Raw genomic sequence first — 113,076 nt, forward strand, 5'->3', positions numbered from 1 at the left:
CGCGGGGGGGGGGGGGGGGGGGGGGGGGCGGGCGCGCCCGCGGGCCCGGGGGGGGGGGGGGGGGGGGGGGGGGGGGCGGCGCGCCCGCCCCCCCCCCCCCCCCCCCCCCCCCCCCCCCCCGCGACTGTGACCGGTCTCGGCCACCAGGTCACATCCACCGGCGTCCTCACCGGGCCGTCCGCACACAGCAACGCGTCCACGATCTCGAACAGCTCGTCCCCGCGCGCGGTCGGGCAGTCGAACAGATCGTCCCGGAAGCGTGACGCCTTCGCGAACACTTCCACGGAACCGGTATCAGACAGCAGACTCACTTCACGGCCTTCGTCTTGATCGGTGCACCTTGGTCGGAGCACATGATCAGACGAAGGCCGCCCCCACGTCCGGCGAACACCCAGGTGAGCCGGTCCGTTCGAGGCTCAATTCGACCTCAGGGCCTAAAGAACTTCCCAATGACGATGTCAAGCCGCAGCTGTGACGGTTGGTAGGACTCCATAGCACGCTCCGTCGCGGATCATGGCCCACAAGACGTTGGCTCGTCGACGGGCCAGAGCGAGCAGGGCCTGCTTGTGCCCCTTGCCCTCGTTCCGTTTGCGCCCGTAGTAGGCCTGGGAGGCGGTGCAGGTTCTCAGGCTGGCCATCGCGGAGAGGTAGAAGGCCCGGAGCAGGCCGCGGTGGTAGCGGCGTGGGCGGCGCATGTTGCCACTGACGCGGCCGGAGTCCCGTGGCACTGGTGAGAGGCCGGCGAAGGACGCCAGGCGGTCCGCGGTGCCGAAGGCGTCCAGGTCTCCGCCGGTGGCGGCGATGAACTCGGCACCGAGGAGGTTTCCCATGCCGGGCAGGCTGCGGATCACCGTAGCGTGTCGATGTTCGTTGAACCGGGCATCGATAAGCGCTTCGAGTTCGGCGATCTCGACATCGAGGGCCTGCACGCCCTTGGCGATGCGGGCAACCATGGCCGCCGCAAGGGTCTCTCCCGGCAGTGCGGTGTGCTGGGACCTGGCCGCCTCGACAGCTGCTGCGGCGAGCGCGGGGGCGTTCTTCACCTTGCGGTTCTTCAGCCAGGTTCCGATTCGTGTGCTTCCGCTGCGGCGGATCGCGGCCGGCGTCTGGTACCCGGTCAGCAGCATGACCGGACCCTTCTTGCTCAGGTTCAGTGCCCTCTCCAACGCCGGAAAGAATTCCAGTAGTTGAGCGCGCAGCCTGTTGGTCTGACGCGTCCGGTCGTTGACCAAGTCGAGGCGGCGGGCGGTCAGGATGCGCAGGTCGACGGCTATCTCGTCGCCGGGCCGCAGGTGACCAAGGTCTTGGCGCATGCGCGCCTGGTCGGCGATGACGAACGCGTCCTTCTCGTCCGTCTTGCCCTGGCCACGGTAGGCAGCCGACGCTTGGTGCACGGCCAGGCCGGTGATGTAGACCATCGGCTGCTCGTGGCTGAGCAGGAGGCCGATGAGCAGGGCGGCACCGCCGTGGTTGATGTCCACCGCCCACAGTGCGTCCTCAGAGATCGCGAGTACGTCCGCGATGAGTTCCAGCAGGGCCGGTTCGTCGTTGAAGACTCGGCGTGAGAGAAGGCGGTCGCCTCGCTCGTCGACCACCACGCAGTGGTGGTGTTCCTTGCCGATGTCTACTCCGGCCCAGATCTGGGGCACGGTCACCTCCGCCAGCTCGTCGTCACATATCGATCCCGCAGACGACCTCGCCGACGTTGTCCTACTCAGCGATCGAGTCGCGTATCCCAATTAGCGGTCGAGTCGTCGCGGGGTTCCGGGCGGCCAAGTTCTTTGAGCCATCCAACGGCGACAAGCTCACAGCCATACCCGGAACCCCTGGGTCCGCTGATCATACGAAGGACCAGCTCAGACCCACGCTTGGAAGGTAGGACAAGCTCAGAACGGGGTCTGGATCCGCACCGTGGTGATGCGCAGCGCCTGCGCGGCGACGTAGTAGACGATGAAGCACCCGGCCACGGTGGCGTCGCGCCGGTCGCGCTCCCCGTGGATCGGCGTCGAGCCGACCGCGTACGGATCGTCGGCGAGCTTCGCCATCGCGCCGTCGAACCGCTGCCGTAAAGCGGCGGGCATCGCATTGCGCGCCTGCGCCGCCTCGGCCGCGTAGGCCACCGCGTAGCGGCTCACGGCCGCACCGGCTTGCCGTCACTGTCGACTATCCCCGTGTAGTCCCCGGCCTCCAGCCGCGCGAACAACTCGCCGTCGGCACCCCGCGCGTGCGGCGGCAGGGCCCACCGGGCGGCGACCCGCGGCAGATCCTCCAACGGCGCCTCGCTGATCGCGGCCTCGAACAAAGGCAACTCCTCGGCCGACAGGGCACCACGGATCTCGGCGAGCGTGCTCGGTAGGGTCACCCACTCGCCCTCGATGACGGTACGCAGCACGCTGGCTCCCCTCTTGGCGCTGGGGTCACGGTACCGCCGTGGGGCGGGGAACGCCGTTGCGCCTACGTGCCCTTGACGGCGAGGGCAGCGGGGCCAGCCGGTCCGGGCGGGGGCGTCAGACGACGCGGTGCTCCCAGCGCAGGGCCGGATCGTCGCCGATCCGGTAGGTGTGCGCGGTGGCGGTGATCTCCAGGTCCACGGCATCGATGGGGGGCTGCCCGGCCCGCTGCCAGGCGGCGATGGCCGTCTCGACGGCGTCCCAGAGCGACACCGGACCGCCTTGGCGGACCAGCCAGCCGCCGCCGTCCCACGTGATCTCGGCGAACGACTCACGCGCGATGTCGATCAGGTGCACCGTCTCCTGTCCGTCGGCTTCCCGCGCGGTGACGTGTTCGGTGCCGGGCGCGGCGAGCTGGGCCAGAAACGAAGGCATCCACCCGTCGAGTACCCCGGGAGCGATCCGGGCGGGCCGCTCGGTATCGGCGTAGGCGGTACGGTCCGCCAAGTCTCCGAAATGACGCCTCGGCGCCTGCGAACGCGCGTGCATGAAGCATGACTGCCCGATGATCCGGCCCTCGGCCGTGCCACGGTCGGTCACGGTGACCCTGGCCAGGCCGGTGCCGTACGACCAGGATCCGACGGTGGCCAGGATGACGCCGCCCGGCGCGGTCTGCCGGATCCAGGTATGGGGGATGCGGCGGACCGCGCAGGCGGCGATGATCCGGTCGTACGGTGCGCGGTGTGGATGGCCGAGCAACCCGTCACCGAGCACGGTCCAGGTCGAGTAACCCGCCTTCTCCAGCGCGGCGTCGGCGCGGACGGCCACCTCGGGGTCCACCTCGACCGTGGTGACGCTCTCCTCGCCGAGCCGGTGGCACAGCAGGGCGGTCGAGTACCCGGAGCCCGTGCCGATCTCCAGGACGGAGTGACCCGCCTCGATGCCGAGGGCCTCGATCATGGAGATCACCAGGGAGGGCATGGTGGAGGAAGAGGTGGCGATCCCTCGTAGGGGATCCGTGGTCCGGTCGACTGTCAGACGGTCGTCGAGCTGGGTGACCAGGGACTGGTCGGTGTGGACGAGGGCGACCCACTCCGTCGGGTCGGCGCCGAGGGTGGGAACCGGGTGCCAGTACCCGGCCTCGTCGGGAAGGAAGACTCCGTGCTGGAGAAAGAGCTCACGCGGTACGGCTTCCACAGCGGCCCGCCACTCGGGGCTGCGCAGGTCGCCGCTGGCGGCCAACCGGTCGGCGAGCAGGCGGCGCTCCGTGACGGTGTCGCTCTCGGTCATGTCGTTCCTTACGAGAGAAGCGTGAGGGTGGGCATGTGTGGGTGGCTCAGGTACTGCCCCTCGGCGTCGACCCGCAGGCGGAAGGTCTCGGGCGCGGGGCGACCGGCGACGTCATAGGCGTCGAGGACGGCCTCGACCCGGTCCCAGAGCCGTTGCGGACCGCTCTGCCGTACCTGCCATTCATCGCCGTACGGGGTGGTCCCAGTCGGGCTCAGCGCCGTCGAGCTGGGTGACCAGAGTGATGTTCGAGTAGACCGCGGCCAGCCAGCGCCGGTGATCGATCCGCGCGGTGATCGGCTCCCACCAGGTCATCCCGAGGGGCGAAGGCTGCTCGGCGGGCAGATAGAACCCGGGAGTGAACCAGTGCCGGGGTACGGTCTCGACCGCCTTGCGCCAACGGGGATCACCGAGGTGTCCGGAGTCGGCGAGGGCTCGGACCAGCTCGGCGCGGAGGAGTTGGGCGTCGGCGTCGGTGGTGTTCTGGTGGGGTGTGGTCATGGGTGTCGTCTCTCCAGAGCACACGGCCTGGGCCCCAACGAGCTCCGGTCCGACTCAGACTGTGGAGCGGAGCGTCAGACAGCTCTCTCGGGCGTCAGCCCAGCTCCGAACTCCCGTCACGGTAGGGCACGGTCCAGGGCCGAAGCAGGAGTTGTTGATGGCGCTCGGACGCGAACGGGGGTGTACACACGGCGGAACGCACCCGGTGTACAGGGCAGCCATAGTCATCAGACCATCCGACTGATCGTTAAGGTCTCGGTCATGAACAACAGACGGCGCAAGAAGCTCTCCCGACGGATGGTCGATGCGGCGACATTCGGGCGGCTCGGCCAGGTAGGCGCCCTCCTGCGGGCCGGCGCGGACCCCGCCTGGACCGACGCCGAGGGCACGACACCTCTCTACGCGGCCTCCGTCCAGGGCGCGGCGCCGGTGGTCCGCCTCCTTCTGCGGGCCGGTGCCTCCCCCGATACCGAGAGCGGATACGGCACGGAAGGCACGCCGTTGTGCGGAGCGGCCTGCTGGGGCCATGGGGAGGCCGTGCGCGAACTCCTCGCACACGGCGCCGACCCTGATCTCCGCGAGGACCACGGCACCGGTAATTCGCCGCTCGACTGGGCGGTGGCGGGAGGCCATGACGAGGTCGAGCGACTGCTGTTGGAGGCGGGGGCGCGGCGGTAGTGCCTGGCAGGCACCTGGGGGCGGGCTTGGGCCCTCGCCGTGCCTTCACCGGCCCTGTCGCACAGGGCGCATCATCGATGCGAACACGGGTGAGTCGGGGAACGGCTGCTGATCACCGATCTTCCGGTATCCCCAGGCCTCGTAGACGGCTTGTACCGCTCCACCGCCCGCTGCGGGGTTCACCAGCAGAGTCACCCGTTCCTCATTCCGCTGCGAGAGCCACGCCTGATGAAGTTGCCAGGCGACTCCGCTACCGCGCCAGGGTTTCCGTACGACGATCTCGTTGAGGGCCACGGTCCGCCTGCCGTCCTCGCGTACGAAGTCCTCGGCCTGGGGCTCGGTCATGGCGGACCACCATTTGGTGTTGCCGGCGAGAGGGACACCGAAGCAGAAGCCGACGGGTTCGCCGTCTTCGTGGCCGATGACCGCAGTCCAACCCGGCCGGGACGCGTACGCCGTCAGCCGCTCGTCGAAGCGTTCCACGGCATAGAACGGCCCGGTCAGTCCGAAGTCCCGGTGCCGTACCTCCGCATGGATATCGAGGATCGTGCGGCGGATGGCGGGGAGGTGATCGGCGGTGGCCTGGTTGATCTCGACCGTCACGGGAGTCGTCCTTCTCGCTCGGTGTAGCGGGCGGTCCATTCGGAAGCGACCTGAGTCCCGCAGGCGCAGGCTGGCACCGGGACTGCTACCGCTGCTCAGGTTCAGCCCAGTAGTTCGGGAGCATCTCGTCCACCCATGTCGGTACATGGACTTCTCCTCGGGGTCCCATGGTCGGGAACCAGGGTGCGAGGTCGAGTACGGGGGTGCCGTCGACCGCGTCGAGGTCGGTGACGTGCAGATCATGGCCGTCGATGCGTAGGAGCCGGGGGTGGGAAACCGCGAGTTGGTTGGGCCGCCGGTGGTTGCGGTGGACGAAGGTGCCGGTCGCGGGCCACCGGGGGTTGTTGCGGGGGCTTCGTGCTTGGAGGGCCACGTCGTTGGGCGAGGCGAGATGGAAGTGCCAGGTGACTTCGAGGTGCGAGAATGTGCCGAGGCCCTGAAGTGTCTCGGCGGGATACTCGGGATTGAGTCTGATGATGGCGGTGACACCGCCCTGGTAGTCGTCGGCGGGCTCGGTGTGGCCTCCCACGACTCTCGCGACAGGACGTAACCCGAAGACCTCGGACATGGAGCTCTCCTTTGGTGTCGTGCGGTCAGGCGTGATGGTGGAGGAATTCGGCCGCACGGTCGTCCAGGTCCGAGGCGGACCGTACGCCCCGGGCGCGGAAGCGGGCGAGGTCGCTGCGCATGTTCGTGACGGCCTTTCGTGTCCGTATCGACTGGACTCCTTCCATGTGGTCCATGGCCCGGTTCCACAAGGCACACGCCTGCTCGATGGCACCGCGTTTGAGCTGCATCTCGGCGCCGGCCACCAGATCGAGGGAGACGATTCGTGCGTAGGTGCCCGAGGGACGGGACGTAGCGGCTCTCGCGTACTGTTCGGCGGCGGTCCGGTGATCGCCCAGGGTCTCGTGGACCTTCGCCGTCCGTGAGTACACCGAGGCCGCGGGCGGCCCCCAGGCCAGGGCCCAGAACGGCACCTCGTCCTTCTGGTCCGCGGTGAGCAGGGCATGTGCCCGTTTGACCTCGGTGAGCGCTGCCGGGCGCTGCTCGGACTTGGCCAGAGTGTGCGCGTGGACGATGCGGAAGAGGGCTTCCGTCTGGGCGTCGACCTTTCCCTTGGCCCGGTTCAGGCCGGTCTCGGCCAGGCCCTGGCAGTGCTCGGGTCGGTGGAGTTTGAGCCCCTGCATCGCCATCGTCCGCATCACGAATCCGTCGTGTCCGGTGACGCCGGACTCGACGGCGAGCGCGTAGGACTGCAGGTAGTAGCGCTGCGCCAAGCCCTGCTGTCCGGCGTCGTAACTCTTCCAGCCGAGCAGGTGCACTCCGCGACTGGCGGCGGAGAGCATCTGGCGGCGGATCTCGTCGGTACGGAACCGGGCCCGGCACAAGGGGGCCACGTCGTCGCGGAGGTACTGCACGAGGGCGCTGCGGCCGTGCCGCCCACCATGGCGTTCGTCCATCTCGGAGAAGGCGTGGACCATGTCCCGGACCGCAGCGACCTCCGCCATTCCCACGGTGTGCCCGGTACGGACGGCTGCTGTGCGGTCGGCGATTTCGTTGATGTGGGTGAGCGGGAGAGCGGCTGCCGCGACCGAGTAGGCGGAAGTCGTCAGCAGTCGGCGGCGGTCCAACTCGTACTTCCACATCGGAAGCAGCACGTCGATCGGATCGGCCCCGAGGGAAAGGCCGATGCTGTCTTCATCCGTGTCTTCGGTCGGCAGGCCGAGATCTTCCGGGGTCAGCAGTCGGCCGAGCACGCGGGACAGTGCCACGGCGAGATAGCGACCGGTTGCGCCTGCGGGACGGGCGCCGGAGATCCAGTGCTCAACGGTGGACTTGTTGGTCCTGAGAGCTACACCGCACTCGGCTGCGACTGTGCGGACTGCCTTGGCGAGGGCCGCGTACGTGAGGCCGGACTCGGCGACCAGTTCCCGCAGGGTGGTGTTCGGAGCGCGTGTGGTCATGAAGCACCTGCCCGTATACCCGATATACCGCTTGGCCCGCCGGACACCGTACCGCCCCCACGGGGTTCCGTAGTTATCTGGTCACAGGCCGGAGTCGCCGAGAGTGCCCAGCTTGGCCGTCCTTCGATCACGTCCATTCGGTTAATGGCGTGCGGTCGAAGTCATGCCCACAGCAGAGGAGTTCTCGTGCTCGGCATCCCCTACGGATGGACTGACGGAGACATCACCATGTCACCCAGAACGGTCAGTCTTATGAAGAAGCTCATGAGTTCGATCGGAATCGTGCCCTCTGAGATTGCTGAGCCCGTGACCGGCTTCAGCGTGAGCTTCACCCGTGCGACCGCGCCCGGTGAGCCGCTGTCCGAGCGGGATCGGCTGAGGCCGTCCGAGGCGCGGGCGCGGGGGCGGAAGTGTCTCCGTGGCTGGGGGCTCGACGGGCTCGGGGACTCCGTCGAGTTGCTGCTCAGCGAGCTGGTGACCAATGGCTTCCGGCACGGTCGCGGCCCGGTCGTCGTGTCGATACTGCGCGCTGATGACGCGATCCGGATCGAGGTCGTCAGTGGTGGTGGCGCCCAGGTGCCGTGTGTGCGGGAGGCGGGGGTGTCGGAGGAGAGCGGGCGGGGGTTGTGGCTGGTCGATGCCGTCGCCGACGCGTGGGGTGTGACCGCAGACGGGAGCTGCACCTGGTGCCTGCTCGCCGTCTCCCGCCCTGCATAGGCCCCGGGTCAACAACCGACAACTTGGAGGGTGTTCATGTATCAGTCGACGCTGCTTGAAGAACTTAAGAGCCACGCAGTTGGAACGGGTTTACGGGCCGTGACCTGGAACCTGTACGGGGGTGGCGTGGACGACGACGGATCGGAGCGGCGGTTACGGGCCCAGGCCGGAATCCTGGCCCGGCTCGCCCCCGACGTACTCGCGTTGCAGGAGTGCACCGGGTGGGACGAACGGGAGGAGCGGCGGCTGTGGTGGGTCGCCGATGTTCTGGGGATGGTGCCCGTGCGGCTGGCGCCCTCGTATGTCGGGGACGGGCGTAACTTCACCACCCTGCTCTACCGGCCCTCCGCGCTCCGCCTCGTCGGCCGCCGCACCCTCGGCACCCAGGCGTTCCACCACGCGCTGATCCGGGCCCGGCTGCGCCCCGCGACCGCGGCCGGTGACGACGACAGCGCCGATGTTCTGGTCTTCGCGACGCACCTCGCCCACACCGACGGCGAGACTCGTCTCCGTGAGGCCCGCTGGCTCACCGACTACGCGGGAACCTTCCACGGGACACCGTCCCGGGCGCTGCTCATGGGGGATCTGAACTGTTCCGGGGTCTACGACGACGACCCCCGCGACTGGTCCCTGATTCCCCGCAACCTCCACTCCCGCTACCGCACGGTGGACGCGGCGGGCGGGTTCGGGGGAATGGACCGGCGCGCGGTGCGAGTGCTGGTCAACTCCGGCTGGGTCGATCCGCAGAGCGTCACCGGGGAGTCGAGGGCGGCGACCGTGGGGTACGCGTACGCCAATGAGCCCGTACCGCTGCGGCTGGACCACATCCTCACCCGGGGGCTGGCCGTCGCCGCCTACTGCACCCACGACACGGCCGAAGCACGCGCACTCTCCGACCACCTGCCGGTGGTACTCGACATCACGGACCCGTCATGACCACCAAGCCGCGCGGGTGTACACACACCGCCAACCTGCCACTCCAGCTCGTGCTGTACGCGTTGGAGATCACCCCGGACGAGCAGGGAAGCCCCCTGGACGTGAGCACCCGGCTGCGGTGTTCGCTGGAGCGGCACACCACCGGGCCCCACGTCGACCTCGTACGGGAACTCGACGACGCCACCCACGGCGAGATCTGGGCCCGCTGGGAAGACGACCACACCCCCGACGCCGTCGCCATCCTCCCGGACTGCCCCACCCACAACGGCCAACCGGCAGGGAGGAATGAAGGCTGCGAACTCTTCGAAGGGCACTCGGGCGGCCACAGCTACCAATTCACCAGGTCCGAGAACGACGACGAGCCACCGACTGACGGGGCCGGGGGGAGTTCGGTCGACCGGGGCGCCCGGCCTGCCTAGGGAGACACGTCATAGGGCGGCAGAGGTCACGCCGGGACCGACGCGCCGTCCACTACGGTGCCTTGGCCCGCACGGCAGGGCGCTGCGAAGCTCGATTGTCGGACATGTGTTCGATCGATAGGTAAGGGTGGCGACGGAATGTCGGGGGTATCGCCTCGGATGGGCCGGTTGCCTCACTCGCTCAGGAGGTTGGAATGCAGCAACTCACCTTTGCCTGGCTGGAGATCACCGGGAAGTGTCAGCTGTTCTGTGAGCACTGTTACGCCGATTCCGGACCCCAAGGCTCCCACGGGTTAATGGAGTCTGACGACTGGCGGCGCGTGATCGAACAGCTCGCCGCCAGGGGTGTCACGATGGTCCAATTTATCGGTGGCGAGCCGATGCTTCATCCCGACCTTTCGGGGTTGGTCACGTATGCCCTGGACCGGGGCCTGCGGGTGGAGGTGTTCTCTAACCTGGTACATGTCCCCGCGGCCCTCTGGCCGGTGCTGGAACGGGAGGCGGTCTCGCTGGCGACGAGCTACTACTCGGACGACCCGGCCGAGCACGCTGCCGTCACCGGCCGGTTGAGTTACGCCCGTACCCGCGCAAACGTCGCGGAAGCAGTCCGTCGCGGGATACGCCTCCGTGCCGGGGTCATTGATGTTCGGGAGGGCCAGCGGGTCTCCGCCGCCCAGCGGGAGCTGGAGATGCTCGGCGTTCGGGAGATTGGAACGGACCGGCTCCGCCGGGTCGGCAGGGGAGTACGTGCGAGCACCCCTGACACATCCCAGCTCTGTGGCCACTGCGCTTCCGGGGTGATCGCGATCTCTCCGGACGGTTCGGTATGGCCCTGCGTCTTCTCCCGGTGGCTGCCTGTCGGGAACGTCCGAGATGCGGCACTGGCCGATATCCTGTCCAGCCCCGAGGCTCAGCGGGTGCGGGAGGAACTGATGGCAGACTTTGCCGCCCGTGAGGTGACCGCGGAGGGAGGCAAGCCGAAGCCGCCTCCACCCTGTGACCCGAAGTGCGGGCCGGCCTGTGGACCGGCTTGCAACCCCTCCTGTTGGCCGACGGGAGCAGGCCCCTGTACGCCGAAGGGGGGCTGCCAGCCGAACTACGACTAGGAGCAGCGTGTTCGTCAACCGGGTCTATGTACCGGAAGGGCTGGTACCCGACCGCGCTGAGCGAGGCCAGTGGCCCTTCACCGTGCCTGCCGTCACTCAGCTTCTTGACGAGGATCTTGTCTTTGCCCGGCCGGTGACGTTCCTGGTCGGCGACAACGGCTCGGGCAAATCCACCCTTGTCGAGGCCATTGCCGAGAGCTTCAAGCTGGACGCCTACGGCGGGCGCCTGGCCCGCGTCCACGGCCGACCCGATCCGACCAAGACGTCGCTTGGAGAAGTCCTCCGCGCGGACACCACTCGGGCAGGGGCGAGGATGCTCTCGGGCCCACGGAAAAGCAAAAAGGGCTTCTTCCTCCGGGCCGAAACTGCGTTCGATATGACTGAAAAACTCGGCGGCGTACCGGGCTACTGGGAGGAGGACACCAGCGCCATGAGCCACGGCGAAGGCTTTCTCACCATGTTCCGAGCCATGTTCGCCGTGCCTGGTTTCTACGTCATGGACGAACCCGAAGCCGCCCTCTCGTTCACCTCGTGCCTCCAGCTCGTTGGCCTCATGCATCAACTCGGAGAGAGCGGAGCGCAGGTCGTCTGCGCCACCCACTCGCCCATCCTGGCCAGCACCCCCGGTGCGGACATCATTGAAACCGGACCCGACGGATTTCACCGTACGAAGTGGGAGGACCTGGAACTGGTCGACCACTGGCGCCGGTACATGAGCGCCCCGACCGCCTACCTGCGCCACATCGTCCCGTGACCACCAGCCCTGGCCCGGACGGAGTCGCCGAGGCTGATCGCCGCTTCCGTCTCTGGATGCGCCAGAACCTCGACCGTGCCGCTGGCCACTTCGCTCTCGTCGTGACTGGAGAACCCGTTTTCGGCTGGCGTGACCGTTCGATTAGCGCTCCAGCCGACAGCAGGGAGGGACGCCGATGGCTCCGGGTTGTCTCCGAGCAAACCGAGTGGGCGCACGGGCACGGATGGACAGGGAACACCACAGCCAACGGATTGACCGGTGTTCCCAAGCCCCGTGTGCTCGGCGTCCATGAGTGGTCAGAGGGCGAATGGCGGCGACAGCGTGCCGAAGTCATGACATTCATGCCCGGGACACCCTGCTCGCCCACTGACACACCACCGCCACAGCTCGACCTACCCGAGAGCTGGTGGGAGGGCCTTCAGCAAACCCTGCGAAATCTGGCGGCGGCACCCACCGACCGGGTCAGCACTGACCAGATCAAGGTCGACCGCCGCGTGCGCGCCGCCTTCGGTGAGACCGCCGATGTCCGAATCCAGCGGTGGGAAACTGTCCACGGCGACCTCCACTGGGCCAACCTCATGAACCCCCTGGCCATCATCGACTGGGAACTCTGGGGTCAGGGGCCTGTTGGCATCGACCCGGCCACGCTCTACTGCTACAGCCTCACCGAACCCGACCTTGCCCAGAAGGTCCGAGGCTGCTTCCCGGTCCTCGATACCCCCGATGGATACCGCGCCCAGCTCTACGCCGCCGCTCGCCTCCTCCATCGAGCCACGCTCGGCGACCACCCTCACCTTGCCGTACCACTCAGGAACTACGCGCATCGGCTGCTGCGGAGCGCCTCCGGGTAGACCCCCGGGATGTGAAAGCCGGTCCGTCGGGGCGGGTTTAGGGCCGTGACCTGGAGCCGTACGGCGGTGGCGTGAGGGCTTCCGTTGAGCGAATCCGCCGTCTCACTGCGCGCAAGCCTCCGGGCTCCTATGCTCGCGTCGAGGCTGGAAACCGACCTGGGGGGTCATGCCGGATGAGGGCGGTAGACAGGGGAGCTTCGGTGGTGAAGGCGGGGGCCAAGCGGCTTCTGGGGCGGGTGGGGTTCGACATCGTGCGCAGCACCAACAACCGGGGTGGTGTTGACGACTTCATCCCGTTCGAGCCGACGATGCGGGCCGCCCGGGCGGCCGGTCTGTCGGTCGGGGACTATCTCGACGGGGTCATGAACGGCACGCCCGGCGCCACCCAGTCCACCATCGACGAACTGCGCGCTCTCGGCGTCTTCGCCGCCGCCCCGGACACCGTGCTGGAGATCGGCCCCGGGTCCGGGCGGTATCTGGAGAAGACGCTGAAGGAGTGTTCACCGGGCCGCTACGAGATCTACGAGACGGCGGAGCCCTGGGCCGACTACCTGGTGGAAACCTTCAAGGTGGTCGCCCGGCCGACCGCGGGGTGCAGTCTCGCCCCCACGCCCGACGGCAGTGTCGATCTGGTCCAGGCCCATAAGGTCTTCAACACCGTGACCTTCCTCTGTGCCGCCCGCTACTTCTTCGAGATGGCACGGGTCACGCGGCCCGGTGGTCGGATCGTCTTCGACGTCATGACCGAGACCTGCCTGGATCCGGCCACGGTACGGGCCTGGGCGACGCGGGGCGGCGAGGGGCACGGTTCCTACCCGGCCGCCATGCCGCGCGGGATGTGCGTGGACCTCTTCGCGTCCCTCGGCTGCGGCCTGGAGAGCAGCTTCCTGGCGCCCATGGGCGTCGCCTCCACGGAGGTGCTCGTCTTCGTGAAGGAGGCTTGAGGCTCACAAGGGGGACCTCCTCAGGCGGGACCCTCAGTAGGGGGCCTCCTCAGGCGGGACCTTCACCGGGGGCGGGCGGCGCGGCGCAGACCTCGCGGGCCAGGGCCGCCAGCGCGGGCAGTGCCGGATGGCCGCCGCCCGCCCGCCAGGCCAGCAGTACCGGGACCGGGGGCGCGTCCGGCAGCGGGCGGTAGGTGACCCCGGGGTGCGGGTGCATCCGCGCGGTCGAGGCGACCGAGACGCCCGCTCCCCGGCCCGCGGCGATGGCGGCCAGCCAGTCGTCCGTGTTGGTCACCGTGAGGCTCGACCCGGGGCGGGCTCCCGCCGGCCACAGGTCCAGGGTGGTGACCCCGGAGACCGGGTTCACCAGCACCGGGCCGGAGGTCAGGTCCGCCAGGGTCAGGCTCGGCCGGGCCGCCAGCGGGCCGTCGGAGGTGACCGCCGCCACCCGGGGCTCCAGGAAGAGGGGCTCGGTCACCAGCCCGGGTGTGGTCGCCGGTCCCCGGAGCACCGCCGCGTCCACCTCGCCCCGCGCCAGTCCCGCCGTACGGTCGTCGATCCGGAGCAGTTCCAACGGGGTCTCCGGGTGCTCCCGGGCCCAGCGGCGCAGCAGCGGTGTCGTGTACGGGCCGAGTGCCGCCCAGGCGTGGCCCAGCCGGAGCGGCCAGTGGCGGAGCCGTCCCGCGTCCAGTGCCTCGTCGAAGGCCGCGACCGCCGCCGTGGCCTTGTCGCGGAAGACCCTGCCCTCCGCCGTCAGGGCCAGCCGGTGGGTCGTACGGTCCACCAGCCGGGTCCCGAGGTGTTTCTCCAGCGCCGCGAGGGAGCGCGACACGGCGGGCTGGGTGAGGTGCAGCCGGGCCGCCGCCCTGGTCACGCTGGATTCTTCCGCGATGGCCAGGAAGCAGCGCAGATGACGCAGCTCAATGCTCATGCGTCCGGAGCATAACCGCAGACCAGTCGGCATTTCACAGCAGACACGACAAGCCTTAGCGTGGGGTGTGGCCTGGGCGCGGGGATACGCCACCCGCCGCGAAGAAGCCCAGCAGCGGCTGACGCGGGCCCGGCGCCTGAGCCTGGTGCCCGGACCCGGAGCAGGGCGCCCGAGCCCCGATCCCGCCGCGCCGGGAGAATTCGGTAAGCGGGCGGAGTCCGGCTCGCGAAGCAGCAAGCCAGCCAGCAAGCCGGCCAGGAAGTCAGCACGTCAGCACGTCAGAAAGCCAGGAGGCATCGGTGGACGAGGTCCGGACCGCATCCATACCCGTACCGGCGGCACCCGGACCCCTTCCGGCGGCATCCGTACCGGCCGGTCCCGACCCCGGCGCCGGGGATTCGCTCCGTGGCCGGCTCGGGCCCGTCGGGCTGGTCGTCGCCGGGGCGCTCTCCGTCCAGTTCGGCGCGTCCGTCGCCGTCCTGCTGATGCCCCGCGCCGGCGCCTTCGGCGTCGTCACCCTGCGGCTCGTACTCGCCGCCCTCGTCCTGCTGATCATCTGCCGCCCGAAGCTGCGCGGGCACTCCCGCGCCGACTGGGGCACCGTCGTCGCCTTCGGCGCCGCCATGGCCGCGATGAACATCCTCTTCTACCAGGCCGTGGACCGTATCCCGCTCGGCGCCGCCGTCACCCTGGAGGTGCTCGGCCCGCTGGCCCTTTCGGTGATCGTCTCGCGGCGGCTGGTCAATCTGGTCTGGGCCGGTCTCGCGCTCGTCGGCGTCGTCCTGCTGAGCGGTGGCGGCTTCGACCGGCTCGACCCCGTCGGCGCCCTCTACGCGCTCGCGGCCGGTGTCATGTGGGCCGCGTACATCGTCTTCAGCGCCCGTACCGGCCGCCGATTCCCCCAGGCCGACGGGCTCGCGCTGGCGATGGTGGTGGCCGCCCTGCTGAGTCTGCCGCTGGGGCTCGCCGAGTCCGCGTCCAAGCTGATCGAACCGTCGATTCTCGGCCTCGGTCTCGCCGTCGCGCTGATGTCCTCGGTCCTCCCGTACACCCTGGAACTACTGGCGCTGCGGCGGCTTCCCTCGTCCACCTTCGCGGTGCTGATGAGCCTGGAGCCGGCGGTCGCGGCGGCGGCCGGATTCCTGGTGCTCAGCCAGGCCCTCTCGGTCACCGACGCGCTCGCCATCGCCTGTGTCATCGCCGCGAGCGTCGGCGCCGTACGGACCCAGATCGCCGGCGCGCGGACACCCCGGCCGGGTAGGGGGAAGGCGGCCGGACCCGGTGGGAGGAGAGTGGCCGGACCCGGTGGGGAGAAAGACGGAAGGTAAAGCAAGCACCGTTGCTTGTTTCTTGTCGCGCTGCCATGCTCCGGGGCACACAACGCCGTGTCCCCGAGGGAGCGCACCGTGTCCGATCCCACCGCCGTACTCGACGATCTGCGCGACGACAGCGATGAACTCGACCGGCTCGTAGCGGAACTCACCCCCGCCGACTGGGCGCGTGACACCCCCGCCCCCGGCTGGACCATCGCCCACCAGATCGCCCATCTCGCCTGGACCGACACCGCCACCCTGCTCGCCGTCACCGACCCCGCCGCCTTCGCCGTCGAGACCGAGAAGGCGTTCGCCGCGCCCCACTCCTTTGTGGACGAGGGCGCGGCGGCGGGGGCCGAGCGGCCACCCGGCGCACTGCTCGAAGACTGGCGCGAAGGCCGCGAACAGCTCCAGAAGTTACTGCGCGCGGCCCCGCCGGACCAACGTTTCCCCTGGTACGGGCCGCCCATGAGCGCCATGTCGCTGGCCACCGCGCGGCTCATGGAGACCTGGGCGCACGGCCAGGACATCGCCGACGCGCTCGGAGTCGTACGGCCCGTCACCGCGCGGCTGCGGCATATCGCTCATATCGGGGTCCGCGCCCGGGACTACGCCTTCGGCATCCACGCGCTCACCCCGCCCGCCGCCCCCTTCCGGGTCGAGCTGACCGCGCCGGACGGGTCGCTGTGGACGTACGGGCCCGAGGACGCCGAACAGCGCGTCACCGGCCCCGCCGTCGACTTCTGCCTGCTGGTCACCCAGCGCGCCCACCGCGCCGATCTCGCCGTCCGCGCCGAAGGGCCGGACGCCGACCGCTGGCTCTCCATCGCCCAGGCGTTCGCCGGACCCGCCGGCGCCGGCCGCCCGGCCCGGGGAGCGCGATGACAGAGCCCGCGACGACAGAGCCCGCGACGACAGTGTCAGCGATGCAGGTGCCCGCGACGGGGGTGTCCGCAGCGGGGGTGCGACCGCTCCGGATCGGCAACGCGTCCGGCTTCTACGGCGACCGCTTCGACGCCCTGCGCGAGATGCTCACCGACGGCCCCCTCGATGTCCTCACCGGCGACTACCTCGCCGAGCTGACCATGCTCATCCTCGGCCGCGACCGGCTCAAGGACCCCCGCCGCGGCTACGCCGGCTCCTTCCTCCGGCAGTTGGAGGACACCCTCGGCCTCGCCAGGGAACGCGGTGTCCGCATCGTCACCAACGCGGGCGGTCTCAACCCGGCCGGCCTCGCCGCCGCCGTCCGCGCCCTCGCCGACCGGGTCGGCGTCCCCGCCACCGTCGCCCATGTCGAGGGCGACGATCTGCTCGCGCGCGGCTGGGGCCCCGGAGTGCTCACCGCCAACGCCTATCTCGGCGGCGCGGGCATCGCGGAGTGCCTGCGCGCGGGCGCCGACATCGTCATCACCGGCCGGGTCACCGACGCCGCCCTCGTCACGGGCCCCGCCGTGGCCCACTTCGGCTGGCGCCCCGACGACCTCGACGCACTCGCCGGCGCGGTCGTCACCGGCCATGTGCTGGAGTGCGGCACCCAGGCCACCGGGGGCAACTACTCCTTCTTCAGCGACCACGACGTCCGCCGCCCCGGCTTCCCGCTCGCCGAGCTCCACGCCGACGGCACCTCGGTCATCACCAAGCACGAGGGCACCGGCGGTGTCGTGGACGTCGGTACCGTCACCGCGCAACTGCTGTACGAGACCGGGGGCGCCCGCTACGCCGGGCCGGACGTGACCGCCCGGCTCGACACCGTACAACTGGAGCGGGACGGCCCCGACCGGGTCCGGATCTCCGGCGTACGGGGGGAGCCGCCGCCCCCCACCCTCAAGGTCGGGCTCAACCGGATCGGCGGCTGGCGCAACGAGGTCGTCTTCGTCCTCACCGGCCTCGATATCGAGGCCAAGGCCCAACTGGTGCGGGAGCAGTTGGAGGAGGCACTCGGCGCGGACCGGCCCGCGCGGGTGAGCTGGGAACTCGCCCGTACGGAACACTCCGACGGCGAGACGGAGGAGCGGGCCAGCGCCTATCTGCGGCTCGTCGTCCGCGACGGCGACCAGGAGAAGGTCGGCCGCGCGGTCAGCGGCGCGGCGGTCGAGCTGGCGCTCGGCAGCTACCCCGGCTTCCATGTCACCTCCCCGCCCGGGAAGGGCACGCCGTACGGGGTGTTCGAGGCGGAGTACCTCGACGCCGCCGAGGTACCGCACACGGCGGTCCTGCCGGACGGGCACCGGGTCGCGATCCCGCCGGCCGCGCGTACGGGCCCGGGGGCCGGGACCGGATCCGGTACGGGCGGCGCCGGTACGGGCGGATTCGGTACGTATGGGGGCGGTTCGGGCGGCGCCGGTACGGGCGGGGGCGGGGCGATCGATGCGGCGGCCGGTCTGCCGGAGCCCTGGCCACCGGGTGGCACCCGGTCCGGCCCGCTCGGGCTGATCGCCGGGGCCCGCAGCGGCGACAAGGGCGGCGACGCCAATGTCGGCGTCTGGGCCCGCTCCGACGACGCCTGGCGCTGGCTCGCCCATGAACTGACCGTCGCCCGCTTCCAGGCGCTGCTTCCGGAGACCGCGCGGCGCACCGTCGTCCGGCATGTGCTGCCGAACCTCCGGGCCCTGAACTTCACCGTCGAGGGGATTCTCGGCGAGGGGGTGGCGGCGCGGGCCCGGTTCGATCCGCAGGGCAAGGCGCTGGGGGAGTGGCTGCGGTCGCGGTACGTGGAGATACCGGAGGTGCTGCTGTGACCACGACTTCGAGGGGTGTGCCGGTGGTGCGGAGGGGCGCGCCGACGGTGCGGAGGGGCGGGCCGACGGTGCCGAGGGAGGTGGCCACGACTTCGTGGAGCGTGCCGATGGTGCGGAGAGGCGCGCCGGCCGTACCGAAGGGCGGCGCGCCCGCCGCCCGGTTCCAGCTTCAGGTCGGCTCCCTGGGACGGTCCCCGGTCCAGGCCGGCTCCCCAGGACGGTCCCAGCTTCAGGCCGGCTCCCCAGGACGGTCCCCGGGCCGGTCCCGGGCCCTCGGGCCGGTGGCGCCATGACCGTACTGCCCACCGCCGTCGACCCCTCCGGACCCGAGTACGCCGCCCGCCGTGACGCCATGACCGGCAAGCTCGCCGCCCTCGCGGCCGAGCACGCCAAGGCCCTCGCGGGCGGCGGCGAGAAGTACGTCGCCCGCCACCGCGCCCGGGGCAAGCTGCTCGCCCGCGAACGCGTCGAGCTGCTGCTTGACCCCGACACCCCGTTCCTGGAGCTGTCCCCGCTCGCCGCCTGGGGCAGCGACTACCCGGTGGGCGCCTCGCTCGTCACCGGTATCGGCGTCGTCGAGGGCGTCGAATGCCTGATCACCGCCAACGATCCGACCGTACGCGGCGGGGCGTTCAACCCCTGGGCGCTGAAGAAGGCGCTCCGGGCCAACGAGATCGCGTACGCCAACCGGCTGCCGTGCATCTCGCTGGTCGAGTCGGGCGGGGCGGACCTGCCGTCCCAGAAGGAGATCTTCATCCCCGGCGGCGCGGTCTTCCGCGATCTGACCCGGCTCTCCGCGGCTGGTGTCCCCACCATCGCGGTGGTCTTCGGCAACTCGACGGCGGGCGGCGCCTACATCCCCGGGATGTCCGACCACTCGATCATGATCAAGGAGCGGTCGAAGGTCTTCCTCGGCGGTCCGCCGCTGGTCAAGATGGCGACCGGCGAGGAGAGCGACGACGAATCGCTCGGCGGCGCCGAGATGCACGCCCGGACGTCCGGCCTCGCCGACCACTACGCGCTGGACGAGGCCGACGCGCTGCGGCAGGCCCGCCGGGTCGTCGCCCGCCTCAACCTGCGCAAGGCGCACCCCGATCCGGGGCCGGTCCCGGCGCCGGAGTACGACGCCGAGGAACTCCTCGGGATCGTGCCCGAGGACCTCAAGACCCCCTTCGACCCGCGTGAGGTCATCGCCCGGATCGTGGACGGCTCGGACTTCGACGAGTTCAAGCCGCTGTACGGGCCGAGCCTGGTCACCGGCTGGGCGCGGCTCCACGGCTATCCGGTCGGTGTGCTCGCCAACGCCCAGGGGGTGCTGTTCAGCGCCGAGTCGCAGAAGGCGGCGCACTTCATCCAGCTCGCCAACCAGCGGGACATCCCGCTGCTCTTCCTGCACAACACCACCGGCTACATGGTCGGCCGGGAGTACGAGCAGGGCGGGATCATCAAGCACGGCGCGATGATGATCAACGCGGTCTCCAACTCGACCGTGCCCCATCTGTCGGTGCTCATGGGGGCCTCGTACGGCGCCGGGCACTACGGCATGTGCGGCCGGGCCTACGATCCCCGCTTCCTCTTCGCCTGGCCGAGCGCCGCATCGGCGGTGATGGGTCCGCAGCAGCTCGCGGGCGTCCTGTCGATCGTCGCGCGCGCGTCGGCGGCGGCGAAGGGGCAGCCGTACGACGACGAGGCCGACGCGGGCCTGCGCGCGATGGTGGAGCGGCAGATCGAGGCGGAGTCGCTGCCGATGTTCCTGTCCGGGCGGCTGTACGACGACGGGGTCATCGACCCGCGTGACACCCGTACGGTCCTCGGGCTCTGTCTGTCCGCGATCCACACGGCCCCGGTCGAAGGCGCGCGTGGCGGCTTCGGCGTCTTCAGGATGTGAGGCCCCGATGCCGACACCCACCCCCAAGCCCAGGCCCAAGCCCAGGCCCAACCCTGACGCCGCCCCGAGCACGGGGCGGATGGTGCGGACCCTCCTCGTCGCCAACCGGGGCGAGATCGCGTGCCGGATCTTCCGCACCTGTCGCGAACTGGGGATCGCCACCGTCGCCGTGTACGCGGACGCCGACGCCCCGGCCCTGCACGTACGGGAGGCGGACGCGGCCGTAAGGCTGCCGGGAGCGGCCCCCGCCGACACCTATCTGCGCGGTGACCTGATCGTGAAGGCCGCCCTCGCGGCGGGCGCCGACGCCGTCCACCCGGGCTATGGATTCCTCTCCGAGAGCGCCGGGTTCGCCCGTGCCGTACTCGACGCGGGGCTCGTCTGGGTGGGCCCGCCGCCGACCGCGATCGAGGCGATGGCATCGAAGACCCGGGCCAAGGAACTGATGGGCGTCGCGCCACTGGCCGAGGTCACCGGGGCGGAGCTGCCCGTCCTGGTGAAGGCGGCGGCGGGCGGTGGCGGCCGGGGGATGCGGATCGTGCGCGCCCCGGCCGAACTGCCGGCCGCGCTCGCGGCGGCGCGCTCGGAGGCGCTGGCGGCGTTCGGCGACGGCGAGGTGTTCATCGAGCCGTACATCGAGGACGGCCGCCATGTGGAGATCCAGCTACTGGCGGACGGGTACGGGACGGTCTGGCCGCTCGGCACCCGGGACTGCTCCCTCCAGCGCCGCCACCAGAAGGTGATCGAGGAGTCCCCGGCCCCCGGCCTCGCCCCCGAAATCGTCGCCTCGCTCCAGGAGTCTTCGGTGGCGGTGGCGCGCGCGGTCGGATACATCGGCGCGGGGACGGTGGAGTTCCTGATCTCCCCGTCGGGCCGTGCGCACTTCCTGGAGATGAACACCCGCCTCCAGGTCGAACACCCCGTGACGGAGGCGGTTTTCGGCCTCGATCTGGTGGCGTGGCAGATACGGATAGCCGAGGGGGAGGCCCTGCCGTCCGCGCCGCCCGCGCCGAGGGGACACGCCGTGGAGGCCCGCCTCTACGCCGAGGACCCGGCCCATGACTGGGCGCCGCAGACGGGGGTGCTGTGGGAGCTGACGATCCCCGGGGAGACACCGGGCCCGACCACCGCCCGTCCCGCCGCTCCGACCACCGTCCGATCCACCGCTCCGACCACCGTCCGACCCTCCGCTCCGACCGTCCGCGTCGACACCGGCTACACCCATGGCGACTCCATCGGCGTCCACTACGACGCCATGATCGCCAAGGTCGTCGCCTGGGCGCCCACCCGCGCACAGGCCGTCCGCCGCCTCGCCGACACCCTGCGGCGCGCCCGCGTCCACGGGCCGGGCACCAACCGCGAACTCCTCGTCCGCTCACTGGAACACCCGGACTTCGCCGAGGGCCGGCGACTCGACACCGGCTTCTACGAACGGAATCTGCGCGAGCTGACGCGTCCCGCACCGGGCGGGGAGTACGCGGCGGTGGCGGCGGCGCTCGCGGCGGCCGAACGGGCCTCCGGCGCGACCGTCCCGTCCCGGCTCGGCGCCTGGCGCAATCTGCCGTCCCAGCCGCAGAGCCGGAGCTACGGCGCCCACGCGGCCCGCGGCTACGGCGACCAGGAGGCCCGGCACGAGGTCCAGCACGAGGCCCGGCACGAGGTCCAGCACGAGGCCCGGCACGAGGTCCGCTACCACCGCACCCGCGACGGCTATGAGCTGGCCGATCCACCCTCCGTACGCGTCGTCCGCGCCGGGCCCGACCGCGTCGACCTCGATATCGACGGGGTCGTCCGGCCCTTCCACATCACCGACCACGGCGACGGTCGCGTCCATGTCGACACCCCCACCGGCTCCCACACCCTCACCACCCACCCCCGGTTCGCCGAACCGCGAGAACACGCCGAACCCGGTTCGCTGCTCGCGCCCATGCCGGGGACGGTCGTACGGATCGGGGACGGGGTCACCGAGGGCGCCCGCGTCGAGCGGGGGCAGCCGCTGCTCTGGCTGGAGGCGATGAAGATGGAGCACCGGGTGGTCGCCCCCGCCTCCGGGACGCTCGTCGCGCTGCACGCGGCGCCCGGCCACCAGGTCGAGGTCGGCGCCCTGCTCGCGGTCGTCCAGGCGGATCCGGAGCGCCCCTCCCCGGGCCCGGGACGCGAGGCCGCAGGAGATGAGGTCGCGGGACGCGAAGGCCCCGGGCGTGAGGCCGCGGGAGATGAAGCCCCGGCGCCGGAAGCCGCCGACCCCGACACCCTCGCCCGCTGACAGGCCCACCCACACAAGCCCCCCACCCCGCACAAGCCTCCACACAAGCACCCGCACCACGGCAACAGGAGCACACCCGGCCACCACCACCCGACAAGGCGCCCGCCCGGCATCCCACCCCCGTACTCGACCGGGGGCGACCAAGCGACCGACCAGGCGACCGACCAGGAGGAGACCCATGAGCAGCAGCACCGAGACCCCGGAGCACCAGGCCCTGCGCGCCGCCGTCGCCGCACTCGGCCAGCGGCACGGCCCCGGCTTCGACCGGGCGCGGCTCTGGGCCGAGACGGCGAAGCTCGGCTATCTCGGGGTCAACCTCCCCGAGGAGTACGGCGGTGGGGGCGGCGGCCTCGCCGAACTCTCCCTCGTCCTGGAGGAACTGGGCGCGGCCGGCTGCCCCCTGCTCATGATGGTCGTCTCGCCCGCCATCTGCGGCACCGTGATAGCCCGCTTCGGCACCGAGGAGCAGAAGCGGGCCTGGCTCCCCGGCCTCGCCGACGGCAGCCGCACCATGGCCTTCGGCATCACCGAGCCCGACGCGGGGTCCAACGCGCACCGGATCACCACCACGGCCCGGCGGACCGCCGACGGCTGGTCCCTCACCGGCCGCAAGGTCTTCATCTCGGGTGTGGACATCGCCGACGCGACGCTGATCGTCGGCCGGACCGAGGACGCCCGTACCGGCCGGCTCAAGCCGTGTCTGTTCATCGTCCCGCGCGACACCGAAGGGTTCCACCGCACCCCGATCGAGATGGAGCTGCGGGCCCACGAGAAGCAGTTCGAACTGGTCCTGGACGAGGTGCGGCTGCCCGCCGAATCCCTCGTCGGCGACGAGGACGCCGGTCTGCTCCAGCTCTTCGCCGGGCTCAACCCGGAGCGCGTCATGACCGCCGCCTTCGCCATCGGCATGGGCCGGTACGCCCTCGCCAAGGCCGTGGCGTACGCGAAGGAGCGCCAGGTCTGGGGGACTCCCATCGGCGCCCACCAGGCCATCGCCCACCCGCTCGCGCAGTCCCTGATCGAACTCCGGCTGGCCGGGCTGATGATGCGGGAGGCGGCGGCGCTCTACGACTCGGGTGACGACGCCGGCGCGGGCGAGGCCGCCAATATGGCCAAGTACGCGGCGGGTGAGGCATGCGCGAAGGCCGTCGACCAGGCCGTACAGACGCTCGGGGGCAACGGCCTCACCCGGGAGTACGGGCTCGCCCCGCTCATCGCGGCGTCCCGGGTGGCCAGAATCGCACCGGTGAGCCGCGAGATGATCTTGAATTACGTATCCCATCAGTCCCTGGGTCTCCCCAAGTCGTACTGACAGCGGCGATTCTGGCGGGCCGGGAAACGTTGCCCGCGGTACGGAACGGGTATCCCGCACCACGGGTGCGCGCCCCGCACCGCACAACGGCGCACCACCCGACCCCGTACAACCGGCACCGCCCGTACAACCGGCACCGCCCGTACGACAAGTACTGCCAGCACCACTCGCACCGCCCGTACGACAAGTACCGCCAGCACCACCAGCACCACTAGCACCGCCCGTACCACTCGTCCCGCACGGCACGTCCGCAATGACGGCCCCGCCCGTACGTCCCGTAATCCGCAGCCCGGCACTTGGCCTGCGTCACCCGGTACCCGGCACCCGGTGGCGCCCGGCCGATCGCCGGCACACGGAACGCGTCAGCCCGTCCGCACCTCTGTGCAGCCGGGTATCCGGCTATCCGGGCACCCGGGTATCCGCACTCCGCACACCGGCGCGTCAGCACACCCGCACACCACCCGCACACCCACACGGGGCCGTCCGTCCGCACAGCGAGGGGGCTCTCATGATGTTCCGCAGCCAGTACGCCGACATCTCGCCGGTCACCGAACCGATCCATCAGGCCGTACTCGGCCACGCCGCCCAGTACGGCGACTCCACCGCCCTGATCGACGGAGTCAACGGCACCACCGTCAGCTACGCCCAGCTCGACCACTTCCACCGCCGGATCGCCGCCGCCCTCGCCGACGCCGGGCTGCGCAAGGGCGATGTGCTGGCGCTGCACAGCCCCAACACGGTTGCCTACCCCGGCGTCTTCTACGGGGCGACCCGGGCGGGCGCCTCCGTCACGACCGTCCATCCGCTGGCCACGGCCGAGGAGTTCGCCAAGCAGCTCCGTGACTCCTCCGCCCGCTGGATCGTCACCGTGTCCCCCCTCCTCGAAGTGGCCCGCAGGGCGGCCGAACTGGTCGCCGGGATCGAGGAGATCTTCGTCTGCGACCGCGCCGACGGGCACGCCAGCGTCCTCGACATGCTCGGCTCCACCGCGCCCGAACCGGTCGTCACCATCGACCCGGCCCGGGACATCGCCGTCCTCCCGTACTCCTCCGGCACCACCGGCGTCCCCAAGGGCGTCATGCTCACCCACCGCTCCATCGCCACCAACCTCGCCCAGCTCCACCCACTGGTCCCGATGGAGGCCGGCGAACGCGTCCTCGCCGTACTGCCGTTCTTCCACATCTACGGGCTGACCGCGCTGATGAACGCGCCGCTGCGGCAGGGCGCGACCGTCGTCGTCCTCTCCCGGTTCGAGCTGGACACATTCCTCGCGGCGATCGAGAAACACCGCATCACCCTGCTCTGCGTGGCCCCGCCGATCGTGCTCGCGCTCGCCAAGCACCCGGCGGTCACCCGGTACGACCTCTCCTCGCTGGAGCACATCATCTGCGCCGCCGCCCCGCTCGACGCCGAACTCGCCCTCGCCTGCTCGCGACGGCTCGGACTGCCGCCCATCGGGCAGGCGTACGGCATGACGGAGCTCTCGCCCGGTACCCATGCCGTGCCGCTCGACGCGGTGGACCCACCGCCCGGCACCGTCGGCAAACTGGTCGCCTCCACGGAGATGCGGCTGCTGTCCCTGGACGATCCGGAGACCTGCGTCGGGGTCGGCGAGGAGGGCGAGATAGCGATTCGCGGACCGCAGTTGATGCGCGGCTACCTGGGCCGCCCCGACGCGACCGCCGCGATGATCGACGCGGACGGCTGGCTGCGCACCGGGGACGTCGGCCGGGTCGACGCGGACGGCTGGCTGTACGTCGTCGACCGGGTCAAGGAACTCATCAAATACAACGGCTTCCAGGTCGCGCCGGCCGAACTGGAAGCGCTGCTGCTCACCCACGAGTCCATCGCGGACGCGGCGGTGATCGGCGTGTACGACGCGGACGGCGCCGAGATCCCCAAGGCGTACATCGTCCGGCAGCCGGGCGCCGAAGCGGTCACCGGGGACGAGGTGATGGCGTTCGTCGCCGCCCGGGTCGCCCCGTACAAGAAGATCCGGCGGGTCTCCTTCATCGGTGGGGTGCCACGGGCGGCTTCGGGGAAGATCCTGCGACGAGAGCTGAGAGACCGGGAGAACCTATGACGCCTCTGGTCACCACCGCGTGCGAACGCGGTATCGCCACCCTGACGCTGGACTCGCCCGCCAACCGCAACGCCCTGTCGGCGCGGCTGGTGGGCGAGTTGTCGGCGGCCCTGGCGGAGTGCGGGCGGGACGACGCCGTACGGGCCGTGCTGCTCACCCACACCGGGCCGGTGTTCAGCGCCGGCGCCGATCTGAAGGCCCCACCGAGCCCGTACACCTTCGTGGAACTGCTGCGCGCACTGGTCGACCTGCCGAAACCGGTGGTGGCACGGGTGACCGGCAAGGCGCGGGCCGGTGGTCTCGGACTGCTCGGCGCCTGCGATATGGCGGTGGGCGCCACCGGGTCGGACTTCGCCTTCACCGAGGTACGGATCGGAGTCGCGCCGGCGGTGATCTCGCTGCCCCTGCTGCCGAGGCTGGAGCCCCGGGCGGCGGAGCGCTACTACCTCACCGGGGAGCGGTTCGACGCGGCGGAGGCGGCGCGGATCGGGCTGCTCACCCTCGCGGCCGACGACGCGGACGCGGCGCTCGCCCCCCTCCTGGCGGGCCTGCGCAAGGCGTCGCCGCTCGGGCTGGCGGCGGCGAAACGGCTGCTCACGGCCAGGGTGCTGGAAGCCTTCGACCGGGACGCGGAGGAGCTGGTCCAGCGGGCGGCGTCCCTGTTCGCATCGCCGGAGGCACGGGAGGGCGTGACCGCCTTCCTCGAACGACGGGCGCCGATATGGGAGCTGTAGCGCCCCCCAACGCCCCGAAGCAGACCCGCAGCCGGGCCACCCGACAGCGACTGCTGGAGGCCGCCGTGGCCTGTCTGGACGACCACGGCTGGGCGGGCTCCACGGTCTCGGTGGTCGCCGAGCGGGCGGGTGTCTCCCGGGGGGCGGCGCAGCACCACTTCCCCACCCGGGAGGACCTGTTCACGGCGGCGGTGGAGTACGTGGCCGAACAGCGCTCGCGGGCGCTGCGGGCGCTGCCACGCCAGGACCGGGCGGAGGTGATGACGGCCCTGGTCGACCTCTACACGGGACCGCTGTTCCGGGCGGCGCTGCATCTGTGGGTGGCGGCGTCCGACGAGGAGCAGTTGCACGCCCGGGTCACCGAACTGGAGGCCAGGCTGGGCCGGGAGACCCACCACATCGCGGTGCGGCTGCTGGGCGTGGACGAGTCCCGGCCGGGGGTCCGGGAGACCGTTCAGGGCTTTCTGGACCTGGCCCGGGGGTTGGGTCTGGCCAATCTGCTGACGGATGACGGGGCGCGGCGGGAGCGGGTGGTGCGGCAGTGGGCGGGGCTGTTGGAGGAGGCCCTCGGGTGATGGTCCGGTCGAACAATCGGTCCCCGGTCGAACGCGCATACTGCGGTATGTTGGTCATATGGCAGAGACCACGCGCATCACCGTGACGCTCCCCAATGATCAGGTCGCGGAGCTGAAGAAGCTGACGGACAACGTGTCCGCTTACGTGGCCGAAGCGGTCGCCCGGCAGATACGGCACGAGTTGCTCGGCGCGGAGCTGGATCGCTACGAGGAGGAGCACGGCGCCTTCACCGCGGAGGAGATCGCGGAGGCGCAGGCGCGGATCGACGCGGCGATGAACCCCGGGACTGCCGGGACTGCCGGGACTGCCGGGACTCCCAAGGCCCACGAGACCCGCGAGACTCCCGAGACTCCCGAGGTTCCCGACGGCTCGGTGGCGAGGGCGGCGTGAGCATCAATACCGTCGTTCTGGACTCGGACGGCCTGTCGGCCTGGATCGCGCAGGACCGGAAGGTCACGGCGATGATCAAGGTCTTTCACCGGAGGGGCGCCGAGCTGGTCGTGGGCGCCAACACCGTCGTCGAGGTCATGCACGCCCGGGTGAGCCTGAACAGGCTGGACCGGCTGCTGTCGCGCACGAGGGTGGAGACGGCCACGGAGGAGTCCGCGAAGGCCGCCGCCCGGCTGCTGAAGGCGACTGGACTGCACGGTCAGAAGTACGCGGTCGACGCGACCGTCGCGGAGATGGCGCTGCGCCAGCCGGGCCCGGTCATGATGGTGACGTCCGATCTGGACGATATGGCCCGGCTGTGCGGCGGGCGGATCCGACTTCTGTCCGTCTGACCCCGAGGTCCGACTTCTGTCTGTCTGTCTGACCCCGAGGCCCGAGGCCCGAGGCCCGCCCCGCAGGCACGCACGGCCCGCGCGCCACCACAGCGGGTACAGCAGGCACGGCACACCGGAACCGGCGCCGGGGCACCCGCGCGCGGTGGTTGCCCCCGCCCAGGGGCGCCGGCTGCCGGCGCCCCGGAGGAGGCCCTCAGTGCGTGATGGCGTCGATCTCCCCGTGCCCGGCGATCTCCCGGGGATCCCGCTCCCCCGGCCCCACGTACCGCGCCGACGGCCGCACCAGCCGCCCGGTCCGCTTCTGCTCCAGGATGTGCGCCGACCAGCCGGCCGTGCGCGCGCAGGAGAACATCGACGTGAACATGTGCGCCGGGACCTCCGCGAAGTCCAGCACGATCGCCGCCCAGAACTCCACGTTCGTCGCCAGCACCCGGTCCGGGCGCCGGTTGCGCAGTTCGTCCAGCGCCGCCTTCTCCAGCGCCTCCGCGACCTCGTAGCGCGGCGCGTCCAGCTCCCGGGCCGTGCGGCGCAGCACCCGGGCCCGGGGGTCCTCGGCGCGGTAGACCCGGTGGCCGAAGCCCATCAGCCGCTCGCCGTTGTCCAGCGCCCGGCGCACGTACGCGCCCGCGTCCCCGGTCCGCTCGATCTCCTCGATCATCCCGAGGACCCGGGAGGGCGCGCCACCGTGCAGGGGCCCCGACATGGCGCCGACCGCGCCGGACAGCGCGGCGGCGACGTCCGCGCCGGTGGAGGCGATGACCCGGGCGGTGAAGGTGGACGCGTTCATGCCGTGTTCGGCGGCGGAGGTCCAGTAGGCGTCCACGGCCTTCACATGGCGCGGGTCCGGCTCACCGCGCCAGCGGATCATGAACCGTTCGACCACCGACCTGGCCGTGTCGATCTCCCGCTGCGGCACCATCGGCAGCCCCTGGCCCCGGGCGCTCTGCGCCACGTAGGAGAGGGCCATGACCGCCGCCCGCGCGAGATCGTCGCGGGCCTGGTCCGCGTCGATGTCGAGCAGGGGTTTCAGCCCCCACACGGGGGCGAGCATCGCCAGCGCGGACTGCACGTCCACCCGGATGTCGCCGGAGTGCACCGGGATGGGGAACGGCTCGGCGGGCGGCAGCCCCGGTTCGAAGGCGCCGTCGACGAGGAGGCCCCACACGTTCCCGAAGGAGACATGGCCGACCAGATTCTCGATGTCCACTCCCCGGTAGCGGAGCGCACCGCCTTCCTTGTCGGGTTCGGCGATCTCCGTCTCGAACGCGACGACTCCTTCGAGCCCAGGTACGAAGTCGGACATCAGGCGGCTCCTCATGGTGGATACGGTCCCGGTGCGATCGGTCCCGGCCCGTCGTCCCGCGCAACGCGTCCCACGCTGCGACGCCGGGCCGCTCCTGGCACGAGCGCCCCGCGCCATGAGGGCGCGACAGGGACCGGACCCAAGATTTTGGCGGGTCCGGGGGGTGCGGGGAAGCGTGAGAACAGGCACAGTGCCACGATCCGCCCGGTAAGGATTAACCGCATGTGGTGCCGGGCAGACTGGGCCGCTGCGGCAGGATGAACAGGTGACCGAAGAAGCCGCCATCCCGGATCCCGCCGCCAACGGCGTTCCGGCCACCGTTCGCCCCGCCCCGGCCGTCCCGGGTGCCTCGGCTGTCCCGGCTGCATCAGCCGCCCGGCCCGCCGCCCCGGATCCCGCCGTCATGAGGGAGCAGTACCGCTCCACCCCGCTCCTGGAGACGGATCTCGCCCCGACCCCGATGGATCAGTTCGCCCACTGGTTCCGGGAGGCCACGGCGGCGGGTCTGCACGAACCGAACGCCATGATCGTCGCCACCGCCACCCCGGACGGCCGCCCGTCCTCGCGCACAGTACTGCTGAAGCGGTACGACTCCGAGGGCTTCGTCTTCTTCACGAACTACACCTCCCGCAAGGGCCGCGAGATCGCGGCCAACGGCCATGTCTCCCTGCTGTTCCCCTGGCATCCGATCGCCCGTCAGATCATCGTCACGGGCACGGCGGCGCGGATCGGGCGCGAGGAGACGGTGGCGTACTTCCGCAGCCGTCCGCACGGCTCCCAACTCGGCGCGTGGGCGAGCGAACAGTCGTCGGTGATCGGCTCCCGGGAGGAACTGCTCAGCCGGTACGAGCGGCTCGCGGACCGCTACCCGGAGGACGCGCCGGTCCCGGCGCCTCCCGAGTGGGGCGGGATCAGGGTCGTACCGGAGACGGTGGAGTTCTGGCAGGGCCATGAGAACAGGCTGCACGACCGGCTGCGGTACGTGCCGCTGCCGCTCATGGGTGCGGACGGGACCGTGGCGACGGGTGGGGCTGAGGATGCGATCGCGGGGCCGGGCGCGGGTTGGCGCGTCGAACGACTGGCGCCCTGAGGGTCCCGTACGGCTGTGAACATCCCGTACGGCCGGGTACGAGCTGGTGCGATCCCCGTGCGGCCCGTGGCGGACTCGCGGGTGTGAGCGGCCCTCGTACGCCGAGCGGCCCCGTACGCCCGCCGTGGCGCCCGGTGCGGGCCGGTGCGCGGGGGCACAGCGGGCGGAGGCGGTGCAGCGGGCGGAGGCAGGGGGCGTGGGAACGCAGAAACCCGTGGGCTCCTGGATCCTCCTCGCGCGCGGAGGAGCCGGCCGGACTTACCGGCGGAGCCCACGGGTCGGTGACTGCTTGGATTGCGGCGGGAGGCCCGCCGACTGCACAGAGTGCGACGGCAGGCCCTTAGCCCGCAGTCACCTCACGCGTCCGGATTGAGTACATCGGCCGAACCACCTCCTTTCGTGTGTGACCACAGCCTAGGAACGCCGGGGGACCGGTTCAACCGAATTAGGGCCTCTCGCTTGGATCAGGCTGGGCTCGCGTGCCCTGGCACCGCACCTCGCCGCGTTGTCGTCAGTCGCCAACGGGCCCCCGTAGCCCTGCGGGCACGGGAGGTACCCCCACCCTGTGCCCTGGCGGGCACGGGAGGTACCCCCACCGCGTTGACTCTCCCCCAGCCTCCGGCCGGGAGGTGCCCCCATCCTCCGCCTTGCGATGCGTCCCCTCGGCCCTGCGGCCCGGGGAGGCCCCATGCACCAGACCCCGCTCACTAACCCAGCCTGATCCAAGCGAAAGACCCTGAACGGCCGGGTGATTTGCCGGAACCCCATGTGTCGTGCGTCACGTTCGAGTTGAATGATCGGACGTGCATCAAATCGCGCGGACGCTTCCTGTACGGGGGCCGGGATGACAGCTTCGAAGAGTGGGACCGCCAACGCCCTCGGGCCCGATGAGCCCGACCCCCTGGTGCCGGGGGCCGGCGCGGGTGCGGAGTTGCTCGCGGCGCTGCTGGACGGGATGGACGCGGCGCTCTGCGCGTTCGACGCGGGCGGCACCGTCACCCACTGGAACCGGGAGGCCGAGCGGGTCCTCGGCTGGTCGCCCGACGAGGCCGTCGGGCGGCGCGGATTCGCCGGCTGGGCGGCGCGCGGGGCCGACGCCGGTGAGGTCGAGACGCGGCTGATGGCCACCATGGACGCGCCGGGGCGCCAGGTGCACGAGTTCGCGCTGCTCCGCAAGGACGGCGGCCGGGTGCTCGTCCGGATCCAGTCGGCGCGGGTGCTCGGCGCCGACGGCGCTCCCGCGGGGGTGTACTGCGCGTTCAGCGAGGTGCACGCGCAGATCGATCTGGAGCGGTCGATCGGGCTGAGCGAGGCGCTGTTCGACGACGCGTCATGGGGGGTCGTCCTCGTCGATGTCGATCTGCGGCCTACCGTCGTCAACGGCTACGCGGCCCGCGCGCTCGGCGCCGGCCGCACCGCGCCGCTCGGCCGGCCGCTCGGAGAGTTACTGGAACACGGCGTGGAACAACTGGAGGGCGCGCTCCACCACGTGCTCGTGGAGGGGACGCCGCGCGGGCTCGGCGAGGTGTGGGTGACGCTGGCGGACGGCCCCGAGGGCGAGCGGCGCAGATGCTGGCGGAGTGGATTCCTCCGGCTGGCCTCGCCGCTCGCGGAGGAGCCGGTGCCGCTGGGCGTCGGCTGGCTCTTCCACGACGTCACGGCGGCGAAACTGGCCGAACGGGAGGCGGATCGGATCCGGTTCCGCGCCAGCCAACTGCACCGGGCGGGCCGGGCGGCGGCGGAGTGTGAGGACCCGATGGAGGCGGCGACGGTCTGTCTGGACTTCGCGCTGGCCGGGTTCGCCGATCACGCGCTGATCGATCTGCTGGTGCCGGACGGCGGCGCCCGACTGATCCGCGCGGCGGCGACGCCGACGGGCGCGCCGGGTCCGTGCGCCCCGGTGCTGGGCGGCGGCATCCCGGTGCGCTATCCCCCGGGCCATCCGGCGCTCCAGGCGGCCGACCGCAGCGGCTCGGTCCGGGCGAGCGCCCCGGACGCCGCCGGGACGGCCCCGGACCTCCCGGACTGGTCGGACCGGCTCCAGTGGCCGGAAGGCATGGTGCACGCGCTCTGCACGGTGCTGCGGAGCCGGGGCAGGACGCTGGGCGTGGCCACCTTTCTGCGCGGGCCGACGCGTCCGGCGTTCCAGCGCGAGGACGCGGCGCACGCGGAGAGCATGTCGGCGCTGGCGGCGTCGGCCATCGACCTGGCGTCGACGAGCGGGCGGGGCGCCCCGTCCGGCCCGGCGCACTGAGCCGAGCCCGGGGCGGGTCGGGCCCCGGCACCGCGCCCGGAGAGCACCGCGCCCGGACGGCACCGCGCCCGGACAGGCCCCCGGCGAGGGGCCCGGCGCGTGCGTGGCGCGAGTCGGCCCCCGGGCGGAAGCCACCACCGTGTGATGGGCCTCAGCCGGGGGGCCGACCCGGGCCCTTCAGGAACGAGTCCGCCCCCGGCCTCCTGAGCCGACCCGCACCCGGCCCCTCCGGACACGACCTGCGTGCCCTGGTGACCTGCACGGCCCTGTGACCTGCCCGGCGTCCTGCCCGGCGCCCTGGACGGCTCCGTCGCCCGACCCGACGCCTTACCCGACCCGGCGCCTTACCCGACCTAGTGCCGGAAGAAGATCCGGTCCTTGTACTCCGTCATCACCCGGCCGTTCCACTCGTGTCCACCGTCCACGTTCCCCGACCGCAGCAGCGGCGGCTCGATGCCCCGCTCCACCAGCCGCTCCGCCGCCACGGCCATCGTGGCCTGCATCAGCGCGCTGGTCACCACGGTCGACGCGGGGGCGAACGGGGCCTCGATGCCCTCGTGCGTCAGCTCCGCGTCCCCGATTGCGATCTTGGAGTCGAGGACGACGTCGCAGTGGTCCTTGAGGAAGGTGCCCGATACGTGCCGGGACTTGGTCCCCGTCGCGTACGCCACCGAGGTCACACCGATGACCTTGAGGCCGAGGGCCCTCGCGTTCAGCGCCATCTCGACGGGCAGTGCGTTCCGCCCCGACAGGGAGATGATCACCAGGAGGTCGCCGGAGGTCGCCGGGCTGGTGTCGAGCACCGCCGCCGCGAGGCCGTCCACCCGCTCCAGGGCCGAACCGAGTGTCGCCGGCATGACATCGACGCCCACCGCGCCGGGGACGGCCAGCAGATTCATCACGGCGAAACCGCCGGCCCGGTAGACGACGTCCTGCGCGGCCAGTGAGGAGTGCCCCGCGCCGAAGGCGAAGAGCCGCCCGCCCGCCGCGATCGTGTCCGCGATGGCCTCGCCCGAGGCGACGATGCTCGCCGCCTCCTCGTCCCGTACGCGTTGCAGCAGACCGATCGCGGCGTCGAAGAACTGACCGGCCAGCTTGCTCTCGCTCATCATTGAGCCCTTTCCGGGGTGCGGGAACGCGGATGCTGAGCGCGCGAACCCGGGTACGTGTGGAACGCGGAGCGCGCCGGGGAATATCCCGTGCCGCGGATCACGTTGCGGTCTGGACCATTGCCCTGTCAATACGGTCACGGACACTGGCTTCTCCCGGCGCGACACGGTTGTCAGCGGGATGCGTAAGAATTGACTTCGGGGCCGCACCGCACGATTTATCGAGGGGCACGTATGTCCGGACTGATCGACACCACGGAGATGTATCTCCGCACCATCCTCGAACTCGAAGAGGAAGGCGTGGTTCCCATGCGCGCCCGTATCGCCGAGCGACTCGACCAATCCGGTCCCACGGTCAGCCAGACCGTGGCCCGTATGGAGCGGGACGGCTTGGTCACGGTCGCCGGGGACCGGCACCTGGAGCTGACGGACGAGGGCCGCAGGCTGGCCACGCGCGTGATGCGCAAGCACCGGCTGGCCGAGTGCCTCCTCGTCGATGTGATCGGCCTGGAGTGGGAGCAGGTCCACGCCGAGGCATGTCGCTGGGAGCATGTGATGAGCGAGGCGGTGGAGCGGCGGGTGCTTGAGCTGCTGCGTCACCCCACCGAGTCTCCTTACGGGAATCCGATTCCCGGCCTGGAGGAGCTGGGTGAGAAGGCGGAGGCCGATCCGTTCCTGGACGAGGGCATGGTCTCGCTGGCCGACCTCGACCCGGGCGTGGACGGCAAGACCGTCGTCGTGCGGCGGATCGGCGAGCCGATCCAGACGGACGCCCAGCTCATGTACACACTGCGGCGCGCGGGCGTGCAGCCCGGTTCCGTGGTGAGCGTGACGGAGTCCGCGGGCGGTGTGCTGGTGGGCAGCAGCGGCGAGGCCGCCGAGCTGGCCGCTGACGTCGCCTCGCACGTCTTCGTGGCCAAGCGCTAGAGAGCACGACAAGCAGGACCGTCCGCGAGCCGCGCGCAAGGGCTGACGGACGGGATTACGGGGGTACGAGGCCCCTCGGCGAGCATGGTGCCGGGAGGGCCTGGGGCGCGCGCGGCGCGCGCCAGGGGTCCGGAGCGCCTTGAGCGACCGGGTGGGTCCAAGCGCCCTGGGCGTCGGAAGTGATAGGTCCCGAACCGCAGCGCCCGGGGCGAATCGCGTGCGAGGCTGGGCCGAGGCAGATGACCCAGGGCCGGGGAGGGATCAGGGTGCTGCGCCCCTCGTACGCCCCGCGCACTCATCCGCGCGGCGCCGCTGTCCGTGGCCCGGATGCCGCGTGTTCCCCTGAGCCGTCCGATCGCGCCACGCTGCCGGATCCCGCCGCGCTGCCCGATCCCACCGCGTCGCCTGTTCGCGCCCGGGCCGCGCCGACGGCCGACCGCCCAACCTCCGAGCGCACGATGCCCCGGCCCACGACTGCCCGGCCCACGACTGCCCGGCGTCCGAAAGTCAGGCGCTCGACGCCCCGGCCTCCGACGCCCCGGCCATCGATGCCCCCGCGCCCGGCGACCAGCCCCGCGACCGCCCGCGCCTCCGCCGCCCGCCCGTACCCCGAGGCGCCCGGTGGGCCAGAGGGCCCCCGTCCGCGTCCGAGGTCAGGTACGCCAGAGGGTCCTGGTACGTGCGCGAGGTGCGGTACGCGCGAGGTGCCCGGTACGTGCGAGGGCCCCGGCGCCCTTGAGCGCCGGGGCCTGTCCTCCCCTGTGCTGACCCGGAGCCCCGAGCTCCCAGGGTCAATCCCCTCGGACCGTCTTCCCCGAGCGGCCCGCCTCCCGCAGAAGATCTCCCCTCGGGGACGGGCTCCAATCCCTGAGTGTGGTCACTCGAACGAGGGGTGTTGCGCGGCAGAACGATGCTTTCGAATACGAGTTCGATAACCTGCTGGATAGGTCGGTCCACGGCCGGGGGAGCGAAGGGGGTGCCGGGCAGATGGCGCGGCGCATGGATGTGGTGGGGGCCGACGGCGTGCGCCTGGCCGCCTGGGAGTTCGCGGACCCGCACAAGGGCGATGATGCCGTCCGAGGGAGGGACACCCCCCAGGGGCGCGCCCGGGACGATCCGGCGGTGGACGACGACCAGGAGGGCGCGCCGGGAGTGTTATTGCTGCACGGACTGATGGGCCGGGCCTCCCACTGGGCCTCGACGGCCCGCTGGCTCTCCGGACGGCAGCGCGCCGTCGCACTCGACCAGCGGGGTCACGGCCGCAGCGAGAAGCCGCTGGCCGGTCCCTACACCCGCGAGGCGTATGTGGCCGACGCGGAGGCCGCGATCGAGCAGTTGGGCCTCGCCCCGGTGACGCTGATCGGTCACTCCATGGGCGCGCTCACGGCCTGGCAGCTCGCGGCCAGGCGACCCGATCTGGTGCGGGCCCTGATCATCTGTGACATGCGCGCATCGGCGCTGGGCGCGGCCTCGCAGCGGGAGTGGGAAGACTGGTTCCGGGCCTGGCCGCTGCCGTTCGCGACCTTGGCGGACGTCCGCAAGTGGTTCGGCGAGGACGACCCCTGGGTGGAGCGCCCGACCCCCGCGCGCGGTGAGTTCTACGCCGAGGTGATGGCCGAGGGCGCCGACGGCTGGCGCCCCGTCTTCTCCCGCCGGCAGATGCTGAAGTCCCGTGAGACCTGGGTGTACGACGCCCATTGGGAGGAGTTGGCGCAGGTGCGGTGCCCCGCCCTGGTGGTCCGTGGGCTGGACGGCGAGCTGGGCCGGGCTGAGGCCCAGGAGATGGTGCGGGTGCTGCCCCGGGGCGTGTATGCGGAGGTGGCGGACGCCGGCCACCTGCTCCACTACGACCGGCCGGAGGCGTGGCACGCGGTGATCGAGCCGTTCCTCGACGATGTGCGGATGGGCTGACCCCGGAGGGTCGGGAAGGGCCGGGGAGGGCCAGGGCCCGAAAGCAGCCGCGGCGGCAGCGGCTGCACGATCGGTGAGTCCGGTGAGTCCGGTGAGTCCGGTGAGTCCGGTGAGTCCGGTGAGTCCGGCGAGTTCAGTGTGTCCGGTGAGTTCGGCGGCCGGTCGGCCCTCGCTGTGACCCGCCCGGCGGTGGGATCGCCGGTGTGCGGGCCGCGGGGGTGTCCGGCCGTCGGGCTGCCGTACGGACGACGGCTCCGCTCCCGTTCTCAGGGCGGGGGGTTCGGGCCGCCGGACTCGGGGGGTGGTGCGATGGGTGCACCGGGCGGTCGGAAGGAGAGACCGCCGGAGGGAGAGACCGTCAGAAGGCGAAGACCGCGCCCTCGCCCAGGCTCGCCACCATCTCGCACCCGTTGTTGTAGGTGGCGGACCAGTCGACCCGCTGGCCGCGCCACGCGCCGTCCGCCGTGACCGTCACCGGGTCCCACTCGCGGGTGCAGAGCGTGACGGGCAGTCGGGACGGCAGATCGGCGAAGCGCCCGTCCACCCAGCGCAGTTCACGGCAGGCGGCGACCGGCGACGGGTGGGTGCCCTCCGCCCGGGGGGAGCAGCTGAGGGTCACCGCCCGCTCGACGGTGACGGCGATGCCCTCGGCGGGCGAGCCCTTGCCGATGGTGAGCACCACCGCGGACGGGGCGTACAGGGCGGTGTCGTCGGGCTGGTCCGCCCGGGCCGTGGCCGCCGCCGTGCCGCTCAACACCAGGGCGGCGGTCGCCGCGATCGTGCCGCGCAGATGACGCATGAGAGGGACTCCTTCGTTTCGAGGGTTCGCTTCGAGGGTTCGTTCCCGGGGGTCGCCCCGGGAGTCGGTGATTGCGCTCGGGAGTCTTGCGTAAGCGGACAGTGAAAGCACGTGGATCACCGCTTTCCGGCCGCCCTTTCGATTCCGAGGGTGACCGAATGGTCGTTCGGGCAGCTCGGGCGGGGTGCTCGGAACCCCCGCGAGGCGTCCGACATATGGACAATCTTGGGTGGTCCAATCGAGAACTACTTACTGAGCTGCGAAAACCTGTTCGTGGTACAGCTCTTCGGCCACCTCGCTTCGACGGGAAAGCGCCGTCCGTGCGGAACGAAACCCCATATCCCCTGAATACACCTGAAAACAGGACCATTCGTAACCTGTGCCGTCCTCCGTGCGTTTGTTCATCCGACGCCCGCCCACGCGAGGTTCGTTCGGCTTCTTCCGCTGCGCGGTCCGCGCGGGCATGGTGTCCCGGTGGTCCGAATCTCTCTGGGGAGGACACATGGAACGCAGGCGGTTATTGCAGGCCGGAGCCGGGTTCACCCTGGCGTCCGGGGCGGGAGCGCTGCTCAGCCCGGCCCAGGCGCACGCCGGCACAGATCCATCGGCCGGAGCGGCCCCGGCGGGGGGCCAGGCCCCGGCCGGTAGAGCGGCGGCCATAGGTGCCCCCGCGCACTGCTCGGGCACCCCCATCACGACACACGGCACCGCATCGCTGACGGCCGCGATCGTCAGCATGTCGGTCCTCGGCGACAAGGCGTACGTCGTCGCCCGAGGGCAGAACCCACCCGTACTCGGTGAGATCGACCTGCCGTCCAAGACCCTGGTCAGAGCCGTTCGGCTCAACCGGGGCGAGGGTGGCTGGGCGACCACCGTGTCGGGTGGTCAGATCTACGCCGGGACCTATCCGTTCCCGGACATCTACCGTTTCGACCCCGTCTCCGGCGAGGTGCGGCTCATCGGCACCGTCGGTCCGGCCGGCGGCTTCGTCTGGTGCCTCACCACGGCACCCGACGGCACCGTGTACGCGGGCACGTCACCGCGCGGCGAGGTCTGGGAGTACAAGCCGTCGACCGGCACGCTGCGCAACCTCGGTGTCGCCGTCGCGGGTCAGCAGTACGTGCGCGCCATCGCGGCCGACGACCATTACGTCTACGCGGGCACGCTGCCGTCGGGTTATGTCGTCGCGTACGACCGCACCACCGGCGCGAAGACGAACATCACCCCGACCCCGTACGGCGGCGCCGCCGCCATGATCGCCCGCGGTGGCCGGGTGATCGCCGGACTCACCAGGTCCCTGGTCGACATGGCACCCGACGGCAGCGACGCGCGGGTGATCCCGACGCCCGCCGCCGAGCGGTTGATAGACGCCATGGCGATGACGGCCGACGGCACGCTCTACTGCGTCGGCCGCCCCACCGGCACCGTCTACCGGCGCGAGGGCACCACCCTCGTCCCGGTCACCGCCCCCACCCCGGGCGACGAACACCGCGCGCTGGTGCCGCTGGACGCCCGTACGCTCCTCGGCTGCGCGGGCAGTGGCCGCCTCTGGTGGCTGGATCTCGACAGCAACCGGTCGGACATAGTGGAACTGATCGACGCCGGTCTCTCCGGCCCCGACCCGGTGCAGTCCATGGCGTACGGGAGCCGGGGGACCGTCCACGTCGGCGGCCACTACTCGATCACCACCCACCGTCCGGCGACCGGCGCGGTCAAGCGGACCAGCGTCGCCGGGGAGCCCAAACAACTCCAGGTGGTCCACGGCCGGGTGTACGCGGCGATGTACCCCAGCGCCGAAATGCTGGAGCTGGATCCGGACCGGGGCCGGGTGCGCTCGCTGGGCTTCATCGAGAACGACCAGCAGCGGCCCACCGACATGGCGTACGACGCCGGCCAGGACCAACTGCTGGTGGCTTCGGCGCCAGGGGTCGGCCTGCTCAAGGGCGCGCTGACCGTCGTGGACCGGTCACGCCGCAGGCTCACCGTCCACAAGGACATCATCCAGAACCAGTCCGTGATGTCCCTCGCGCTGGAGGAGGAGTACGGCCGGCACCGGATCGTCTATCTGGCCGGTGACACCTGGGGCGGCGGCAGCGTGCCGCCGGCCCGCCCGAGCGCCACGATCGTCGCGTTCGACCTGCGCCGCCGCAAGGTGCTCTGGGAGGTCACCCCGGTCGAGGGGTACGCCAGCTTCCAGCACATCACCGTGCACGACGGAGTGCTCTACGGGCTCTACAAAAGGCTCGCGGGCAGTTGGTTCGCCATGGACCTGGAGACCAGGACCGTACTGCGGTCCGGCCGGCTGCCGAGCTACGGCGAACTGAGCGTGCACGGCGACCAGGTGTACGCGTCGATCTTCGGCGGCTCGGTCTACCGGATCGGACCGGACCTGGCCGAGCCGGAGTTGGTCGTCAGCGGCCTCGGCGACGGCTGGTACAACCCGCCGCAGCTCGCCTGGGAGAACCGTTCCTGGTACGCCTGGGGCACCGCCAACCGCAGTCTGGCCCGGCTCCGCCTCGATCCGAGGTGCTCCCCGGCGGCGCGGACCAGGAACATGCCGCCGGACCACAGCCTGCTGGAGGGGCTGCTGGCCCACTGACCGGTTGACGACAGGCACGGGAAGTACGACCGGCTGACCAGAGACACAAGAGCAAGCAAGAGCACCAAGAGCAATAGAAGCACCAAGAGGCACAACAGTCACAAGAGGTACGAGAAGGGCGAGAGGGGGAAGACCCACATCGGGCCTCCCCCCTCTCGCGCCTCGCGCAGCAGACGGCGCCCTCAGGACTTGCTGACCGCCGTGATGATCTCCGGCAGCCGCTGGGCCGTCCACGGCGCGGCGAGCCGCAGCCCGACCCACGCCATCAGCACCCCGTACGCAGCGCCCAACGGCAGCACCAGCCAGAGCTGGCCGTGCGCGTCGGTGAGATGGGCCCAGATCGTCAGGGCGATCACCGGGGCGCAGAGCAGCCCCCCGACGACCATGCCGCCGAAGAGCGAGATCCAGGCGATGGCGCCCTGCCCCGGCGCGACGTTCTTGTACGCGTTGTCCTGCGGGATCGAGTACGCGAACCGGGCCGACGACACCGCGCCGGTGCCCAGCATCGCGCCCAGCACCGCGTACGACAGCCCCAGCGCCGACGGCAGCGCCTGCCAGTCAGCCAGCACCGCGGCGGTCACGACGGTGACGAGAGTGCTGTACGGGAGGGTGATCAGCAGCAGCGCGAGTGCCCGCGCCCGCAGTTCGTCGTACGCGTCCCGGGTGGTGGACAGCGTCTGTGCGACCATCCAGAACGCCGAGGTGTCCTGCCCGAACTGGTTGTACATCTGCACGCCCAGCATCCCCGCGGCGAAGGTCGCGAAGTAGATCGAGCCGGTGCCCTGGAGGGCGTTGAACAGCGGCACGATCAGGCCGATCGCGAGCCCCGTCACCCAGGTCGCCTTGGTCTTCGGGTCGCGCCACACATAGCGCAGGAACCGCTGCATCACGGTGCCCGTACGGCCCCCGGGCAGCAGCCGGTGCAGACCGGACGACGAGCCCGCCCGGTCCGGCCCGCTCGACGCGGCGAGCGTCGACCCGTCGGGCGCCGTCATCAGCCGGGTCAGACTGTGCTCCCAGTACCGGAGCACGGCGTACAGCGCCCCGGCCGTCAGCGCGAGCTGGGCCAGCGCCACCCCGTACGAGCCCTCGCTCGCGGAGTCGATGGCGCCGATCGCGGCGGCCGGCGGCAGCCACCGTACGATCTCCGTCGCCGGTTCCAGCGCGGAGAGACCGCCGGACTGGCCCAGCCGCTGCGCGCCGAAGTTGACGACCTGGAGGCCCACCGCGACCAGCAGACCGCTGAGCAGGGCGAGATCGCGGCCCTTGCGGGAGGTGAGCAGCCGGATGTTGGCCGCGGCGACGGCCCGTGCCAACGCCACGCAGACCAGCAGGGTGAGCGGCACCGCGACGACGGCGACCAGCGCCGCCCCGGTGCCGTGTGCGACCGCGAGCGCCGCACCCAGCACCAGGCAGAGCGAGAAGAGCGGTCCGATGCCGACCAGCGACGCGGTGAGCAGCGCGGTGACCAGCGGGCGGGGGCGCAGCGGCAGCATCACCAGCCGGGTCGGGTCCAGCGTCTCGTCACCGCTGGCGAAGAAGAGTGGCATCACCGCCCAGCCGAGCGCCAGCACCCCGGTCAGCAGGACGCTGACGGACGCGGCGCCGTCGTTGCCGCGCAGCAGGATCAGCCCGAGGAGCTGGCCCGCCGCGACGAGCAGGGCGAAGACGAGGGAGATGACGAACACGGCGGTACGGGCGGTGGACTGGCGCAGTCCGTTCCGCAGCAGCGACAGCTTGAGCCGGACGAAGATCCCGGCCAGCCGCCCCGTGGGCAGCGCGTCGACCGCCCCGCGCCGGGCGTCAGCGCCCTGCGCGTCGGTGTCCGTGCCGTGCGCACCGACGACAGCACCGCCGTCCTGGACGCTCTGGGCGCTGTCCGCGGCCGAACCGCTCATCGGGCACCGCCGCCGAGCCAGTCCAGCGACTGGCCTGCGTCCCGCCCGCTGGCGCCGACCAGTTCCAGGAACGCGCTCTGTAGGGACGGCGCGTCGCCGCGTACCTCCGCGAGCGGACCCTGGGCCCGGATGTGCCCCCCGGCCATCACGGCGACCCAGTCACAGAGCGACTCCACCAGCTCCATCACATGGCTGGAGAAGACGACCGTCGCGCCCGATGCGGTGTAGCGCTCCAGAACACCCCGGATGGTCTGGGCCGAGACCGGGTCCACGCCCTCGAACGGCTCGTCCAGGAAGAGCACCTCGGGGTTGTGCAGCAGCGCGGCCGCCAGCCCGATCTTCTTGCGCATACCGGTCGAGTAGTCCACGACCAGCTTGTGCTGCGAACCCGCCAGATCCAGTACGTCGAGGAGTTGGGCGGCCCGCTTGTCGACCTCGTCGCCGGGGAGTCCGCGCAGCCGCCCCATGTAGCCGAGCAGTTCCCGGCCGGAGAGCCGCTCGAAGAGCCGCAGTCCCTCCGGCAGTATCCCGATACGGGGTTTGACCTGGACCGGATCGCGCCAGACGTCGTGTCCCGAGATGAACACCCGGCCCTGGTCGGGGCGGAGGAGGCCCGTCACCATCGAGAGGGTGGTGGTCTTCCCGGCGCCGTTCGGGCCGACGAGACCGATGAACCGGCCGGCCGGCAGGGTGAGATCGACACCGGAGACGGCGATCTGCTCGCCGAAACGTTTCCACAGCCCCTCGACACGGACGGCGGGCGGCGCCGTCCCCGCTCCGCCCGCTTCCGCGGCCCCCATCGCCTGGTCCTCCGGCATGTGCCCTGCCTTTCGGTGTCCCCTATGTCCTACGCGTCAGCATTCTGTGCGCGTCGATATGGGTACACCTTATGTAAGGGCTGCTTAAAGGAGCTGGTGGCCGTCTTCGATGCCGTGGTGGCAGGTCACACGCCCCGGGTGCGGGCCGCCACGGCCTCCCGGCCGCACGCGTACGCCAGCGGGCTGATCAACTCCTCCGCGTCCGGCAGCCACCGGTTGGCGGCGGTCGGGCGGCGCGCCCACTGGACCGCGCCGTGGCCGCCGACCCGGGTCGGCGGAGCGGCCACATAGTGACCCTCGCCCCGGGCGACCAGATCGACGGAGCTGGGCGCCCAGCCGAGCCCGCGAATCAGCTCGGGCACCTTCGGGGTGGCGCCGGGCAGTACGAAGAAGAGCATCCGGCGATCCGGGGTGCGGGTCACCGGGCCGAGCGGCAGCTCCATCCGCTCCATCCGCGCCAGGGCCAGGAACCCGGCCGACTCGGGCACGTCGAGGGCGTCGAACGTCCGTCCCGTGGGGAGCAGGATCGACGCCCTCGGGTGCTTCCCCCACAGCCGGCGGGCCGCGGTGGCGCTGCCCGTCGCCTGGGTCGCCCAGTCCGGTCTCGCCGGGTGGGCTCCCGGCGCCGCGCAGTCGGCGTCACCACAGGAGCAGTGCTCCCTGGTGCCCGCCGCCTCCAGCCAAGTGCCGGGGAACACGTCCCAGTGCCGCTCTTCCGCATAGCGCACCGCATGATCCAGTAGCTGTTCACCCCGCTGCTGGGGAATCTGCGCGGCTTCTGTGACTCCGATGGTCTCTTCCACGATCCACTCAACTCCCGCCGTCACCTTGGGTTACGGGCGCCCTACGCCCCGCCCTTGATCATGATCCCGCATATGGGGCGCATGGATGCACGGACGGGGGCGCGTACGGCGACGGGCCACGGGGACGGGTACCTCATAGGCAAGCTCATGGGCGAGGAGGTCGAGTTGGAGTCCGCGCCCAGCGAGCACCGCACGGGCGCGGGGGACGCGGGGGATGCCGTACGGCCGACTCCGGACACTCGGAAGGGCTCGGGGCCGTGGAGTTCGCGCTCTTGTGCTCGTACCCGGGGCTCCGTACGCCGGGATCCGTACGCCGTGCCCGGAATATCCCGCCCCGGAATGCCGCGCCTCGAACGCCGGTTTCGTGTGCCGGGGTTCGGGTGACGGTTTTGGACGGGGCGTCCGGGCGGTGGGTTCCGAGCGCGGGGTTCGGGCGCGGGGTTCGGGTGTCGGGTTCGGGTGTCGGGTTTCGGGCGACGGGTTGTGAAAGTCGGGCTTTGAACAATAAAAGCCGCAGGCTTTGGGTCGCTGGAAGAGTTTCTGGCATGACTTCTGGAAATAACAGACCAAGTCGCTTAATTCTGCATTCTCCGTAAATCAGCCCGCAATGATCTCTGCGTGGATCACCGCGGCCCCAGGGGGTTACTCATGGCAGCCAGGCCACTCGTCGCCCGACAGCCGAACGAACGGTTGCAGGCGCTCATCCAGGAAGCCGGGTGTTCCAACGCCGGACTCGCCCGCCGCGTCAACATGGTCGGCGCGGAACGCGGTCTCGACCTGCGGTACGACAAAACATCGGTGGCGCGTTGGCTGCGTGGACAGCAGCCACGCGGACGCGCCCCCGGCATCATCGCCGAGGCGCTCGGCCGCAAACTCGGCCGTACGGTCACGATCGACGAGATCGGCATGGCCAACGGCAAGAACCTCGCGTCCGGCGTCGGCCTCCAGTTCTCGCCGACGGTGCTCGGCGCGATCGAGCAGGTCTGTGAGCTGTGGCGCAGCGACGTCGGACGCCGCGACTTCCTCTCCGGCGCCGCCGTCGCCGCCTCCGCCCTGGTCGAACCCAGCCGCGATTGGCTGATCACCGGCCCGGACGTCCAGGTCGCGCGGACGGCGGGCGCCCGGGTCGGCGGCTCGGACGTCGATGCGGTACGGGCGATGACCTCGGCCCTCACCGAGCTGGACCACCGATTCGGCAGCGGACACATCCGCCCGGTCGTCGTGCACTACCTGAACTCCGTCGTCTCCGGGCTGCTCTCCGGCTCGTACCGGGAGACCGTCGGCCGGGACCTGTTCGCCGCCGTCGCCCGACTCACCGAGCTGGCGGGATACATGGCCGTCGACACCGGCCAGCCCGGCCTCGCCCAGCGCTACTACATCCAGGCCCTCCGGCTCGCCCAGGCGGCCGGCGACCGGGGGTACGGCGGCTATGTGCTCGCCGCCTCCATGAGCCATCTCGCCGCCCAGCTCGGCAACCCCAGAGAGATCGCCCAACTGGCGCGCGCCGCACAGGAAGGGGCCAGAGGCCAGATCACCCCGCGCGCCGAGGCGATGTTCTTCGCCGCCGAGGCCCGGGGTCACGCCCTCCTCGGGGACGCCCGCACCTGTCACACCGTGGCGGGCAAGGCGCTCTCCGCGCTGGAGCGGTCCGAGCCGGAGACGGGCGACGACCCCGTGTGGATCACCCATTTCGACCGGGCCTACCTCGCGGACGAACTGGCCCACTGCTATCGCGACCTGGGCCAGCCCGAGGCCGCCGAGCACCATGCGGCGAACGCGCTGGACGGGCATCCGGAGGCCCGGGCCCGACGGCGGGCGATCGGCATGATCCTGCTCGCCACGGCCCAGGTGCAGCAGCGCGAGGTCGAGCAGGCGTGCCATACGGGAACGGGCGCGGTGGAGCTGCTGGGGCGGCTGCGCTCCAGCCGGGGAGCGGAGTATCTGGAGGACTTCCAGCAGCGTCTGGAGCCGTACGCGGACGAACCCGCGGTGCGTGAGTTCGGCGCGCGGCTGGAGGCGCAGGCCGCGTGAGCGCTCTCACAGACCGCCTCCCAGCAGCGCGTTGAGGGGGCTCGCCACCATCACTCGCCGGTGTGTGTGCGGAGGGGACCGGGGCACCCGGTAGCGTGACCCGACGGTTCCGTAGGTTCACATGGAGGAGTCCTGGTGACGCACAGCGGACAGGGTGATGAGCGGCCCCCGACCGCCGGGCCCGCGCACGAGGGCGTCGTGCTGCCCGCCGACGGATCCGAGCCCTGGATACCGGGTGACCCCGGCGCCCGGACGGCTCCCTCGGACGGGCAGCCGTGGGGAGAGCCCTGGGGCCCCGGGCAGCCCGGTCCCGAGGCCGCCCGGCCGGGCCCGGGATACGGCCAGGGGGAGTACGGGGCGGCGGGCCATCCGCTGCCGGACGCCGTCCCGCCGCACGCCGCCGCGGACGCCACCCAGTACCTCCCCCCGGTCGGAGCGGACGGGGGGCCGCCCGTGCCGGGCGCTTCGGACGCGACGCAGTACATCCCGCCCGTGCCGGGCGCGTCCGACGCGACCCAGTACATCCAGCCGGTTCCCGGTGCGTCCGACGCGACCCGGCTGATACCCCCGGTCCCGCCGCACGCGGGACCGCCCGTGCCCGGCGCGTCCGACGCCACGCAGTACATCCCGCCCGTGCTGGGCGCGTCCGACGCGACCCAGTACATCCAGCCCGTCCCCGGTGGGGGCGACGCCACCCAGTACCTGCCGCCCGTCGCACCGGGCGCGCTTCCCCCGGAGACCGCCGCCGACGCCGCCGACACCTCCAGGCCCTCGCGCCCCTCGCGGCGCCGGGGGTCGGCCGCGGAGCCCGCGGTGCCGCCGGCCCCCGTGAGCGCCCCGTACGGGATACGCCCCGGCGCGCCCGGTGACCGACCGCCGCCGGCTGAGTTCGACAATCTCTTCCGCGCCGACGCCGGGGGTGCGGCCGGGATCGGCCCGACCCCGGACTCCACCCAGCAGATGCCCCGCTTCGACGGCGGCACGGGTGGTTCAGGAGGTATGGGCGGCTCAGGAGGTACGGGGGGTGACGCGGCCCCGGCCTCATCGTCTCCCCGGCCCGGCCGGGGATCGCGCCGCCGGGCCCCGGCACGGCGGCGGAGGTCACTGCCGGTGCCCCTGGTCGCGGCCGTGGTCGTCGGCTGCGCCATCGTCGGACTGGGCGCCGGCGCGCTGGTGTTCGGCGGCAAGGGCGACGGCGACGACCGCCCGAAGGAGAGTGAGAAGGTCGTGGCGGCCTCGCCGACCCCCGACCTCGACGATCTGCCCAAGCCCGACGACGATCCGGCCCGGCCCCAGGCCGAAGCGCTGGACCGGCTCCTCGCGGACAGCAACAACAGCCGTGGCGCGGTGATCCGCTCGGTGGAGGACATCAAACGCTGTGACAACCTCGACCGGGCCCGGGACGATCTGCGCGAGGCGGCCGACCAGCGCCGGGAGCTGGTGGACCGGCTGGAGAAGCTCAGCGTCGACGGGCTGCCCCGGCACGCCGAGCTGACGAAGGCGCTCACCAAGGCGTGGAAGTCCTCCGCTTCGGCCGATGACGACTACGCGGCCTGGGCCAAGCAGGTCAAGCGGAAGAAGGGCTGCCGGGACGGTAAGGCGCGCCTCACCAAGCGGTCGGCCGAGGCCAACCGCGCCAGCGGCGCGGCGACCGAGGCCAAGCGGGAGGCGTCCGCGATCTGGAACTCGATCGCGGTCAAGTACCGGCTGACCGCGCGCGGCGCCGACCAGCTCTAGGGCTGTCACGGAAGGCCCCGGGGTCGTCGGGGAAGACCCGGGGCCGGCGGGGAGGACCCCCCCCGGCACGCGCCTGCCCGCCGTCGTGGCCTTCGGCGGCGGGCCCAGAGCTCGACGGCGGTACTCAGCGGTGGGCTCAGAGCTCGACAGCGGTACTCAGCGGCCGGCTCAGAGGTCGACGGCGGTACTCAGCGGTGGGCTCAGAGGTCGACGGCGGCGTTCAGCGCCTTGCCGACGTCCACGAAGCCCTCCCGCTGGGCCACCAGCCGTCCCTGGGAGACGACTTGGAAGGTCACCCCCGGGTTCACCACCCGGGGCAGACCGGGGGTGCCGAGCATGTCCTCGAAGTCCCAGCGCAGCGGCGGTGTGAGGCCCCCGGTGTCGACCCGTACCCCGGAGTCGAGCGTGTGGGCGATGCGCTGGGGGGTGATCTCGGCCGAGTCGATCTCCTCGATCACCGCCCGCAGCACGCCGTACGCGATCCAAGTGGTCTGCGCCCCCGGGTCGGTGGGGTCGACGCTGTTGTCGGCGAACGCATGGGTGTTGATCACCTCCCGCATCGCGTCCCAGCGGGCGTCGCCCCCGGCCGGGTACCAGCCGGTGATGAAGGCGCCCTCGAAGGCGCCGCTTCGGCCGCCGGTACGGTCGATGAGGGACTGGCCGACACTGCCGTGGACGGAGGAGACCCGGATGCTGAGGTCGTCGTCGGGCAGCCGCCTGAATGAGTCGAAGAACGTCTCGGTGCGCTCACCGAGCGTGGCGGTGACACAGCCGGGCCGGGAGTCGTCGGCCTCCGCGCCGGGGTCGCCCGCCTTCGAGCGGGCCCGCGCGGCGGCCCGGGTGTAGTCGGTCGCGTCCTCGGGGGCGAGGATGTCGGTCGACTCGCGCCCGCTCCGTGCGAGACCGGCGTTGAGCAGTTCGAGCTGTCCGTCGCCCGCGAGGGAGTCGGGGCGGACGAGGGAGACGTGACGGCAGAGGTCGGCGAGTTGCATCCCATGACCGGCGAGAAGGGCCGACTGGCCGCCGTTGACGGGGTAGGAGAGGTAGCTGGTGAACTCCTCCTCGGTGATCCCGTAGCCGCCGATGAAGGGGATTCCGGCCGCCTCCAGCGGGGCCATGAAGGAGTGGCCGTGCTGGCTGTACGAGCCGACGACCGCGTCCACCTTCTCCGCGACCGCGCGCCGGGCGCAGGCGGAGGCGCCGATCGCGGTGTTCTTCTCGTTGCAGGAGATGATGCGCAGCCGGTGGCCGTCGATGCCGCCGTCGGAGTTCACCCAGCGGGCGTACGCCTTCGCCATGGCGGGCATTCCGGGCAGGTTCGTCGCCTGGGTCTTCTCGGGCGCGAAGGTCATCACCGTGACGGACTCCCGGGAGCCGTTCCCGCCGCCGGGGAGCACCCCGCAGCCGGTGGCGAGCAGCGCCCCGGCCACCAGGAGGGCGGCTGGGCGGGCCGGTGCGGTCCAGGAGGTGCCGCGGGTGGTCCGGGGTTTCCCGGCCGCCTCGGTGATCCGGGCGGTACGGGCGTCCCCGGAGGGGTTCTGCGCGATCCAGGAGGGGCGGGGGGAGGAGGAGCGTCGCCTACCGGTCATGGTCCATCACAGTTCCGTCACCCGGGTAACGGCGGAGTGTGCCCGCTTCAACGAGGAGTGTCGGGGAGGTGAATTACGGGGGGTGTGGGAGCCGCCGCGGAAAGGAACGTACGATCGACGGCGTGCAGCAAGGTCCGGATTTCCCTTCCCGTCGCGGCCGTCGCTCCTCCACCATGGGCGGTATGCCGCTCAATGACATGCCCTGGTGGCGCTGGCGCACTCATGTGCGTTCGGCGCTGCACATGCTCTCCGACCCCGTCTTCCAGCGGGAGACCTGGCTGGTCGGGAGGGAGGGGTACGGAGATGTGACCGACGCCGTCTACCGGCTGGTCGAGGACACCTGGCTGGACAACTGGTCGGGTGACAAATACATCGGCACCATCTTCCGTGACGCGAACGAGGCCGCGCTGGTGGACGTCGCGGTGCTGCGGGTGCTGCGGATCATGCACCAGGTGGGGGCCGACGCCCCCGTGTCCGCCTATATGGAGCACCACGGCTGGCCCGAGGCCGTCCGGGCGTGCCGCGACGCGCACGTACGCCTGGCGGAGAACGACGGCGAGGACCCGGACGACCCGCCGAGGTCGCTGGACGTCCTGCGGATCATGACCCGGTCCGCCTGACCGCCCCGCCTGCGGAGCCGACCCCACCCCCGAGCCGACCCCACCCCCGACTCGACCGGAGCGCCTGGTCCGACCCGACCTGCTCGTCCGCGGGGGCGACCGCTGGGTGGACCATCCCGTCCGCTCGCCGTCGGATATGGCACCCTACGAGGATGACCGACCAGTACGTCCTGACGCTCTCCTGCCCGGACAAACAGGGCATTGTTCATGCCGTGTCGAGCTATCTCTTCATCACTGGCTGCAACATCGAGGACAGTCAGCAGTTCGGGGACCGGGACACGGGTCTGTTCTTCATGCGGGTCCACTTCTCGGCCGAGGCGCCGGTGAACGTCGAGAAGCTCCGGGCGAGCTTCACCGCCGTCGGGGACTCCTTCGCGATGGACTGGCAGATCCACGCCGCCGACGAGCCGATGCGGATCGTCCTGATGGTCAGCAAGTTCGGCCACTGCCTGAACGACCTGCTCTTCCGCTCCAGCATCGGGGCGCTGCCGGTGGAGATCGTCGCCGTGGTCTCCAACCACCGGGACTTCGCCGAACTGGTCGGCACGTACAACATCCCCTTCCACCACATTCCGGTCACCAAGGAGAACAAGGCGGAGGCGGAGGCACAGCTACTGGAGCTGGTGCGCGCGGAGAGTGTCGAGCTGGTGGTGCTCGCGCGCTATATGCAGGTCCTGTCGGACGACCTCTGCAAGCAGCTCAGCGGGCGGATCATCAACATCCACCACTCCTTCCTGCCGAGCTTCAAGGGCGCGAAGCCGTACCACCAGGCGCACGCGCGCGGGGTGAAGCTGATCGGCGCGACGGCCCACTATGTGACGGCCGACCTCGACGAGGGGCCGATCATCGAGCAGGAGGTCGAGCGGGTGGGCCATGAGGTGACCCCGGACCAGCTCGTGGCGGTCGGCCGGGACGTGGAGTGCCAGGCGCTGGCCCGCGCGGTGAAGTGGCACGCGGAACACCGCATCCTGCTGAACGGCCGCCGTACGGTCGTCTTCGCGTAGGCCCGGTCCGCGTGCCGTACGGCCGGGAGGACGCCCCCCCGGCCGTACGGCAGCACCTGCGGTCGCGGGGCCTCGCGGTCTCGCGGGTCTGTCTAGAGACCGAAGCCGGTCAGCACGCTGCTCATGCTGTAGCTGTAGACCTCCCGCGCGCACGCCGTGCACACCTTCGGCGGCTGGACGTTGTAGTCCGTCAGCCCCTCGGCGTGCTCACTGAGGGACCACAGCTCGGGCGGGCGGTTCAGCCCACGCCCATGGGCCAGGTAGAGGTCCTCCACGCCGATGGTGGACTCCAGGGTGATCGGGTTGCCGGTGAGCTGGTTCTGCTGCGGGGTCGCCTGGAGCAGCACGCCCTTCGAGTGGTGGTTGCTGCGGTGGAAGTACCACTTCCCGTCGTACCGCAGGGCGGCCTGGATCTTGTGCCACAGGCGCTCGGTGCCGGTGCCGAAGGTTCCGGTGGTCGGCAGCCCGTACGCCTCGGTGGCGTCGATCGGCACGGTCGATCCGCTCTCGACGACCGCCGCCAGCGCCTCCATGGGCAGGACGCCCACCCGGCCGGTGCTGTCGCCGCCCTGGTTGCGGTTGCAGTACTCGCCGACGATCAGGTGCGGGACGCCGGTGCGGTCGAGTGAGGCGTACGACGCCTTCGGCCGTCCGGTGGTGTAGCACTGGCCGTCCGCGGTGGGCCCGCCGTGGGTGCCGGCGGTGAAGGTGAGCGTGGCGACCTGGGGCAGCACATAGCGGTAGCCGAAGCTGTACCAGACACTGTTCTGCCGCCCGACGCGGCGCTCGTCCTGGACGTTGCTGATGAGCCCGTCGGGGGTGGGGTCGTTGACGGCCGGGTTCTGGTCCGGGTCGAGGTCCATGATCTTGCGCATGTCGAAGACGCGGAAGCCGTTACTGGTGTCGGCGACGTAGAGGTAGTTGCGGAACCAGACCATGCCACCGGCGTGGATGCCCTGCTCGGCTTTGCAGTCCGCGGGCCGCGGGCCGGTGTCGGGACAGGTGCCCTCGCGCGCGTGGAGCGCGTCGAAGGAGATGTTGCCGTTGGTGTTCTGGTACGGCCAGACCAGCAGCACATGGCGGTACTTGCCGGTGGACTGGTTGAGGAAGGTGATCCGCGCACCCTTCTCATTGCAGGTGAGGTCGGAGGTCGGCGCGACACAGTTGTCCCGGCCGGAGGCGTAGTCCGACCGGCCGGTGTTCACCTTGTCGTACGAGGAGGTGACGACCGGGGTGGCGGGGGACTCACCCCACTTCTCGTCCTCCACGGCGTCGGAGACGCCCGTGATGGCCTGCGGGATCCACTCCGAGGTGGTCTCGTCCCCGTGGCGCGGGCAGGCACGATTCTGCGGCTGTAGCAGCGGGCCGTAGATGTCGAGGTCACCGCAGGCGGCACCCCAACCGGCGGTGCGGTCGGCCTGCTCCAGCAGGCGGGTGAGGGACTGCTTGGGGAGCGCGGCGTCGAGCCGTGTGACGAGCCCGGTGAGACTGGCCCCGGCGCGGATCTGGAAGTCCCCGGGCCGGCCCGGGATGGGTGCGGAGAGGGCGCCGGCCGCGGGGGCGCCGGGTCTCGCGAGGGCGGGGCCGCCGGCCGAGTCGTCCTGCTCGCCGGTGGGCTCGTCGGCGAGCCCGTCGTCGGCGAGTCTGTCGTCTTCGGCCGGTACGGCGGTGGGCGCGGGCCGCGCCACCGGGGGGTCGGCGGCGACGGCGGCCGAGATCGGCAGCAGCGCGGAGACCAGCGCGGTCGCGATGGCGGCGCGCGCGGTGAAGCGTATGCGGCGGGATGCGGATCGCATCGGGGACATCACCTTTCGTGGCGTCGTACGGAGTGGTCGTGCGGGGTCGTCGTGCGGAGTGGTCGTGCGGAGGTGACCATGGCGGTACGGGCCGGGGCCCATGGATGCCGAAAAGGCCCGCCAGCGGACTGGCGAGCCTTCGGGGGCGGTGCGGGATAACCCTCCGCGTATGGGCCGGGAGAATTCTCCGGGACATTCCCGGGCCGGGGGTATTTTCACCGTCTTGGCGGACGGCCAGCCGAGGACGTATCCCTCGTGCGCGGCGAGGGAATCCGTCCGGCGGTCCACATGTCCGTCGCCCCCTGATTCCGTTGTGAGAAGGAAAATGCGCGGCTGAAGCATAGTCATCGCAGATGACTGACAGTCAATGTGCGCTGTGTCACGGCGGCATGGCGGCGCGGAGCCGTGTGGTCCGATGGCGCCGCCGCCCACCTGGTCCGAAGCCCCGAGGGGCGGGGAGGTCGCGATCGCCCGGGTCGGGTGGGGGGCTCCGTTCATCACCGTACGAGGACGTGATTTCCGGTGGGGGGTTCATCGCGGTGTACCGGCCGGCCGGATTCCGGGAGCTGGATATGACGACGGTGAAGCGGCCGGTGAGCGGCCGAACGCCGGCCTGCCACCTCGGAATGCGGCGCCGGCGAACGGAAATCCGCGAGGGAGAAACCAGCGCGGGAGAATCAGACGAGAGGGAATCCGGCGACCGCCGCGCCGGCAACGGCCCGCGCCAGGGATTGGCAGCCATCTCCGGGGTCCAGGGAACAGCCTTTACATCCGGCTCAGTGACGCCGCGGCGAAGAGCACATCCCTAATCGCCTCCCGGTCCCCGTCCTGTCCCGCGGCGGCCTCCTCCGGCGACACATGACCCGCCACCAGACGGCAGAACTCGACCCCGTCCAGGGCCACCTGCGCCACCGACAGCTCCGCGGTCCCCAGCGCGGCCGGTGAGTCCAGGGCGATGTACCAGTCACCGCCACCCGCACCCTCCACCTCCAGATGCAGCGAACGGCCCGGGGACCCCGCCGCCACCAGGTATTTCGACGGGGAGGCCAAGCCCGCCCGACGGCGGCCGGCCAGGGCGGCGGGCAGCAGCCGGGCCGCCAGGTCGATCATGCGGTGCAGATGGGAGCCGCGCGGTGGGGCGTACGGATAGTCCACCGCTTCCGCGATGTCCTCCGCATGGATCCAGCACTCGAAGGCACGGTCCAGCAGCGAATCCCGCAGCGGCAGCGCGAATTCGCCGTACGGCACGGAGAGATCGGCCACTCCACGGCCCGCGAACGACACCGTCCGGATCAGCGTATGGCTCTGCTCCCGCCACGGGCCGTGCACCTCCCGCGTCGTGGGATGGTGCTCCGCCCGCCAGAACTTCTCCGTACGCTCCGTCGGTGTCTTCGGCATGTCCCGGCCCAGCGGGTCGTCCAGCCCCAGTGCGTGCGAGACCAGCCCGTCCACGGTCAACAGATGCCCGATCACCCCGGCCACCGTCGTCCTGCGCCCCACCTCGCCCATGCCCTCGAACCAGCGCAGCCGCACCGGCGCGTGCCACTCCGCCTCGCCGATGTCCCGCAGCAGGGCGTCGAGCCTGGCCGTCTCCGCGTCGTACGGGGAAGCCCACTCCGGCACCGGGATCCGTGCCGGACGGCGGCCCAGGCAGTTCTCCAGCACCCGGAACCGCAGCAGCGGATCGAGATCCAGATCCCGTTCCGTGTGCAGCAGACCGACCGCATCACGCAGCCGCAGCGCCTCGTCCGCGCAGGGTGCGCAGTCGCCGAGGTGCAGTTCGACGGCGGCCGTCTCCTCTGCCGAGCAGGCCGCCAGTGCCCACGCGCCCAGGAGGGATTTCAGCACCCCGTGGTCCGGTGTCCCGTCGCCACTGTCCGGTGTCACAGGCATATCGGCCTCGGGAGTGCTGGTCTCGGGAGCGGGCGCGGCGCGGGGTGGTGGCAGCCGGCCCGGTGGTGCGGGTGGCGGGTCGAGATCGTCCGCCGCCGTCGCCAGCGTGCCCTGCGGGCCTGGTATCCGGGGCGCGCGCCGTACGCCGTCGCGCCCTTCGTCGTCCGGATCGTCCTGGTCGGGGCCGTCGCGGCCGTCAGGTCCGCTCTCTCCGTCGCGCCGGGGCCCACTCATAGGGAGCGTCCGATTCCGGGCGGCGATGAGCCCTCCAGCGGGCGGGTGTTCGCGCTGGAGAGCAGTTGGAGACCGAGGCGCAGCCGGCGCCGGGCCTCGTCCTCGGTCAGTCCGAGGTCGGCCGCCGTCTGCCGGTAGTCCCGGCGCTCGAAGTACGCCAGCTCCAGGGCGGCCCGCAGCGGTGCGGGCATCGAATTCACGATGTAGTCGGCACGGGCCGCCACCGCCGCCCGGCGCACCTTCTGTTCCAACTCCTCCGACGAGCCCGCCGCGCCGTCCGCGAGGGCCGCCGCGCCCGTCTGGCGCAGCCGGTGGACGGCCTGGCTGTTGGTGAGCCCGGCGACCCAGGAGCGCATCGAGCCCTGCTTGGGGTCGTAGGCGTCCGGATTCTCCCAGATGTAACCGAACACCTCGCGGGTCACCTGGTCGGCCGCGCGGTCGTCGTCGAGCACGCGTCGGGCCAGCATGTGCACCAGTGAGGCGAGCCTGTCGTACAGCTCACCGAGTGCCGCCGCCTCACCCCGCGCCAGTCGCTGCTGCATCTTGCGGTCCCAGCGCAGCGGAGTGTCCCTTACCATCCGACCCCCAAGCCTTGCCCTGCGTAGTGCTCCTGTGTCCGTCCGTGCTTGTGCCCCCTTTCGAATGTAATGCGCGCGGCACGGCACGCACGCCCCTTTACCTCAAGTGCGCCCCCTGGGGGGCGCTGGATGGTAAGAGCCCGCGGCCGCCATGAAAACCTGCTACGGCCATCGGGTTTCGTGTCGACGAAGCAGGGAAGACGCGCCAGAAGCACGGATGTGGCGTCGACACGGGACCGCAGAGGACGAACAGGACGCAACGGGAGGTTCGGGAGTGCCGCTCAACGTGTACGAGACCCGGCAGAGCGTGTGGACCGTGCTCCACATCGACGGCGAACTGGACCTGGTGTCCTCGCCAGAAGTCCGCCGACATGTGCACGCGGCCGTGGCCGCGGGGCGCCGGGATGTGGTGCTGGATCTGTCCGATGTCGTCTTCTGCGACTCCAGCGGTGTGGGCGTGCTGATCGCCGCGCGCCGACTGCTCCAGTCCTGCGGCGGCCGGCTGAGACTCGTCCTCCCCGCGCGCGGTGTGGTCGAGGGGTCACACGTCAACCGGGTGCTGGGCTCGCTGGGGGTCCGCCGACTCTTCGATGTCTACGGGGACACGGGCGCGGCGACGGGCGACGAGGCGACCCCGTTGTCGGCGTGACCCCCCGCGGGTGCTGCGTGGAGGTCCTGGGCACCTTTGGCGGGTGAGCCGAGGGCCCGCGCGGGCGCTGTGCGGAGGCCCTGCCACACTCTTGGCGAGTGAGCCGAAGGGGCGCGCGGGTCCCGAAAGGGAGAACGCGCGGAGATCCCGAGGAACGAGGGATCGAGCACGATCGACCGTCGGGGCACGCTTAAAGCGCCCCGGAGGCGAACCGAGCCCCAAAAAAGATGGGTACTTGCACGCGTCAGCCGTGTGGAGACGTACTCTCCCCGCATGGACAGCGCAGAGTACGAGCGCAAGATCGCGTCTCGCTTCGCCGCCTTTGACCAGGACGGCAACGGCTATATCGATCGACAGGACTTCAGCGGGGCAGCCGCCGCGCTGCTCTCCGAGTTCTCCACCACCGCACGCTGTGAGAAGGGTCAGGCCCTCTACAGCGGCGCGGAGGCATTCTGGCAGGGCATGGCGGGAATCGCCGATGTCGACGGGGATCAGCGCGTCACCCGCCAGGAGTTCATCACCGGGGCGGTGAAGCGGCTCCGGGACAATCCGCAGCGGCTCGCCGGGATCGCCCGGCCGTTCCTGCATGCGGTGATCGCCCTCGCCGATGAGGACGGCGGCGGGATGACGCCCGCGGCGGCCGAGCGGGTGCTGCGGGTGCTCGGCGTCGAGGCTCCGGTGGCGGCGCAGGTGGCGTCGGCGCTGGACGCCGACGGCGACGGGCGGATCAGCGAGGAGGAGGTGCTGGCGGGATTCGCCGCTTACTACGTCACTCCGGAGCACCCGTAGCGCGCGGGACTCCCGGTCAGGACGGGGGCCGCCCGGTCATCGGGGTGGCCTCCGCCGGCGGGGACGCTTCGTACCCCTACTCATACACATATCCGTATCCGTGAACGCCCTCGGTATATACCGGGGGCGTTCTGTGTAAAGCGCCCCCTGAGCCGCTCCGGTATGCCTTACGATTCCAGCCCTCACAGCGCCAACGTCCCCACCGGCGTGGGGGCGTGGAACGGAGGGACCGTGACCCGGATCGCGTTACCCGGACAACCCGACCGAGACCATGAACGAACCCGGGGCAGGGCCCCGGTGGAGCCCGCGGCGAGCGAGGCATGTCGACTGCTCTGCGCCGGTGCCCATATCGACGGCCGTTTCCGGACAGCGGTCATCGATGAGCTGTATGTCCACGAGGAGCGGTTCACCGCCCCCTCGTTCGGGTTCGACGCGGGCCGTGTTCTCGCGCACGCCCTGTACGCCCGCCGGCTCGAACTCGGCTGGGCCCTCGCCACTCTGGTCCTGTGGATGCTGGCGATCCCCCTCACCAAGGGCCTGATCCTGCTGCTTCTGCTCCCCTGTGTGCTGCTGGCCCTCGCCCCGTGGATCAGGGGCCGGTCGGACCGGCCGCATCTGCTCCGTCGGGCCGCGGCGTTCGTGGTGCGCTGGTACGGCCGGCTCGGGCTGTTCATCATGCTGGTCACGTTGGTGCTGATCGGGCTGCCCGGTGAGGACGACGAGGTCTCCGGGGACGGCTCCGGAGACGATACGGCGGAGCTGCTGCCCGGTGGCGAGTTGTTCGGGGACCTGCTGCCGTCCGGCGGGGGCGGTGGCGGGCTCGCCTGGCTGACCCTCTTCCTCTTCGTCCTGGTCGCCGTCGGTGTCGGGTTGCAGCGCCATCAGTCGGCGTTGGTGATGCTGGGCCCGCTGTCGGCCGCCCGGTTCCCGCATGTCGCCGCCGACCCGGCCGAGAACGCGCCCGGCGGTCGTGTCGAGCGGCTCAAGGCCCTCATCCGTCATGAGCAGCACTCGCCGATGGTCATGTACCACACGGCGAATCCGTTCCGGGGCTCCGGCGCGGCCATCCAGACCTGGACGCTCGCCGTGGAGCTGCGGCCCCGCAAGGACCGCAAGCCGGACCCCGTCGACAACCGGGCCATCCTGGAGCGGGTCCGGAAGCTGGTCGGCGACCTCAGGGAACCCTCGGCCCATGGCTCCCCCGAGGCCGCCGAGGCGGTCCGGGACCGGCTGCGCGAGCTGCGGATCGACGAGTGCGTCTTCCTCCCGGCCGACGGCATCAGCAGCCGCTCCGGCGCCCCGTACGACGAGGACGGTTTCGCGGAGCACCGCGCGGCGTCCGTGGAGGAGGGCGGCGAGGCACGCCGGCACTTCCTGCGGATCAGGGTCGGTGGCTGGGAGGAGGAGGTCGTCGTGACCATCTTCGTCCGGGTGCACACCCAGGGCGGGATGCTGATGCTGGAGGTCGCCCCGCATGTGCTGCCGCCGGTGGACCGGGGGTTCCGTGAGGCGGAGCGGCAGGCGCACCAGTATCTGAACAACAGCGTTCTCGGCAAGGCCAGTTGGGCGGTAAGCCATGCACCGGGGTCGCTGGGGCAGTGCCTGCTCACCGTGGGCCGCTATCTCGGCAGTGTCCGGGAGCTGGCCACCGGAGGCCACGCCGGCGCGCTGCCGGACGGGCCCGCGCTCTCCATCCGTGAGATCGGCGCCGACTCCGAGGTCTCGCTCTTCCAGGACATGGACGTCATGCGCTATCTGAAGAGCATCCAGGACCGGGTGGCGGGCGGGGTCAAGGTCGCGCTCTTCGACGCGGGCTGGCAGACGGCCGAGTTCGAGCAGAAGGTCATCAACGTCAGCGGCGGTGTCTACATCGACTCGGCGAACAACAGTGCCTTCGGCTTCGGTGACCAGTCCACCGCCACCACCACCAACACCACGAGCAGTGCCGACACCACCAACAGGGGAGCGAGTGATGACGACAGCTAACGGCGGCCGCGAGGACGAGCAGCGCCCGGGGGTCCATATCGGTCACGCGCCCAACAGCGCCTTCGCCTTCGGCAAGGGCGGTTCGGCGACCGTCAACAACGCGCCCGACACCGGCCAGGGCGCCGTCACCCAGCAGGAGCTGCTGCAGGCGGTGCGCGAGCTGCGCGCGGATCTCGGACGGTTCGTCGCCACCGAGGCCACGGAGGTCCTGGAGGGCGAACTCGTCTCCACCGAGGACGAGATCACCGCGTCCGGCTCGGCGGACCGGGGACGGCTGGTCCGCCTGCGGGACTCCCTGCTCACCGCGGGCGGCCTGGTGTCGGGGCTCGCTTCGGGCCTCGCCGTCAGTGAGTCCGTCTCCGCGCTGCTGAGGGGCTGACGCCGTGGCCGGAGACGTTCCGCGGTGGGACGCGGAAGCGCAGCGCTGGCACCAGGGCGAGAAGCGGTTGGCGTATGTCCCGCCACCGCCGCCGCGACCGCAGTTCGCGCCGAAGGGCTCGGACCCGGACTCGCGGCGGGAGGTGACCCGGCACGCCGATCCGTACCCGGGGCAGCCCGGTCCCGCCCAGCTCGGTCGGCCGCAGATCATCGTGTTCGCCGTGGTCGCGGTGCTGGCCGTGGCCGGTATCACGACCTGGGTCGCGACGACCGGTGGCGACGACAGGTCCGAGGGGAAGTCGGGCTCGTCGGGCGCCCCGAGCACACCGTACGAACCGGATACGGAGACCTGGGACCCCTCCACCGAGTCGATCGAGTCCGATGGCGTTTCCGAGTCGGTGGAGCCTTCCGAGCCCCCGTCGGATGCGCTCTCGGAGTCGCCGTCGGACTCGCCCTCGGAGAGCATGTCCCCGACGGCCGGTTCCGACGCGGGAACCCCCGGCGCACCGCCGGCCGGCTACCGCGTCGCGGCGGACGCGAAGGGCTTCTCCCTCGGCGTCCCGGAGGGCTGGACCCGCTCCAGCACCGCGCAGGGGGTGTTCTACCACTCCCCGGACAAGCTCAGCCTGCTCCAGATCTTCACGGTCGGCGAAGGCGGTATGACCTCGCTCCAGGCGGTGGAGGTGACCTCCGTCAATGTGGAGAGGCGGAGCAGTAATTTCCGGGAGTTGAGCATCGGATCGGTGCGCGGCGGCCCGGAGAACCCGGCCGGTGACGCGGCCGAGTTGCACTACGCGTACGACGACGCGAAGACGGTGGGCGTCCGGGAGTGCATCGAGCGCGTCTTCACGGCGAAGGGCGGGACCATGTACGCGGTCCTGGGCTGTGCGCCCGATGACAGGTCGCCCTTCCAGCGGGAGCTGCTGACGACGGCCCTGAACCACTTCTCTCCAGGCTGGTCCTGAACATCCCGCCCGGTCAGGGGCGCTCCGCCGGGCGCCCCTGACCGAACCGCTCGCGCAGTCTGTACTTGAGCACCTTCCGGAGCGTGTCGTTGCGGGGCAGCTCCGTCACCACCTCCAGCCGTTCCGGGAGTTTGTACGGGGCGAGTCCCGCGGCCCGGAGGAAGGCGGTCAGCCCGGCCAGCGTCGGCGGCTCGGCACCGGGGGCCCGTTCCACCACCGCACAGACGAGTTCGCCCCGGGCCTCGTCCGGGAGTCCGACGACGGCCGCGTCCCCGACGCCGGGGTGGGTGTGGAGCAGGTCCTCGATCTCCTGCGCCGAGATGTTCTCGCCCTTGCGGATGATCACGTCCTTGAGCCGGCCCGTCAGCACCAGGTGGCCGCTCCCGGTCAGGTGCCCGAGGTCCCCCGTGCGCAGGAACCCGTCGGCGTCGAAGACGGCCGCCGTCTGCGCCGGGTCCAGATACCCCTGGCAGACCGCCTCGCCCCGGAGCCGTATCTCGCCGTCCACCACGCGGATCTCCATCCCGGGCGGCGGTCTGCCCTCCGTGGTGGCCAGGTTCTCCGGGGTGTCGTCGGGCGAGCCCATCGTGATCATCGGCACTTCGGTCATGCCGTAGCCGTGGGTGAGCCGGCAGCCCAGCTCCCGTACGACCGCGTGGTACAGCTCGGGCGGTTTCGGGGCGCCGCCGCCGGCGAGGAGGCGCAGGGTCGGGATCAGCTTCCGGTCCGGCCGTTCGCGCTGCGCGGCGAGGAACATGGAGTAGAAGGCCGTCGAACCGCCCGCCGTGGTCACGCCGTGCGCGCGGAGCTCGTCCAGTGCGTCCGGCAGGGCGAACTTCTCGAAGGCGACGGCGGGGAACCCGTAGAGCAGCAGCATCACCAGGTAGTCGGCGCCGCCGATGTGGGCGAAGGGGAAGGCGATCGATCCGACGTCGTCCGCCGTCAGCCGGAGCGCGTGGGCCAGGCAGGAGCCGCCGGCGATCAGGGAGCGGTCGGTGTGGAGGACGCCCTTGGGGTCCGATGTGGTGCCGGAGGTCCAGTAGATCCAGCGGACGTCCGTGCCGGCGGCGGGCGGCGGGGGCAGGACCGACGGGTCGCCCGACGGGAGGTCGTCGTACGCCTCGAAGACACCGCGCGCGCCGAGCCGGCCGGCCATCGCGGTGTGGTCGAAGCCGCGCCACTCGCCCGGTACGGCGAAGAACTCGGCCTTCGACTCGCGCAGGGCGAAGCCGACCTCCCGGTCCCGGTGGAAGGGGATGATCGGCGACTGTACGGCGCCGATGCGGGCGAGGGCGGCCGACAGCAGCACCGTCTCGATCCGGGTCGGGAGCTGCCAGGCGACGACGGTGCCGGGGCGTACGCCGCGTGCGTGGAGGCCCGCGGCGACGCGTTCGGCGCGGTCCCGCAGTCCGGCGAAGGTGAGGACGCGGTCGCCCTGGAGGAGTACGGGACGGTCGGGGGTGAGCCCGGCCCGGCGCCGGATGAGTTCCCACAGGGTGGGTGCGGTGCCGAGCGCGTGCGCGGTCTCGTCCATGCCCGTACGCCTCCCTGGTCTCCGTTGACCTGACGGATCGTCAGGCATGACCGAGAGCGTAGGGTCCACCGGCTTGTCGGTCCAGAGGCGCGGGGGCTAGCCTGATTTCTGACGGGTCATCAGATCCGGCATTCAGGGAACGGCACGGCGGAGGGCACCCCATGGCCGAACTTCCTCGGATCGTCAGCGTCGACGACCATGTCATCGAACCCGCGCACCTCTTCGAGACCTGGCTCCCGGCGAAGTACCGCGAACGGGGACCGCGACCGCTCACCGCGGGCATCGGCGAGCTGGCCTATGTCGCCGGGAAGTACCGGATCACCATGGACCCCGACGGGCCGCCCACCGACTGGTGGATCTACGAGGACCTTAAATTCCCGTACAAGCGGAACATCGCCGCCGTCGGCTTCGACCGCGACGAGATGACCCTGGAGGGCATCACCCGCGAGGAGATGCGCCGGGGCTGCTGGGACCCGAAGGCCCGCCTCGCCGATATGGACCTCAACCACGTCGAGGCGTCCCTGTGCTTCCCGACCTTCCCCCGGTTCTGCGGCCAGACCTTCGCCGAGGCCCAGGACAAGGAGGTCGCGCTCGCCTGTGTGCGCGCCTACAACGACTGGATGGTGGAGGAGTGGTGCGGGGACAGCGCCGGCCGGCTGATCCCGCTCTGCATCATCCCGCTCTGGGACATCGACCTCGCCGTCGCCGAGATCAAGCGGAACGCGGCGCGCGGCGTCCGGGCGGTGACCTTCTCGGAGATCCCCACCCACCTCGGGCTGCCCTCGATCCACTCCGGCCACTGGGACCCCTTCTTCGCGATCTGCCAGGAGACCGGCACGGTCGTCAATATGCACATCGGGTCCTCCTCCCAGATGCCGGCCGCGTCCCCGGACGCCCCGCCCGCCGTCCAGGCGTCACTGAGCTTCAACAACGCCATGGCGTCGATGATGGACTTCCTCTTCAGCGGAGTGCTGGTCAAGTACCCGACGCTGAAGCTCGCCTACAGCGAGGGCCAGATGGGCTGGATCCCGTACGCCTTGGAGCGCGCCGACGACGTCTGGGCGGAGCACCGGGCCTGGGGCGGGGTGCGGGACCTGATCCCCGAACCCCCGTCCACGTACTACTACCGGCAGATGTTCTGCTGCTTCTTCCGCGATAAACACGGCATCGCCTCCCTCGACGTCGTCGGCCGGGACAACGCCACCTTCGAGACCGACTATCCCCATGTCGACTCGACCTTCCCGCACACCAAGGAGGTCGCCCTCGACCATGTGAAGGGGCTGGACGACGAGACGGTCTACAAGCTGATGCGGGGCAACGCGATCCGGATGCTCGGCCTCGATCTGGACCGCGACCGGGTCCCGGGGCGGCTGCCGGATCCCGGCCGGGGCGGGATGCCGGATCTCGGCCGGGGCGGGATGCCGGATCTCGGCCGGGGACGGTAGTGGATGGATCTCACCCACAGCGCGGCGGACGAGGCGTTCCGCGGCCGGCTCCGCGCATGGCTCCGCACCACCCTGCCGAAGCTGGCACCCCGGCCGTCCCCCGACGACTGGCCCGGCCGGCGCGCGTACGACACCGCCTGGCAGCGGATGCTGTACGACGCGGGCTACGCCGAACTGCACCAGGACGCCTCCCCCACCCGGCGGCTGATCTTCCTGGAGGAGACCGAGCTGGCCGGCGCGCCCTATGTGGGCGCCAACTTCGTCGGGCTGCTGCACGCCGGACCGACGATCGCCGCCGAGGGGACGCCCGAGCAGCGGCAGCGCTGGCTCGGGCCGATCCTGCGCGGCGACGAGATCTGGTGCCAGGGCTTCAGTGAACCGGACGCGGGCTCCGACCTGGCCTCCCTGCGGACCCGGGCGGTGCGCGACGGCGACAGCTACGTGGTCTCCGGCACCAAGATCTGGACCTCGCACGCGGAGGTCGCCGACTGGTGCGAACTGCTGGTCCGCACCGATCCGACGGCCCCCCGGCACCGGGGCATCAGCTGGCTCGCGATGCCGATGGACGCGCCCGGGGTCACCGTACGACCGCTGCGGACGCTCGCGGGCTCGACGGAGTTCGCCGAGATGTTCCTCGACGAGGTCCGGGTACCGGTCGCCAACCGGGTCGGCGCCGAACACGACGGCTGGCGGGTCACCATGGTCACCCTCTCCTTCGAGCGGGGCACGGCGTTCGTCGGCGAGGTCGTCGCCTGCCGGCGCACCCTGGGCGAGCTGGCCGCCCTGGCACGCGCCAACGGCCGCTGGGACGATCCCGCGCTCCGCCGCCGGCTGGGCGGGCTGCGCGCGGAGTTCCTGGCCCTGTGGCGACTCATCCAGTCCAACGTCAGCGAGGCGCAGGCGTCGTCCTCCGGGGTGCCCGGCGTCGGCGGCTCCGTCTTCAAGCTGCGCTACTCACACGCGCGCCAGGAGCTGTACGAGGCGGCGGCGGACGTCCTCGGCCCCGAGGCGCTCGACCTCGACCACGCCTGGACCCTGGACCGGCTCTCCTCGCTCTCGTACACCATCGCCGCCGGTACCTCGCAGATCCAGCGGAACATCGTCGCCGAGCGCGTCCTCGGCCTGCCGAAGGCTCTCAAGGGGGGCGGTTGAGATGGACTTCCGGCTGACGGACGACCAGCGGGCGCTACGCGCCGGGACCCGGGAGCTGCTCGCCCGGGTCTGGCCGCCGGAGGCCCTGCGCGAGGCGCTGGAGCGTCCCGGCACGCTCGACAGGGCGCTGTGGCGGGCCCTCGGGGACGCCGGGTTCTTCGCCCTGCGGCTGCCGGAGGAGCGCGGCGGGGTGGGGCTCGGGGCGGTGGCGGCCGTCGTCGTCTTCGAGGAGGCCGGCCGGGTGCTGCTGCCGGGGCCGCTCGTCGCCACCCACCTGGCGGCGGGCGTGATCGAGGGGGCGGCGGACGGCGAGCGGGTCGTCACCCGGGTCGACGGGGGTCTGGTGCCCTGGTTGGACGCCGCCGACCACGTCCTGGGGGACGCCACCGGAGCCGTCCCCCTGCGGTCCGTCGATCCGCTCACCCCGCTGCACCGGGTCCCGGGCCCCGGCACCCCCGATCCGTCCCCCCGTCCGCTGACCGCCCCTGATCCGTGCGCCCGTCCGCTGACCGCGGCCGACTCGTACGCCGCCCTTGCCCCGCTCACCGCCCCTGATCCGTACGCCGCCCTGCTGACCGCCGCCGAGCAGCTCGGCAGCGCCGACCGCACCACCGCGATGGCCGTGCGGTACGCCAAGGAGCGCGAGCAGTTCGGGCGGCCCATCGGCGCCTTCCAGGCCGTACAGCACCTCTGTGCCGAGATGCTGGTCCGCACCGAGCTGGCCCGCGCGGCCGTCTACGCCGCCGCCGTCACCGAGGACGTCACCGAGATCGCCGGGGCCAAACTCCTCGCCGACGACGCCGCGGTGCGCAACGCCCGCGACTGTCTCCAGGCGTACGGGGGGATGGGATTCACCTGGGAGGCGGACGTCCATCCGCATCTCAAACGGGCGTGGGTACGGGCCCGGATGTGGCCCACCGCTACGGAGGCGGAGGAGATACAGGCGGAAGCGCTCCGTATTGCCCCGCTTCCCTGACATACCGGCGGTGTGTCACTGAGCGTCGATACCGGGTTGTGTCCTTCGACAGTCCGTCACAGGCCCCCCGGAGGGCCCGGCTCCGGTACCCTCCGTGAGATGCGAGTCGTGACGAGTTCCCTGGCCAAGCAGGCCGCGAGCCTCTGTTCGACTCCCCGCAACGGGCGTCGCACAGTATGGACCACGGGTACTCCTTCGCGCTGGAATATGCCCGAAGTGCTTGTTGCGGTGACTGTACGTCAACCATGCTGTCTCGCAAGGGTGTCACGTTCAGTGACCTGGTCGAGGTCGATGACCCAGTCGAGGCGTGAGGCGATGTGTCCGCCGGTTCGGATGGTGTGAGCGGTGCAGGTGCTCCAGGTTCAGTTGGAGGTCGGTCCCGATCCCGCGGAGGTGGGACGAGCCCGTAGATGGGCCCGTTCGCGACTCCTCGGGTCGGGGATAGTGGACGGCGAACCGCTGGCCGAGACCCTGATCCTGCTGATCTCGGAGCTGGTCACCAACGCCGTCGTCCACACCGGCTGTCCTGCCGTGCTGCGGATGGTGTTCGGCGCGGGCGTGGTCGAGGCCGGGACCGTCCGGGTCGAGGTCGCCGACAACTGCTCGCGTCCCCCGAAGCAGCGCCACGCCGACGGTGACGACACCAATGGCCGGGGCCTGGAGCTGGTCGACGGACTCGCCGACCGGTGGGGCTGGCGGCCGGAGGGCTCGGGGAAGTCCATCTGGTGCGAGGTGGACCGGGGCGCGCCGGAGACGGCGTACGAGCGCGTGGTGGCCCGCGGCTTCGCCGCGGCGCGGCGGTAGCTCCTCCGGGCGCGCTTGAGTCTCCTCTCCGCGGGGCCTTGTCCGTGCGCTTCGCGGGCTCCGCTGGCGCTTGGTGGGTTCCGTTACGGCGCTTCGCGGGTGCTAGAAGACGGCGACGGGGGCCACGGGGGTCCCCGTCCCGCCGATGAAGGGCTCCGGCATGGCCGAGAGCAGAAACGCGTGACGCTTTTCTTGTGCACAGGCTGTGGACAACTTTTCGAGATTCCAGTTCTGGCCCTGGATCATCCCCATCTCGACCAGATGGAGCGCGTGGACCGGCAGCCAGAGACCCTCGATCTCGGGCGGGATGATCTCGAACGTCAGGGTGTCGTTGGCGACCGCCGCGACACCGTGGGCGTGGAACCACTCGGGGGTGTGGACGGAGAGCCCGGGTGACGGGAATCCGTAACCCTGCCGGTCGCCCGCCAGAAAGACCTGCACCTGCCCGGTCCGTACGAGCACGATGTCGCCGGGTGCGACGGTGACCCGGCCGAACTCCGCCGCCTCGTCCAGATCCTCCGGGCTCACCGCATGGTCCGCGGGCAGCCGGTCCAGGCCCTTGGCGCGGGCGACGTCGAGGAGTACGCCCCGGGAGACGATGTACGGGGCCTTGTCGATACCGCTGAAGCGGGCGCCGGCGTGCGCGGTGACCGTGTCCGCCGGGCGGCCGTTGTAGATCACCCCCGAGTGCGAGACATGGGTGAGCGCGTCCCAGTGCGTCGCCGCCTGGAGCCCCATGGTCACGGCGTCATCGCTGATGGCGACCGTCCCCGGGCCGAACATCTCGTAGTTGATCTGCGTCATCGTGTGCAGCGGGTTCACCCGGCCCGGCACGATGCCGGTCTGGACGCCGTCCTGCTGGAGCGGCAGCGCGAGCGGGACGCGGCGGCCGGTGCGGACGGTGGCGGCGGCGTCCCGTACGACGTCGTCGGTGATCAGATTGAGCGTGCCGATCTCGTCGGCCTCGCCCCAACGGCCCCAGTTGTTGACGCGTTTGGCGATCTCGTGGAACTCCGGTGGCAGTGGCATCGCGCTGGGGCCTCCTGGGGGTTGTGCTCGGGCGTCCGCCTGACCTTAAATCTAACGGTCCGTCAGAAACCACCGGAAGGGCCGGGTATGGGGAACTTCTTGGCAGGCAAGGTCATCGCCGTGACCGGCGCGGGCCGGGGCATCGGACGCGCGGTCGCGCTGGCGGCGGCGGCCGCCGGGGCGCGTGTCGTCGTCAACGACTACGGCGTCTCCATCGAGGGCGGCGAACCGGCCTCCGAGGTGGCGGCGGAGGTCGTCAAGGAGATCGAGGCGGCGGGCGGCGCCGCCGTCGCCGTCGCCGATGACATCGCCACCATGGCCGGGGGGCAACGGCTGGTGGACACCGCGCTCGCGGAGTACGGGCGGCTCGACGGGGTCGTCTGCGTCGCCGGGATCCTGCGGGAGCGGATGCTCTTCAATATGACCGAGGACGAGTGGGACCCGGTCATAGCGACCCATCTGAAGGGCACCTTCACGGTCTTCCGGGCGGCGTCGGCGGTGATGCGCAAGCAGAAGTCGGGCACCCTGATCGGCTTCACCAGCGGCAACCACCAGGGCTCGGTCTCGCAGGCCAACTACTCGGCGGCCAAGGGCGGCATCATCTCGCTGACCCGCAGCGCGGCGCTCGGTCTGCACAAGTACGGCGTGACCGCGAACGCCGTCGCCCCGGTCGCCCGCACTCGGATGTCGGCCAATGTGCCCATGGAGCTGACGGAGATCGGCGAGCCGGAGGACGTGGCGGCCCTGGTCGTCTACCTGCTCTCGGACCGGGCCCGGGAGATCACCGGCCAGGTCTACACGATCGCCGGCCCGAAGATCGCGGTCTGGGCCCAGCCGAGGGAGCTGCGCGCCGGATACGCGGAGGGCGGCTGGACCCCGGAGCGGATCGCGGAATTCCTGCCGGGCACGGTGGGGGTGGACCCGATGCCGATGCTCCAGCGGCTGGAGGAGATGGGCCGGGCGGCGGCGTCGGGGGAGCGGCCGAACGCGTAGGAGGCGCCCGGGTGGGGCGCCTGTGCGGTGGAGCCCCACCCTTGAGGCGGGGCTCCACGGCGGGAACTACACGTCGGCGTGCCGGGCGAGGTTGATCAGTCCGGCGAACGCGGTGGGGGTGAGGGTGAGCACCGGGCCGTGGGGGACCTTGCTGTCCCGGACCGGAACCACCCCGGGGACGTCTTCGCAGATCTCCAGGCAGCTCCCCCCGCTCGCGCCGCTGTAGCTGGACTTGCGCCACCGGGCCTGGTCAAGGTCTCGGTCACTGGTCACGCGCGTACTCCTTCACTGCTGTGTCGAGCAGGTCGGGTGGTTCGGGCTACGGTCGCCGCGTCGCGTGCCTACACGTCGGCGTGGCGGGCGAACTCGATGAGTCCGGCGAACGCGGTGGGGGTGAGAGTGAGTATCGGGCCGTCGACGACCTTGCTGTCCCGGACCGGGACGACGCCGTGAACGGACGCGTACGTCGGCGCCCACTCCACGCACGCGCTGCCGCCGTTGCCGCTGTAGCTGGACTTGGCCCACTGCCACGCGGACGGGCTGGGGATGATGCTCATGTGGGTAGCGCCTCCATCAGGGACCGGATATGGGCCGCCGTCTGCTCCGGCGACCACGCATGGGCTGTCAGCCGATCGTAAGCCCGCTGGCGGTCGACGACGAGGTGAGTTTCTTCCAGGAGGGTGCCGGTGTTGATGCTCTCCTCGTAGGCCACGATCGCACCGTCCGGGAGTGTCAGGAGGCTGAGCAGGCCGCCCATCAATGCGTGGCCGCCGAAGGCGAACGGCAGGACCTGAATCACGCCGTGCGGGGTGCACGTGGTGGTCGCAAGTCGTGCGAGCTGCTCGCGCATTACCTCCGGTCCGCCGAAGGACCGCAGCAGAACCCCCTCGTCCAGGATGAATGAGTGCTCCGGTGCGTCCTCCCGGTGCATGTGTGCCTGCCGCGCCATTCGAGCTGTCAGCAGCTCTTCAATCTCGGCCTCGGTCGCCCGGGGCGTGTGCTCACGGAACTGCGCCTTCGCGTACGCCTCCGTCTGGAGCAGTCCCGGCACCAATTGGCCGCTGTACTCCCGGATGTGCCGGGCACGCGCCTCAAGTTCCATGCGGCGTCGGAACTGATCGGGGTGGATCTCGCGGGCGCAGAGGGCGTACAGCTCGGTGAAGATGCCGTCGGTCCCGAACGCCGCGTCCAGCTTCTCGGGGAGGTCCGGTGGCGGCATGACATCCGCGTTCTCGATCCGGGACAGGTGCGAGGTCGAGAGGTTCACGATATCGCCGAGTGCCCCCAGGCTCAGATGTTCGACGGCCCTTTCGCGAGCCGCTCGTAACTTCGCTCCGAATAAATGCCGGGCGCTCTTGTCCGGTGTGAGTGCGCGTGGACGTGCTGGCATAAGCGTTCGAACCTCATTTCCCCAAAGTGAAGTTGGGACATCGGGATGTGGTGCGCCAATTGGCCTGAGGCCATGGTGGATCCAGAGAGGCCATTAACGCAACGCGAATGGGAAAGGCACCCGGTCATGTGCACCGATCCGCTATACGAGGAGGAAACCGTCGCCGAATTGGACGCCCGCATAAAGGCGTACGGGGCGCCCCGCGACGGATGGGCCGAGCTGACGCCCGGCCTGGTCGAGACCGTGCACTCCGCCCTGGTGGAACGCCGGGACCGGATGGCCTCGGCGCAGGCGGGGCTGGAGCCGGTGCCGGTCGACGGGTGCACCTTCTGCCGGTCGCTGGCGCGGCACCGGGAGAACTGCCGGGGCGCCGGTGATCTGGCCAGTGTCCTGGCGTGCTCGGAGGAGATCCAGGCGCACCCCCACTGCGCGTCCCTTTCGGAGATGGGCGAATGACGACATCGGACGAGTGCGCGGAGTGCGAGCGGCTCCGCAGGGAATTGGACGCGGCGACCAGGGCCCGAGATGAATCGATGGCCGTCGACTGCCGGGTGCTGCTCCGGCGCCACCCCCACCACGGGGAGCGTCCGGACCGGCCCGTCTCCTGCTTCCCAGCTACTGACGGTGCGTCAGATTTGCTTTAGGCTGGCGGGCGGCGCGCGGCCTCGGCGCGTGGGAGTGGGCGAGTTGGAGGATCCGCATGGACGACGACCGCACCTTTCGCGCCGAGGCCCGGGACTGGCTTCGGCGTCACTGTCACGATCAGGACCCCCGGGAGTGGGAGCGGGAACTCGGTCGCGGCGGCTGGATCGGGATCGGCTGGGGCGACGGCTCGTACGGGAATCGGACGGCCGGCCTCACCCAACAGGTCGTCTGGGCCGAGGAGTACGCCCGGTCCGGGGCCCCCGCCCGGGTCGGGCACATCGGGGAGAATCTGCTCGCCCCGACGCTGATCGAGTTCGGCGACCGGGCGCAGCGGGACCGTTTTCTGCCCCCGGTCGCCCGGGGCGACGAGCTGTGGTGCCAGGGCTACAGCGAACCCGGCGCCGGGTCCGATCTCGCCGCCGTGCGGACCGCCGCCGTGCGGGACGGGGACACGTACCGGATCAGCGGCCAGAAGATCTGGACCTCGCTGGCCCGGGAGGCGGACTGGTGCTTCGTTCTCGCCCGGACCGAGCCCGGTTCGGCCCGCCACCGGGGGCTGTCGTTCCTGCTCGTACCGATGGACCAGCCCGGCCGGATCGAGGTGCGCCCGATCCGGCAGATGACCGGTACCAGCGAGTTCAACGAGGTGTTCTTCGACGGTGCCACCGCCCGTGCCGGGCATCTCGTCGGCGGTGAGGGCAACGGCTGGCGCGTCGCCATGGGGCTGCTCGCGCTGGAGCGCGGGGTGTCCACCCTCGTCCAGCAGATCGGGTTCGGGGCGGAGCTGGCGGCGGTGGTCCGGGCCGCCGTGGCGAGTGGCGCGGTGGACGATCCCGTACTCAGGGACCGGCTGGTGCGCCAGTGGGCCGAGCTGCGGACCATGCGGTGGAACGCCCTGCGCACCCTCGGCGCCGGGGGCGACGCGGGCGCCCCCAGCGTCGCCAAGCTGCTGTGGGGCGGCTGGCACCAGCGGCTGGGGGAGCTGGCCGTGGCCGTACGGGGGGCGGGCGCCACGACCGGCCCGTACGACTGGAGCCCCGAGCGACCGTACGGACTCGACGCGGACCAGCACCTGTTCCTCTTCAGCCGGGCCGACACGATCTACGGCGGCTCGGACGAGATCCAGCGCACCATCATCGCCGAGCGGGTGCTCGGGCTACCGAAGGAGCAGACGGGATGAGAGGCGTTCTCTTCGACGGCGCGCGGGCGCGGGTCGTGGACGATCTGGTGGTACGGGACCCGGGGCCGGGGGAGGTCCTGGTCGCGATGGCGGCGGCCGGACTCTGTCACAGCGATCTTTCGGTGATCGACGGGACGATTCCGTTTCCCGCGCCGGTCGTCCTCGGGCACGAGGGCGCCGGAGTGGTGGAGGCGGTGGGCCCGGGGGTCGGACACGTCGGACCCGGGGACCATGTGGCCCTCTCCACGCTGGCCAATTGCGGTGCCTGCGCCGACTGTGACCGGGGTCGGCCCACGCTGTGCCGGAAGGCGATCGGCCGTCCGGGCCGCCCCTTCTCGCGCGGTGGCGAACCGGTCCACCAGTTCGCCGCCAATTCCGCTTTCGCGGAGCGCACGGTCGTCAAGGCCGTGCAGGCGGTGCGGATCCCGGACGATGTCCCGCTGACGTCGGCCGCGCTGATCGGCTGCGGTGTGCTGACCGGGGTCGGGGCCGTACTGAACCGGGCCAAGGTCGGCCGGGGCGAGAGCGTGGTGGTCATCGGCGCCGGTGGCATCGGGCTCAATGTCCTCCAGGGCGCCCGGATCGCGGGCGCGTCCACCATCGTCGCCGTGGACTCCAACCCGGCGAAGGAGGAGATGGCGCGGACCTTCGGCGCCACGCACTTCCTGGCGTCGGCCGCCGGGGTGCGGGAGGTGCTGCCGACCGGTGCCGATCATGTCTTCGAGTGTGTGGGGCGGACCGCGCTGGTCCGGCAGGCGGTGGACCTGCTCGACCGGGGCGGACAGGCGATCCTGCTGGGGATGACCGCGCCGGGGGCGGAGGCGACCTTCCCGCCTGCGGCGATGTTCCTCGACAAGTCGATACTGGGCTGCCGCTACGGTTCGTCGCGTCCGCAGCACGACATCGCCCTGTACGCGGACATGTACCGGCGCGGGGCGCTGCTGCTGGACGAGCTGGTGACGGAGGTCTATCCGATCGAGGACTTCGCGAAGGCGGCGGACGACGCGCACCACGGGCGGGTGGCGCGCGGGGTGCTCACCTTCGGCCGGGGCTGACGCGGGACCCGGTCGCCTCCTGCGCCGCCGTGGCCCCCGGCTGTGGTCACGGTGCGAGGCTCCCGCGTGTGGCTACGGCGCGGTGGCTCCAGGCTGTGGTCACGGTGCGAGGCGGCCGAAGGCGCCCCGGTGGAAGAGCAGCGGCCCGTCGCCATCGGTGGCGCCCAGCGCCTCGACCCGGCCCACCACGATCAGGTGGTCGCCCCCGGTGTGCACGGCGTGGATCGTGCAGTCCACCCAGGCCGGTACGCCGGCGAGCAGTGGCGACCCGGTCACCGGCGCCGGAGCGTACGCCACCCCGGCGAACTTGTCCGCCCCGCGCACCGCGAACCCCATGCACAGCTCGCCCTGGTCCGCGCCCAGGATGTTGACGCAGAACACCCCGGCGCGGGCGATGCGCGGCCAGGTCGTCGAAGTCCGGGCGACCATGAAGGCGACCAGGGGCGGATCGAGCGACAGCGACGAGAACGACTGGCAGGCGAATCCGGCCGGTGTCCCCGCGTCGTAGGCGGTGACCACGGTGACCCCGGTCGCGAACTGGCCGAGTACGCGGCGGAACTCACACGGATCGACCGGGGGTCGCTCATCGTCCGCGACGGCCCGTAGCTCGGGTCGGGGGAGGGCGTCGTAGGGCCGGGTGGTCGTGGGCGCGCCGGCGGTCCGGAGATACCGGACGGCGGTGGCTGCCATGGCTGCGTGTCCCATCACCCTTCCATTGGAGCTGACGGGGTGTCAGATGGGAAGGGCTGGGACCGCGCGTGGGCCCTGCGGGGCTTCGCGGGGTCCTGGCGGGGCGGTTCTCCTGACCGCCGTGGGCTGTCGCGCACACCCTGCGGGCGTGTCCTCAAACGCCGGACGGGCTGGAATTGCCTGCGGAGCTTGCTGGGTTGTCGGGCACACCCTGCGGGCGTGTCCTCAAGCGCCGGACGGGCTGGAATTGGCTGCCCGGGGGCTGGCTGCGCTCGTTGGATGGTCTGGGCCGTCTGGGTGTGCCTCCGGGAGTGGGGTCCAGCGGCGGGCACCGGTGTCGTACTGATAGGTGGGACTGCCCTGGACACCGCTCGTACGGAAGGGCCGTCCGCCGTCATCGATCCGTACGGTCCCGGAGCGGTCGCCGCTGCTCCACTCCAGCTCCAGATACCAGTCGCAGGCACACTTCAGCGTGCGGCCGGTGACGAGCAGGATCTCCGGGTCCCGGATCGAGACCCGGTACGGGAACGAGACGGCGGGGATCTCCACCCCGGCGTCGTTGCCGGGCACGGAACGGGCGGCCGGGCGGTCGGCGTCGAGGTCGACGTCGAACATCCGGGGAGTCATCGGGCCTCCGCAGCTCACACCCATGCCGTAGACGTTCTGGCGCTGCGGGGGAGGCTGGGCGACCACCCTGACCCGGAGCGCCTGGAGCACGACCGCCTGCTCACCACGGCCTTGGACGGTCACCCTGACCAGGGTGTCGCCCCCGTGCACCGCCCCCAGGGAACGGGCCCAGGGCTCGGCGTCGGACACGGAGGGCGGCGGGGGGACCGCGGTCGGTGGGCGGTCGACGAGATAGGAGTGGCTACAGCCGCCCGCCCAGATGTGCTGGTTGACGTTCCAGGTGAACGGCAGGGCGGTGGCCGAGGACTTCGGGTTCATGGCGGGCCCCGATGGAGCGGTGGGGGAGCCGGTACGGTTCGGGCCCGCCGAGGCCGAGGGGCGGTCCGGAGGTCCGGATGCGGTCGCCCGGGGCGAAACGGACGGGGAGGGCGCGACGAAGAGGGAGGGCGGGGCGGATGAGGTGAGCGGGGAGGGGACGGCGGCGACCGTGTACCGCGAGCCGGTGGCGGGCTCCGGCGCGTCTCGCCGGTCCGGACCGTCCGAGCCCGCCGAGAGGAACGGCGACCGGTCGAACGCCAGCAGGACGAGGAGGGTGAGGGTGGTCGCGACGGCGGCCAGCCCGGTGGCGTGGGCGGTTCGGCGGCGCCGTGGCACCTGCGGCGGCACATCGGATCCGGGCGCATCGAGCGATGCCGCGCCGGTGCTCCACCCTCCCAGGACGGTGGCCGTCTCAGGGGGAGCCTGCATCGGGGCGAGGTGAGTGGGCTGGGCGGACTGGGTCGGTTGTGCGGGCTGTGCGGGCTGGGTGGGCTCGCCGGTCTCCGGGGCTGCTTCGGTGACTGCGGGTGCTGCGGGTGCTGCGGGTGGTGTGGAGGCTTCAGGTGCTTCAGGTGCTTCAGGTGCTTCAGGTGCTTCAGGTGCTTCGAGGGCTTCAGGTGGTTCAGGGGATTCGGGGGGTGCCACCTGGTCGCCGGCTCCCGGGGCGGTCCTGGCAGCCGCGGCCTCCTGACGTCCGCGGCGCTCGTCGTCCGCCAGCTTCCAGAGGTGGTGCAGCGAGACCAGCTCGTCCCGCTCGCAGCCACACAGCCGCGCCAGCCGTTCGACCGGGGCGAACTCCAGCGGCACGGTGTGACCGGCGCAGTAGCGGTGCAGCGTGGAGGCGCTGACCCCCATCCGGCGCGCCAGCGCCCCATAGCTGCGCCCCGACGCCGCCCGTATCCCCCGCAGCCGACGCGCGAACGCCTCGGTCCCCGACTCCGCCCCGCTCTCCTTTTCCGACTCTGACGCGCTCAATCGATTCAGCACCCCCCCAGAGCTTCGGGGCGGCGTTCCACCCCTGTCGCGTGTTCCCACGTCAGTGGGGGTGGAATGGTTCCCCCGTTCCACCAGGGCCCGCAGCGCTTGACCCAATTCGCCGCGCTGCTGAGGCTGTTGATCGTTTCAGTGAGCAGCGAATCGACCAACGAGTCGACCAACGAGTCGACCAGCGAGTCGACCAGCGAAGCGATATCGAGGAGTCTCTGTGGCCCGTTCGTCAACGTTATGTCTGCGCTCCATCGCGGTGGCCCTGGCCGCCTCGGCGTGCCTCGTCGGAGGCGCCGCGTCCGCCCAGGCGGCACCGGCCGGGGCCCCATCCGCCCAGCAGACGACCGCCCCGCCCGAGGTACGGACGTTCACCGGCACAGGGATGGGGACTTCGCCGTCCCAGGCGGTGAACGGCGCGGTCCGGATGGCCTACACGATCGCCCAGTCGGCCGGCTGGCAGGCGAACCAGTGCCATGTCCGGGCGACCGACGTCAGGTCGGTCGGCGGTGGCGTGTTCACCGCGGTCGCCGACCTGTTCTGTCAGCGCTGAAGCACACCGATCTCCGCCAAGAAGGGAATACCGATATGACCTCGATACTCACACGTGGTGGCGTTGCCGTCGCCATCGCGGGCCTGGCCATGCTCGCGCCGGCCGTCGCGCACGCCGACACCGGCACCGGCGCGTCGACCGTCGCGCCCGCCAACACCGGCGCCGGTGCCAAGGAGTCGGTGTCGTTCACAGGCTGGTCGTACGAGCAGAGTTCCGGCAAGGCGAAGCGGGAAGCCGAGAACATGGCCCGGCGGCACGCGCTGATCAGCGGATTCCTCAATGAGCAGTGCGTACTGCTCTACGCCTACTCCCGCCAGTCCGGACCCGGCTGGTGGGACGGCAACGCCGCGATCAGGTGCACCCGCTGATCTGTTGAACTCCTGTCCGGGCAGGACCTGAGCCCCTGCCCGGACAGGACGGGACAGGAACGAAGCCCCGCTGAGGCGAGTCGCTGCGCCTCAGCGGGGCTTCGTGCTGAACACCGAGAGGTACGACCTCAGGCGGCCGGCAGGTTGTCGAGCTGGGTGGTGAGGCGGGCGATGTCCTCGTCGGCCTTGGTGAGGCGGAGACGGATCTTGTCGACCACATTGTCCGGGGCCTTCGCGAGGAAGGCATCGTTGCCCAGCTTCGCCTCGGCCTGACGGCGCTCCTTCTGGGCCGCCTCCAGGTCCTTGGCGAGCCGCTTGCGCTCGGCCACGACGTCGATGGTGCCCGAGAGGTCGAGGGCGACGGTCGCGCCGGCGACCGGGAGAGTGGCGGTGGCGTGGAAGCCGTCGCCCTCCGGCTGGAGCCGCAGCAACTGGCGGATGGCGGTCTCGTGCGCGGCGAGCGCGGTACCGGTCAGGTCCAGCCGGGCCGGGACCTTCTGGCCGGGCTGGAGCCCCTGGTCGGAGCGGAATCGGCGGACTTCGGTGACGACCCGCTGGACCAGCTCGATCTCCCGCTCGGCGGCCTCGTCGTGGAAGCCGCCGGGGGTCTCGGCCCCGGGGACGGACACGGCCTTCGGCCACTCGGCGACGACGACGGACTCGCGGCCGGTGAGAGTGGTCCAGAGGGTGTCCGTGACGAACGGGACGATGGGGTGGAGGAGGCGCAGGGTGACGTCGAGGACCTCACCGAGGACCCGGCCGGAGACCTTCGCCTGCTCGCCGCCGGCGAAGAACGTCGTCTTGGAGAGTTCGACGTACCAGTCGAAGATCTCGTCCCACGCGAAGTGGTAGAGGCCGTCGGAGAGCTTGGCGAACTGGTAGTCGTCGTAGTACGCGTCGGTCTCGGCCACGGTCTTGTTCAGCCGGGACAGGATCCACCGGTCGGTGGCGCTCAACTGCTCGACGGGCGGCAGTTCGCCGTCGACGGTGGCGCCGTTCATCAGGGCGAAGCGGGTGGCGTTCCAGATCTTGTTGGCGAAGTTGCGGGACGCCTGGACCCAGTCCTCGCCGACCGGCACGTCCGTGCCGGGGTTGGCGCCCTTGGCGAGGGTGAAGCGGACCGCGTCCGAACCGTACTTGTCCATCCAGTCCAGCGGGTTCACCGTGTTGCCGGAGGACTTCGACATCTTCTTGCCGAACTCGTCGCGGACCATGCCGTGGAAGGCGATGGTGCGGAACGGCGGCTGGCCGTCCATCGTGTAGAGGCCGAACATCATCATCCGGGCGACCCAGAAGAACATCAGGTCGTAGCCGGTGACCAGGACCGAGTTCGGATAGAACTTGTCCAGCTCCGCCGTCCGCTCGGGCCAGCCGAGGGTGGAGAAGGGCCAGAGGCCGGAGGAGAACCAGGTGTCCAGGACGTCGGGGTCCTGGAACCAGCCCTCGCCGGACGGCGGCTGCTCATCGGGTCCGACACAGACGGTCTCGCCGTTCGGGCCGTGCCAGACGGGGATGCGGTGGCCCCACCAGAGCTGGCGCGAGATGGTCCAGTCGTGCATGTTGTCGACCCAGTCGAAGTACCGCTGGGACATATCGGCCGGGTGGATGTTGACCCGCCCGTCGCGGACCGCGTCACCGGCCGCCTTGGCGAGGGTCTCCACCTTGACCCACCACTGGAGGGAGAGCCGCGGTTCGAGCGTCGTCCGGCAGCGGGAGCAGTGGCCGACGGAGTGGACGTACGGGCGCTTCTCGGCGACGATCCGCCCGTCGGCCCGCAGCGCGCCGACGATGGCGGAGCGCGCCTCGAAGCGGTCCAGCCCCTCGAAGGGGCCGTGCACCGTGATCACACCGCGCTCGTCCAGGACCTCGACCGATTCGAGTCCGTGGCGCTGGCCGATGGCGAAGTCGTTCGGGTCGTGGGCCGGGGTCACCTTGACCGCGCCCGTACCGAACTCGGGGTCGACATGCGTGTCCGCGACGACCGGGATCGTACGGTCGGTCAGCGGCAGCTTGATCCGCTTGCCGATCAGCCGGGCGTACCGCGGGTCGTCGGGGTGGACGGCGACGCCGGTGTCACCGAGCATAGTCTCCGCGCGGGTCGTCGCGACGACGATGGTGTCCTCGCCGTCCCCGTACTTGATCGAGACCAGCTCGCCGTCGTCGTCCTGGTAGTCGACCTCGATGTCGGAGATCGCGGTCAGACAGCGCGGACACCAGTTGATGATCCGCTCGGCCCGGTAGATCAGCCCGTCGTCGAACATCTTCTTGAAGACGGTCTGGACGGCCCGGGAGAGCCCCTCGTCCATGGTGAAGCGGTCACGGTTCCAGGCGACGCCCTCACCGAGGCGCCGCATCTGGCCGGCGATCTGGCCCCCGGACTCGGCCTTCCACTGCCAGACGCGCTCGACGAAAGCCTCACGGCCGAGGTCGTGCCGGGACTTCCCCTCCTTGGCCAGCTCGCGCTCGACGACGTTCTGGGTGGCGATACCGGCGTGGTCCATGCCGGGCTGCCACAGCGTCTCGTACCCCTGCATCCGCTTACGGCGGGTGAGGGCGTCGATCAGGGTGTGCTCGAAGGCATGGCCCAGGTGGAGCGAGCCGGTGACGTTCGGCGGCGGGATGACGATGGTGTACGGGGGCTTCTCGCTCTTCGCGTCCGCGTCGAAGTACCCGCGCTCTACCCAACGCTCGTACAGGGGTCCCTCTACGTCGGCCGGCGCGTACTGGGTCGGCAGCTCAGGATTGCGCGTCGGCCCGTGGTCGGGGCTCTGTGGAGTGTTGTCGGTCACGACGGCCATCCTAAGGGGCCCGGGACCCGGATCTCGCCCAGCTTTTCCCTGGCCGGGCGGGGGTGATCGGGGTCACGGTGACGGGGTGACCGGGGTCATGGCGGGGCGCCCCGGGGGCCGCCGCGAGACGGCGCCGGGTGTGGGCCGCCGCGGGCCGGTGCCGGTCCGGGCCCGCTGGGGGGACGGTGTCGGGTCGGACCGGGTGATCCGAGCGGGCGCGGCCGACGGCCCTCGTTCAACGACCCTCGTTCAACGGCCGTCGTTCAGTGACCTTGGCTCAGCGGCCTTGGCTTAGCGACCTTCGTTCAGCGACCTTCGTACTGGGGGGCGCGTCGCTCCAGGAAGCTCGCGACCCCTTCATTGGCGTCCCGGGTCGTCATATTGATCTCCTGTGCCGCCGCCTCCGCCGCGAAGGCCGTGGTCCGGTCCGACTCCAGGGACGCGTTCACGAGCTGTTTGGTGAGCGTCAGCGCGCGGGTGGGGCCCTGGGCGAGGCGTTCGGCCCAGGCGCGGGCCGTTTCGGGGAGGTCGGCGGCCGGGACGACACGGTTGACCAGGCCCAGGCGTTCGGCGTCGGCGGCCGGGACGGCGTCGCCGAAGAACATCAGCTCCTTGGCGCGGTGCGGGCCGATCAGGCGGGGGAGCAGATAGGCGCCGCCGCCGTCCGGGACGAGCCCACGGCGGGCGAAGACCTCGATGAACTTCGCCGTGTCGGCGGCGAGCACCAGATCGCAGGCGAGGGCGAGGTGCGCGCCGATCCCGGCCGCCGTGCCGTTCACCGCCGCGACCACCGGCTTCTCGCAGTCGAGCACGGCCGCGATCAGCCGCTGTGCCCCGCGGCGGATGGTCCGGGCCACATCGCCCGCGATCCGCTCCCCGGGGGGCGGTGCTCCCGCGCGGGCGCGCAGGTCCGCGCCGGCGCAGAAGCCCTTACCGGTGGCGGTGACGACCACGGCGCGGACCTCCGGGTCCGCCGAGGCGTCGGCGAGCAGGGCGATGATCCGCTCCCGCTGCTCCCAGGTGACGGCGTTCATCGCCCCGGGCCGGTTGAGGGTGATCCACGAGACGCCGTTCACAGTGCGGTGCAGCACCTCGTCCTCGGTGTTCACGGTGTCCACGGTGCGGTGCGGCACCTCATCGTCCACGGTGTCCACGGTGCGGTGCCGTACTTCGTTCTCGGCGCTCACCGGCACACCGCCAGCGCGTCCAGTGCCACCGCGCCCTGCCCGCGTGGCAGCACCATCAGCGGGTTGATGTCGAGTTCGGAGAGTTCGTCGCCCAGCTCCAGCGCCATCCGCTGGACCCGTAGGACCACCTCGACGAGCGCGTCCACATCCATCGGCGGTCCGCCGCGCACACCGTCCAGCAGGGCACTGCCGCGCAGCTCGCCGAGCATCGCGCGGGCCTGCCCCTCGCCGAACGGAGGAACCCGTACGGCCACGTCCTGGAGCACCTCCACCAGCACCCCGCCGAGGCCGACGGTCACGGTGGGGCCGAAGAGGGCGTCCTGGGTGACGCCGACGACCATCTCCACGCCCCGCTCGACCATCTGGCAGACCAGTACGCCGTCCAGTTCGATGTCCTCGGCGCGGGCGATGTCGGTGAGTTCGCGGTAGGCGTCCCGTACCTGGCTGGCGGAGGTGAGGCCGACCTTGACCAGGCCGAGTTCGGTCTTGTGGGCGATCCGGGCGCCGGACGCCTTCATCACCACGGGGTAGCCCACCAGACCCGCCGCGCGGACGGCCGCCGCCGCGCTGGTCACCAGTTGTTCGCGGGGCACCCGGATGCCGTACGCGCGCAGTAGTTGCTTGGCCGCGTGCTCGCTGAGCTGCTTCCCGGGGCGCATCAGGGCCCGCGCCTTCCGGAAGGACGGCGACGGGGTGCGCGGGGCCTCGTCGAACGGGGAGCGGTAGCCGCTGGTGAAGTGGTGGTGGTCGAGGTAGGACCGGACGGCGGAGACACAGTTGGCGAAGGTGCGGAAGGTGGCGACCCGGGAGGAGCCGAGCAGGGTCTCCCGGTACGCCGGCTCCGTGCCGACCGGCGATCCCCACACCACACAGATCAGCTTGTCGGTGGCCTCGGCCGCGTCCACCAGGTCCTGGGCGAGCCTGTCGCTCATCGGCGGGAACGGGCCGGTGATCGGACAGATCAGCACCCCGACCCCGGGGTCGGCGAGGATCGCGTCGATGAGTTTGCGGCCGCGCCAGTCGCCGACCGGGTGGCCGCCGTTGTCGACGGGGTTCGCGACGCTCAGATAGTCGGGTATCCACTGGTGCAGCTCGGCCTGTTTCGCCTCGGAGAGCCGGGGCATCGGCAGCCCGGCCGAGGCGGCGAGATCGGCGAAGTGGGCGCCGGTACCGCCCGAGATGGAGTAGACGACGACACCGTCCGCGAGAGGTTTACGGGCCCGCGCGAGCAGAGTGGAGGTGTCCTGCAACTCGTCCAGACCGTCCACCCGGATCACTCCGTACTGCCGCATCGCCGCGTCCACCACCTGGTCGGCGCCGGTCAGCTTCCCGGTGTGGGAGGCGGCCATCCGCGCCCCGGTCTCGGTGCGCCCCACCTTGACGGCGACGACCGGCACCCCGCGCCGGGCCGCGCGGTCGGCGGCCAGGAGGAAGGACCGGCCGTCCTTGAGCCCTTCGACGTAGCAGGCGATGGCGCCGACCTCGGGCCGCTCGGCGAAGTACGAGATGAAGTCGGCGGTCTCCAGATCGGCCTCGTTGCCGGTGGGGGCCCAGTGGGAGAGCCGTATCCCCAGCTCCTGGAGGGTGAAGACGGGCCGCCCCTGGTGGCCGGACTGGGTGATCAGGGCGATGGCGGGCCCTTCGAGGTCGTCGCGGAACCGTTCGAAGGCGTTGAGGTTGGTGTTGGGCCCGAGCAGCCGCACCCCTGCGCGGGCGACGGCGGCGGCGAGGCGCTGCTGCGCGACGGCGCCCGCCGCGCCCGTCTCGGCGTATCCGGAGGCGAAGGCGACGGCGAAGCGGATCTTGGCATCGGCGAGTTGGTCGATGAGCGGCAGGGGGTCGCCGACCAGCAGTACGGCGAGATCGACCTCTTCGGGAAGCTGTCCCACGTCGGGCACGCAGCGCAGCCCGAAGACCTCTTCACGGGTGGGGTGGACGGGGTGGACGCGTGCCCCGACGCGTTCGGCCCAGTCGATGAGCTGCCGGGTGATGCCGGTGTTGGGCCGGCCCTCGCCGTCGGAGGCTCCGACGACGGCTACGGAGCGCGGCCGGAAGAACCGGTCCAGATCGGGCACGGGGGCGTACAGGGGCCGCCCGCTGACGTCTCTGTCCCCGTCGGTCGCGGTGACGGACGCGGTGTCGTGGACGGCGTCGCGGGGGTGCTCCCCACAGGCGACGACGCGCGTGTGGAGGTCCGAGGTGAGGGTGCCGTGAGTGGATCCAAGCATCGCTGAGCCCCGCTCCTGCTCGTTTACCGAGTTCTTAGCTGACGCACAGTCAGATTACATATCTGACGTGATGTCAGGAAGGAGTAGTGCGTGGAAAGGGTGTGGAGGGTGCGCCAAGGTCGTCATCGGCGCCGCACTCCGGTCCAGATGCGGCCCCCCCTCGGCCCCCTCCTTTCTGTCGTCCTGCTGCCTGCCGCTGCCCTGCTGCTGGCTCCCGGCCGGCCTTCCGCCGCTCGCCGCCGCCCGCCGTCGCCGCTCTCACCGTCAGCGCTTCGCTTCGGCCCTCGCCAGCGCCTTCGCGATCCTGTGGGCGTCCCTCGCCAGCTCCCGCAGCATCCCGCTGATCGGATTGGTGAACCCGGTGAAGTACAGGCCCGGCGCGCCCGGCGCCGTACGGCCCCCGTGCGCCAGCGGCGTGCCCCGGGGGTCAAGCACTCCCAGATGGCCCACCAGCCCCTCCAGTGCGCGCCGGTACCCCGTCGCCACGATCACCGCGTCCGGGGCGATCCGGGTGCCGTCCGCGAGGACCGCCTCCTCCTTCTCGAACGCCTCCAGTGCGGCGACCGGCTCCACCTCTCCCCTCCGTACGGCCTTGATCAGGCCCACGTCCTGCACCGGGATCGCACCTTCCCGCGCCCGGGTGTACAGGCCCTTCGGCGGGCGCGGCAGGCCGTGCGCGGAGAGGTCCGGTACGGAGATCCGGGACAGCAGGCCGGCCGCCCGGTCCACCAGGGGTGCGGGCAGTCGCCGCACCAGGATGCCGGTGCGCTGGGCCGGCCACCCCAGGGTGGAGCGGCGGACGATGTGCGGCGGGGTGCGGACCGCGAGCCGGACCCGCGCCGCGCCGCCCGCCACCAGGTCGACGGCGATCTCCGCGCCCGTATTGCCGACGCCGACGACCAATACGTCCTTCCCGCCGTACGGGGCCGGTGCGCGGTACTCCGCCGCGTGCAGCAGCTCGCCGGTGTAGGTGTCCCTGCCGGGCCACTCCGGCAGGCGCGGGGTGTGGTTGTAGCCGGTCGCGACGACCACCGCGCGTCCGGTCAGCCGGCGGCCGCCGCTGGCGTGCAGCAGCCAGCCCCCGTCCACCGCCTCGATCCGGGTGACCTCGACGCCCGTCACGATCTCCAACCGATGGACGGCCGCGTACTTCTCCAGGTAGCGGATCACGTTGTCCCGGGACACCCACCGGCCGAACGACCTCGGCAGCCCGAGGCCCGGAAGTCCGGAGAGCCGTCGAGTGGTGTGCAGGTGGAGCCGGTCGTAGTGGCCGCGCCAGGAGGCGCCGACGGCGTCGGACTTCTCCAGCACCACGACCCGTACGCCCCGCCTCCGCAGTTCGGCGGCGGTGGCGAGGCCGCCGGGGCCCGCGCCGATGACGTAGACCGGCCTGTCGTCCGTCTTCATGTGGCGTGAGCGTACGCGCGCGTCAGGTTGATGGGTCTCGGTCAAGACGGGAATCGGTACCGAACTGATCACGCTTACTCATCTTTCGGCCGCTACTGCCCAATCAGTGTCCGATCAAGGTCGGTTCGCTGATCAGGTGTGCACACCTCTTGCGCGGTGGGCGTCGCATCCGCTGAACTGACGTACCGTCAGAAACACTGGCCGGGGTCCCGTCGAATGGCCGCATTGGGTCGGGTCCCCCGCCGACAGGAAGTGGGAGGTCGTCCGGGTGGACACCGTCTGGCTCACCGGCGCCGAGTGGCTCGCCGTCCTCCGTGTCGGGCTCGGTCTCTGGTGGCTGGAGAGCTGGCGGCACAAGGACAAGAAGGGCTGGTTCGAACGCGGTACGGGCATCGCCTGGGCGGCCGATGTCGCGGGGAAGCACCGCTGGGCGGTGGTACGGACCGGATTCGCGCGCGTCGTCCAGCCGCGCCCCAAGGTCATGGCGTACGTGGTCGTCTACGCCGAACTCGCCATCGGGCTGGGGCTGGTCTTCGGATTCCTGACCCCCATCGCCCTGATCGGCGGGCTGATCCTCAATCTGCTCTATCTGGTGCTGATGATCCACGACTGGGCGGAGCAGGGGCAGAACGCGATGATGGCGCTCATCTCGTTCGTCGCCCTGGGGGCCATGGCGTGGCAGAGCTGGTCCCTGGACAGCGCGCTGGGGCTCTTCTGATGACGACGGCGCAGGGGGATGGTCCGGGGGCGGTGCCCGAGGTCACCGCGGGGGTGACTGCGGTGCCCGAGGTCACTGCCGGGGTGACTGCGGTGCCCGAGGTCACCGCGGCCACCCCGGACATCGACGCGTTCACCCGGCCCTACTGGGACGCCGCCGCCGATGGGCGGCTGCTGATCCGCCGCTGCCGCGCCTGTGCGAGGGTCCACCACTATCCGCGCGAGTTCTGCCCGCACTGCTGGAGCGACGACGTCGACTGGGAGCCGACCAGCGGCCGGGCCACCCTCTACACCTGGTCCGTCGTGCACCGCAACGACCTACCGCCGTTCGGCGCCCGGGTGCCGTATGTGGCCGCCGTCGTCGATCTGGCCGAGGGGCCCCGCATGATGACCGAGATCGTGGAGTGCGCGGAGGGGGAGCTGGCCGTCGGCATGGCCGTGGAGGTGACCTTCCGGATGGACGGGCGGATCGCGGTACCGGTCTTCAGAATCGCCCGATAACGGAGAGTGCGCGCCAGGTACTCGCTCGGGCCTTCTATGGCCCTGTTCGCGGACCCGGGGGCGGGGCAAGCCTGTTGTCACGACGGCGGCGGATGGGGCGAGCGGTCAGGGCCAGAGCAGCTCGCGCACCCAGCCGCCGTCCTCCGTACTGCCGTCCTCCGTACGTCGGTAGCGCAGCCGCACGTGCTGTCGGCGCGCGTCCCCCTGGAAGAACTCCACCTCCCGGGGTTCGACCACATAGCGCGTCCAGGTCGGCACGGGCGCTCCGGGCTCCGCCTCGGCGCGTTCCCAGGCGTCCCGCGAGGCCGCGGCCAGTTCCTCCCGCGAGCCCAGGACCTCGCTCTGACGGCCGGTGAGCGCGGCGGCCAGTGCCCCCGTCGAACGGGCCCGGAGATCCGCCCGGCTCTCGGCCGGGCCGCCCATGACGACACCGCCCCGTACCCGGATCTGGCGGCCCCGCGTGGGCCAGTAGAAGCCGAGGGCCGCCTCCGGGTTGGCGGCGAGCTGGCGGCCCTTCGCGCTGGTGGTGTGGGAGGCGAAGTGCCAGCCGCGTTCGTCGGCGTCATGCAGCATCAGCGTCCGGACATCGGGACGGCCCGCACCGTCAACGGTGGCCAGGCTCATGGTGTGCGGCTCGGGCTGACCGGCCGCGACGGCGTCGGCGAACCAGCGGTGGAAGAGGGGGAGCGGGGTGCCGGGGGCATCGGCCGGGTCGAAGGCGGGGAGGTCGGTGTCCCAGACCCGCTGGGTGTGCAGCAGTGCCCGGAAGGCGTCCTGTGCGGTGTGATCGCGCGGCGGCGGCTCGGTGTCCATCCGGCCAGTCTTCCCCCTCCGGACGATGGCGCCTCCTGCGCCGGCTCTGTCCCTCCGATGAAAACCACTCCCGGTGTAGTGCTCCACCTATAGTGGTCAACGCCCGGTGTCATCGGGAGCCGGACCGGAGCCGGACCGGAGTCGGACCGGGAGTCGGATCACGAGCTGCCTCGGTGCCTCTTGGGGCCTTCGCGGGACTTCTCGGGGCCTCTCGGGACCTCTCGGGATCCGAGCGCATCCAGAGGGGACCACTATCCATGCGGCAGAACCTGGCCCGGCGCGCGGCGCTCGTGGACGCGGCTATCGAGGTGCTGGCCCGGGACGGCGCGCGCGGCCTGACCTTCCGGGCGGTCGACACCGAGGCGGACGTACCCAAGGGCACCGCGTCGAACTACTTCGCCAACCGCGACGACCTGCTCAACCAGGCCGGGCGCCGGATCTATGAGCGGCTGCGCCCGGACGACGCCACGATGGAGGCCATCAGCGGCGGCCCGGCCACCCGGGAGCGAGTGGCCGAACTGGTGCGGGACGTACTGGTGCGGGTCACCTCGTTCCGTACGGGGTACCTCGCCCTCCTCGAACTCCGTCTGGAGGCGACCCGCCGCCCCGCCCTGCGCGCGCTGCTCACCGAGCGCGTGAGCGAGGACGTGGCGGCCAATGTCTCCGGGCATCTGGCTTCGGGCCTGCCGGGGGACGCCGACGCCGTCAGGATGATCTATCTTGCCGCGAACTGGCTGGTGGTGGAGCGGCTGACGCTGCCGGACGTGTTCCCGCCGGATGAGGCGGCGGAGCTGATCACCGCGCTGGTGGAACGCTTGCTGCCGCCGGACGGTCAGGGCTGACCGGTCCTGGGGCGGCTTGGCACGGTGGGGCTGACCGGTCCCGAGGGCGGCTTCACGCGGCGGGGTTCGACCGACCCTGGGGGGCGGCTTGGCACGGTGGGGGTTGCCCGGTCCCGGGGGCCGCTCCATGCGGCGGGGTTCGACCGGCCCCGAGGGCGTACGGTCATGGCCGCCCGGTTCACTCCCGCCCCAGCACCACCGTGCCCGATGAGCAGAACCAGCCGCCCGTGCCGGAGGCCACGGCCAGCCGGGGCAGGGTGCCGTCCGCCCGGCGCACCTGGTGGCCGCCCGCCTCGCCGCGTAGCTGCCGTACCGCCTCCACCAGCAGAAACAGCCCGCGCATCCCCGGATGACAGGCCGAGAGCCCCCCGCCGTCGGTATTCACGGGCAGTTCGCCGCCCGGCCCGATCCGCCCCTTCCCGACGAACGCCCCGCCCTCGCCCTTGGCGCAGAACCCGAGGTCCTCCAGGGTCACCAGCGTCATATAGGTGAAGGCGTCGTAGATCTCGGCGATATCGATCTCCGCGGGCGTGACGCCCGCGCGCTCGAAGGCGAGCCGCCCCGAGACGGCGGCCGGCGAGACGGTGAAGTCGGCCCACTCCGACATGGTGGTGTGCGAGGCGTACTCACCGGTGCCGAGTATCCACACCGGGTCCTTCACGGTGTCCGGTACGTACTCCTCCGCCGCCAGCAGCACCGCGCAGCCGCCGTCACTGCGGATGCAGCAGTGCAGTTTGGTGAAGGGGTCCGCGATCATCGGCCCGGCCAGGACGTCGTCCACGGTGATCGGTTCGCGGAACATCGCGTCGGGGTTGGCGGCGGCGTGTGCCCGTGCCTGGACGGCGACCGACGCGAGCTGTTCCAGCGTCGTCCCGTACTCGTGCATGTGGCGCCGGGCGGCCATCGCGTACTTGGCGATCAGCGTGTGCCCGTACGGGACCTCGAACTGCGACGGACCCCGGCTGCCGAAGGAGAGATTGGCGGTGCGGCGCCCGGCCTTGATGTCGGCGCGGGCGGTGGAACCGTAGACGAGGAGTACGGCACCGGCGTGACCCGCCGCGATGGCGTCGGCCGCGTGGGCGGCCATGACCTCCCAGGTGGCGCCGCCGACGGCGGTGGAGTCCACCCAGCGGGGTGTGAGGCCGAGGTACTCGGCCACGTCGACGGGGGCCAGGGCGCCGAGTCCGGCTGAGGCGAAGCCGTCGATCACCGATCGGTCGAGGCCCGAATCGGCGAGGGCGCGGCGCGCGGCCTGGGCGTGTAGGGCGTAGGGGGTGGGCCCGTCGACGCGCCCGCAGTCGGAGAGGGATATGCCGACGATGGCGACCTTGCGCGGAGTTCGCGGGATGCTGGGCATGAATCTGACGGTACATCAGATGAGCTGAGCGTCGTACGGGTCCGGGACGTCGCATGGGTCCGGGACGTCGCATGGATCCGGGGTGCCGCAGGGGTCCGGGACGTCGTACGGGTCCGGGCGGCGGCGGGGATTCACCGCCCGGACCCCGCCGCGCGCCTCTGGGCATCTCCGCCGCCCGGACCTAACATGACGCCCCGTCAGAAAGGGAGGGGCTCCCATGGCCTTCACCGGTCCCACTGAGGAACAGGACGAGATCCGGCGCACGCTGCGCGCGCTACTGGCCCGGCATTCCGGTCCGGACGACGTCAAGGCGGCCGTCCGCACCGCCGAGGGGTACGACCCCGGCCTGTGGACCCGGCTCGCCGGACAACTCGGCCTGCCGGGCCTCGCACTGCCGGAGTCGTACGGGGGCGTGGGCTGTGGCCTCCCCGAACTCGCCCTCGCCTGCGAGGAGACCGGGCGGGCGCTGCTGCCGTCACCCCTGCTGGCCACCTCGGGCATCGCCGCGCCGCTGATCGCCGCGCTGGGCACGCCGGAGCAGCGCGGCGAACTGCTCCCACGTATCGCGGACGCCTCGCTGACCTGTGCTTTCACCGTCCCTGGCGGGACCCTCACGACCGCGCTCGCGCTGATCGACGCCAATGAGCCGGGGGAGTGGGCGGGCGGTGGCCGGGCCGGTGGGGTCCAGGCCCGCCGGGCGCCCGACGGCGGCTGGCTGCTCTACGGGGAGGCCGGCCAGGTGCTCGGCGGGCACAGCGCGGGGCTGCTGGTCGTCGCCGCCCACACCGGGGGGTTTCCGCGCAGCCGGACGCTGTTGTTCCTGGTACGGGCGGGGGCGGCGGGCCTCTCCCGCACCCGGCTGACGGCCATGGACGAGACCCGGGCGCAGGCCCGCGTCGAACTGCGGGACTGCGCGGCGGAACTGCTCGGCGACGAGGACGGAAGTGTGGTGGGCGTGCCGGGGGCGCTGGCCGCCGTCGGCGCGGGCGTGGCGGCGCTGGTGGCGGCGGAGGCGGTGGGCACGGCGTCCGGTGCGCTGGACCGGACGGTCGCGTATGTGCGCGAACGCGAGCAGTTCGGCCGCGCGATCGGCTCGTTCCAGGCGGTCAAGCACCGGCTGGCCGATCTGTATGTACGGGTCCAGGCGGCCCGCTCGGCGGCGTACTACGCGGCCGGGGACCCGGGCGAATCCGGCCTCGCGCTGGCGCAGTGCCTGGAGGCCGCGCGGGCGGTGACTGCGGAGGCGGTGCAGTTGCACGGGGGCATCGGCTTCACCTGGGAGCACGAGGCGCACCTCTACTTCAAACGGGCGGCGTCGGACGAGCTGCTCTTCGGCCCGGTGCACCGGCTGCGGGGCCGGGCGGCGGAGGTGGCGGGCCTGTTCGACGCGCACGGCCCGGATACCGAGCAGGCCGCCGCCCCCGCCCTCGCGCCGGCTTCGGCGGCGGTCTGATGGCGACGGCGGTTCGACCGGCCCTGGGCGTACGACTGATCCGGAAGGTCTCCGCCACACGCCTCTTCGCGAAGCTCGCACCCCATGTCATCCCGGCGATGGACCGCGCGGTCCACCGCCTCACCAAGGGGAAGGTGCTGCTCAGCGCCCAGATGCTGCCGGGGCTCGTCCTCACGGCGCGGGGCGCCAGATCCGGCCTGCCGAGAGTCACCCCCCTGGCGTGCATGCCGGAGGAGTCGGGGGACTGGATCCTGATCGGCTCCAACTTCGGCCGGGACAGCCATCCGGCGTGGACGGCGAACCTGCTGAAGCACCCGGAGGCGGAGGTGCACTGGAAGGGCGAGTCCATCCCCGTACGGGCCCGGCTGCTGGAGGGCGCGGAACGGGAGCGCGCCTGGGCGGATGCGCTGCTGTTCTGGCCCCCGTACGCGACGTACCAGTCGAGGATTCCACGCCGGATCAGGCTCTTCCGGCTGACGCGCCGGGGGTGACCGGGGCCGGGGCCGGGGGCGCTGTGTGGGCCGGGGCCCCCGGCTGTCTCCAGCGGCCTCGGTCAGGCCCCTGCCGGCTTCGGCCGGTCGGGCTCCGGCTGTGCGGAGTCGGGTCGTACGGGCTCCGGGCGGGCGTGTCCAGGCTCCGGGCGGGCGTGTTCGGGCTCCGGCTGTGGTGGTTCGGGCCGGGCGCCGTCGGGCTCGGGCTCGGCCCGGGGGGTGATGAACAGCGTGGCCGCGAGCGCGAGCACCAGCAGGGCGGCGCAGACGTAGCTGGATATCTGTAGCCCGCTGGTCATCGCCGCACGCGCGGCCTCCCCGGCCGACTCCGTCCGGGGTTCGGCCAGCAGCGCCGGGATCACCGAGCCCGCGCTCTCCGTCACCACACCGCTGAGCCGCTCGGCCTCCCCGTCGGGGGCCCCGCCGTCGGTGAGCCGGTCGCGCAGGCCGGAGGCGAGCGTGCTGAAGAACAGGGTGGTGAGGACGGCGATCCCGAGGGCGGAGCCCAGTTCGCGTGCGGCGCTCTGGATGCCCGAACCCTGGCCGGCGCTGTCGGCGGGCACATCCACCAGGACGATGTTGGTCACCTGCGCGGTCGCGAACCCGACGCCGATTCCGTAGACGAACAGGGCCAGTGCGATCAGCCACCAGGCGCTGTCGGTGGCGGCTATCAGGCCCAGAAGTCCCAGACCGGCGATTTCGAGGACCAGACCGATCCGCACCTGGGCCAGTGCGGGGACCGTGGCCGCCATCGGGAAGCTCGCGCCGCTGGCGCAGAAGCTGCCCACGGCGAGGGCGACGAGCGCCAGGCCCGCCTGGAACGCGGTGTAGTCCAGGGCGAACTGGAGCCAGAGCGGCAGCACCGCGATGATGCCGAACTCGCCGAGACCGACGATCAGGGTGACGACATTGCCGTTGCGGAACGAGGGGATGCCGAACAGCCGTACGTCCATCAGCGGTTCGCCGCCCGACCGGCCGAGCGCCGCCTGCCGCCGCCAGAAGGCGACCAGGGCCAGTGCCGATACGACGAGTGCCACGAGGACCGGGGAGGGCCCGCCGCTCCAGCTCACTCCGCCGACGGTCAGTGGCTCCGTGGTGATCAGCCACCCGTAGGTGCGGCCTTCGATCAGCGCGAAGGCCAGCAGGCCGAGGCCGACCGCCGACAGTACGGCGCCGAGGGTGTCGACGCGTCCGCGGGTGCGCGGTGACGGGGGCAGATAGATCAGGACCCCCGCGATGATCACGGCCACCAGCGGGATGTTGATGCCGAAGGCCCAGCGCCAGGAGAAGTCCGCGAGCCAGCCGCCCAGCAGCGGGCCGACGGCAGCGGCGGCCCCGATGGTCGATCCCCAGACGGCGAACGCCTGCCCCCGGGCCTTGCCGGTGAAGGTCGCGTTCACCAGGGCCAGTGAGGTCGGCAGGATCATGGCCCCGCCGATGCCCTGGAGGAACCGGGCCAGGATCAGCAGTCCCCCGCTGGGGGCGACGGCGGCCAGAACGCTCGTCACACCGAAGACGACGAGGCCGATCAGGAAGATCTTGCGGGCGCCGTGCAGATCCGAGAGGCGCCCGGTGAGCAGGAGCAGCGCGGCGAACGCGATCGCGTAGGACTCCTGGATCCACTGGGCGTCGACCGAGGTGATCGAGAGGTCCTCGATGATCGGGGCGAGGATCACATTGACGATGGTGATGTCCACGACGATCAGGGCGACCCCGAGGGACACGGCGACAAGGCCGAGCCATTGGCGCAGGGGAGGGGACTCTGGTGTGTCGGTCACGATGACTCCACTCTCAGCTAACTTTATGGCAAAGCTAGTTATCTTTGCCGCAAAGCTAAATTGACCAGGGTAGGTTGTCAAACGACGTGGTGAAGCGCGTCGTCGGCGCGGAGCGGACAGCCTCGGACGACTTCGGACGACTTCTGACAGTGGAGTACAGCGATGGAGACACCGGAGCCCGGCGACCTTGAGGCGCAGCGCGACCGCCTCATGGAAGGGCTGCGCGCGTACGGCGCCAACTACACGGAGTTCACCCGTCGCTTCGCGACCTGGCTCGGCCTGCACTCCACGGACGCGGCGGCCCTGGCCGAGATCCTCTACGCGGAGGACAAGGGCACCCCGCTCTCACCCGCCCGGCTGGGCGAACGGATCTCCCTGACATCGGGCGCGACGACCATCCTGCTGAACCGGCTCGAACAGGCCGGCCACATCGTCCGCAGCCGCGAACACACGGACGGCAGGGTCGTGACCCTGCGCAGCAGCCCCGACATCAGGCCCCGGGCCATGGAGTTCTTCGGCCCCTACGCCGAGCGCATGGCCACCGAGATGTCCCGCTACACCCCCGAACGGCTGCGGGAGTTCGAGGACTTCATCACCCATATCTGCGGGGCGATGGGCGCGATGCTCACCGATGAGTACCGCGCGGGTCGCCGGGGGCCGGGGGCCTGAGCGCGGTCCCCCCGGCTGGCAGTTGGACCGCTCACATCCAGCCGGGGGGGATCACACCTCGGCTATCAGCGCATACCGCTCGTCGGACACCGGACGGCCCCACAACTCCGGGTCGCCGTCGAGTGGTTCGACCCGCAGGCCGGCGACCAGCGGACGCACGGCGTCGGCCAGCCGCTCCGCGCCGACGCCACCACCCCAGGGCAGCGCCCCGGCACCGGCCACATAGGGCGCGCCATCCTGCCCGGCCTCGCCCCACCGCCCCTCGACGAGCACCAGCCGGCCCCCGGGCCGCAGCCGGGCCACCCACGCGCGCAGCGCCGCCTCCGGATCGGGCAGCGTCCACAACAGATGCCGCGACAGCAGCACATCGAACCGCCGCTCACTCACCGGAGGTGCGGCGGCGTCCCCCACCTGGAAGTGCCCGACCAGCCCCGACGCGGCGAACTTGGCCCGCGCCGCCGCCACCATGCGCGGCGCCAGATCGACCCCGGACACCCGGTGCCCGGCCGCCGCCAGCAGCAGTGCCAGCGTCCCCGTACCGCACCCGGCATCGAGCACATCGACCGGACCCGCGGGCACCCACGAACGAAGCCGCCGATCCCAGGCCGCCCGGGTCCGGATGTCACGCAGCCCGTGATCGGGCTCGTCGTCGAAGGCCGCGGCGGCGGCGTCCCAGTAGGCCGTGATGGAAGCGGTGGGGTCGGTCATGGAACGAGCATCCCAGCGGCCACTGACAATCCGCAGGGACTGAACCCCGCTACGCGCCCTCGGCCGGGAACGTCGTACGGGCCGCGTACTCCGCGAAGTCCCTCGGCTCGCGGCCCAGGGCCCGCCGCACCCCGTCCGACAGTTCCGCGCTGCCGTCGTTGCGGATGTGCCGGAACATCGGCAGGAGTAGCTCCACGAAGTCGGCGGGGAAGCCGTGTCGGCCCGTCATCTCCGCCGTGTACTCCGCATCCGTCAGCGGGACGTACCGCAGCGGGCGGCCCGCGGCGCGGGAGATCTCCTGCACCGCCTCGCCCCAGGTCATGGCGCGGGGGCCGGAGAGCACATAGGTCTCGCCCGCGTGGCCGTCTTCGGTGAGCGCGGCGACCGCGACGTCCGCCAGGTCGTCCAGGTCGATGAAGGGTTCGCGGCCCGCGCCGACCGGGAGGCGGAGTTCACCCTCGGTGAAGAGCGTGGGGAACCAGTTCTCCTCCAGGAAGTTCTGCGCGAACCAGGCCGGGCGCAGGATCGTCCACTCCAGGCCGGATTCCCTGACGGCCGTCTCCGCCGCGAGGAGTTCACCGCTGCCGTCGTCCAGTTCGGCCCAGGTCCGGGCCGAGAGCAGGACCAGCCGCTCGACCCCGGCCGCCGTCGCGGCCTTGCCGAAGGCGCGCAGTTCGGCGGTCGCGTCCGGGCCCTGGGAGTCGACCACGTACACGGCGCGGACACCGGCGAGCGCCGGGGCCCAGCTCTCCTCGTCGGACCAGTCGAAGCGGACCGGGCCCTTGCGGGAGGCGGCGCGGGCCGTGAAGCCGCGTCGGGTGAGTCCGTCCGCGACCCTGCGGCCGGTCTTGCCGGTGCCGCCGAGGACGAGGTACGGGGCGTTCTGGGGTGTGGTTGATGTCGTCATGTCAGCCAGTGAACAGGCCCCATGCGCAACGCAAGATGGCTGTTCCTCTCGCTTCGATGTCTGTGCGTCTCATTCTCCGCTCCGGACAGGTCCTAGACTCCGAACCATGGATGACGCCCTGTCGAGCCTCCTGCACGATGTCCGCCCCCGGGGAGCCCTCTTCGACCGGTCGATCCTCAACCCGCCCTGGTCGCTGCGGTTCCTGGAGGAGACCCCACTCGCTCTGCTCACCATGGTGAGCGGCGAGGCGTGGGTGACCCCCGACGGCGGCGCCGCCGTCCCGCTGCGCACCGGCGATGTGGTGATCGTCGTCGGCCCGGAGCCGTACACCGTCTCCGACGAGCCCGGCGCGGCCCCGCGGGCCCTCGTGTACGACTCCGACCGCTGTACGACCCCGGACGGCCGACTCATCCTCGGCGAGATGCCGATGTGCGCGTACGGGGACGAGGGCCCCGAGTCCGCCGTGCTGCTCAAGGGCACCTACCACGTCCGGGGGAGTGTCTCGCAGCGCGTGTTGAGCGCGCTGCCGCGCGTCGCCCGGGTGCCCGCGCACGCGGACGGCTGCCCGACGCTGGACATGATCGCGAAGGAGATCCGCCGGGACGTCCCGGGACAGCAGGTCGTCCTCGACCGGCTGCTGGACCTGCTGCTCGTCACCAGTCTGCGGGAGTGGTTCGAACTGCCCGATGCGCAGGCCCCCACCTGGTACGAGGCCCATGGCGATCCGGTGGTGGGCCGCGCGCTGCGGCTGATCCACGGCGACCCCGCGCGCTCCTGGACGGTGGCCGGTCTCGCGTCCGAGGTCGGCGCATCGCGGGCCCGGTTCGCGCAGCGGTTCAGCGATCTGGTGGGCCAGTCGCCCATGGCGTATCTGACCGACTGGCGGATCTGTCTGGCCGCCGATCTGCTGGCCGGGACGGACGCCACGGTGGACGCCGTCTCCCGCCGGGTCGGCTACTCCAACGCGTACGCGTTGAGCGTGGCCTTCAAGCGCACCCTGGGCGTCCGGCCGAGCGAGCACCGGGCGCTGGCGCGGTCGGCGGGCGGCGAGCCGGCGGGTGCCCTGGTGGGAGCCGGGGGCTGAGCGGGGCAGACCCCCCGGCCGGTCGTACGTGCCCGGTCAGGTCGTCTGTCGGGCCGCCCGCCACTCCGGTGCGAGCACCGACCAGAGCTCTTCGTCGTGCCGCTTCCCCCGGTACAGGTAGGCCGCCCGCAGCACGCCTTCCTTCGTCATCCCGAGCCGTCGGGCCACGGCGATACTGGGCTCGTTGCCCGTCGAGACCACCCACTCCACGCGGTGGATGCCCCGTACGTCGACCGCCCAGTCGATGAGTACGCGCACCGCCCGGGTCACCAGCCCCCGGCCCGCCGCGGCCGGCTCCAGCCAGCAGCCCGCCTCGGCGACGCCCTGTTGGGTGTCGAGCTTGCGGAAGATGACCGCGCCGACCAGTCGGCCGGCCGTCCAGATACCGCAGATCCGGCCGGTGTCGGCCGCGGTCTTCTCCGCGTACATCTGGAGGAACGCCCGGCTCGAAGCCACGTCCGTGATGACGTCGGGGAGTCCGTTGTGCTGCCCGATGAACTCCCGCCCCCGGTCGATGTGATCGAGGAATTCCTCGGCCCGCCACGGTTCGAGCGGGCGCAGTTCGGCGCCGTCCTCGCCCAGGGATATCGCGTACATCGTCACCTTCCACGTCCGTGTTCCGAGTCGGCGCCCGCGGCGCGGGTGGATCCTCTCACGGGCGCCGGGCGCCCGGCGCCGGGCGGCCTCCGGGGGAGGTCCAGGCCCGGTCCCGCTGGACGCGGAGCAGTGGCAGCGGGCTGTCATCCGTGCCGCGGAGCCGGTCGACCAGTCGGATCACGGTGTCGTAGCGGGCCAGCCACACGCCCCTGGCGCACACCTCGGGCCCGTATCCCGCGAGCCGGGCGGCGCGGACGGCGGCCGGGGCGCCCACCGAGATGGCGAGACCGGCGATGTCCTCGGCCGGATCGCCGATGACGGCGTCCGTCCAGTCGAGTACGCCGCTCACCCCGCCCGCGCTGTCGATCAGCAGATGCTCCCCCTTGAGGTCCCGGTGCGTCAGGACGCCCGCCGTCGCGGTGGCGGCCGGGCCGGGGCCGCCCGGCGGTTGCCCCGCCGTCTCCCACAGCGCCACCGAGTCGCGGGGCGCGGCCACCGGCACTCCGAGCTCGGCCGCCCGTTCCACCGGAAAGGCCCGCAGCTCCATCAGCATCCGGGCGAGTGCGCGCTCGCCGAGGTCGGACACCGCCCGCCGCTCGGCCGACACCCCGCCGAGCCGGGTGTCGAGCGTGTACGTCAATCCCGGCGCCCACTGCCCGTGCGCGACGCTCTCGGGCACGGCCACCGACAGCGCGGGCCGGAGGGCGTCCCGCAGCGCGATCTCGCGTCCCTGCCGTACGGAACCGTCCTCGTCCAGCGCCAGTCGCAGCACCCGGTCGGGGCCGATCCACCAGGTGGAGTGCTCGCCGCCTTCGTCGACCGGACGGATCTCGCACTCCGGTGGTACGGGGGCGAGTAGCTGTCGTACGGCGTCGGCGTCGGGCGCCGGGGGCTGGTGCGGCATGGGCGCGAGCATGGCCGCCCGCCGTCGAAGCCGCCACCGGATATCGGCGACGGCCAGAAACAGCGGGGCGGAACAGCGGGGCGGAGAGGGGCGGAACAGCGGGGCGGAAAGGCCGATGGGCAGGTGGACGGAAAAGTGCGAGGGGAGTCGGCCGTACGGGTGGCGGGGCGGTTTCACCCGGTACACCCCAAGAAGTAGCGGTATATCGCACCGATCGCGCGGCCGGGTGATTGTCCAGGGATTATTCCCTTTGTCCGGGAGTGTCGCACACGTCCTTTAGTTCCGCCTGCTCAGCCTGTCAAACAATTGCCGGACCAGGAGACTCACAGGAGAACTCGACGAATGAGAGCAATCCTCGCGCGGTTGCGACAACGGACCTGGACCGCGGGCTTGGCCTGCGCCGTCCTCGCCTCCACCGCGCCCGCGCTCGCCTTCGGATCGGGGATCGGACCGGCCAGCGCCGGACCGGTCACCCCGGAGAACAGCATCAGCACGAAGGCCAGAGCTGCCGCGGCACCGCTCCCGGGCGGGCTCGGACCCTGCGTTCCCGGCGACTGCCCCGATCCCTACCCCCCGATCAGCAACGGCCCCATCATGGGCCGCGACAACGGCATCAACATCTTCGCCGGCGGCGATTTCCGGGTCCGTGAGCGCGCGGCCGAGGCCGAGGGCCGGCTCGTCGTGCTCGGCAACTTCGACCAGGACAAGGTCGCGGGCGCCAGCGCCATCTACAACATCGGCATCGTCGGTGTCGGATCGCGGGTGCCGCCGGACGACGGCGAGGACTTCCTGACCACCGGTGGCAATGTCACCGTGGCGGCCGGCGAGCGGCTCCTGGCCGACGGCGGTGTGGTCCGCCACGCGGGCACGGCCACCGGCACCATCACCGGTACGGTCGTCGCCGACCCGAACGCGGCAGCCCCGTACGCCGGGCTGCGCGATGAGCTGACCACCGCCAGTCAGTGTTACGCCCGGAACTCCGAGGGCCCCCGGCCGGCGACCGGCACCGCCGTCAACGACGGCGGCCAGACCACCTTCACCGGTGACGGCACCTCGGCCCTCCAGGTCTTCAACGTCGACTTCAACCTGACCTCGCCCAGCGGCGGTCAGCAGGGGCTGGTGTTCGCGAACATCCCGCCCACCGCGACCATCCTGGTCAATGTGACCGGCGCCAACCGCGTGCTCAGCACGTACAGCGGTGGCATCTCCGACACCGACCCGCTCAACCAGTACCGTGATCGGCTGCTGTGGAACTTCCCCGACGCCGCCACCGTGGGGCTTCTGGGCACCGGCCAGTTCCAGGGCAGTGTGCTGATCGGCAACCAGGCGTCGCAGACGACGGTCACGCTCCCCGGTGTGAACGGCCGCTTCTTCACCACCGGCTCCGTCACCCACACCAGTGTGGTCGGCGGCGGCGGTGGCCAGGAGTTCCACGCGTACCCGTTCAACGGCGACCTCCCGGACTGCACGGTGGCACCCGTCACCGCGCCGGTCTCGGTCGTCAAGGTGGACGCGACGACCAACGACCCGCTGGCGGGTGCGGTCTTCCAGCTGTGGGAGGAGACCAACGGTGTGCCCGGTCTCCAGACCACCGGTGCCAACCCGGACACCCAGATCGGCGCCGCCTGCACCACGGGCGCTGACGGCACCTGCACCCGCACGGTGGAGCTGGGCACCTACTACTGGCTGGAAACGGCCGCGCCACCGGGTTACGACCTACCGTTGAACCCGACCTTCGGTCCGCTGGTACTCGGACCGGACAACGTGCCCGACGGGATCTCCGTCACGGCGCAGAACAGCGTGACCCCGATCACCGGCGAAGTCTCGCTGGCGAAGACGGACTCGGTGACCGGGGCCGCGCTCGCGGGCGCGGTGTTCGAGCTGTGGGAGGACACCAACGGTGTCGCCGGTCTCCAGACCTCCGGCGCCAACCCGGACACCCAGGTCGGCGCGAACTGCACCACCAACGCCATCGGTGAGTGCGCCCGCCTCGTCGAGACGGGAACCTACTACTGGCGGGAGATCCAGGCCCCGCCCGGGTACGACCTGCCGGGCGATCCGGTCTTCGGACCCCTGGTACTGACCGCGGACAACGCGGCCACCGGGGTCACCGTGGCCATCCAGAACACCCCCACGGTGGTGCCCCCGGTCACGGGTGATGTCACCGTCGTGAAGGTGGACGCCGACACCGACGCCCCGCTCGCGGGCGCGGTCTTCCAGCTCTGGGAGGAGACCAACGGCGTCGCCGGTCTCCAGACCACCGGTGCTGACCCGGACACTTCCGTCGGGGTGAGCTGCACGACGGGTGCCGACGGCACCTGCACTCGTACGGTCGAGGTCGGTACGTACTACTGGCAGGAGACGGCCGCTCCGGCAGGTTACGACCTGCCCGCGAACCCGGTCTTCGGCCCGCTGGTGCTGACCGAGGCGAACGCCCCGCAAGGTGTCTCGGTCAACGCCGAGAACACCGCCACCGTGGTTCCGACCACGGGCGAGGTGACGGTGGCCAAGGTGGACGCCGACACGGACAACCCGCTCGCGGGTGCGGTGTTCGAGCTGTGGGAGGAGACCAACGGCGTCGCCGGTCTCCAGACCACCGGTGCCAACCCGGACACCCAGGTCGGTGCCGACTGCACGACGGGCGCCAATGGTGAGTGCTCCCGTACGGTGGCGTTCGGGACCTACTACTGGTTGGAGACGGCCGCTCCGGCAGGTTATGACCTGCCGGTGAACCCGGTCTTCGGCCCGCTGGTGCTGACCGTGGACAACGCGGCGACCGGTGTGAGTGTGACGGCTCCGAACTCGCCGTCTGTGGTTCCTCCGATCCGTGGTGATGTCACCGTGGTGAAGGTGGACGCGAACACCGATGACCCGCTGGCGGGTGCGGTCTTCCAGTTGTGGCAGGAGACCAACGGTGTCGCCGGTCTCCAGACCACGGGTGCCGACCCGGACACGCAGGTCGGTACGGACTGCACGACGGGTGCCAATGGTGAGTGCACGCGGAATGTGGATCTCGGTACCTACTACTGGCTGGAGACGGCCGCTCCGGCAGGTTATGACCTGCCCGCGAACCCGATCTTCGGCCCGCTGACGCTCACGGCCGCCAACGCCCCCACGGGCGTTACGGTCACCGCGGAGAACACCCCCACGGTGGTCCCCCCGGTCACGGGCGAGGTGACGGTGGCCAAGGTGGACGCCGACACGGACAACCCGCTCGCGGGCGCGGTCTTCCAGCTGTGGGAGGAGACCAACGGCGTCGCCGGTCTCCAGACCACCGGTGCCGACCCGGACACCCAGGTCGGTGCCGACTGCACCACCGGCGCCAATGGTGAGTGCACGCGCACGGTCGAGGTCGGTACCTACTACTGGCTGGAGACCACGGCACCGCCCGGGTACGACCTGCCGGTGAACCCGGTCTTCGGCCCGCTGGTGCTGACCGCGGCGAACGCCGCGGACGGTGTGAGTGTGACGGCTTCCAACGCGCCTTCGGTGGTTCCTCCGATCCGTGGTGATGTCACTGTGGTGAAGGTGGACGCGAACAGCGACGACCCGCTGGCGGGTGCGGTCTTCCAGCTCTGGCAGGAGACCAACGGTGTCGCCGGTCTCCAGACCACGGGTGCCGACCCGGACACGCAGGTCGGTACGGACTGCACCACGGGTGCCGACGGCCAGTGCACGCGGAATGTGGATCTCGGTACCTACTACTGGCTGGAGACGGCCGCTCCGGCAGGTTACGAGCTGCCGGCGAACCCGGTCTTCGGTCCGATGGCGCTCACGGCGGCCAACGCCGGCCAGGGTGTCATCGTCTCCGCGTCGAACTCGCCCACGGTGGTGCCCCCGGTCACGGGTGATGTGACGGTGGCCAAGGTGGACGCCGACACGGACAACCCGCTCGCGGGCGCGGTCTTCCAGTTGTGGCGGGAGACCAACGGTGTTGCCGGTTTGCAGACGACGGGTGCCAACCCGGACACGCAGGTCGGTGCCGACTGCACCACGGATGCCAATGGTGAGTGCACGCGGAATGTGGACCTCGGTACGTACTACTGGCTGGAGACGGACGCCCCGGCAGGTTACGACCTGCCCGCGAACCCGGCCTTCGGCCCGCTGGTGCTGACCGCGGCCAACGCCGGCCAGGGTGTCATCATCTCCGCGTCGAACACGCCCACGGTGGTGCCCCCGGTCACGGGTGATGTCACGGTCGTCAAGGTCGACGCCGAGACGGACAACCCGCTCGCGGGTGCGGTCTTCCAGCTCTGGGAGGAGACCAACGGTGTCGCCGGTCTGCAGACGACGGGTGCCAACCCGGACACTGCGCTCGGCGGTCCCTGCACGACCGGTGCCAACGGCCGGTGCTCGCGCACGGTCGAGGTCGGAACCTACTACTGGCAGGAGACGGCCGCTCCGGCCGGGTACGACCTGCCGGCCAACCCGGTCTTCGGCCCGCTGGTGCTGACCACGGCCAACGCCTCACAGGGCGTCACGGTCACCGCCGAGAACACCGCATCGGTGGTGCCCCCGGTCCGCGGCGATGTGACGGTCGTCAAGGAGGACGCCGACACCGGCGCCACCCTCGCGGGCGCCACGTTCCAGCTGTGGGAGGAGACCAACGGCGTCGCCGGTCTCCAGACCATCGGCATCAACCCGGACACCACGGTCGGCGCCCCCTGCACCACGGGTGGCAACGGCCAGTGCACGCGCACGGTCGACCTCGGCACCTACTACTGGCAGGAGACGGCCGCACCCCCGGGCTACACCCTGCCGGCCAACCCGGTCTTCGGACCGCTGGTGCTCACCGCGGCCAACGCGTCGGACGGTGTCAGTGTGACCGCGGAGAACACCAAGACCCCGGTGCCTCCGAAGAAGGGCAAGATCAAGCTCCACAAGACCGACGCCAAGAACGGCCAGTCGCTGGCCGGCGCGGTGTTCGAGCTGTGGCGCGAGAGCAACGGCGTCGCCGGTCTCCAGACCACCGGCGCCAACCCGGACACCTCCGTGGGCAACGGCTGCTCCACGGACAGCCGGGGCAACTGCCTCTTCGTGGATCTCACCACCGGGACGTACTACCTGTTGGAGACCGATGTGCCGGAGGGCTTTGTCCTCCCGGCCAACCCGGTCTTCGGCCCGTACGTCATCACCTCGGCCAACGCCGCACAGGGCATCTCGGTCGAGATCGAGAACAAGCGTGGTGAGCCCGGCAAGGGCAAGGGCAAGAAGGGAGCCGTGGTCAGCAAGCCCGCCAAGGGCTGATATCGACTCTCGCTGAAGTCCGGTGAAGGGACGTGGGTGCGCGCTTCGGCCGCGCCCGCGTCCCTTCACCGGTTTGGCCCGCCGCCTGGGGCGATCCCAGCCGTCCGCTGGTAACTGTGGGTTGACGGATGCTTAGCGCCCCATGTGTCGCATATGTCGTATGTGTCGTATGAGTTGTACGAGGATGGAGTGCCGCATGGGAGAACGAGGCGTGGGGACACACGGACGGACATCAGCGGCGACGGTGAAGTTGGCCCTGGCGCTGGGGCTGGCGCTGGCTCTGGCGGGCCCGGGAATGGCCTTCGCCGACTCCGACCCCGTGCCGGTACCCGCCCCGGCCCCCGTCACCGACTCCGGCTCTGTTCCCGGCGCCGATTCGGGTCCCGGTCCCGGTCCCGGTCCCGGCTCTGATTCCGATGACGGGGCGGCGGTGGTCGCGGCGGATCCTCCGTGCGTGGCCAGGACCGGCCCGTACCAGCGCGACTTGGAGGAGTATCTGAAGCAGCCGGTGGACGGTGTCCAGTCGACGGCCGACTGCGAAGCCATCCGCACCTTCCAGCAGGCGAACGCCATCGAACCGGCCAACGGCTACGCCAACCTCGCCACCTACCGCTGGACGGTCGCCCTCCGGGCCCGCGACAACCCCAATGCGGCGGGCGACTGCCCGGTCCGCGCCCGCCGGGTCACCTGTGTGGACCTCAACCGACAGGTGCTGTGGGTGCAGGTCAACAAGAAAGTGGTCTTCGCGCCCGTGCCGATCCGTACGGGACGGGACTCGCAGGAGACCCGGCTCGGCTGGCAGACCATCTACCTGCGCAGCCGCGACCACGTCTCGACCATCTATGACAACGCCCCCATGCCGTACGCCCAATTCTTCAACGGGGGGCAGGCCCTGCACGGCCGGCTTGACGACCTCTACGACGGTGGGGGCTCCGCGGGGTGTGTGAACCTGCGCCTGTCGGACGCGAAGGTGCTGTGGGATCTGCTGGGCATCGATGACCAGCTCTATATCTGGGGGGCCAAGCCCGGTACGAACGGCTGACCGACGGGCGGGGATCCTAGCCGGGGGCCTTCGGGGATCCTGCGGGGTTCTTCGGGGTCCTTCGGCGTCCTTCGAGAGGTTCGAGCTTCGGGAATTCACCGGAGGTCCGGAGCGATTCCCGGTCGGTGTGCGGGAACGCGCGGGAATGCCGGAGTCATTCTCGGGAAGCTCCGAGGTGCTGCCGTAGTTGCTGCCGTAGTTGCTGCGGTAGTGCTGCTGTTGTGGTGCGTACTGCCCAGTGCTGCCGATGTGGCTCCGCGGATTGCGTGCTGAGGACCGCGGAATCGGGGGCTGCGGAACCAAGGGCCGCGGAATCGGGGACGGTGGGACGCGGACCCGTGGCGGAGTGCGGCCCCTACTTCGTGGGCTTGCGGCCCGTGATGCCCAGATGGACCAGGAGGGCGAGGTTCGGCTTCAACTCCGCCTGCTTCACGCCCCAGGTGGTGAAACCCTTCTGATGCGAGGCGACCGCCGCCAACATCGCCACCAGCGAACCCGCCATCGCGGCCGGGCTGACGTCCTTGTCCACCCTGCCCTTGGCCTGGAGTTCCTTCACCGATTCCGTGAGGGAGTTGGTGACCGAATTCAGGATCTTCATGCGGATCTTGTAGAACCGCTTATCGCCCTCGGCGGCGCCCAGGTCCACGACCCGCAGAATCGCGTCATGGCGACGCCAGAAGTCGAGGAATCCCTCGACCAGTTCCTCCGAGGTCGCCCAAGCGGCTTTGCCGACCCAGGATCTACCGGAGACCAGCGCGGTCAATCCCGCACCCTCCTTCGCCATTTCCTCGGCGATTTCGAGAACGGCGCCCTCGACGTCCGGGAAATACTGGTAGAAGGTCGCGGGGGAGGTGCCCGCCTTCCGGGCCACGTCGATGACCTTGACGTCCCGATACGGCGACGAGCTGAGCATTTCGCTGAGGCAGTCGAGCAGCTTCTGCCGCGTCGCCTGGCCGCGTCGTCCGGCCACGCGGCCGTCGACAGTGCGTACTTGTCCTGTCATGCCGTCAGCTTACCGAGGGGTGATCGGCGCGCGATTCGGCCGACTGCAAATGGGGTGTGGCCCCACGGTGCCCGCCCCGCGGCGATAACGGTCATATGTTCGATTCTATCCGCTGCGCGGTCCGCCCCGCCCCGTTAATTTGAGGAGGACGACGGTCCGGACGGCCATCGGACGACCACCACGTGAGCTTGCACACTGCGCGGAGACGAGCGGAGACGAGGTGACGGGCCCATGGCCGCATTCCCCGAGGGGACGCCGTGCTGGGTGGACGCGGCGCTCCCCGATGTCGAGGCCGGGCGGCGCTTCTACGGCGAACTGTTCGGCTGGACGTTCCGGGAGGGGGAGAGCGGGCGTACGGGGCGGCGCGCGGGTGGGCGTACGGGCGGGCGGATCGACGCCTTCAGCGACGGGCTGCTCGTCGCCGCCCTGGCGCCCAAACGGGACGGCCGGATGCCCACGGTCTGGGGCGTCTACCTCGCGGCCGACGACGCGGCGGCGCTGACGGGCGCGATCGGGCGCGCGGGCGGCCGGGTGATCGTCCCGCCGACGGCGGCCGGAGGGGTGGGCACGGTGGCGATGGTCGCCGACCCCGGCGGCGCGGTCTTCGGGCTGTGGCAGGCCGGGGAGCGGGCGGGCTTCGGGAAGCGGGGGATGCCCGGCTCCTTCTGCTGGGCCGAGCTGTACACCTGGGACAAGAGCCGGGCCGATCCGTTCTACGCCACGGTCTTCGGCTTCGGGGCGACCGATCCACTGCTGGACCGGGACCCCGCCGAGCCGCCCCCGGACCGGGACCCCGCCGAGCAGTCCGGTGGCGCTCCGGCCGGTGGTGGGCCGGCCGAGGGCGGCCCGCCCGCCACCGGAACCCCGACGGCCCCCCAGGCCCCGGCCGTGGACGCCTCCAACGCCTACTTCCAGGGCGTTCCCGATATCCGGTGGTGGTCACCCCGGGGCACCGAACCGGGCGACCGTACGGCCGTCGCGGGGCGCCGCGTCCTCACCGACGCTTTCCCGGCCGAACTCCCCGACCACTTCCTTGTCTATTTCTGCGTCAAGGATTGCGATGCGACGGTGGCGACCGCGGTCCGTCTCGGCGGCCGTGTCCAGGCGCCGCCGTATGACATCCCCCCAGGGCGAATCGCGGTACTCACGGACAATCAGGGCGCCACCTTCGCCGTACTGGCCGAACCGACCGCCCCCGGCACCGGGGCGGGTGCCGAACCGGACCGGGGATCGATGTCCGAATCCGGATGACACACGCCGATCCGCCCCCGGGTTCGCAACCGCCGCCCCCGACAGGAAGAATCAGCCGGGACCGCCGCTGAGGGTCCCGGTGGTGAGACGCTGCAGTGAGCGGTAGGTGACGGGCACGCGTGATCCGGAGCCCGTACGGGGAGGTGGCAGGCAGGTATGGAGCAGCTGACGCAGCATGATCCGAGACGGATCGGTCCGTTCGAAGTGCTGTGCCGGCTCGGTGCCGGGGGCATGGGGCTGGTCTATCTCGCCCGCTCGGCGTCCGGCCGCCGCGTGGCGATCAAGACCGTACGTACCGAACTGGCCGAGGACCAGCTCTTCCGGGTCCGGTTCACCCGCGAGGTGGAGGCGGCGCGCGCCGTCAGCGGGTTCTACACGGCGGCGGTGGTGGACGCCGACCCGCGGGCGGCCGTCCCCTGGCTGGCCACCGCGTATGTGCCGGCGCCGTCCCTGGAAGAAATAGTGAACGAGTGCGGGCCCCTGCCGGCCCGCGCGGTCCGCTGGCTCGCGGCGGGCATCGCCGAGGCCCTCCAGTCGATCCACGGCGCGGGCCTGGTCCACCGGGACCTCAAGCCGTCGAACGTCCTCGTCGTCGAGGACGGCCCGCGCGTCATCGACTTCGGCATCGCATCCGGTGTCTCCAACACCCGGCTGACCATGACCAATGTCGCCGTCGGCACCCCCGCGTACATGTCGCCCGAGCAGGCACGCGACTCGCGCAGCGTCACCGGTGCCAGCGATGTGTTCTCCCTCGGCTCCACCCTGGTCTTCGCGGGGACGGGCCACGCACCCTTCCACGGCGCCAACCCGGTCGAGACGGTCTTCATGCTGCTCCGCGAGGGCCCGGACATGGAGGGCCTGCCCGGGGAGCTGCGCCCGCTGATCGACTCCTGTATGCAGATGGACGCCACGCTGCGGCCGTCGCCGGAGGACCTCCAGGCCCAGCTCGCCCCGCACCTCTTCTCCTCCGGCGGTGACGACAGCGGTACGGCGTCCGCCTGGCTGCCGACCCGGGCCACGGCGATGATCGAGCAGCGCCGGGGCGGTGGCCGGACGGTCGCCGCCGTCGCACCGCCACAACGCGCTCCCGAGGCGCCGCCCGTACCACCGCCGGCGCCCCCGTCGCCACCGCACTCCCCGCCGCACGTCCCACCGCGCCGGGGCGGCGACTGGGGTACGCCGCACCACGGCGGCGATCCGCGCACCGGGGCGCCGTCACCGGCCGGCCCCGTACAGCTTCCGGGTGCGCGGGCGCCGATCGGCCCCGGGCTGCGGGTCGCCGACACCGGTCGTACGGCGGTCTCCGACGCGGGCCCCGCGACCGGCTGGATCCGTCCCCCCGCGGGGGTGAACGGCATCGGCCCCGTCCCACCGCAGCCCGCCCACTCCCCGCCGCTCCCGCCCGCGCAGGCGCCGGACGCGCCGTCCCGCTGGCGGCCCTGGCGCTTCCGGATGTCCAACGACGTCTGGGGCACCCCGGTGGTCGACGGCGAACTGCTCTATGTGACCTCGTTCGAGGTGCACGCCCTGGACGTGGCATCCGGCCGGCGCCAGTTCAAGACCCGGGACGTGGCCTGGGCGATGGCGGTGGAGGCGGGCCGCATCCACGCCTCCGACGGGCCCACGCTGTACGCGCTGGACGCGGCCGACGGTCAGGAGCGGTGGCGGCTCCAGACCGACGCCTGGGTGTACTCGCTCAAGGCGGAGCGCGGCACGCTGGTCACCGGCACGCGCGGCGGCGGCGTCCAGGGCTGGGAGGCGTCCAACGGCGAGAAGCTGTGGGAGCTGACCGGGGCGCAGACCGACTTCGAGACCCCGGAGGCGGGACCCGCCGTCTTCGACGACACGGTGTACGTCTGGCAGGACGCCCGGCTGCGCGCGCTGGAGGCGAGGACCGGCCGGGAACGCTGGTCCTACCCCGTCGGCGACGCCGCGTCCTGCGGCGGCGTACCGGTCCGGGTACGGCCCGCGTCCGACGGGTACGTCTACGTCTCGGCGGGCACCCGAGTGCTCGCCGTCGACATCGCCAGCGGCCGGGTGCGCTGGCACTTCGAGGCCCCGGCGGTCTTCCTCTCCCCGCCCGCCTTCGCGCCGGGACCGGCCGTCACGGGCGGCGGGGTCTATCTCGCGGACTACCTCGGCACGGTCTACGCCCTCGACGCCACGACGGGCAACGACCGGTGGCGCATCGCCACGGAGGCCCGTCAGTCCATCGAACCGGTCCTGGTCACCGGGGGCAGCGTGCATGTGGGCAGCGGCAGCGCGCTCTACACCCTGGACGCGGTGACGGGCACCCCGATGTGGCGCTTCGCGGCGGGCGGCGAGGTCGTCGGCGCGCCCGTGGTCGCGGACGGCCGGGTCCACTTCGGCTCGGCGGACCACGTCCTCTACACCCTGGACGCGGCGGGCGGGCAGCTCCGCTGGAAGCTGGCGACGGGCGGCGAGATCACCGGCTCGCCGGTGGTGCGCGGCGGGGTGGTGTACGCGTGCAGCAAGGACCGGTGCGTGTACGCGCTGGACGCGGTGAAGGGTACGGCGACGGGGCGGGGCCGCTGAGTCGCCCTTGCGGGCTCCGATGGCGGCGCCCGTGCTCCCGGCGTACGGTCGGAGCCGGCGGCCGCCGTTCCGACACCCTTCCGTGGACCAGGACGACGGCCGTCCCGGCTGCGCCGGGGCTTGCGGCGGGCCTGCTCGTGCCGAGGCTCTTGTCCATGTCCGCCTCCCCGCCCCGAAGGGTCCGTCCTCAATCGCCGGACGGGCTGGGTTCCGGACGGGCTGGGTTCCGGGCGGGCTGGATTTGTGTGCTCGGCCCGTCGTCAATAGTTGCTTCCACGGACCCACGCACCGGTGCGAGCGACCAACTTCAGCCCGGCCGGGCGCCTCAATTCAGCCCGTCCGGCGTTTGAGGACGGACCCTCGGGTCCGTGGGACCGGGCATGGGCAGGTGCTCGGGCACGTGATCCCAGCCCGTCCGGCGATTGAGGACGGACCCTTCAGGGACTGGAGCCCGAGACATACCGGGCGCTCTCGGCACGAGCAGGAGCGCTCACCGCACGCGGTGGGTGGTGCGGCGCGCCCCGAACAGCTCCCCCTGCTCCGCCGCCCCCGCGTTGCCCAGCGCGATCAGATGCGGGGCGAGCGCGAAGGCCCGCGCCCGGGCCGCCTCCCCCGCGGCCCAGACGGCCCGCACGGTCCCCTGCACCGCCGCCGTCGGGTACGAGGCAACGACCCCCGCCGCCCGCAGCGCCCCCCGCACCGCATCGCCGGGCGCGGTCAGTTCGGAGACCAGCCCGGTGTCGTACGCACGTTCCGCCGAGACGCGTTCCGCCGTGCCCATCAGGGCGATCCGCGCCGCCTCCCCGTACGGCAGCCGCTGGGCCAGATACATCGCCTCGTACGCGCTGACCATCCCGTACGTCGTGTGCGGGTCGAAGAACGTCGCCCGCCGGGACGCCACCACGAATTCGCTCTCGCCCAGCAGATAGAACGCCCCGCCGCAGGCCATCCCCTCCACCGCCGCGATCACCGGCTTCCAGAGGTCGTTCGCCTTGGGGCCGACGGTGAGCAGCGGATCGTCGATCGAGTACGGGGAGGACGGCTGCGGCACCTCCACCGAGCGGTCGACGCCCGTGCAGAACGCCTCGGTGCCCGCGCCGGTGAGCACGACGGCCCGGACCGCTTCGTCGTGGCGGAAGGAGGTCCAGACCGCCGCGAGCCGCGCGGCCATGTCCAGGTCGATCGCGTTGTGCTTCGCCGGGCGGTCCAGGGTGACGAGCGCGACGCCCGTCTCGTGGACCGCGTCCGTCTCCACCCGGATGCTCATGGCCGCTCCAGCAGCCAGCGCGGCAGCCGCAGCCCGGTTTCGTCGGCCGGGGTGAAGGCGACCTTCACCCCGGCCCCGATCCGCAGCCGCGCGGGGTCGACGGAGTTCAGCGGGGCGTCCGGCGTGGCGACCACATTGCCCACCAGTCGGACGCGCGGCGCGTCCAGCAGTTCGACCACCACCGCGTTGTAGGAGGCCAGTGCCGCGTAGGCGGGCAGCAGCGGCGGGTGCGGGATGACGTACGACCAGATCCGGCCCCGGCCGCTCATCGGGCGCCACCCGCTGTCGAAGGACTGGCAGTGCGGGCAGCAGGGCCGGGGCGGGAAGCGTGGTTCGGCGCAGTCGGCGCAGGTCTGGACGCGGAGTTCGCCCCGGGCCGCGTACTCCCAGAAGGGCGCGCCGTCGTCGTCGGGTACGGGGCGGAGCAGGGACGTCTCGGCTGTCATCTCAGCTCCTCAGCAGTACGGCCGATGTGGGCACGCCCTCGCCCGCCGTGACCAGGCAGGTGGTCGCGCCGGGGACCTGGGCGGTGGAGGTGCCGCGCAGTTGCTTCACGCCCTCGGTGATGAGGTTGAAGCCGTGGACGTACGCCTCGCTGAGTCCGCCGCCCCCGGTGTTGATCGGCAGCCGGCCGCCGATCTCCAGCGCGCCGCCCTCGGTGAAGGCGGCTCCCTCGCCGCGCTCACAGAATCCGTAGCCCTCCAGGGAGAGCGGGATGAGCGGGGTGAAGGCGTCGTAGATCTGGGCGACGTCGATGTCCTGCGGCCCGAAGTCGGCGGCCTTCCAGAGCTGCCGGGCCGCCGTCCAGGCGGGGCCGGTGAGCGGGTCGTCGTTCCAGTAGTTGACCATGCCGTGGTGCTGCGCGGGCAGGCCCTGGGCGACGGAGTGGAGGTAGACGGGTTTGTGGCGGCAGTCCCGGGCGCGTTCGGCGGAGACGATCACGACGGCGAGTGCGCCGTCGGTCTCCAGACAGTTGTCGAAGAGGCAGAGCGGCTCACTGATCCAGCGGGAGGTCATATACATGTCACGCGTGAGGGGGCGTTCGTACATCATCGCGGCCGGGTTCTGGTTGGCCCGGTTGCGGCAGGCGAGCGCCACATGGAAGAGGTGGTCGCGGGTCGCCCCGTACTCGTGCATATAGCGCCGGGCCAGCATCCCGATCTCGTCGGCGGGTCGCAGCAGCCCGAACGGCCGGGTCCACTGCGCGGGGGTGGGGAGCTGGACCGCCGTGTTCTTCCAGGGGCGGGGGCCGCTGCCGCGTTTGCGGGACCGCCAGGCGACGCCCACGCTCGCCTGCCCGGTGGCGACGGCGGCGGCGAGGTGGGCGAGGGTGGCGCAGGAACCGCCGCCGCCGTAGCCGACCTTGGAGAAGAAGGTGACATCGCCCGCGCCGATGGCCTTGGCGATCTCGACCTCGTCGGTCTCCTCCATCGTGTACGAGGCGAACGCGTCCACCTCCGACGCCGCGATGCCCGCGTCGTCCAGGGCGGCGACGATCGCCCGACAGGCCAAGGTCTTCTCGGGTTCGGGTAGTTGTTTCGCAAAGGCCGTCTGGCCGATGCCGGCTATCGCCGTAGCGTCCTTGAGGCCGGTCACGGGCACCTCCGGCGTTCGATCCCGAATGCTGACAGCGCGTCAGGCTACCGGTAATCTGACGAGTAGTCAGCTACTGTGCCGGGAGGCATTTCTATGCACGGCGACCTGGAGTGGGACACGATCGGCCGGCTGGTACGGGACGCCGCCGAACGGCACGGGGAGCGCGAGGCGGTCGTCGACGGCCGCACCCGGCTCAGCTACACCGAACTCGGCGAACGCGTCGAACGGGCCGCCGCCGCCTGTATGGCGGCCGGTGTGACACCGGGCGACCGGGTCGCCGTCTGGGCCCCCAACACCGTCGACTGGATCGTCTCCGCACTCGGCGCGGTCACCGCGGGCGCCGTCCTCGTCCCCCTGAACACCCGCTTCAAGGGGACGGAGGCGGCCTATGTCCTCAGCCGCAGCCGGGCCAGGCTCCTCTTCGTCACCGGCACCTTCCTCGGCACCTCGTACGTCGCCGCCCTGCGCCGCGCCGACATCGAACTCCCCGAGCTCGAACAGGTCGTCGTCCTCGCCGACACCGCGCCCGCCGACCGCCACTACCGCACCTGGAAGGACTTCCTCGCCGGCGGCGACACCGTCACCACCGAACAGGTGCGCGCCCGCGCCGACTCCGTGCGGTCCACCGACCCCTCCGACATCATCTTCACCTCCGGCACCACCGGCCGGCCCAAGGGTGCGCTCATCACCCATGCCCAGACGATCCGCTGCTACGACGTCTGGAGCGAACTCGCCGGACTCCGCGCGGGCGACCGCTATCTGATCGTCAACCCCTTCTTCCACACCTTCGGCTACAAGGCCGGGATCATCGCCTGCCTCACCCGCGGGGCGACGATGATCCCGCAGCCCGTCTTCAACGTGGACACGGTCCTCGCCAATATCGCCGCCGAACGCGTCTCCGTCCTGCCGGGACCGCCCACCCTCCACCAGTCCCTCCTCGATCACCCGGCACGCGACCGCCACGACCTCTCCGCGCTCCGCCTCGTCGTCACCGGCGCGGCCGTCGTACCACTGCGGCTGGTCGAACGGCTCCGGGGCGAACTCCGGATCGGCACCGTCCTCACCGCGTACGGACTCTCCGAGGCCAGCGGCATCGTCACCATGTGCCGCCGGGGCGACACCCCCGACACCATCGCCACCACATCGGGCCGCCCCATCCCCGGCACCGAACTCCGCGTGCTCGCCGAACCCGGCCGGCCCGGTGAGGTCCTGGTCCGGGGCCACCATGTGATGGGCGGATACTTCGAGGACCCCGAGGGCACGGCGGCCGTCATCGACGAGGAGGGCTGGCTGCACACGGGAGACGTGGGCGTCCTCGACGCGGGCGGCAACCTCCGGATCACCGACCGGATCAAGGACATGTTCATCGTCGGCGGCTTCAACGCCTACCCCGCCGAGATAGAGCAGCTACTCGGCCTGCACCCGGACATAGCCGATATCGCGGTGGTCGGAGTGCCCGACGGGCGGCTGGGCGAGGTGGGCAGGGCCTATGTGGTCCGGCGCCCGGGTGCGACGCTCACGGCGGACGACCTGATCGCGTGGGCACGGCGGGAGATGGCGAACTACAAGGTCCCCCGGCAGGTCGAGTTCCTCGCCGAGCTGCCCCGCAACGCCTCGGGCAAAGTCCTGAAGGGTGACCTCCGCGCCACCCCGTGACCCCGGGCCGCCGGAGAGTCCCGGTGGGTGGCTACCGCAGCCGGACCGGGATCTCGCGCCACCCGTACGCGATGAAGGACGGCACCTGCGCCAGCCCGTCGCCCGCCACCAGCTCCAGCCCCGGGAAGTGGTCGAACAGCGCGGGCAGGGCGGTCCGCGCCTCCATCCGGGCCAGCGGGGCGCCGATGCACCGGTGCACCCCCACCCCGAACGCCAGATGATCGTCCGCGCCGCGCCGCGCGTCGAACTCGGCCGCCCCGGGGCCGTACCGCTCGGGATCGTGGCCCGCCGCCGCGAACGTCGTCAGGATGGCGTCCCCGGCCGGGATCGTCACCCCGTCGACCGTGATGTCCTCGACCGCGAACCGCAGCGGCAGGCTGGCGATCGACGGGTGCACCCGGAGCACCTCGTCGATCACCGCGTCCCAGCTGACGGCCCCGGACCGGACCGCCGCGAGCTGGTCGGGCCGCCGCAGCAGCGCCACCACCGCGTTGCCGATCAGATTGACCGTGGTGTCGAAGCCCGCGCCGATGACCAGCAGCAGGGTGTGGAGCAGTTCCTCCTCGCTCAGCCGGTCGCCGTCCTCGTCGCGGACCCGGAGCATCTCGGTGGTGAGATCGTCGCCCGGGGTCTCGGCCTTGTAGGCGATCAGCGCGGGCAGGACGGTGCCGATCTGCTCCTGGACGGAGAGCGCGTGCTCCGGACCCGGGTCGGAGGTGTCGATGATGGCCGCGACGAGCCGCCCGGTGGCGTTCCGCAGATGGTCGGGGACGCCGAAGAGTTCGCAGATCATCCGCATCGGCAGTGGATGCGCGTAGCCGGCGCGCAGATCCACGACGGCCCCGGCCCGGTGGAGGTCGAGTTCGGCGAGGAGGTCCCCGGTGATCGCCTCGACCCGGGTCCGCATCTTTTCGGTGCGGCGGGCGGTGAAGCTCGGGGCCACCAGCCTGCGGAGCCGGGTGTGGTCGGCGCCGTAGGTCGAGAGCATGTTGACGACGCCGACCCAGTTCAGGATCCAGCCCCAGGCCGGGTTCTCGGCGACCTCGCCGAAGAGGGACCAGTGCAGCCGGGGGTCCTTGCTGACCCGTCGGTCCAGGATCAGGGCCTTCAGCGTGCTGTAGCGGGTGGGTGCCCAGGCGGGTATCCCGCCGGGGAGTTCGACCGCCACCACCGGGCCGAGCGCGCGCAGCCGGGCGCTCTCCCCAGGGATGTCGGCGCCGAACGGGTCGATCGCCACGGGTGGGGACACGGTCATCGGCACTCTCCTCGGGGCGTGGGACGCGGGACGTGGGGCGTGGGACGCGGGGCGTGGGGACGTGGGGCGTGGGGGCGTGCGGGGCGGTCAAGAGGTGCGGGACGGCTCAGAGGTACGGGCGGTCAAGGGGTACGGGGCGTGAAGCGGACCGGCAGCGCCGTCAGCGACCGGTGGAAGGGACCGGGCCGCCAGGTCAGTTGCTCGCGCGGGGTGACCGGGTCCAGGTCGGGCAGCCACTGTGTCAGCCGCTCGATGGCCTCGGTCGCGATCAGCAGCGTGTGCTGCTTCACGGGGCACACATGCGCGCTGGCACCCCACGACATGTGCGACGCGTCCCGGGGATGGTGCCCCCCCTCGTACTCCTTCTCCGCGAAGTAGGCGAGGGCGCCGAACGAGATCACTACCGGTATGGCCGCCCGTACCCACACCCCGTGGAAGCCGATGGTCCTGCGTGCGTAGTAGATGGCGTAGTTCGCCAGCGGGGTCTCG

The 113,076-nt window shown here is 71.4% G+C and carries 98 protein-coding genes and 2 pseudogenes (1 of these 100 only partly in view); 56 read left to right on the forward strand and 44 right to left on the reverse strand.

The annotated features are described in order from the left end of the window. Positions 1–146 precede the first annotated feature (146 nt). The 6 genes and pseudogenes from ACH4S7_RS06865 to ACH4S7_RS06890 form a co-directional block, all read right to left on the reverse strand. A pseudogene (locus ACH4S7_RS06865) lies at positions 147–311 on the reverse strand (transposase); the annotation flags it as partial. A gap of 147 nt (positions 312–458) precedes the next feature. Continuing rightward, the gene (locus ACH4S7_RS06870; protein WP_398520062.1) at positions 459–1,649 is read right to left on the reverse strand and encodes an IS110 family transposase; all 1,191 of its coding nucleotides are present in this window, start codon (positions 1,647–1,649) and stop codon (positions 459–461) included. Between the two features lie 237 nt (positions 1,650–1,886). Beyond that, a complete protein-coding gene (locus ACH4S7_RS06875) occupies positions 1,887–2,135 on the reverse strand; it encodes a hypothetical protein (RefSeq protein ID WP_398520063.1) in 249 nt (82 codons plus the stop codon). Further along, entirely contained in the window at positions 2,132–2,392 is a 261-nt protein-coding gene (locus tag ACH4S7_RS06880; RefSeq protein WP_398520064.1) for a hypothetical protein, read from the reverse strand. Before ACH4S7_RS06880 ends, ACH4S7_RS06875 begins: the two co-directional genes overlap by 4 nt. Before the next feature lie 115 nt (positions 2,393–2,507). After that, entirely contained in the window at positions 2,508–3,680 is a 1,173-nt protein-coding gene (tgmC, locus tag ACH4S7_RS06885; protein WP_398520065.1) for an ATP-grasp peptide maturase system methyltransferase, read from the reverse strand. A 180-nt stretch (positions 3,681–3,860) separates the two neighbouring features. After that, entirely contained in the window at positions 3,861–4,178 is a 318-nt protein-coding gene (locus tag ACH4S7_RS06890; RefSeq protein ID WP_398520066.1) for a hypothetical protein, read from the reverse strand. 261 nt (positions 4,179–4,439) lie between these two features. On the opposite strand from ACH4S7_RS06890, the gene ACH4S7_RS06895 reads away from it, so the two are divergent. Next, positions 4,440–4,856, forward strand: a complete 417-nt coding sequence (locus tag ACH4S7_RS06895) for an ankyrin repeat domain-containing protein (RefSeq protein WP_398520067.1) — start codon at positions 4,440–4,442, stop codon at positions 4,854–4,856. 45 nt (positions 4,857–4,901) lie between these two features. Here the strand turns inward: ACH4S7_RS06895 and ACH4S7_RS06900 are convergent, their stop codons facing one another. The 3 genes from ACH4S7_RS06900 to ACH4S7_RS06910 form a co-directional block, all read right to left on the reverse strand. Continuing rightward, the gene (locus tag ACH4S7_RS06900) at positions 4,902–5,459 is read right to left on the reverse strand and encodes a GNAT family N-acetyltransferase (protein ID WP_398520068.1); all 558 of its coding nucleotides are present in this window, start codon (positions 5,457–5,459) and stop codon (positions 4,902–4,904) included. An 85-nt stretch (positions 5,460–5,544) separates the two neighbouring features. Further along, positions 5,545–6,027 (reverse strand): SAM-dependent methyltransferase, encoded by a 483-nt coding sequence (locus tag ACH4S7_RS06905; RefSeq protein WP_398520069.1) that lies wholly within the window; start codon positions 6,025–6,027, stop codon positions 5,545–5,547. A gap of 25 nt (positions 6,028–6,052) precedes the next feature. Continuing rightward, positions 6,053–7,426, reverse strand: a complete 1,374-nt coding sequence (locus tag ACH4S7_RS06910; protein ID WP_398520070.1) for a hypothetical protein — start codon at positions 7,424–7,426, stop codon at positions 6,053–6,055. Between the two features lie 264 nt (positions 7,427–7,690). On the opposite strand from ACH4S7_RS06910, the gene ACH4S7_RS06915 reads away from it, so the two are divergent. The 7 genes from ACH4S7_RS06915 to ACH4S7_RS06945 all read left to right on the forward strand — a co-directional run bounded on the left by ACH4S7_RS06915 (position 7,691) and on the right by ACH4S7_RS06945 (position 13,153). Then, positions 7,691–8,143: an ATP-binding protein gene (locus ACH4S7_RS06915; RefSeq protein WP_398520071.1), complete on the forward strand. Its 453-nt coding sequence runs from the start codon at positions 7,691–7,693 to the stop codon at positions 8,141–8,143. Positions 8,144–8,242: 99 nt separating this feature from the next. Next, positions 8,243–9,079 (forward strand): endonuclease/exonuclease/phosphatase family protein, encoded by an 837-nt coding sequence (locus tag ACH4S7_RS06920; RefSeq protein ID WP_398520072.1) that lies wholly within the window; start codon positions 8,243–8,245, stop codon positions 9,077–9,079. Further along, complete coding sequence (locus tag ACH4S7_RS06925; RefSeq protein WP_398520073.1) at positions 9,076–9,498, forward strand: hypothetical protein; 423 nt, start codon at positions 9,076–9,078, stop codon at positions 9,496–9,498. Before ACH4S7_RS06920 ends, ACH4S7_RS06925 begins: the two co-directional genes overlap by 4 nt. A 194-nt stretch (positions 9,499–9,692) precedes the next feature. Beyond that, entirely contained in the window at positions 9,693–10,604 is a 912-nt protein-coding gene (locus ACH4S7_RS06930) for a radical SAM protein (protein WP_398520074.1), read from the forward strand. 7 nt (positions 10,605–10,611) lie between these two features. Further along, positions 10,612–11,358, forward strand: a complete 747-nt coding sequence (locus ACH4S7_RS06935; RefSeq protein WP_398520075.1) for an AAA family ATPase — start codon at positions 10,612–10,614, stop codon at positions 11,356–11,358. Between the two features lie 56 nt (positions 11,359–11,414). After that, positions 11,415–12,209: a phosphotransferase gene (locus ACH4S7_RS06940; protein ID WP_398520076.1), complete on the forward strand. Its 795-nt coding sequence runs from the start codon at positions 11,415–11,417 to the stop codon at positions 12,207–12,209. A 173-nt stretch (positions 12,210–12,382) separates the two neighbouring features. Continuing rightward, the gene (locus ACH4S7_RS06945) at positions 12,383–13,153 is read left to right on the forward strand and encodes a methyltransferase domain-containing protein (RefSeq protein WP_398520077.1); all 771 of its coding nucleotides are present in this window, start codon (positions 12,383–12,385) and stop codon (positions 13,151–13,153) included. 49 nt (positions 13,154–13,202) lie between these two features. Here ACH4S7_RS06945 and ACH4S7_RS06950 read toward each other — a convergent pair whose 3' ends face one another. Next, positions 13,203–14,084, reverse strand: coding sequence for a LysR substrate-binding domain-containing protein (locus ACH4S7_RS06950; RefSeq protein WP_398520078.1), 882 nt, complete (start codon positions 14,082–14,084; stop codon positions 13,203–13,205). 299 nt (positions 14,085–14,383) lie between these two features. Between ACH4S7_RS06950 and ACH4S7_RS06955 the strand changes: the two genes are divergently transcribed. From ACH4S7_RS06955 to ACH4S7_RS07010, 12 genes and pseudogenes are all read left to right on the forward strand, one after another. Beyond that, positions 14,384–15,412 (forward strand): EamA family transporter, encoded by a 1,029-nt coding sequence (locus tag ACH4S7_RS06955; RefSeq protein ID WP_398520079.1) that lies wholly within the window; start codon positions 14,384–14,386, stop codon positions 15,410–15,412. Between the two features lie 78 nt (positions 15,413–15,490). Beyond that, complete coding sequence (locus tag ACH4S7_RS06960; protein ID WP_398520080.1) at positions 15,491–16,282, forward strand: TIGR03084 family metal-binding protein; 792 nt, start codon at positions 15,491–15,493, stop codon at positions 16,280–16,282. Positions 16,283–16,323: 41 nt separating this feature from the next. Next, entirely contained in the window at positions 16,324–18,135 is a 1,812-nt protein-coding gene (locus ACH4S7_RS06965; RefSeq protein ID WP_398520081.1) for an acyclic terpene utilization AtuA family protein, read from the forward strand. A gap of 289 nt (positions 18,136–18,424) precedes the next feature. After that, positions 18,425–20,023, forward strand: a complete 1,599-nt coding sequence (locus ACH4S7_RS06970; protein WP_398520082.1) for an acyl-CoA carboxylase subunit beta — start codon at positions 18,425–18,427, stop codon at positions 20,021–20,023. 79 nt (positions 20,024–20,102) lie between these two features. Further along, on the forward strand, positions 20,103–22,289 hold the full coding sequence (locus tag ACH4S7_RS06975; protein ID WP_398520687.1) for an acetyl/propionyl/methylcrotonyl-CoA carboxylase subunit alpha: 2,187 nt from the start codon (positions 20,103–20,105) through the stop codon (positions 22,287–22,289). 178 nt (positions 22,290–22,467) lie between these two features. Continuing rightward, on the forward strand, positions 22,468–23,601 hold the full coding sequence (locus ACH4S7_RS06980) for an acyl-CoA dehydrogenase family protein (RefSeq protein ID WP_398520083.1): 1,134 nt from the start codon (positions 22,468–22,470) through the stop codon (positions 23,599–23,601). Positions 23,602–23,666: 65 nt separating this feature from the next. Further along, the gene (locus tag ACH4S7_RS06985) at positions 23,667–23,816 is read left to right on the forward strand and encodes a hypothetical protein (protein ID WP_398520084.1); all 150 of its coding nucleotides are present in this window, start codon (positions 23,667–23,669) and stop codon (positions 23,814–23,816) included. A gap of 296 nt (positions 23,817–24,112) precedes the next feature. Beyond that, positions 24,113–25,684, forward strand: a complete 1,572-nt coding sequence (locus ACH4S7_RS06990) for a 4-coumarate--CoA ligase family protein (protein WP_398520688.1) — start codon at positions 24,113–24,115, stop codon at positions 25,682–25,684. Further along, complete coding sequence (locus tag ACH4S7_RS06995) at positions 25,681–26,418, forward strand: enoyl-CoA hydratase family protein (RefSeq protein WP_398520085.1); 738 nt, start codon at positions 25,681–25,683, stop codon at positions 26,416–26,418. The genes ACH4S7_RS06990 and ACH4S7_RS06995 overlap by 4 nt, the downstream gene beginning before the upstream one ends. Then, the gene (locus ACH4S7_RS07000) at positions 26,406–26,993 is read left to right on the forward strand and encodes a TetR/AcrR family transcriptional regulator (RefSeq protein ID WP_398520086.1); all 588 of its coding nucleotides are present in this window, start codon (positions 26,406–26,408) and stop codon (positions 26,991–26,993) included. The genes ACH4S7_RS06995 and ACH4S7_RS07000 overlap by 13 nt, the downstream gene beginning before the upstream one ends. Positions 26,994–27,051: 58 nt before the next feature. Next, positions 27,052–27,294 (forward strand): annotated as a pseudogene (locus ACH4S7_RS07005) (hypothetical protein); the annotation flags it as partial. 86 nt (positions 27,295–27,380) lie between these two features. Beyond that, the gene (locus ACH4S7_RS07010; protein ID WP_398520087.1) at positions 27,381–27,776 is read left to right on the forward strand and encodes a DNA-binding protein; all 396 of its coding nucleotides are present in this window, start codon (positions 27,381–27,383) and stop codon (positions 27,774–27,776) included. A 196-nt stretch (positions 27,777–27,972) separates the two neighbouring features. On the opposite strand, the gene ACH4S7_RS07015 is transcribed toward ACH4S7_RS07010, so the two are convergent. Further along, positions 27,973–29,082, reverse strand: a complete 1,110-nt coding sequence (locus ACH4S7_RS07015) for a citrate synthase 2 (protein WP_398520088.1) — start codon at positions 29,080–29,082, stop codon at positions 27,973–27,975. 403 nt (positions 29,083–29,485) lie between these two features. On the opposite strand from ACH4S7_RS07015, the gene pdxH reads away from it, so the two are divergent. Beyond that, the gene (pdxH, locus tag ACH4S7_RS07020; protein ID WP_398520689.1) at positions 29,486–30,172 is read left to right on the forward strand and encodes a pyridoxamine 5'-phosphate oxidase; all 687 of its coding nucleotides are present in this window, start codon (positions 29,486–29,488) and stop codon (positions 30,170–30,172) included. 844 nt (positions 30,173–31,016) lie between these two features. After that, the gene (locus ACH4S7_RS07025) at positions 31,017–32,426 is read left to right on the forward strand and encodes a PAS domain-containing protein (protein ID WP_398520089.1); all 1,410 of its coding nucleotides are present in this window, start codon (positions 31,017–31,019) and stop codon (positions 32,424–32,426) included. Positions 32,427–32,779: 353 nt separating this feature from the next. On the opposite strand, the gene ACH4S7_RS07030 is transcribed toward ACH4S7_RS07025, so the two are convergent. Then, entirely contained in the window at positions 32,780–33,535 is a 756-nt protein-coding gene (locus ACH4S7_RS07030; protein WP_398520090.1) for an SIS domain-containing protein, read from the reverse strand. A 234-nt stretch (positions 33,536–33,769) separates the two neighbouring features. Between ACH4S7_RS07030 and ACH4S7_RS07035 the strand changes: the two genes are divergently transcribed. Beyond that, entirely contained in the window at positions 33,770–34,462 is a 693-nt protein-coding gene (locus ACH4S7_RS07035; RefSeq protein WP_398520091.1) for a metal-dependent transcriptional regulator, read from the forward strand. 987 nt (positions 34,463–35,449) lie between these two features. Then, a complete protein-coding gene (locus ACH4S7_RS07040; protein ID WP_398520092.1) occupies positions 35,450–36,373 on the forward strand; it encodes an alpha/beta fold hydrolase in 924 nt (307 codons plus the stop codon). 358 nt (positions 36,374–36,731) lie between these two features. On the opposite strand, the gene ACH4S7_RS07045 is transcribed toward ACH4S7_RS07040, so the two are convergent. Further along, positions 36,732–37,172, reverse strand: coding sequence for an SSI family serine proteinase inhibitor (locus tag ACH4S7_RS07045; RefSeq protein WP_398520093.1), 441 nt, complete (start codon positions 37,170–37,172; stop codon positions 36,732–36,734). 502 nt (positions 37,173–37,674) lie between these two features. On the opposite strand from ACH4S7_RS07045, the gene ACH4S7_RS07050 reads away from it, so the two are divergent. Further along, complete coding sequence (locus tag ACH4S7_RS07050) at positions 37,675–39,771, forward strand: hypothetical protein (RefSeq protein WP_398520094.1); 2,097 nt, start codon at positions 37,675–37,677, stop codon at positions 39,769–39,771. A 182-nt stretch (positions 39,772–39,953) separates the two neighbouring features. Here the strand turns inward: ACH4S7_RS07050 and ACH4S7_RS07055 are convergent, their stop codons facing one another. The 3 genes from ACH4S7_RS07055 to ACH4S7_RS07065 all read right to left on the reverse strand — a co-directional run bounded on the left by ACH4S7_RS07055 (position 39,954) and on the right by ACH4S7_RS07065 (position 43,290). Then, positions 39,954–41,669 carry a transporter gene (locus ACH4S7_RS07055; protein ID WP_398520095.1) on the reverse strand — a complete coding sequence of 572 codons (1,716 nt, stop codon included), beginning with the start codon at positions 41,667–41,669 and terminating at the stop codon, positions 39,954–39,956. After that, entirely contained in the window at positions 41,666–42,487 is an 822-nt protein-coding gene (locus ACH4S7_RS07060) for an ABC transporter ATP-binding protein (protein WP_398520096.1), read from the reverse strand. The genes ACH4S7_RS07055 and ACH4S7_RS07060 overlap by 4 nt, the downstream gene beginning before the upstream one ends. Positions 42,488–42,612: 125 nt before the next feature. Next, a complete protein-coding gene (locus ACH4S7_RS07065) occupies positions 42,613–43,290 on the reverse strand; it encodes a bifunctional DNA primase/polymerase (protein ID WP_398520097.1) in 678 nt (225 codons plus the stop codon). Positions 43,291–43,938: 648 nt separating this feature from the next. On the opposite strand from ACH4S7_RS07065, the gene ACH4S7_RS07070 reads away from it, so the two are divergent. Together ACH4S7_RS07070 and ACH4S7_RS07075 are read left to right on the forward strand one after the other, a co-directional pair. Beyond that, positions 43,939–45,321 (forward strand): transcriptional regulator, encoded by a 1,383-nt coding sequence (locus ACH4S7_RS07070; RefSeq protein ID WP_398520098.1) that lies wholly within the window; start codon positions 43,939–43,941, stop codon positions 45,319–45,321. 135 nt (positions 45,322–45,456) lie between these two features. Then, on the forward strand, positions 45,457–47,058 hold the full coding sequence (locus ACH4S7_RS07075) for a hypothetical protein (RefSeq protein WP_398520099.1): 1,602 nt from the start codon (positions 45,457–45,459) through the stop codon (positions 47,056–47,058). Between the two features lie 200 nt (positions 47,059–47,258). Here the strand turns inward: ACH4S7_RS07075 and ACH4S7_RS07080 are convergent, their stop codons facing one another. Continuing rightward, on the reverse strand, positions 47,259–48,647 hold the full coding sequence (locus tag ACH4S7_RS07080) for an ABC transporter substrate-binding protein (RefSeq protein ID WP_398520100.1): 1,389 nt from the start codon (positions 48,645–48,647) through the stop codon (positions 47,259–47,261). A 182-nt stretch (positions 48,648–48,829) separates the two neighbouring features. Here ACH4S7_RS07080 and ACH4S7_RS07085 point away from each other — a divergent pair, with 182 nt between their 5' ends. Together ACH4S7_RS07085 and purU are read left to right on the forward strand one after the other, a co-directional pair. Continuing rightward, the gene (locus ACH4S7_RS07085) at positions 48,830–49,267 is read left to right on the forward strand and encodes a hypothetical protein (RefSeq protein WP_398520101.1); all 438 of its coding nucleotides are present in this window, start codon (positions 48,830–48,832) and stop codon (positions 49,265–49,267) included. 152 nt (positions 49,268–49,419) lie between these two features. Then, positions 49,420–50,271 carry a formyltetrahydrofolate deformylase gene (purU, locus tag ACH4S7_RS07090; RefSeq protein WP_398520102.1) on the forward strand — a complete coding sequence of 284 codons (852 nt, stop codon included), beginning with the start codon at positions 49,420–49,422 and terminating at the stop codon, positions 50,269–50,271. A 92-nt stretch (positions 50,272–50,363) separates the two neighbouring features. Here the strand turns inward: purU and ACH4S7_RS07095 are convergent, their stop codons facing one another. The 3 genes from ACH4S7_RS07095 to ACH4S7_RS07105 all read right to left on the reverse strand — a co-directional run bounded on the left by ACH4S7_RS07095 (position 50,364) and on the right by ACH4S7_RS07105 (position 54,772). Beyond that, positions 50,364–52,067, reverse strand: coding sequence for a hypothetical protein (locus ACH4S7_RS07095; protein ID WP_398520103.1), 1,704 nt, complete (start codon positions 52,065–52,067; stop codon positions 50,364–50,366). 765 nt (positions 52,068–52,832) lie between these two features. Further along, entirely contained in the window at positions 52,833–54,194 is a 1,362-nt protein-coding gene (locus tag ACH4S7_RS07100) for an MDMPI N domain containing protein (protein ID WP_398520104.1), read from the reverse strand. Next, positions 54,191–54,772 carry a sigma-70 family RNA polymerase sigma factor gene (locus tag ACH4S7_RS07105; protein WP_398520105.1) on the reverse strand — a complete coding sequence of 194 codons (582 nt, stop codon included), beginning with the start codon at positions 54,770–54,772 and terminating at the stop codon, positions 54,191–54,193. The genes ACH4S7_RS07100 and ACH4S7_RS07105 overlap by 4 nt, the downstream gene beginning before the upstream one ends. Positions 54,773–55,046: 274 nt before the next feature. Here ACH4S7_RS07105 and ACH4S7_RS07110 point away from each other — a divergent pair, with 274 nt between their 5' ends. The 5 genes from ACH4S7_RS07110 (at position 55,047) to ACH4S7_RS07130 (ending at position 59,539) form a co-directional block, all read left to right on the forward strand. Beyond that, positions 55,047–55,421: an STAS domain-containing protein gene (locus ACH4S7_RS07110; protein WP_398520106.1), complete on the forward strand. Its 375-nt coding sequence runs from the start codon at positions 55,047–55,049 to the stop codon at positions 55,419–55,421. Between the two features lie 273 nt (positions 55,422–55,694). Next, a complete protein-coding gene (locus tag ACH4S7_RS07115) occupies positions 55,695–56,210 on the forward strand; it encodes an EF-hand domain-containing protein (RefSeq protein WP_398520107.1) in 516 nt (171 codons plus the stop codon). Positions 56,211–56,507: 297 nt separating this feature from the next. Then, on the forward strand, positions 56,508–58,196 hold the full coding sequence (locus ACH4S7_RS07120; protein WP_398520108.1) for a hypothetical protein: 1,689 nt from the start codon (positions 56,508–56,510) through the stop codon (positions 58,194–58,196). Further along, complete coding sequence (locus ACH4S7_RS07125; RefSeq protein WP_398520109.1) at positions 58,183–58,575, forward strand: hypothetical protein; 393 nt, start codon at positions 58,183–58,185, stop codon at positions 58,573–58,575. The genes ACH4S7_RS07120 and ACH4S7_RS07125 overlap by 14 nt, the downstream gene beginning before the upstream one ends. Before the next feature lie 4 nt (positions 58,576–58,579). Further along, on the forward strand, positions 58,580–59,539 hold the full coding sequence (locus tag ACH4S7_RS07130) for a hypothetical protein (protein ID WP_398520110.1): 960 nt from the start codon (positions 58,580–58,582) through the stop codon (positions 59,537–59,539). A gap of 13 nt (positions 59,540–59,552) precedes the next feature. Here the strand turns inward: ACH4S7_RS07130 and ACH4S7_RS07135 are convergent, their stop codons facing one another. Then, a complete protein-coding gene (locus ACH4S7_RS07135) occupies positions 59,553–61,073 on the reverse strand; it encodes a class I adenylate-forming enzyme family protein (protein WP_398520111.1) in 1,521 nt (506 codons plus the stop codon). A gap of 161 nt (positions 61,074–61,234) precedes the next feature. Between ACH4S7_RS07135 and ACH4S7_RS07140 the strand changes: the two genes are divergently transcribed. The 4 genes from ACH4S7_RS07140 to ACH4S7_RS07155 all read left to right on the forward strand — a co-directional run bounded on the left by ACH4S7_RS07140 (position 61,235) and on the right by ACH4S7_RS07155 (position 65,450). Continuing rightward, positions 61,235–62,518 carry an amidohydrolase family protein gene (locus ACH4S7_RS07140; RefSeq protein ID WP_398520112.1) on the forward strand — a complete coding sequence of 428 codons (1,284 nt, stop codon included), beginning with the start codon at positions 61,235–61,237 and terminating at the stop codon, positions 62,516–62,518. Between the two features lie 3 nt (positions 62,519–62,521). Further along, the gene (locus ACH4S7_RS07145) at positions 62,522–63,670 is read left to right on the forward strand and encodes an acyl-CoA dehydrogenase family protein (RefSeq protein ID WP_398520113.1); all 1,149 of its coding nucleotides are present in this window, start codon (positions 62,522–62,524) and stop codon (positions 63,668–63,670) included. A 1-nt stretch (position 63,671) separates the two neighbouring features. Next, positions 63,672–64,646: an acyl-CoA dehydrogenase family protein gene (locus ACH4S7_RS07150; protein ID WP_398520114.1), complete on the forward strand. Its 975-nt coding sequence runs from the start codon at positions 63,672–63,674 to the stop codon at positions 64,644–64,646. A 345-nt stretch (positions 64,647–64,991) separates the two neighbouring features. Further along, the gene (locus tag ACH4S7_RS07155) at positions 64,992–65,450 is read left to right on the forward strand and encodes an ATP-binding protein (RefSeq protein ID WP_398520115.1); all 459 of its coding nucleotides are present in this window, start codon (positions 64,992–64,994) and stop codon (positions 65,448–65,450) included. Positions 65,451–65,552: 102 nt separating this feature from the next. Here the strand turns inward: ACH4S7_RS07155 and ACH4S7_RS07160 are convergent, their stop codons facing one another. Next, positions 65,553–66,479, reverse strand: a complete 927-nt coding sequence (locus ACH4S7_RS07160) for a cyclase family protein (protein ID WP_398520116.1) — start codon at positions 66,477–66,479, stop codon at positions 65,553–65,555. Positions 66,480–66,566: 87 nt separating this feature from the next. Here ACH4S7_RS07160 and ACH4S7_RS07165 point away from each other — a divergent pair, with 87 nt between their 5' ends. Next, on the forward strand, positions 66,567–67,472 hold the full coding sequence (locus tag ACH4S7_RS07165) for an SDR family oxidoreductase (protein WP_398520117.1): 906 nt from the start codon (positions 66,567–66,569) through the stop codon (positions 67,470–67,472). Positions 67,473–67,538: 66 nt separating this feature from the next. On the opposite strand, the gene ACH4S7_RS07170 is transcribed toward ACH4S7_RS07165, so the two are convergent. The 3 genes from ACH4S7_RS07170 to ACH4S7_RS07180 all read right to left on the reverse strand — a co-directional run bounded on the left by ACH4S7_RS07170 (position 67,539) and on the right by ACH4S7_RS07180 (position 68,862). After that, positions 67,539–67,745: a DUF397 domain-containing protein gene (locus tag ACH4S7_RS07170; protein ID WP_398520118.1), complete on the reverse strand. Its 207-nt coding sequence runs from the start codon at positions 67,743–67,745 to the stop codon at positions 67,539–67,541. Positions 67,746–67,813: 68 nt separating this feature from the next. Then, a complete protein-coding gene (locus ACH4S7_RS07175) occupies positions 67,814–68,029 on the reverse strand; it encodes a DUF397 domain-containing protein (RefSeq protein ID WP_398520119.1) in 216 nt (71 codons plus the stop codon). Beyond that, positions 68,026–68,862: a Scr1 family TA system antitoxin-like transcriptional regulator gene (locus tag ACH4S7_RS07180; RefSeq protein ID WP_398520120.1), complete on the reverse strand. Its 837-nt coding sequence runs from the start codon at positions 68,860–68,862 to the stop codon at positions 68,026–68,028. Before ACH4S7_RS07180 ends, ACH4S7_RS07175 begins: the two co-directional genes overlap by 4 nt. A 126-nt stretch (positions 68,863–68,988) precedes the next feature. Between ACH4S7_RS07180 and ACH4S7_RS07185 the strand changes: the two genes are divergently transcribed. From ACH4S7_RS07185 to ACH4S7_RS07195, 3 genes are all read left to right on the forward strand, one after another. Continuing rightward, a complete protein-coding gene (locus ACH4S7_RS07185) occupies positions 68,989–69,318 on the forward strand; it encodes a hypothetical protein (protein ID WP_398520121.1) in 330 nt (109 codons plus the stop codon). 244 nt (positions 69,319–69,562) lie between these two features. Next, complete coding sequence (locus ACH4S7_RS07190) at positions 69,563–70,687, forward strand: acyl-CoA dehydrogenase family protein (RefSeq protein WP_398520122.1); 1,125 nt, start codon at positions 69,563–69,565, stop codon at positions 70,685–70,687. Continuing rightward, a complete protein-coding gene (locus ACH4S7_RS07195) occupies positions 70,684–71,742 on the forward strand; it encodes a Zn-dependent alcohol dehydrogenase (protein WP_398520123.1) in 1,059 nt (352 codons plus the stop codon). The genes ACH4S7_RS07190 and ACH4S7_RS07195 overlap by 4 nt, the downstream gene beginning before the upstream one ends. A 99-nt stretch (positions 71,743–71,841) precedes the next feature. On the opposite strand, the gene ACH4S7_RS07200 is transcribed toward ACH4S7_RS07195, so the two are convergent. Then, a complete protein-coding gene (locus ACH4S7_RS07200) occupies positions 71,842–72,432 on the reverse strand; it encodes a flavin reductase family protein (RefSeq protein WP_398520690.1) in 591 nt (196 codons plus the stop codon). A gap of 225 nt (positions 72,433–72,657) precedes the next feature. After that, positions 72,658–74,352 carry a helix-turn-helix domain-containing protein gene (locus ACH4S7_RS07205; protein WP_398520124.1) on the reverse strand — a complete coding sequence of 565 codons (1,695 nt, stop codon included), beginning with the start codon at positions 74,350–74,352 and terminating at the stop codon, positions 72,658–72,660. A 229-nt stretch (positions 74,353–74,581) separates the two neighbouring features. Here ACH4S7_RS07205 and ACH4S7_RS07210 point away from each other — a divergent pair, with 229 nt between their 5' ends. Continuing rightward, positions 74,582–74,914, forward strand: coding sequence for a hypothetical protein (locus ACH4S7_RS07210; protein WP_398520125.1), 333 nt, complete (start codon positions 74,582–74,584; stop codon positions 74,912–74,914). Positions 74,915–74,949: 35 nt separating this feature from the next. Then, a complete protein-coding gene (locus tag ACH4S7_RS07215) occupies positions 74,950–75,282 on the forward strand; it encodes a hypothetical protein (RefSeq protein WP_398520126.1) in 333 nt (110 codons plus the stop codon). 128 nt (positions 75,283–75,410) lie between these two features. On the opposite strand, the gene ACH4S7_RS07220 is transcribed toward ACH4S7_RS07215, so the two are convergent. The 4 genes from ACH4S7_RS07220 to ACH4S7_RS07235 form a co-directional block, all read right to left on the reverse strand. After that, on the reverse strand, positions 75,411–78,071 hold the full coding sequence (locus tag ACH4S7_RS07220; protein ID WP_398520127.1) for a valine--tRNA ligase: 2,661 nt from the start codon (positions 78,069–78,071) through the stop codon (positions 75,411–75,413). Between the two features lie 305 nt (positions 78,072–78,376). Then, positions 78,377–79,105 carry an enoyl-CoA hydratase/isomerase family protein gene (locus ACH4S7_RS07225; protein WP_398520691.1) on the reverse strand — a complete coding sequence of 243 codons (729 nt, stop codon included), beginning with the start codon at positions 79,103–79,105 and terminating at the stop codon, positions 78,377–78,379. Positions 79,106–79,254: 149 nt separating this feature from the next. Beyond that, on the reverse strand, positions 79,255–81,486 hold the full coding sequence (locus tag ACH4S7_RS07230; RefSeq protein WP_398520128.1) for an acetate--CoA ligase family protein: 2,232 nt from the start codon (positions 81,484–81,486) through the stop codon (positions 79,255–79,257). Between the two features lie 264 nt (positions 81,487–81,750). Next, positions 81,751–82,893, reverse strand: coding sequence for a flavin-containing monooxygenase (locus ACH4S7_RS07235; RefSeq protein ID WP_398520129.1), 1,143 nt, complete (start codon positions 82,891–82,893; stop codon positions 81,751–81,753). 268 nt (positions 82,894–83,161) lie between these two features. On the opposite strand from ACH4S7_RS07235, the gene ACH4S7_RS07240 reads away from it, so the two are divergent. After that, positions 83,162–83,611 (forward strand): DoxX family protein, encoded by a 450-nt coding sequence (locus tag ACH4S7_RS07240; protein WP_398520130.1) that lies wholly within the window; start codon positions 83,162–83,164, stop codon positions 83,609–83,611. Between the two features lie 92 nt (positions 83,612–83,703). Then, entirely contained in the window at positions 83,704–84,111 is a 408-nt protein-coding gene (locus ACH4S7_RS07245) for a Zn-ribbon domain-containing OB-fold protein (RefSeq protein ID WP_398520692.1), read from the forward strand. A 105-nt stretch (positions 84,112–84,216) separates the two neighbouring features. On the opposite strand, the gene ACH4S7_RS07250 is transcribed toward ACH4S7_RS07245, so the two are convergent. Continuing rightward, a complete protein-coding gene (locus tag ACH4S7_RS07250) occupies positions 84,217–84,924 on the reverse strand; it encodes a pyridoxal 5'-phosphate synthase (RefSeq protein WP_398520131.1) in 708 nt (235 codons plus the stop codon). Positions 84,925–85,181: 257 nt separating this feature from the next. Between ACH4S7_RS07250 and ACH4S7_RS07255 the strand changes: the two genes are divergently transcribed. Then, on the forward strand, positions 85,182–85,766 hold the full coding sequence (locus ACH4S7_RS07255) for a TetR/AcrR family transcriptional regulator (protein ID WP_398520132.1): 585 nt from the start codon (positions 85,182–85,184) through the stop codon (positions 85,764–85,766). Positions 85,767–85,944: 178 nt separating this feature from the next. On the opposite strand, the gene ACH4S7_RS07260 is transcribed toward ACH4S7_RS07255, so the two are convergent. Then, positions 85,945–87,123, reverse strand: a complete 1,179-nt coding sequence (locus ACH4S7_RS07260; RefSeq protein WP_398520133.1) for a thiolase C-terminal domain-containing protein — start codon at positions 87,121–87,123, stop codon at positions 85,945–85,947. 217 nt (positions 87,124–87,340) lie between these two features. Here ACH4S7_RS07260 and ACH4S7_RS07265 point away from each other — a divergent pair, with 217 nt between their 5' ends. Continuing rightward, positions 87,341–88,576: an acyl-CoA dehydrogenase family protein gene (locus ACH4S7_RS07265; protein WP_398520134.1), complete on the forward strand. Its 1,236-nt coding sequence runs from the start codon at positions 87,341–87,343 to the stop codon at positions 88,574–88,576. Further along, positions 88,576–89,067 carry a nitroreductase family deazaflavin-dependent oxidoreductase gene (locus ACH4S7_RS07270; protein WP_398520135.1) on the forward strand — a complete coding sequence of 164 codons (492 nt, stop codon included), beginning with the start codon at positions 88,576–88,578 and terminating at the stop codon, positions 89,065–89,067. The genes ACH4S7_RS07265 and ACH4S7_RS07270 overlap by 1 nt, the downstream gene beginning before the upstream one ends. A gap of 62 nt (positions 89,068–89,129) precedes the next feature. Here the strand turns inward: ACH4S7_RS07270 and ACH4S7_RS07275 are convergent, their stop codons facing one another. Beyond that, positions 89,130–90,845: a DHA2 family efflux MFS transporter permease subunit gene (locus ACH4S7_RS07275; protein WP_398520136.1), complete on the reverse strand. Its 1,716-nt coding sequence runs from the start codon at positions 90,843–90,845 to the stop codon at positions 89,130–89,132. A 162-nt stretch (positions 90,846–91,007) separates the two neighbouring features. On the opposite strand from ACH4S7_RS07275, the gene ACH4S7_RS07280 reads away from it, so the two are divergent. Beyond that, the gene (locus ACH4S7_RS07280; RefSeq protein ID WP_398520137.1) at positions 91,008–91,514 is read left to right on the forward strand and encodes a MarR family winged helix-turn-helix transcriptional regulator; all 507 of its coding nucleotides are present in this window, start codon (positions 91,008–91,010) and stop codon (positions 91,512–91,514) included. Between the two features lie 51 nt (positions 91,515–91,565). Here the strand turns inward: ACH4S7_RS07280 and ACH4S7_RS07285 are convergent, their stop codons facing one another. Together ACH4S7_RS07285 and ACH4S7_RS07290 are read right to left on the reverse strand one after the other, a co-directional pair. After that, positions 91,566–92,222 (reverse strand): class I SAM-dependent methyltransferase, encoded by a 657-nt coding sequence (locus tag ACH4S7_RS07285; RefSeq protein ID WP_398520138.1) that lies wholly within the window; start codon positions 92,220–92,222, stop codon positions 91,566–91,568. 49 nt (positions 92,223–92,271) lie between these two features. Continuing rightward, positions 92,272–93,129 (reverse strand): NAD(P)H-binding protein, encoded by an 858-nt coding sequence (locus tag ACH4S7_RS07290; RefSeq protein WP_398520139.1) that lies wholly within the window; start codon positions 93,127–93,129, stop codon positions 92,272–92,274. 106 nt (positions 93,130–93,235) lie between these two features. On the opposite strand from ACH4S7_RS07290, the gene ACH4S7_RS07295 reads away from it, so the two are divergent. After that, the gene (locus ACH4S7_RS07295) at positions 93,236–94,213 is read left to right on the forward strand and encodes an AraC family transcriptional regulator (protein ID WP_398520140.1); all 978 of its coding nucleotides are present in this window, start codon (positions 93,236–93,238) and stop codon (positions 94,211–94,213) included. 36 nt (positions 94,214–94,249) lie between these two features. On the opposite strand, the gene ACH4S7_RS07300 is transcribed toward ACH4S7_RS07295, so the two are convergent. Then, complete coding sequence (locus ACH4S7_RS07300) at positions 94,250–94,810, reverse strand: GNAT family N-acetyltransferase (RefSeq protein ID WP_398520141.1); 561 nt, start codon at positions 94,808–94,810, stop codon at positions 94,250–94,252. Positions 94,811–94,865: 55 nt separating this feature from the next. Further along, positions 94,866–95,714: an aminoglycoside phosphotransferase family protein gene (locus ACH4S7_RS07305; protein ID WP_398520142.1), complete on the reverse strand. Its 849-nt coding sequence runs from the start codon at positions 95,712–95,714 to the stop codon at positions 94,866–94,868. Positions 95,715–96,056: 342 nt separating this feature from the next. Between ACH4S7_RS07305 and ACH4S7_RS07310 the strand changes: the two genes are divergently transcribed. Both ACH4S7_RS07310 and ACH4S7_RS07315 read left to right on the forward strand, forming a co-directional pair. Then, positions 96,057–100,961, forward strand: coding sequence for a SpaA isopeptide-forming pilin-related protein (locus tag ACH4S7_RS07310; RefSeq protein WP_398520143.1), 4,905 nt, complete (start codon positions 96,057–96,059; stop codon positions 100,959–100,961). Between the two features lie 196 nt (positions 100,962–101,157). Then, entirely contained in the window at positions 101,158–102,003 is an 846-nt protein-coding gene (locus ACH4S7_RS07315; RefSeq protein ID WP_398520144.1) for a L,D-transpeptidase, read from the forward strand. Between the two features lie 355 nt (positions 102,004–102,358). Here the strand turns inward: ACH4S7_RS07315 and ACH4S7_RS07320 are convergent, their stop codons facing one another. Next, the gene (locus ACH4S7_RS07320) at positions 102,359–103,006 is read right to left on the reverse strand and encodes a TetR family transcriptional regulator (protein ID WP_398520145.1); all 648 of its coding nucleotides are present in this window, start codon (positions 103,004–103,006) and stop codon (positions 102,359–102,361) included. A 231-nt stretch (positions 103,007–103,237) separates the two neighbouring features. On the opposite strand from ACH4S7_RS07320, the gene ACH4S7_RS07325 reads away from it, so the two are divergent. Then, on the forward strand, positions 103,238–104,257 hold the full coding sequence (locus ACH4S7_RS07325; RefSeq protein ID WP_398520146.1) for a VOC family protein: 1,020 nt from the start codon (positions 103,238–103,240) through the stop codon (positions 104,255–104,257). Between the two features lie 156 nt (positions 104,258–104,413). Further along, positions 104,414–106,813 carry a PQQ-binding-like beta-propeller repeat protein gene (locus tag ACH4S7_RS07330; protein WP_398520147.1) on the forward strand — a complete coding sequence of 800 codons (2,400 nt, stop codon included), beginning with the start codon at positions 104,414–104,416 and terminating at the stop codon, positions 106,811–106,813. A 490-nt stretch (positions 106,814–107,303) separates the two neighbouring features. Here ACH4S7_RS07330 and ACH4S7_RS07335 read toward each other — a convergent pair whose 3' ends face one another. The 3 genes from ACH4S7_RS07335 to ACH4S7_RS07345 are packed head-to-tail and all read right to left on the reverse strand — an operon-like array spanning position 107,304 to position 109,676. Then, positions 107,304–108,080 carry an enoyl-CoA hydratase/isomerase family protein gene (locus tag ACH4S7_RS07335; protein ID WP_398520148.1) on the reverse strand — a complete coding sequence of 259 codons (777 nt, stop codon included), beginning with the start codon at positions 108,078–108,080 and terminating at the stop codon, positions 107,304–107,306. Then, positions 108,077–108,526: a Zn-ribbon domain-containing OB-fold protein gene (locus ACH4S7_RS07340; RefSeq protein ID WP_398520149.1), complete on the reverse strand. Its 450-nt coding sequence runs from the start codon at positions 108,524–108,526 to the stop codon at positions 108,077–108,079. The genes ACH4S7_RS07335 and ACH4S7_RS07340 overlap by 4 nt, the downstream gene beginning before the upstream one ends. Before the next feature lies 1 nt (position 108,527). After that, positions 108,528–109,676 carry a lipid-transfer protein gene (locus tag ACH4S7_RS07345; RefSeq protein WP_398520150.1) on the reverse strand — a complete coding sequence of 383 codons (1,149 nt, stop codon included), beginning with the start codon at positions 109,674–109,676 and terminating at the stop codon, positions 108,528–108,530. Positions 109,677–109,769: 93 nt separating this feature from the next. On the opposite strand from ACH4S7_RS07345, the gene ACH4S7_RS07350 reads away from it, so the two are divergent. Beyond that, entirely contained in the window at positions 109,770–111,332 is a 1,563-nt protein-coding gene (locus ACH4S7_RS07350; RefSeq protein WP_398520151.1) for a FadD3 family acyl-CoA ligase, read from the forward strand. 31 nt (positions 111,333–111,363) lie between these two features. Here the strand turns inward: ACH4S7_RS07350 and ACH4S7_RS07355 are convergent, their stop codons facing one another. Then, a complete protein-coding gene (locus ACH4S7_RS07355) occupies positions 111,364–112,587 on the reverse strand; it encodes a cytochrome P450 (RefSeq protein WP_398520152.1) in 1,224 nt (407 codons plus the stop codon). Positions 112,588–112,709: 122 nt separating this feature from the next. Further along, positions 112,710–113,076 carry the 3' end of a cytochrome P450 gene (locus ACH4S7_RS07360; protein ID WP_398520153.1) on the reverse strand. 842 nt of this gene lie beyond the right edge of the window, so the window shows 367 of its 1,209 coding nt (coding positions 843–1,209); the start codon falls outside the window, past its right edge; its stop codon occupies positions 112,710–112,712.

Source organism: Streptomyces sp. NPDC020965 (assembly GCF_044333555.1).
Lineage (GTDB): Bacteria > Actinomycetota > Actinomycetes > Streptomycetales > Streptomycetaceae > Streptomyces.

What these genes read in the sequence shown, in the direction of transcription:
- tgmC (WP_398520065.1), bottom strand. Translation starts at nt 3,680, where the DNA reads ATGACCGAGAGCGACACCGTCACGGAGCGCCGCCTGCTCGCCGACCGG.
- ACH4S7_RS06890 (WP_398520066.1), bottom strand. Translation starts at nt 4,178, where the DNA reads ATGACCACACCCCACCAGAACACCACCGACGCCGACGCCCAACTCCTC.
- ACH4S7_RS06895 (WP_398520067.1), top strand. Translation starts at nt 4,440, where the DNA reads ATGAACAACAGACGGCGCAAGAAGCTCTCCCGACGGATGGTCGATGCG.
- ACH4S7_RS06905 (WP_398520069.1), bottom strand. Translation starts at nt 6,027, where the DNA reads ATGTCCGAGGTCTTCGGGTTACGTCCTGTCGCGAGAGTCGTGGGAGGC.
- ACH4S7_RS06910 (WP_398520070.1), bottom strand. Translation starts at nt 7,426, where the DNA reads ATGACCACACGCGCTCCGAACACCACCCTGCGGGAACTGGTCGCCGAG.
- ACH4S7_RS06915 (WP_398520071.1), top strand. Translation starts at nt 7,691, where the DNA reads ATGAGTTCGATCGGAATCGTGCCCTCTGAGATTGCTGAGCCCGTGACC.
- ACH4S7_RS06925 (WP_398520073.1), top strand. Translation starts at nt 9,076, where the DNA reads ATGACCACCAAGCCGCGCGGGTGTACACACACCGCCAACCTGCCACTC.
- ACH4S7_RS06930 (WP_398520074.1), top strand. Translation starts at nt 9,693, where the DNA reads ATGCAGCAACTCACCTTTGCCTGGCTGGAGATCACCGGGAAGTGTCAG.
- ACH4S7_RS06940 (WP_398520076.1), top strand. Translation starts at nt 11,415, where the DNA reads ATGCGCCAGAACCTCGACCGTGCCGCTGGCCACTTCGCTCTCGTCGTG.
- ACH4S7_RS06945 (WP_398520077.1), top strand. Translation starts at nt 12,383, where the DNA reads ATGAGGGCGGTAGACAGGGGAGCTTCGGTGGTGAAGGCGGGGGCCAAG.
- ACH4S7_RS06950 (WP_398520078.1), bottom strand. Translation starts at nt 14,084, where the DNA reads ATGAGCATTGAGCTGCGTCATCTGCGCTGCTTCCTGGCCATCGCGGAA.
- ACH4S7_RS06965 (WP_398520081.1), top strand. Translation starts at nt 16,324, where the DNA reads ATGCAGGTGCCCGCGACGGGGGTGTCCGCAGCGGGGGTGCGACCGCTC.
- ACH4S7_RS06970 (WP_398520082.1), top strand. Translation starts at nt 18,425, where the DNA reads ATGACCGTACTGCCCACCGCCGTCGACCCCTCCGGACCCGAGTACGCC.
- ACH4S7_RS06975 (WP_398520687.1), top strand. Translation starts at nt 20,103, where the DNA reads ATGGTGCGGACCCTCCTCGTCGCCAACCGGGGCGAGATCGCGTGCCGG.
- ACH4S7_RS06980 (WP_398520083.1), top strand. Translation starts at nt 22,468, where the DNA reads ATGAGCAGCAGCACCGAGACCCCGGAGCACCAGGCCCTGCGCGCCGCC.
- ACH4S7_RS06990 (WP_398520688.1), top strand. Translation starts at nt 24,113, where the DNA reads ATGTTCCGCAGCCAGTACGCCGACATCTCGCCGGTCACCGAACCGATC.
- ACH4S7_RS06995 (WP_398520085.1), top strand. Translation starts at nt 25,681, where the DNA reads ATGACGCCTCTGGTCACCACCGCGTGCGAACGCGGTATCGCCACCCTG.
- ACH4S7_RS07000 (WP_398520086.1), top strand. Translation starts at nt 26,406, where the DNA reads ATGGGAGCTGTAGCGCCCCCCAACGCCCCGAAGCAGACCCGCAGCCGG.
- ACH4S7_RS07015 (WP_398520088.1), bottom strand. Translation starts at nt 29,082, where the DNA reads ATGTCCGACTTCGTACCTGGGCTCGAAGGAGTCGTCGCGTTCGAGACG.
- pdxH (WP_398520689.1), top strand. Translation starts at nt 29,486, where the DNA reads ATGAGGGAGCAGTACCGCTCCACCCCGCTCCTGGAGACGGATCTCGCC.
- ACH4S7_RS07025 (WP_398520089.1), top strand. Translation starts at nt 31,017, where the DNA reads ATGACAGCTTCGAAGAGTGGGACCGCCAACGCCCTCGGGCCCGATGAG.
- ACH4S7_RS07030 (WP_398520090.1), bottom strand. Translation starts at nt 33,535, where the DNA reads ATGAGCGAGAGCAAGCTGGCCGGTCAGTTCTTCGACGCCGCGATCGGT.
- ACH4S7_RS07035 (WP_398520091.1), top strand. Translation starts at nt 33,770, where the DNA reads ATGTCCGGACTGATCGACACCACGGAGATGTATCTCCGCACCATCCTC.
- ACH4S7_RS07040 (WP_398520092.1), top strand. Translation starts at nt 35,450, where the DNA reads ATGGCGCGGCGCATGGATGTGGTGGGGGCCGACGGCGTGCGCCTGGCC.
- ACH4S7_RS07045 (WP_398520093.1), bottom strand. Translation starts at nt 37,172, where the DNA reads ATGCGTCATCTGCGCGGCACGATCGCGGCGACCGCCGCCCTGGTGTTG.
- ACH4S7_RS07050 (WP_398520094.1), top strand. Translation starts at nt 37,675, where the DNA reads ATGGAACGCAGGCGGTTATTGCAGGCCGGAGCCGGGTTCACCCTGGCG.
- ACH4S7_RS07055 (WP_398520095.1), bottom strand. Translation starts at nt 41,669, where the DNA reads ATGAGCGGTTCGGCCGCGGACAGCGCCCAGAGCGTCCAGGACGGCGGT.
- ACH4S7_RS07060 (WP_398520096.1), bottom strand. Translation starts at nt 42,487, where the DNA reads ATGCCGGAGGACCAGGCGATGGGGGCCGCGGAAGCGGGCGGAGCGGGG.
- ACH4S7_RS07070 (WP_398520098.1), top strand. Translation starts at nt 43,939, where the DNA reads ATGGCAGCCAGGCCACTCGTCGCCCGACAGCCGAACGAACGGTTGCAG.
- ACH4S7_RS07080 (WP_398520100.1), bottom strand. Translation starts at nt 48,647, where the DNA reads ATGACCGGTAGGCGACGCTCCTCCTCCCCCCGCCCCTCCTGGATCGCG.
- ACH4S7_RS07085 (WP_398520101.1), top strand. Translation starts at nt 48,830, where the DNA reads ATGCCGCTCAATGACATGCCCTGGTGGCGCTGGCGCACTCATGTGCGT.
- purU (WP_398520102.1), top strand. Translation starts at nt 49,420, where the DNA reads ATGACCGACCAGTACGTCCTGACGCTCTCCTGCCCGGACAAACAGGGC.
- ACH4S7_RS07095 (WP_398520103.1), bottom strand. Translation starts at nt 52,067, where the DNA reads ATGCGATCCGCATCCCGCCGCATACGCTTCACCGCGCGCGCCGCCATC.
- ACH4S7_RS07100 (WP_398520104.1), bottom strand. Translation starts at nt 54,194, where the DNA reads ATGAGTGGGCCCCGGCGCGACGGAGAGAGCGGACCTGACGGCCGCGAC.
- ACH4S7_RS07105 (WP_398520105.1), bottom strand. Translation starts at nt 54,772, where the DNA reads ATGGTAAGGGACACTCCGCTGCGCTGGGACCGCAAGATGCAGCAGCGA.
- ACH4S7_RS07115 (WP_398520107.1), top strand. Translation starts at nt 55,695, where the DNA reads ATGGACAGCGCAGAGTACGAGCGCAAGATCGCGTCTCGCTTCGCCGCC.
- ACH4S7_RS07125 (WP_398520109.1), top strand. Translation starts at nt 58,183, where the DNA reads ATGACGACAGCTAACGGCGGCCGCGAGGACGAGCAGCGCCCGGGGGTC.
- ACH4S7_RS07135 (WP_398520111.1), bottom strand. Translation starts at nt 61,073, where the DNA reads ATGGACGAGACCGCGCACGCGCTCGGCACCGCACCCACCCTGTGGGAA.
- ACH4S7_RS07140 (WP_398520112.1), top strand. Translation starts at nt 61,235, where the DNA reads ATGGCCGAACTTCCTCGGATCGTCAGCGTCGACGACCATGTCATCGAA.
- ACH4S7_RS07145 (WP_398520113.1), top strand. Translation starts at nt 62,522, where the DNA reads ATGGATCTCACCCACAGCGCGGCGGACGAGGCGTTCCGCGGCCGGCTC.
- ACH4S7_RS07150 (WP_398520114.1), top strand. Translation starts at nt 63,672, where the DNA reads ATGGACTTCCGGCTGACGGACGACCAGCGGGCGCTACGCGCCGGGACC.
- ACH4S7_RS07160 (WP_398520116.1), bottom strand. Translation starts at nt 66,479, where the DNA reads ATGCCACTGCCACCGGAGTTCCACGAGATCGCCAAACGCGTCAACAAC.
- ACH4S7_RS07165 (WP_398520117.1), top strand. Translation starts at nt 66,567, where the DNA reads ATGGGGAACTTCTTGGCAGGCAAGGTCATCGCCGTGACCGGCGCGGGC.
- ACH4S7_RS07175 (WP_398520119.1), bottom strand. Translation starts at nt 68,029, where the DNA reads ATGAGCATCATCCCCAGCCCGTCCGCGTGGCAGTGGGCCAAGTCCAGC.
- ACH4S7_RS07180 (WP_398520120.1), bottom strand. Translation starts at nt 68,862, where the DNA reads ATGCCAGCACGTCCACGCGCACTCACACCGGACAAGAGCGCCCGGCAT.
- ACH4S7_RS07185 (WP_398520121.1), top strand. Translation starts at nt 68,989, where the DNA reads ATGTGCACCGATCCGCTATACGAGGAGGAAACCGTCGCCGAATTGGAC.
- ACH4S7_RS07190 (WP_398520122.1), top strand. Translation starts at nt 69,563, where the DNA reads ATGGACGACGACCGCACCTTTCGCGCCGAGGCCCGGGACTGGCTTCGG.
- ACH4S7_RS07195 (WP_398520123.1), top strand. Translation starts at nt 70,684, where the DNA reads ATGAGAGGCGTTCTCTTCGACGGCGCGCGGGCGCGGGTCGTGGACGAT.
- ACH4S7_RS07200 (WP_398520690.1), bottom strand. Translation starts at nt 72,432, where the DNA reads ATGGCAGCCACCGCCGTCCGGTATCTCCGGACCGCCGGCGCGCCCACG.
- ACH4S7_RS07215 (WP_398520126.1), top strand. Translation starts at nt 74,950, where the DNA reads ATGACCTCGATACTCACACGTGGTGGCGTTGCCGTCGCCATCGCGGGC.
- ACH4S7_RS07225 (WP_398520691.1), bottom strand. Translation starts at nt 79,105, where the DNA reads ATGAACGCCGTCACCTGGGAGCAGCGGGAGCGGATCATCGCCCTGCTC.
- ACH4S7_RS07230 (WP_398520128.1), bottom strand. Translation starts at nt 81,486, where the DNA reads ATGCTTGGATCCACTCACGGCACCCTCACCTCGGACCTCCACACGCGC.
- ACH4S7_RS07235 (WP_398520129.1), bottom strand. Translation starts at nt 82,893, where the DNA reads ATGAAGACGGACGACAGGCCGGTCTACGTCATCGGCGCGGGCCCCGGC.
- ACH4S7_RS07250 (WP_398520131.1), bottom strand. Translation starts at nt 84,924, where the DNA reads ATGGACACCGAGCCGCCGCCGCGCGATCACACCGCACAGGACGCCTTC.
- ACH4S7_RS07255 (WP_398520132.1), top strand. Translation starts at nt 85,182, where the DNA reads ATGCGGCAGAACCTGGCCCGGCGCGCGGCGCTCGTGGACGCGGCTATC.
- ACH4S7_RS07260 (WP_398520133.1), bottom strand. Translation starts at nt 87,123, where the DNA reads ATGCCCAGCATCCCGCGAACTCCGCGCAAGGTCGCCATCGTCGGCATA.
- ACH4S7_RS07265 (WP_398520134.1), top strand. Translation starts at nt 87,341, where the DNA reads ATGGCCTTCACCGGTCCCACTGAGGAACAGGACGAGATCCGGCGCACG.
- ACH4S7_RS07270 (WP_398520135.1), top strand. Translation starts at nt 88,576, where the DNA reads ATGGCGACGGCGGTTCGACCGGCCCTGGGCGTACGACTGATCCGGAAG.
- ACH4S7_RS07280 (WP_398520137.1), top strand. Translation starts at nt 91,008, where the DNA reads ATGGAGACACCGGAGCCCGGCGACCTTGAGGCGCAGCGCGACCGCCTC.
- ACH4S7_RS07285 (WP_398520138.1), bottom strand. Translation starts at nt 92,222, where the DNA reads ATGACCGACCCCACCGCTTCCATCACGGCCTACTGGGACGCCGCCGCC.
- ACH4S7_RS07290 (WP_398520139.1), bottom strand. Translation starts at nt 93,129, where the DNA reads ATGACGACATCAACCACACCCCAGAACGCCCCGTACCTCGTCCTCGGC.
- ACH4S7_RS07295 (WP_398520140.1), top strand. Translation starts at nt 93,236, where the DNA reads ATGGATGACGCCCTGTCGAGCCTCCTGCACGATGTCCGCCCCCGGGGA.
- ACH4S7_RS07300 (WP_398520141.1), bottom strand. Translation starts at nt 94,810, where the DNA reads ATGTACGCGATATCCCTGGGCGAGGACGGCGCCGAACTGCGCCCGCTC.
- ACH4S7_RS07305 (WP_398520142.1), bottom strand. Translation starts at nt 95,714, where the DNA reads ATGCCGCACCAGCCCCCGGCGCCCGACGCCGACGCCGTACGACAGCTA.
- ACH4S7_RS07310 (WP_398520143.1), top strand. Translation starts at nt 96,057, where the DNA reads ATGAGAGCAATCCTCGCGCGGTTGCGACAACGGACCTGGACCGCGGGC.
- ACH4S7_RS07315 (WP_398520144.1), top strand. Translation starts at nt 101,158, where the DNA reads ATGGGAGAACGAGGCGTGGGGACACACGGACGGACATCAGCGGCGACG.
- ACH4S7_RS07320 (WP_398520145.1), bottom strand. Translation starts at nt 103,006, where the DNA reads ATGACAGGACAAGTACGCACTGTCGACGGCCGCGTGGCCGGACGACGC.
- ACH4S7_RS07325 (WP_398520146.1), top strand. Translation starts at nt 103,238, where the DNA reads ATGGCCGCATTCCCCGAGGGGACGCCGTGCTGGGTGGACGCGGCGCTC.
- ACH4S7_RS07330 (WP_398520147.1), top strand. Translation starts at nt 104,414, where the DNA reads ATGGAGCAGCTGACGCAGCATGATCCGAGACGGATCGGTCCGTTCGAA.
- ACH4S7_RS07335 (WP_398520148.1), bottom strand. Translation starts at nt 108,080, where the DNA reads ATGAGCATCCGGGTGGAGACGGACGCGGTCCACGAGACGGGCGTCGCG.
- ACH4S7_RS07340 (WP_398520149.1), bottom strand. Translation starts at nt 108,526, where the DNA reads ATGACAGCCGAGACGTCCCTGCTCCGCCCCGTACCCGACGACGACGGC.
- ACH4S7_RS07350 (WP_398520151.1), top strand. Translation starts at nt 109,770, where the DNA reads ATGCACGGCGACCTGGAGTGGGACACGATCGGCCGGCTGGTACGGGAC.
- ACH4S7_RS07355 (WP_398520152.1), bottom strand. Translation starts at nt 112,587, where the DNA reads ATGACCGTGTCCCCACCCGTGGCGATCGACCCGTTCGGCGCCGACATC.